Genomic DNA, 115,343 nt, shown 5'->3' on the forward strand with positions numbered 1-115,343 from the left:
CTGTTCGCACTTATATATGCAGCGCTATCCGAGCGCTCTATCGATGGGATTGAGCCACAAACCAATGAACGCAAACAGCGCACATATGGAAGAAGAAGCATTCAACGCATGTATCATTTCTCACGTTCAACCTTTGCGCTTGATTAAATACCAACTGGTTGGTATACATTGACGTTAGGGAGACTGAGAATGGCCAGAAAACAGAACCCTTCAACGAAACCGAGTCTGCTGGATGCAGCACTGATTGTCATTCGGTCGAAAGGCTATGCCGCCACAACGGTCGACGACATTTGCACAGAAGCTGGCCTTTCAAAGGGAGCCTTCTTTCATCATTTTTCGAGCAAAGAAGATTTGGCCGTCGCTGCAGCGAATTATTGGTCTGAAACGACCAGCGCAGTTTTCGTCGCGGCGCCCTATCATAAATCCACGGATCCGCTGGATCGTGTTCTTGCCTATGTCGCGTTTCGCAAGGAGCTGATCCGGGGTACGCTGCCGGAATTCACTTGTCTTATCGGCACAATGGCGCAGGAAACTTACGGCACCAGCTCAGCAATTCAAAAAGCGTGCTGGGAAAGCATTGTAGGGCATGCCGGAACACTCGTGGCCGATATAAAGGCAGCTATAGAGCAATATGGCGCGCGCCGCGATTTCACAGCTGAAAGCCTAGCACTTCATACTCAGGCCGTCATTCAAGGTGCTTTTATTCTCGCCAAAGCGAGCGGTGATACACAGCGCGCAGCAGAAAGCATCGACCATCTCTATCGATATGTGGAATTACTTTTCAACCGAAAGACGGTCATCCAGACCGACTCAGCAAGGCTATAGGGAGGAAACCATGCCTAGCACTATTCGCCTACACCGTGTCATTGCCACCAAACCTGAGAAGGTTTACCGCGCATTCATCGAACCGGATGCAATTGCGAGTTGGCTCCCCCCTTACGGGTTCTTGTGCACAGTACACGAAATAACTGCCAAGGTCGGCGGTAAACATAAAATGTCGTTTCGAAATTTCACGACCGGTGAATTACACTCGTTCGGGGGTACCTATGTCGAACTCGTCCCCGGAGAACGTCTCGTTTACACGGATACGTTCGACGACCCCAACCTGCCCGGCGAAATGAAGGTAACGATTGATCTGAAAGGTGTATCCGTCGGCACAGAAGTCACCATCGTACAGGAAGGTGTGCCGGACATCATCCCGGCTGAAGCTTGTTATCTTGGCTGGCAGGATTCGCTCGACAAGCTAAAAAGACTGGTCGAACCAGAAATAAGCCAATGATCTGCACGGCTCCGTAAACAAAACAGAGCCGCACAATCTTAATTGAATCTCGTGCTGTTTACGGATTTGAAGTTCCCAAACGTGAATACCACGCAAATGATCGGAACTTCAAATCCGCCGCACCAGATAGCTGCTACGCGGCAAGATCGGGATTTATTCCCGCTAGAACAGAGGCGCTTCGAGCATCGGTCGGCCGACCAAGCAGATAGCCTTGAGCTGTTCCACAGCCACATTCGGTCAGGCTGGTAAGCTGATCTTCAGTCTCTACACCTTCCCCGGTCGTGGAAATCGCCATTTCTTTCGCCATTATGGTAATGGCACGCACAACAGCGGCAGCGTTGGGGTCCGTGTCCGACGCACTGATGAAGCTGCGATCGATCTTGATCCGGTCCAGTTCAAACTCACGCAGATGCACAAGTGAGGAATAACCCGTGCCGAAATCATCCATGGCAATCCTGACACCGAGCGCTCGGAGCCCCGCGAGGGCAACCGCAATCTGTTCGTTGTTTTCGGCCATCGCTGTTTCGGTGATCTCAACTTCAATGCGGCGAGGCGTGAGCTTGTATTTGGCCAATGCCTCGGTGATCTGCCGAAGCGTATCGACCGAACGCAATTGCACCGGAGAGACGTTGATGGAGACATAGAGGTCGTCAGGCCAAAGCGCGGCCTGACGGCAGGCTTCGTCAATGACCCACGCTCCGATATCGATGATCGCACCACATTGCTCAGCAATCGGAATGAATTCAGTTGGTGACACCATACCACGTTCGGGATGATGCCAGCGCAGCAGTGCCTCAAACCCAGCAAGATCACGATTGGGGAGAGTGTAGAGCGGTTGATAATATAGCTCGAACTGACCTGCATGTACGGCGAGCGCCAGATCGCTCTCTACACGGCGGCGCTGTGCAGCCTCCTCGATCATGCCATCGCGATAGATTTCAGCGCGACCGCGCCCATCCCCCTTGGCCTTATAAAGTGCGAGATCCGCCATGCGCTGAACGAACTCAGGATCATCACCTCGATTGGCCGTGGCAACGCCGATGCTGAGACCGACCGTGACCTTATGTGCACCAACTTCAAATGGGCGCGCAAACGCCCCTATCATACGATCCGCCAGCGGTTCAGCATGATCTTGTGTCAGCTTACCAAGCATGGCCATTTCGTCGCCACCCAGGCGAAACAGCATATCGGATGGACGGCAGTTGTTGCGCAGACGACGCGCTGCCTCAACCAAAAGCTGATCACCAACCGCATGGCCGAGCGTGTCATTGACTGTCTTGAATCGGTCGAGATCGAGCATCAACATGACAAAAGGGCCGGTCTTTGAAAGTATCTCGATCTGTTCGGAAAAGCTGCGCCGGTTGGGCAATCCGGTCAAAGCATCATGAAACGCCATGTGGGTGATCTGCTTCTGGCCATGACGAGCTTCCGTCACATCGTCATAAGTCAGGATCGCGCCACCATCAGGAATCGGCTGGCATGAAATACTCAGGATCGTGCCATTGTTGAAATGGCGCTCAATGCGGCTACCCGAAGACTGTGTTTGCCAGGCCCCGATCTCAGCAATGGCCTCCTGTAGTTCAGCTTCGTTCCATCGTTCATTAAAGCCGATATTGCGAACATACTGATCAATACTCATGCCAACGTACAGTTGCTCCTGCGACAGGCCGAGCATGCTTCGGACGCGATCATTGAAAAGTCGGATCGTACCGTTTCCTGCGATCATGACGAGGCCGTTCGACATGTTACTGAGAGCTTCTGAAGCCTCGGTGCGGGCACGGTTGTCGATGAGATGGCTGGCGAGCCCTGCTCCGACGACCGGAACAGCAACGCCAGCGACGACAAGGGCAAGGGCGCGCAACGCTTCCGGATTGGAGAAGTTGCCATCAACCAAAAGCGGTTCAACGCGGAAGGCCGTCATCCCCGTGAAATGCAGGCTGACAATGGCCAGCACCAAGATTCCGGTAGCGATATAGCTATCGGCATATCTGTCAGCAGACGTGTTTCGGCGCGCAGCAAATTGCAGAGCGAGGGTCGAAAGAGTGACTGAAAGCACAACCGACACCACGAGATACGAAATATCCCACGAGACAATGCCCTGTACGCGATAGGCCATCATACCGGTATAATGCATGGCAGCGATCGCAATACCAACGACAGCACCGCCGATTGCCGGAGCCAGACGCGTGATCGAGCTGGCAGCAATGGCGAAACCGCAAACCGCGCCAGCCATTGCGACGAGCAAGGACACGATCGTCAGAATCGGATCGAAGCCTATTGGTACGCCCGGCTGAAAACCCAGCATAGCAATAAAGTGCGTGCACCAGATTGCTGCGCCCGCAACCAGCGCTGTCAGTACGAGCCAGGCAAGCTTTTCCGTCGACGTCGTGGCCACCGCTCGCCGAAACAGGCGTATAGCGGCCCAAGAGCCAGCACCGCAGACAAGAGCAGCGATGATGACCAGAGAAAGGTCATGTTCATATGTGATGCACCCAAATACCGTCATCATTATTTGGTACGTCCCCCGATGTTTTTGAAGTGAAATCACACGCGTCACCGGAGTGTGGAGCGACTTTACTTCATGCGCCAAACCTAGAGAATTTTACGCCTCATGGTTGCTATATTAGCTATTTTCAATGTACCCCAGAAAAAGTTAACGGTTTGATCTGCCCGCCGCCGAATGATTTGAGACTGTTTTGCAAGGTAAGACAGGCGTTTCCAGCTCCGTCTGCGCGTTGATTCAAGTTGCGTAAGCCTGAGACACCTGACAAAGATGCGGCTGGCCATCAATCTTATCCTCGTGTGAACTTGAAATCGTCTCCCTCTCTCCGATCTCTCGTCCTTCGCGCATTTTGTGTGCTCAGAAAATTGGGGAACTTAAGTCTCGTTGCGACAGGAATGCAGCAACAGCCGGAACCTAAAAGCCTGACGCTAATCCGAACTGCCGTCGTATCGGGCCCCAAGTTTTTTTAGTTCCTGAAACGCCGTTCAGCTCTCTGTCAGAAATGGGGCCCATTTACCCAGCCTAGACGTGGGCAGCATTGCCTGCTCATTAGGATATTCAAATATGGCAATCTGGAAAAAACACTTTTGGCGGCCGCGAATAGATAGCGTGACTTTGAGTTTCATTGTTGCAGGCTATCTGACTGCCGCAAACAATAAGACATTTTGGTCTCGCTCTCTTGAGCTTTTATCAACGCCTGCATTATTTACCCTGCTGGCGGGTATATTTTGCTTGCTTCTCGCATTGTGCATTACGGTATCCGCAAAATACATCACGAAACCACTCTTCATACTGCTGATCATGACTTCAGCAACAGCATCTTGGTTTGCCGATCAGTTCGGAACGATTATCGATGTCGAGATGTTGCAAAGTGTTGTCGACACGACGAATGCGGAAGCTGGGCACCTCATCAACTTTGCGTTTCTAAGTCATATTGCAATTTTTGGCGTACTTCCAGCATGTCTCATCGTTTGGGTGAAGATAGAACACCGTAATATCATTGCAAAGGTCAAACAGAACTCAGCTTATATATTTCCCGCCCTGTTAATTGCTATTGCGCTGTTCTTATCTCAAGCGAGCACATTCATTTCGCTCGGTCGCGAACACAAGGAATGGATTTCAACACTCAATCCTGTAATGCCTATAGCGAGCGCAGTTAAGCTTGGACTGCGGACAAACAATAGCCGAAACATCATCGTTCAACCTATTGGATTGGATGCGACCGTGGCCGATGGTAGCGGCACGCTTCGTAAGCCGCGACTTCTGATCGTCGTTGCGGGTGAGACTGCTCGTGCGGAATCCTTCTCGCTGGGAGGTTATCGTAAGGAGACCAATCCCGAGCTCAAGCAGGAGGATATCACCTATTTCTCCAATACAACCAGTTGCGGAACAATAACGGCAGTATCACTTCCGTGCATGTTCTCCAAATATCCGCGGGCTCAGTATTCTCATCAAAAGGGAATTGAGACAGAGAACCTCCTTGATGTCCTGAAGCACGCAGGCATTCACGTAGAATGGTGGGACAATAACACAGGGCATAAAGGCGTCGCAGACCGTGTTGAAAACCAATCATTGTCCAGTCTGAATGATCCAAAATTCTGTGAAAACGGCGAATGCCGTGATGGGGTAATTCTGGACAGAGTAGGTAACTGGCTGGACGGCGTTAAACAGGACACGGTTTTGGTGGTGCATCAACTCGGCAGTCATGGTCCCGCATATTATCTGCGTTATCCAGAAGAATATCGCCGCTTCACTCCAGACTGCAGAAGCTCTGATTTTTCCAAATGTACGAACGAAGAAATCGTGAATGCGTACGACAACACAATTGCCTACACCGATCATATTCTTGCGTCGCTCATTCAAAAGCTGCGTCAGCGTCAAGGCGATCTCGACGTATCACTCCTGTACATGTCGGATCACGGTGAATCTCTGGGTGAGTTTGGTCTCTATCTTCATGGTGCTCCATATTTTATTGCACCTTCGGAACAGACACACGTGCCTTTCGTTCTCTGGTTGGGAGCCGAAGCGAAATCCACGATCGATCAGGCATGTCTCTCTCGTGAAGCATCCGCAGAACAGACACACGACAAACTCTTTCATACTGTTCTGGGGCTTATGAACGTGCGGACCGAGCTTTACTCGAGCGATCTGGATACGCTTTCTCTATGTCGGAAAGCGGACTCAAAGCTGACGACTTTCCAAACCACAAAATGACATTTGCACGAGATTGCCGCGAGATTACATTGTGTCCCCCGGAACGTGTTGAGTTTCGAGCCCGGTATGGCTTCGAACCATAAGATCAATGACGAACAGCAAAACTAGGCTTGAATCGGAGGACCAAGTGGTCAAACTTGCTCAGATAATTCATCTGCAGGGAGTTTACCGGTTGAGAGTGCTACTCATTGAAGACGACGAAACGCTGGGCGCGGCCGTCCGTGATCACGTTTCAGCTCAAGGAAATGCGGTAGACTGGATGAAAAACATCGAGAACGCCGCGCTTTCTCTGGCTTCTGTGATCTATGGACTCGTCCTCCTGGATCTCAGACTGCCAGATGGAAGTGGATTAAAACTTCTCAAAGATATGCGCTCGTCTGGAAATCACACCCCTGTCATTATTCTGACTGCGCATGATCAGATATCGGATCGGATCGAGGGTCTGAATGAAGGTGCAGATGATTATCTTGTTAAGCCATTTAATCTGAACGAACTAACCGCCCGGATGCATGCGGTGTCTCGCAGACATGCGGGCAACAGCGGCTCATCAGTGAGACTGGGAGAATTAAAGGTAAGCGTTGCTGATCGCCGGATTCAATCTGACGCAGGAGAAATTGTGCTAACGGGGCGTGAATGGGCAATCCTGGATCGGCTTTTGCAGAGAACCGGGGCTGTGGTATCAAAACCCCAAATCGAGGAAGCTCTTTATGCTTTCGGTTCAGAAATCGAGAGTAATACGGTCGAAGTTTATATCAGCCGACTGCGTAAAAAACTGGGGCGCAATCTTGTAACGACTGTGCGTGGGGTGGGTTACAAAATTGAGGGTCGGCAATGAAACCACCGAGCATGATCGGCAGGCTCATGTTTTCCGTTACTGCTATGGTGGTCTTGTTCTGGATAGGAGCAGCGGTCGGCGGAATTGTTGTGATGCATGACGAACTCGCCGAGATTTTCGACAGTTCCCTTCAGGAAACCACGGAGCGCCTGGCCCCCTTGATTGTGGATGATATTGCTCGACGCGAACTGACGCAATCAGCCATATCTCTGGAAATTCCCAATTCTTCGTCCAGACAATACCTCACCTATCAGGCGAAAGACAGCGCAGGCCAGGTCCTGCTGCATTCATCGAAAACCAACAGCGAACCCTTTCCTGCCCCTCTTGTCCAGGGATTTTGGGAAGACGACATAGCACGTTATTTCACTGTGGCAGCCCAAGATGGGGCAATATTCATTCAGGTGGCCGATCAACTGAAAAACAGAAGAGAGGCCATCAATGAAAGTGCATTGGCGCTCCTTCTCCCGGTGCTGGTGCTTATACCTTTAAGTCTCTACTTAATCCGGATGGTCGCACGCCACGCGGTTAACCCCGTGGGTAACTTGCGAGAAGCAATCGCGCAGAAGGATTCCGGAGATTTAACACCTGTCGAGATTGACAATCTCGCATTTGAACTCCAACCAATCGTTCAATCGGTAAATCTGCTTATGAGGCGCGTAAGATCCACTTTGGACGCGGAGCGCACATTTACATCCAACAGCGCCCACGAACTCCGCACTCCGATCGCCGGTGCACTTGCTCATGTCCAATTGCTAAAAAATGAAGTGAAAAGCAAAACCACGAGATCACGTGTTGAGCAGATTGAAGATTCTCTCCAAAAACTAATGCATCTTGTTGAAAAGCTGATGCAACTGGCTCGCGCCGAAGCGAATATTGCTATTTCAGAAACACCCTACGACTTATTGCGAGTACTCGATATTATCGTTGAAGATTTCAGGCGTTCAGATCTGTCTAGTCACCGCTTGGTATATGAGCGAGATGCGCGCTCTTCGTTGGTGAAAATGATTAATGAAGATATGTTCGCAATAGTTATGCGAAATTTGATTGAGAACGCATTATTGCACGGCGCTCAAGATCAACCGGTTAGAGTTCTGGTAGGCTCGGATGCCACAATCCAGGTGATAAATGGGGGTGCAACGCTGACCATTGATGAGCTTACTGCAGTGCAACAAAGGTTTGGACGCGGTAGAACCCCATCGGCAGGATCTGGGCTGGGACTGCCGATTGTGATCGAAATTGCAAATCAGATGCGTGCTAATCTTCGGCTGTCATCTCCGGCAGATGGTCAAAAAGACGGGTTCCTAGCTGAACTTAGTTTTCCGCCAGCACTCTAGCAAAATGCGCGCGGTCATCTATCGAAATAAATTCGGAGATGATGAGGCAAAGTATGCAACGGCAAATTAGACCAAATTCAAATATGACCATTTGTCTCTTGTTTTGGCGTTAACATCTGGATTATAGGGAATTAAATGTTTTAGGCACGCCACAGTTATTGGTCTCAACTCAGGACTCCTCCCTTGATAGCAATGAAATCTCTTCTGGCTGTTTCAGGCCTCGCTGCCCTACTTACTTTTCAGATCAACCCCGCCACCGCATCTTCGACCAAATATCCGCTGACGATTGAAAATTGCGGTGCGAAAGTCACCTTCGAAAAAGCCCCCGCGCGCGCTATCGGCCTTGGTCAGAACAGTGCTGAAATTCTTCTGCTTCTCGGTCTCGAAGACAAGATGGCCGGAACCGCTTTTTGGCCGAGTAAAGTCCTCCCGCAGCTTGAAGCGGCCAATTCAAAAGTAAAGCTTCTGACAGTGGAGTTCCCGACTTTTGAATCCATCCTTGCGGAGAACCCGGATTTCGTTGCTGCATCATTGCCGAGCCTGATTGGAAAAAGCAGCAAGGTCGCCAAGCGCGAAGATTTCGACAAGGTCGGTATTCCAACCTATCTGTCGCCAAGCACCTGCCTGAGCACGGAACAGGTCAAGGATGAATATGGCAGCCGAGACGAATTGTGGAACATGAATCTCCTTTACAATGAGATCGATGAGCTGTCGCAGATTTTTGACGTTGCCGATCGCGGGCAGCGGCTCATTGCCGATTTCAAAGCCCGTGAAGCTGCGTTGAGAGCCAGTGTCCCTACAGGCGGAAAAAAGCTTTCCTATGTCTTCTGGTTCTCCAGCCAGTCTCCATCAGCGGATGCTTATCTGGGTGGCGGAAACGGCGCATCAAGTTTCATTGCGAATGTACTTGGCGGCGAAAATGCCATCAAAGCCGAGGCAGAATGGCCAACCCTTGGTTGGGAAAGCATCATCGCTGCAAATCCCGACGTCATCGTTGTGGCCAATCTTGATCGCAATCGTTGGGAACTTGATAAGCCTGAGGCCAAGATTGCATTCCTGAACTCCGACCCGGCCGTCAGCCAGATGCCCGCCGTCAAAAACAAGGCAATCGCCGTCATGGACGGTCAGGCTATGAACCCGACCATCCGCACGATCTATGGTGCGGAACAGGTTGCAGAGCAATTGAAAGCACTTGGTATCCTCAAGTGAGTGATCTGAGTCATCGCTTAAGGCGCCATCCTTTAAGGCATTGGGGCATATTTGGGCTTGTACTGCTGGCGTCTCTTTTCGCAATCGGACTTGTTGTGGGTTTAAGCGTCGGGATCGGCGATTTGCCGATCCCACTCTCAACGACTTTTGCTGCGATCACCAATCGCCTTGGGTGGAGTGCGGTCGAACTCAATCGCATTCATGAGACGGTGATTTGGGATTATCGTTTAAGTCGGGCTCTTGTTGCCGCATTTTGCGGTGCCGGCCTTGCTCTGTCGGGCGCGATCATGCAATCGCTTTTGCGCAATCCGTTAGCCGAACCCTATGTTTTGGGTATTTCGGCTGGTGCATCAACCGGCGCAGTTGCCGTGGTCATTCTTGGCATTGGAGCCGGTGCTGTTTCACTGTCCGCAGGCGCTTTTATAGGCGCTTTTGCTGCCTTCTTCTTCGTAGCTCTTCTCTCCAATGGGACACGGGGCGGCGCTGATCGCACCATTCTTGCAGGCGTCGCAGCTTCACAACTTTTCAATGCCGCGACATCCTATATTGTTACGACATCGGGCAACGCACAGCAGGCCCGCGACGTGATGTTCTGGTTGCTCGGCAGTTTTGGTGGCGTTCGCTGGCCAGAATTCATGCTGGTTTCTGTGGTCGTAGGCTTTGCACTTATCGCCTGTCTTCTTTATGCGCATGTACTCGACGCATTTGCCTTTGGCGACGAAGCTGCTTCCTCGCTCGGGGTCAATGTGGGACGCGCCCGCCTTGTCCTGTTTGCGCTGACCGCAATGATGACAGCAACCATCGTCAGCATGGTTGGATCAATTGGCTTTGTCGGGCTGGTTGTGCCTCATGCCGCCCGTTTCATTGTGGGACCGCTGCACATAAGATTGCTGCCAGCCTGTGCCATTGTCGGTGCAATTTTCATGGTGCTCGCCGATATTGCGTCACGTGCACTGATACCGCAGCAGGTCTTGCCGATTGGCGTTGTCACCGCACTGGTCGGGGTGCCGTTCTTTTCGATCATTCTTTACCGGTTTCAGCGCGCATCATGACAATCATCGCCGACAATATCACCTGGAAGATTGGCAAGAAAACCATTCTCGATGGCGTGTCTTTTGAAGCGAAGCCAGGAAAGATGCTGGGGCTTCTGGGACCAAACGGGTCGGGAAAGACGTCCTTGCTGCGTTTGGTCGCCGGACTAAAGCGTCCTCATTGCGGACGCGTCATGCTCGATGAAACGGATATCAGCAAAATTTCCCGACGCAATATCGCACAGCGGATTGCATTTGTGGAACAACACGCAACGACCAATGCCAATCTCAAAGTCATTGATGTCGTGAAGCTTGGGCGCTTTCCGCACCGCTCATTGTTCTCCGGCTGGACAGGTATGGATGATACCGCGGTGGAAGATGCACTTGAACGCACCGGCATGAAGACCAAGCGAAATGATCATTGGCAAAGCCTGTCGGGTGGCGAAAAACAGCGCGTACATATCGCAAGAGCACTGGCGCAGAAGCCAAAAGAACTCATCCTTGACGAGCCGACAAACCATCTGGATATTCAGCATCAGATGAGTTTGCTTAGACTTGTCTCGGACTTGTCGATCACGAGCATTATTGCGCTGCATGACCTCAATCATGCAGCCATGTTCTGTGATGAACTGATCGTCATGAAGGACGGCAAAATAGTGGCTGCTGGAATCCCGGAAGACGTCATCAATGAGCAGCTTCTCATGGATGTCTTCTGTATCGAAGCGCGCGTGGAGACTTCCCCGCACTCTCGCCGACCACATATACATTTTCTGAGATAGTTATTGGCAAAAAGCCATCGGTAAACAAGGCAGACTATTCCCAACGGCTGGCTGATCGACAGATTTCGTCGCTATCCTAAACAGTCAGATGACTTCTGGCTTTCGGCGTATCCAGCACGTCGGCGGCTCCCTCCAGAACGATCTCGCCGCGATCCATGATATAAACATGATCTGCAAGTTCGCGGCAAAAGTCGAGATATTGCTCAACCAGCAGTATGGCCATTCCGGTCGAGTCGCGCAGATAGCGGATAGCACGGCCAATATCCTTGATGATGGAAGGTTGGATGCCTTCTGTCGGCTCATCGAGCACCAGAATGCGCGGTTTCAAAACCATGGCACGACCGATGGCCAGTTGCTGCTGCTGACCACCCGACAGATCGCCGCCCCGACGCGGCAGCATGTCTTTCAGCACCGGAAAGAGATTGAATATCTCGGCTGGAATAGAGCGCTCCGAACGTTTGAGCAAAGCATAGCCGGTTTCGAGGTTCTCCTTCACAGTTAAAAGCGGGAATATTTCGCGTCCCTGCGGAACATAGCCCATGCCTCGGCTGGCACGCGCATAAGGCGGCAGGGCCTTCATATCTTCATTGTCGAACACGACATGCCCGCCGCTTAGAGCCTGCTGTCCGGTAATTGCGCGCAGTAAGCTGGTCTTGCCAACACCGTTGCGGCCCAGAACACAGGTAATCCGCCCTGCTTCCGCCTTCAGCGACACTCCGCGCAAGGCCTGTGCCGCACCATAATGAAGGCTCACATTTTCAACGTTCAACATCCGTAAGCCTTTCTAGCGCCCAAGGTAATTTTCGATCACTTTCGGATCAGAACTGACGAAATCGATCGATCCTTCGGCAAGCACGCTGCCCTCAGCAAGGCATGTCACCTTCACGCCCAGCTCGCGGATAAAACCCATATCGTGTTCCACCACCACAACAGAGCGCGTCTTGGCGATTGCCTTAAGAAGAATAGCGGTTTCAGCCGTTTCAGCGTCCGTCATGCCCGCGACCGGTTCATCGACCAGCAAAAGCTTGGGCTCTTGAGCAAGTAACATACCGATTTCGAGCCACTGCTTTTGACCATGAGAAAGATTGGTGGCGAGTTCATCGCGCCGCGCCCAAAGGCGCACTGTTTTGAGTATCTCCTGGATGCGCTCGCTATCTGCCTTGTCCTGACGATAGAACAATGTCGCCCAGACACCCCGCTTACGGTCGAGTGCAAGCTCGATGTTGTCCCAGACAGTGTGGCTCTCGAACACGGTCGGCTTCTGGAACTTGCGACCAATTCCAATCTGGGCAATGTCAGCCTCATCCTTCTTGGTGAGATCGATATTACCCTCAAAAAACACCTCCCCCTCATCCGGCTTTGTCTTACCGGTAATGATGTCCATCATCGTCGTCTTGCCAGCACCATTCGGACCAATAATGGCACGCAGCTCGCCCGGCTCGACGACGAAGGACAGCGCATTAAGCGCCTTGAACCCATCGAAGGAAACGGAAACACCGTTGAGATAAAGCAGAGTGTTGGGGCTTTCTGTCATGATCTATCTTACTCCGCTGGTGTCGTTTGCAATTTGGCTTGCACTGCCGTGTCGTTCCCGGCGGATGCCTTTACGGATTGACGTGAAGCCATGAGTGACCGGAATGTGCCGACAATGCCTTTTGGCAGGAACAGAGTAACGGCGACGAACAGCGCTCCCAGCACGAACAGCCACATTTCCGGAAAAGCAGTAGTGAAGACGCTCTTGCCGAAATTGACCAACACTGCACCGATCACCGGTCCTACGAGGGTTGCTCGCCCCCCGACCGCAGTCCAGATGACGACTTCGATGGAATTGGCTGGAGCAAATTCGCCCGGATTGATGATGCCGACCTGTGGCACATAGAGTGCGCCCGCCACAGCGGCCATCATCGCCGAAACCGTAAAAATGAAGAGCTTGTAGTTTTCCGGGCGGTAACCCAAAAACCGCGTGCGGCTCTCGGCATCACGTACGCTGACGAGCACCTTGCCGAATTTCGATTTGACGACAGCCGAACTGAAGACCAGCGCCATGGCCAACACGATTGCGGAGACGGCGAAGAGAGAGGCGCGCGTACCATCGGCCTGAATGTTAAAACCCAGAATATCCTTAAAATCCGTCAGACCGTTATTGCCACCAAAACCCATCTCGTTGCGGAAGAAAGCCAGCATCAAGGCATAGGTCATGGCTTGGGTAATGATCGACAGATAGACGCCAGTCACACGGGAGCGGAAGGCAAACCAGCCGAACACGAAGGCCAGCAAGCCCGGCACCAGCAGCACCATCAGGAAAGCGAACCAGAAATGGTCGAAGCCAAACCAGTACCATGGCAGTTCTTTCCAGTTAAGGAACACCATAAAGTCCGGCAGGTCCGGATTGCCATAAACCCCGCGCACGCCGATTTGACGCACCAGATACATACCCATTGCATAGCCGCCGAGCGCAAAAAACGCAGCATGGCCGAGTGAGAGAATACCACAGAATCCCCAGACCAGATCGAGCGCCAGTGCCAGCAGGGCATAGGTCAGATACTTGCCAAGGAGCGACACCATATAGGTTGGCACATGCAGCGGATGATCGGATGCTGTCAGCAGATTAAGCACCGGAACAGCAAAAGCGGCAGCAATCAGGATTGCAGCGGCGATAAAGACACCGCGGTCGAGTTTTTGGAACAAAAATGCCGTAATCATGCTTCCACCGCCCTGCCCTTGAGAGCGAACAAGCCGCGCGGGCGCTTCTGAATAAAGAGAATGATGAGCACAAGCACCAGGATCTTGCCGAGCACCGCGCCGGCGTAAGGTTCGAGGAACTTGTTCAGGATACCGAGCGAGAATGCGCCAACCAGTGTGCCCCACAGATTGCCGACGCCGCCGAACACCACCACCATGAAGCTGTCGATGATGTAGCCCTGTCCGAGATTGGGCGACACATTATCGATCTGCGACAGCGCGACACCCGCTATGCCTGCTATTCCCGAACCCAATGCGAAGGTGAACGCATCCACATAGGGTGTCCGGATACCCATTGACGACGCCATGCGCCGGTTTTGGGTGACAGCACGCATTTGCAGGCCAAAATTCGATCGTTTCAATAGAGCCAGTAGTGTGAAGAAAACGGCCATCGAAAACAGGATGATCCAGAAGCGGTTCCATGTGATGGTCATACCGCCCAGTTCGAATGCGCCCGACATCCACGATGGATTGCCGACTTCACGATTGGTTGGTCCGAATACCGTACGTACAGCCTGTTGCAGGATCAGGGAAATACCCCATGTCGCCAACAAGGTTTCAAGCGGACGTCCATAGAGGAACCGGATAACACCGCGTTCGATCATCAACCCGACCAGCGCCGTGAACAGGAATGCCAATGGCAAAGCAATAGCAAGCGACCAGTCGAACAGGCCGGGGTAACTGGTGCGAATAACGTCCTGCACCACGTAAGTGACATAAGCACCCAGCATGACCATTTCGCCATGTGCCATATTGATGATGCCCATGACGCCGAAGGTAATTGCAAGGCCGATGGCGGCGAGCAGCAGCACCGAGCCGAGTGACAACCCATACCAGACATTCTGTCCGACATCCCACAAGGCCTGTCTTTGCTCGATATGCGCGATGGCTCCATCGAGCGCCACTACAAGCTCAGGCTGCGCATTGGCGCGGGCGGCGCTCAAAACCGACAAGGTGGAACGATCCCCATGATCCTGAAGGAACTGTGCCGCCCGGAGCTTGTCATCGAGCGGGCGATCGGAAATCAGAAGCGACGCGGACTGCGCCTTTTCCAGCACTGTCCGGATTACGCTGTCCTGTTCCTTGGAAAGCGCAGCTTCGATTGGCTCAAGCGCGTCTGCGTCCGGGCTTGCAGCGACGATTTCGGCAGCCTTCAGGCGCGCAACCCGATTGGGACTCATCAGCGTCAGCCCACCCAGAGCGGTGCGAACTGCACGGCGCACGGAATTGTTGACTTTGACCTTTTCCATCCCGCCTTTCGGCGCCTCTCCAGCCTTTTCGCCGGTGATCGGGTCCGTAAGCTGGAAGCTAGCGCCCGATGCCTTGGTGATGAATACCCGGCCATCAGATTTACGCGTATAGAGATCGCCATCACCAAGTGCATTCAGCACCGGTACAACCCGCGCATCACCAGTACTCGCGAGAGCCGAGATCCGGTCCTGCATCTGGGTAAAATTCGCCTTGCCCAATGCATCGACAAGCCCCTGAAATTCATCCGCTCTCGCTGCCGTCGTCATGACGGCGAACAGGACAGACAGGACGAGCAAGATGGCCCGTATCCGGCGCTCCATGGCTGACTTCCTTCGTTAGAACTGCATTCTGGATTGTGACCCGTTCAGGTCTTCGCACTGCAAGGGGCGGGCCTGTTCATGCCCGCCCTCTGCATCCCCCGTTATCAGGATCCACCCTGACCGCCGCATTTGCCGGTTTCGACGTTGAAATTGCCGCAAGACATCGGCTTGCGCCAATCCGAGATCAGGTTCTTGGAATCCGGCAGATAGTCGGACCACTCATCACCAACAATGAGCCCTGGCGTCTGGCTGACAATTTCAAACTGACCGTTCGACTGGATTTCGCCAATCAGCACCGGCTTGGTGATATGATGGTTGGGCATCATAGTCGAATAGCCGCCTGAAAGGTTGGGCACGGAGACGCCAACCATTGCATCGATCACAGCGTCCTGATCGATGGTTCCGGCCTTTTCGACAGCCTTGAGCCACATGTTGAAACCGATAAACGATGCTTCCATCGGATCGTTGGTGACGCGCTTGTCATCTTTGGTGAAAGCGTGCCAGGTTTCAATGAACTTGGCATTGGTCGGATTCTCAACCGACTCGAAATAGTTCCACGCTGCAAGATGGCCGACCAGCGGCGCAGTGTCGATACCGGCCAGTTCTTCCTCACCAACCGAGAAAGCCACGACCGGGATGTCTTCTGCCTTGATGCCCTGATTGGCGAGTTCCTTATAGAACGGAACGTTGGCATCGCCATTGACAGTGGAAACCACAGCGGTCTTTTTGCCTGCCGCACCGAAGCCCTTGATCGCCGCCACTTCCGTCTGCCAGTCCGAAAAGCCGAACGGCGTATAGTTGACGCGGATATCCTCAGGCTTCACACCCTTGGACAGCAGATAAGCTTCGAGAATCTTGTTGGTTGTGCGCGGGTAGACGTAGTCGGTGCCTTCCAGAACCCAGCGTTCAACACCTTCATTCTCCATCAGATAGTCAACAGCAGGGATTGCCTGCTGGTTTGGTGCCGCGCCCGTATAGAAAACGTTGCGTTCGGATTCCTCACCTTCATACTGCACCGGGTAGAACAGAATATTGTTGAGTTCCTTGAAGACCGGTAGAACCGATTTGCGTGAAACTGACGTCCAGCAACCGAACACGGCTGCGACCTTATCCTGAGAAATCAGCTGGCGTGCCTTTTCAGCGAAGAGTGGCCAATCTGAAGCAGGATCCACGACAACAGCCTCAAGCTTTTTACCCAGAAGGCCACCCTTCTTGTTCTGCTCTTCGATAAGCATCAGCATGGCGTCTTTGAGTGTCGTTTCGGAAATGGCCATTGTGCCCGACAACGAATGGAGAATACCAACCTTGATCGTGTCTTCTTCGGCAAATGCGCCGGAGAGACTCGGGATGGTAAGTGCGCTTGCAAAAAGTGCAGCAAGCATCTGCGACCGGAATTTCATTGTGTGTCCCTCTCTGTTTGGTTCTCCCGGTTCTCCGGGTTATCACCAACTATTGGGGAGAGGTCGCCGTTTCCTTATACGTTAAATGACGTAGTTACCGGGGTGAAATATGCATTATTGAGTTTACCTGCTATCTCTCTTTGAAACGGCACAATAAGGAGCCGGAGGGGAAATGGAGCGGTATGGGACAGCATGGGGCAGCGCGGCAACGTATCATCCCGGTCAGAAGGGAATATAATCGTTGGGTCGCGGATGAAACGCTGGAGGATTATGCGCTACGCTTTACCGCGAAAAGCGCACGCCGCTTCTCGTCCAATCGCATTGCCCATACCGCCATAGGTGCGATCTCCTTCCTCGCGCTCGAAGCAATCGGCGGTGCGATCACGCTGTCATACGGCACCAGCAACGCCATTGCCGCCATCATCGCCGCAAGCCTTATCATGCTGGGGGTCGGCCTGCCGATCAGCCGCTATGCCATACGTCATGGTGTCGATATCGACCTTTTGACGCGCGGTGCCAGCTTCGGCTACATCGGATCGACCGTCACCTCGCTCATCTATGCGACTTTTACCTTCCTGCTCTTTGCCATCGAAGCCTCCATCATGTCTGGCGCGCTGGAACTGGCCTTCGGTATTCCGATGTGGCTCGGCTATATCATCAGTGCCGTCGTGGTCATACCGCTCGTCACCTATGGCGTGCGCATGATCAGCCGGTTTCAGATCATCACCCAGCCATTCTGGATCGCCCTCAACATCCTCCCATTCATTTTCATCGCACTGGTCGACTGGGATAAATTCAATCTCTGGCTAACCTTTTCCGGCATTCAGGCGGGTTTTACAGGCGGCGACAGCGCACCTTTCGTGCTGGTGCAGTTCGGGGCCGCATCGGCAGTCATTCTGGCATTGATGGCACAAATCGGCGAACAGGTCGATTTCCTGCGTTTCCTGCCACCCGGAGGTCAACGTAAATGGCGGCATAAAATTGGGGTGTTTCTCGCTGGTCCCGGATGGGTGGTGCTCGGCGCACCCAAATTGCTGGCCGGATCATTTCTGGTGGTGCTGACGCTCAGCACAGGTGTTCCGGCCAACGTCGCCGCAGATCCTGCGCATATGTATCTGACGGCTTTCGGTTATATGATCCCGTCTCATACGGCAGCATTGCTGCTGACGGTCGCCTTCGTCGTGGTCTCGCAGTTGAAGATCAATGTCATGAACGCCTATGCCGGGTCGCTGGCCTGGTCGAACTTCTTTTCGCGGCTGACGCACAGCCATCCCGGTCGCGTTGTGTGGCTCGTATTCAATGTCTGCATCGGCCTCCTTTTGATGCAGCTTGGCATCTATAAAGTGCTGGAACAGACACTCGGTATTTTCTCCATCGTTGCCATGGCCTGGCTAAGCACGATCTCCGCAGATCTGTTTATCAACAAACGTCTTGGCCTGTCGCCACCCGGTATCGAGTTCAAGCGCGCCCATCTTTATGACATCAATCCGGTCGGCACGGCTACAATGGCCATTGCCTCCCTTGTCGCGATAGCCGCCCATTTTGGTGCGTTCGGTACTGTCGTCTCGGCGCTCGCGCCCTATATCGCGCTGCTCGTAGCCTTTATCGTCTCTCCGCTGATCGCATGGAAAACCGGAGGCAGATATTACCTCGCCCGCAAGCCGCGTCGGGCCTGGCAGAATCAGCTCGTCATCACCTGTTCGGTCTGCGAACATGACTTTGAACCTGAGGACATGGCCTGGTGTCCAGCCTATGCCGCACCAATCTGTTCGCTCTGCTGTTCGCTCGACAGCCGTTGTCATGACCTTTGCAAACCGAAGGCGCATTTACGAGCGCAGAGCGCCGAAGTAGCACATGCGCTGCTGCCCGCCGCCGTCATTGAAAAACTCTCGACACGGCTGGGGCGCTACGCCGTCACGGTTGTCGCTTCCGTTACCTTTCTGGGTTTTATCCTCGCTCTCGTGGCTTATCATGCGGGGGCGGCATCACCTGAAACCGCAGAGGTGGTCAACCGCACGATCCTGATCGTGTTCTTCGTTCTGGCGTTGATCGCCGTGATCGTCTGCTGGTTCTACGTGCTGGCGCATGACAGCCGAAATGTTGCGGAAGAGGAATCCTCACGACAAACCGCACTTTTGCTAAGAGAAATATCAGCACACAAAAAGACAGACGCAGCGTTGCAACAGGCCAAGGACAATGCTGAAGCCGCAAACCGCGCCAAGAGCCGTTATGTCGTCGGCCTCAGCCATGAACTTCGCACGCCGCTCAATGCAGTTCTTGGTTACGCGCAGATATTGGAGCGCGACGAAACCATTCCGGTGGCCCGCCAGCCGTCGATCAAGCTAATCCGGCGCAGCGCCGATCATCTTTCAGGACTGATCGACGGACTTCTCGATATATCCAAGATCGAAACCGGCCATTTGCAGGTCTATTCCAACGAGATCATTCTGCACGATTTTCTCGACCAGATCATCGATATGCTAAAGCCGCAGGCAGAAGCCAAGGGTATTACATTTCGTTATTACAAGGCCAAGACACTGCCGCAATATGTGCGCACTGACGAGAAGCGTCTGCGTCAGATACTGGTCAACCTTCTGACCAACGCGATCAAATTCACCGAGAAGGGCGAAGTCGCTCTGGAGGTCGACTATCGCAATCAAGTTGCCACTTTCAAAATCGCGGACACCGGACGTGGCATTGCAGACAAGGATCTTGAGCGTGTCTTCGAACCCTTCCAGCGCGGCGAGACCGAACATACCCGCCATCTGCCGGGCCTCGGCCTCGGCCTGACGATTACCAAGCTTCTGACCAACACGCTGGGTGGTGAACTTTCCGTCACGAGCACCTACGGCAAAGGTTCGACTTTTCAGGTCCGCCTGATGCTGAGTGCCATCGACCGCCCGATCAATCTGGCTGCTCCAACGCGAAAGATTGAGAACTATAGCGGCCCGCGACGTACCCTGATCATCGTCGACGACAATGACGACCATCGCACGCTGATGCGCGAAATCCTGACACCGCTCGATTTCATCGTGTTGACGGCAAAAAGCGGGCCGGAATGTCTGACCCTGATCGACGGTATCAGCCCGGATCTCTATTTCATCGATATCCGCATGCCGGAGATGGACGGTTGGGAACTGGTGGCCCGCCTGCGCGAAAAGGGCGAAACCTCGCCTATCATTATGCTTTCAGCCAATATTGGCGACGGCACACGGCCTGGTAGCTTGCCGGACAACGCACATAGTGACGCGCTGACCAAGCCATTCGACATTCGGCAGATTCACGCCAAGCTTGCCGTGCATCTGGGCCTCAACTGGATTTACGAAGAGGACGCCCAGCGCAAACCTCGGCCGCTACCGGCAACCATCACCGGCCCCGCAATCGCTGACCTTCAGGACCTGATCCGCTTGGGTGAAATCGGCTATGTTCGAGGGATCGAGGCAAAACTCACTCTTCTCGCACAGGACGAAAACCTCGTTCCCTTCGTTGAAAATGCGCGCGAATATATTCGTGCATTCAACATGTCGGGCTATGATATGTTCTTACGCGATCTGGAACAGAAAATGGATCACCGGTTATGAGTGTTCTCCCTCGCGACACAGTTCTTATTGTTGATGATTCCCCACAGACGCTCGGCTTTCTAACTGAAGCGCTCGAACAGGCGAGTTACTCCGTGCTAATCGCTACATCGGGCAGCGCGGCACTCGGCATTGCGGAGCGTATCACGCCGGACATGATCCTGATGGACGCTGTTATGCCGGGAATGGACGGCTTTGAAACCTGCCGCCAGCTCAAAGCGAATCCGGCAATCTCGCAGGTGCCAGTTGTGTTCATGACCGGATTGACCGAAACCGAGCATATCGTTCATGCACTCGAAGCAGGCGGGGTCGACTATCTGAGTAAGCCCATCAATATCGATGAATTACGGGCGCGTATAAAGGTGCATCTGAACAACGCCCGTTCCGTGCAAAGTGCACGCGTCGCACTTGATGCAAGCGGCAGACATCTGTTCGCAGTGGATCGCGATGGATCTATTCTCTGGTCGACGCCTCAAGCGGTCCGTCTGATGGATAGTGTCAGCGCCTCCGGCAAGGGGCAATCGCTATTGCAGGAAAAATGCGCCGAATGGCTGCAGACACGAGACAAACAAGAAGCTTCCAGAGACACACCAGACGTTATCTCGGCAAATGACCAGATTTCATTGCACCTTGCTTATCTCGGTTCCACCGGTGCGAACGAGTTCCTGTTTCGCCTGACTGCTATTGATCAGGCCGGGGAACAGGATATGCTTCGCGTTCATTTCGGCCTGACGCCCCGCGAAAGTGATGTATTGCTTTGGGTCGCACGGGGAAAAACCAATCGTGACATCGGCACTATTCTCGACCTGAGTGCTCGTACCGTGAATAAGCATCTAGAACAGATTTACATTAAACTTGGGGTCGAGAACCGCGCTGCGGCAGCTGTGAAGGCGACTATACTTGTTCATAAATGAAAACGTGGAATGCCAATGAATTGAATTTTGCGGCTTTGCCCCGAATTACATATTTGATGCATCAAAAATAAAAGAGTCGCCTATTAAATTCATCAATTTACTGGTGTCCAGCAATCGACGCGATGAGCGCCACGCATTCAAAAATGACTTACGGTTAACACTGCGCTTTCCTCACGCATATTCGGCCTAACCGCGATGCCGAAGCGCATCGACAACGATTTTGAATGCAGGAAGATTCTGACGACGGCTGGGATAATAGAGGAAATACCCATCGAATAGAGGGGACCAATCCTCCAGAATCTGGATAAGCTTGCCAGAAGCGATTGACTGTCCCGCGATATTCTCCGGTACATACGCAATGCCAAAGCCATTCACCGCAGCATCGATCATCGCATAGGAATTATTGAAGGTGAGTTGACCTCCCACACGGACTCGTAGCTCCTTACCCTCTTTTTCGAACTCCCAGGCATATAGCCCACCGGCCGTTTCATGACGCATATTGATGCAGCGGTGGCCAACAAGTTCCTGCGGGTGGGAGGGAACGCCATGTTCAGCCAGATAATCTGGCGAGGCAACGGCCACCAAACGCCAGTCCGGCCCGATGCGGACGGCAATCATGTCCTTCTCAACGCTCTCACCAAGTCGCACACCTGCATCGAAGTGTTCCTCGACGATGTTGCGAAACGTATTGTCAAGAATCAGTTCGACACTGATATCAGGATACTTTTGAAGTATCGGCTTCAACTTTGGCCACACAACGCTTTCCAGCGCATGATCCGAGAGCGTAAGTCTGACAGAACCGGACGGTTTATCATGAAACGATATCAGCGCTGCGATTTCATCCTCAATTTCCGCCATACGTGGGGTGATCGTTTTGAGCAGTCGCTCGCCTGCGGGCGTCGTGGTCACGTTTCTTGTAGTGCGTGTCAGAAGGCGAATACCCATACCGGTTTCGAGTTGCTTGATCGCATAGCTCAATGTCGACTGCGCAACACCAATCCTTGCCGCCGCTTTGGTGAAGCTGCGTTCTTCGGCAACGATCCTGAACCAGGTCAATTGGTTGAAATCCGTCTTCTCCATACATCCTCTCAAGGTATTTTGCAGTGAGATTAATCGATGCCATCGATTGATCCAATCAAATTACGACGGGTAATCGTCTTTCATTTGATGAGCTATACACCCCAACAGATTTCATATTCTGACTAGGAGCGTGTAAACAATGGCAGTCATTGTGGAAGATACTGAAAGCAGGCCCGTTGCTGCCTGGGGTGCCGTCTTTTCGATGGCACTCTGCGTGGCGATGCTTATCGCCTCGGAGTTCATGCCCGTCAGCTTGCTGACGCCGATGGCAGAAGGGCTGCACGCGACCGAAGGACAAACCGGGCAAGCGATTTCGATCAGCGGGTTGTTCGCGGTAGTGGCAAGCTTGCTCATTACTACAGCAGCCGGAACGCTGAACCGGAAATGGGTCCTGATCGCGATGACGGCGTTGATGCTGATATCATTGATGTTGGTTGCCGCCGCACCGAATTTTGCGGTGCTAATGATCGGTCGTGCGTTGCTGGGCATCTGCATCGGTGGTTTCTGGGCATTGGCAACAGCCGTCATTATGCGACTGGTTCCGGCTGCTGACGTACCACGCGCGCTTGCGCTAATGTATAGCGGGCAAGCCATCGCTGCGGCATTCGCAGCCCCAATCGGCAGCTATCTCGGTGGCATGTTCGGTTGGCGCGAGGTCTTCTGGGCGCTAACCCCCATTATTGCTATCAATCTCCTTTGGCATGTGATCGCATTGCCATCGCTGCCAGCTCATCAGAAGCAAGATTTTCGGTCGATGCTCGACCTGCTGAAACGCCGGTATTTCTCACTCGGTCTAGCGGCTTGCATGCTGTCGTGGGGCTCGGCATTTACGATGTTCACCTATCTACGTCCGTTTCTGGAAAAGGTGACAGGTGTTGACGTCACCACCCTTTCGGCCCTGCTGCTGCTTCTCGGATCAGCCGGTTTCATTGGCACCTGGGCGGCTGGGCGTTTCCTGAAAGGCAATGTTGCGCCATTCCTCAAACTACCCGCACTTGTCATGGGGAGTGCAACACTAGGCCTCATTCTATTTGGCTTCTCGGTGGCCGCAGTGGCGCTCTTCATGGCGATCTGGGGTGCGATGAACACAATGTTCTCGGTCATCTGGATGACATGGATGACGCAGAACGCTGATGACACACCCGAAGCTGCCGGTAGCCTGATGGTCGCGGCGATCCAGATATCGATCCTGCTTGGGGCAGTAATTGGAGGCATTCTGCTCGATAGCTTTTCGATCCAGACGACTTTTATCGGCAGCATTGTTCTGGCGGTCTTGGCAATAGCGCTGATCCGCGACGGCCGTAGCCTTCTGAAGCCAAAGGCCGACTGATATGGACGCGCGCACCGATTGCTGATAGCAGGCGCGCTGCCGACCTTTCTCCGTCGTCTCTCTATCATCCGGTGGACAAGGTTCAGGCACAGCAAGAAGCGAACATGTTCAAGCTTTTCATTTAAAAAACACTGTCACAAGCCTGTTACTCATGACGGTACTGTCAAAAACTTAAGATATCAGTATCTGCAACGACCGTCAGCCATAACCACAGATGCGAACCATGCCCACCGACAGATATCGATGGGCATGAACGTTAAGTTTATTCTATTTTAGTGAGTTAGATCGAGCATTGGCGCGTCTCCACTCAATTATTTTCGACTAAGCCAGTGCGTTGAAAAGTAATGTGAAAATATTTCTTCGCATATCGAGATGCCGTCATGCTTACCGTCAGAAAATTTCGATCTTGAAATTATTGAACTTTTCGGGCGGGCGGCAAAGCTGGATATTTCGTTATCTACCGCTGGAAACCAGAACTGTCAGCAGTCTGGCATCGATCCAGTAAATATGGCCGATGAAATAGGATTATACCGTCACGGAGCTTAGTTGGCCATCCTCAAGGTCGTCCGCTCTAACCTAACCAAAGCCGCGACAATTGCCCGCGTACACGACATAGGTGCACGAGATCCGGCTTTCGTTCTTCACAGCCCGGTGCCGCAGCCAGTCATTCAATGCAGACTCGCTACAATCGAATGTCGAAAAATCATGTTCCGCCGTCAGAGGAATCGGGGCAGACAGCCTCGATTCAGGATGATCCGGCGTGTCGTCCATTTCTGCCATCCCAGAGTCTGACGCAGCGATGCCTTGAGCTTCGGTCCCGGCGCAAGTGGGTTGTCGAACGCCTGCATGAAGGCGTCGTAGCGTTCAGAGTCTAATGTGAACAAACGCTGGTTGAGCAGCACATCCACCGTCTGCCGCCATGCACTTTCCACCATAAACTCTGTCCGCATCTTGCCAAAGACCGCCGCCGCATCACCGATGAGCTGATGGCTACCGGTTTCAATACGCAGATTGATGCGGCCCTTGGCGTCGGCCGCAGAGGTGCACGCCACGACGACAGCAGTCGCAGAAGGGGAAGATTCGGAGGAGGCGAGACCTGCTTTTTACCATGACCCAAATATGGGCGCATGTATCCATAGCATCAGTACGCGAGAACTAAGGACGGTTTGGCCGTTGCGTTTCAGGTCCGTGACGGAGGGTGCAACGCCACCGCTATTCGACCGCCTCGGGTCTAGCGATGGCTTCTGCTGACCATCGCCATGATGATTTCGTAAAGTTCGGCCTGCGCCTGCTCGGCCGTTATCTCGCCTGTCGCTGCGGCATGGGATAGGGCATCGGCTGCGCCAAGCATTGCCCAAAAGCTGGACTGCAAGACACCTTTTGTCCCCGTGAATGGGGCCAAAAACTTCCTGCATTTTTCGATGAATGCCTGCTGATAGTCGCGCTTGACGGCTTCCAATTCAGGAGAGCCGGCAAGTCCGGCCAGCACACTGGGAATTTCACGGCCTTGGGCAAGCACACATTCGACATAGGACGAGGCGATGACCCGCGCGGTTCCTTCCACGGTCGGTTCGCAGGCCTCAAGCGCGGCGTCGATCACCGCTGTCTGGCGTACGTCAAAATCCTGATAGAGCGCAGTTAGCAACCCGTTGCGTGTACCGAAATGGTCATAGATCACTGGCTTGGTAACACCCGCCTCATCCGCCATGCGAGGCAATGTCAGCGCGTCGGTGCCTTCCTCACGCGCGAGCTGCCACGCTACATCAAGAAGCTTACGAAGCCGATCCTCACGGTTCAAGCGAACGCGCTTCACGGCGCTCTGACTGTCATTGGGCATGCTTGACATATCTATATACCAAAAGTAACTTACCTTAAGTATATAGAAACAACCCTTCAAACGCAACCAACTTCCGGGGTCTCGTTCCGGTAGCTGAAGCGGCACGCCTGCGCGCCGCTCACAGAGGATTTTTGCCAGATGACTGATATGACGCTTCCAACATCCGCAGATCGAAAGGCATGGCTCGGCCTCATGGCCGTGCTGCCGCTCGTTCTGCTTGTCGCCATGGACGGCTCGATCCTCTACCTCGCCATGCCGCACGTCACCTCCGCACTAACGCCAACTGCCGATCAGGCGCTTTGGATTCTCGACATCTATGGTTTCGTTGTGGGGTCGTTGCTGATCGCCTTCGGCAACATCGGCGACCGCTACGGGCGGCTCAAGCTCATTATGGTCGGGGCGGTGATCTTCGGTGCGGGCTCACTTGGAGCGGCTTGGTCGCAATCCCCATTGATGCTGATTGCAGCGCGAGCGCTTATGGGACTAGGTGGCGCGACATTGCTGCCGTCCGGCCTTGCCATCGTCAGCGGCCTGTTTCCCGACCCGCGTATGCGTGCACGCGCCATCGGCATCTTCGCAGCGACATTCGCCGCTGGCTTCGCCATCGGTCCCCTAATCGGCGGCATGTTGCTCCGACAATTCGAGTGGGGTATCGCCTTCCTTATCAACGTCCCTGTCGTGCTCACCTTCCTGATTGTCGCGCCAATCCTGCTGCGCGAAGTCCGTTCGACGGCTTACGGCCGGATCGACCTGCCGAGTCTGCTGCTATCGTTCATCGGTATCCTGCTGTTTACATGGTCGCTCAAGACCGCCGCCGCCGAAGGTTTCACGGCAATGCAGTCCGCAGGCGGGATTATCGGTATTGCCGCCCTCGCCCTGTTCCTGCGTCGGCAGACCCGCATCGACTATCCGCTGCTTGATCTTGGGCTGTTCCGGGATTACATCTTCTCCATAGCAATTCTGACTGGCCTCCTGTCACTCGTGGTCTGGTCCGCTGCCAGCTACCTGTCCGGCATCTATCTGCAAACTGTGCTTGGTTTAGATGTGTTCACGACCGCGCTGCTTACACTGCCGGGAGCCATTGTGCTGACTGCGACCTGCGTAGGGACGGCGCGGATTGTGGAGTGGATAGGGCGCAAAACCGCTCTCGTGGCGACACATCTGCTGATAAGTGCAGGCGTCTTCCTGCTACTGTTCACAACCACGGAAGCCGGAGTCTCGGCCTTCATTGCTTCGACGATGATCGCCGGTATCGGCTACGGCCTGTCGTTCAGCCTTGTCGCCGAGGTTGCAGTGTCGGCGGTCCCAGCCGAACGAGCTGGCGCTGCCGGATCAATTGCGGAAACCAGTAACGAGTTGGGAAATGCATTGGGCATCACCTTTCTTGGATCGTTGGCCGCTTTGACTTTCCGCCTGTTCGGGCCCGGCGTGGCCGGAACCCTGAACGAAACACTTGATCACGCGGGCATCGCCCCAGAAACAACCGTGCAGGCCAAGGAAGCTTTCCTCGTCGGCCTGCACATCGCGGTCGGTGTCGGCGGATTTCTTACTCTGATCGTCGGCATCATCGCGTGGCTTTGGCTGCCGAGAAAGCTGCCGGAATAACCATGCGACGACAATCAGCACCTATAATTGATCGTCGATAGGGAATGTCGATCTCGCTAGGACCACTGAGGTCGGACGCCACTTCGTTGAGCGGGTCACTGTTGGCCTCGATCAATTCGACCATGTGGGCAGACCGCAGGCATGGCAGCGGGGGAATGTGATCGCCTGCGCATTTGCACGCCCGACCATCAGAGATGGGATACCGACTGCGCTCGGATCACGCATCCCCTCGCTTCACTGATCCAGGGGCTCGCAGTCACCGAATATCAAAACGTCCATGATGCCCTCTATCCCTTGAAATCTGGCCTTGACATTGACACTAATGTTAAGGTGGTAGGACCGTGTGGAAAGGGGTCGAGATGCAGATCAAGGAAGCGGCTGAAAGGCTCGGGATTACGGAACGCATGCTGCGCCATTATGAGAAAGCGGGCCTCATGGATGCCCGGCGCTCGGAGAATGGCTATCGCAGCTACAGCCAAGCCGACCTGCGCCGGGCGGGACGCATCCGCGATCTCATCGCAACAGGCTTCTCCACACGCGAGATCCGCGCCATGGCGGCCTGCCTCTCCGACGAGGGCGCAGGCCCGTGCGAGGGCGGTATTCCGCAATTGCTGGAGAAGCTGGAGCATATCGACCGGCTCCGAGCCGATCTTGACGCACGGCGGGAAGCGGTTCTCGGCCGCCTTGCCATGTTCCGGGAGTCCCTTTCGATCCATCACGAAAGGAACGACCCACACCATGCTGCGCCTGATATTTCTCTTCCTGATCGCCTTCCTCGTGGGGGCGGACGAATTCCTGTTGGGACCGATCCTCACGCCAATAGGCGCTGACCTTTCGGTTCCGCCTGAGCGCATTGCGCTGTTCATTACAGCCTACAGCCTACCGCTGGCGCTCATGGCCCCGATCCTTGGCAGCGTGTCCGACCGATATGGACGGCTCGTCGTCCTTGTCCCCTCGACGCTCGTATTCGGCCTTGCATCGATTGCCACCTCTTTCGTCCCCACATTCGAGACGGGCATTGCCACCCGCATCCTGACCGGAGTGGCCAGCGGCGGGATGCTGGGCATCGCCATGGCAATGGCAGGCGATCTTGGCGAGAAAGTCGCGCCCAAAGCCATCGCCTTCGTCACATCCGGCCTTACGCTCGGCATCATCCTTAGCCCCGGCATCGGCGCTTTGTCGGCCGAGTTCTGGTCATGGCGCTTCGCGTTCACGGCGCTTGGTGGTCTGGCGCTGATCGTAGTTCTGGTCGGTCTGCCGTCACTACGCACGACACTGGCGCCCGAACATCGAGCGAACGCCAATGCTGGCAAGGTCACGGAACCGCTTTTCGTGCAAGGCGCATGGGGAAGTCTGATCGCCATGGCTGCCGGCCTCGGCGGCGCGGTCGGTTGCTTCACGCTTGTCGGCGAGCGACTGCGTTCTCTCTACGAATGGGACACGGCGACGGTCGGCATGGTTTATGCTGCTTTCGGCATCCTCACACTGGTCGGCAACTTCACCATGCCGCTGGCATTGGTCCGCGTCGGCAATGGCCGCGCCCTGATGCGGATCACGCTGGTCTTCGTGCTGGCTGCAATTGCCGTCACTTATGTCTTTGACAGCTTCGCGCCGGTTGTGGTTCTGCTTGCACTTGCGATTTGGGCGGTGCTTGGCGGCATAGGTGCTCCGGGCCTGCAAACCCATATCGCGCAACTCTCGCGGTCCCGCAGGGGGGCGCTAATGGCGCTGGCCGGAAGCAGTATGAATCTAGGCGTTGCAGGGGCTACCGCATTGGCGTCCAGCGTCTATCCGGCTGGAGCGGCGTGGATTGCTGGCGTGGCATTGGTGCTCATAGCAATCGCAATCGTAGCTCTGCGCCCGGTGTCTACCGGTGTTGCCGAAATGGCCTCAACGGAGTGATCGGGATGCGGCGACGTTAGACACCAATAGTTGACCGTCAACAGGGAGTGCCGACTGCGTTAGGGTCGCGCATTCCCCTCGCGTCGGTATCCATGCTTTGATACCGATCAGCTTCCTTGCGCGGCGCCTGCATTGCGCGGAAGCCTAACCTTTGGGATCAGATTGCTGTTGTCGGTGTCGTAGTAGATGGGACGGCAGCGAGAATAGTAATCCAGTTACCAGGTCTTCTACCAGCGCGCGGCTTGCCCGGTTAACGCGCAAGCGCGGCGATCGGATCGGCCAGTTTCGCAGCAGGCACGGCGGACGCATCGCGGCTCATATTTCCTTCGACACGGTTCCCTTGAGCTTGTGGCCGACTTCTACAATCGCATCCAACGCCGGCACCAACTCCTGACCGAGCGGCGTCAGAGCATATTCCACCGAAGGCGGCTTTGTCGGCTGGATGGTGCGTATGACGACGCCGCGGCTCTCGAGCTCTCGAAGTCGCTGCGAAAGCACCTTGGCCGAAATCGGCGGTATATCAAGACGCAGTTCACTGAAGCGCCTTCGACCAGCGCGCAGGTGCCAGATCACATTCGGTGCCCATGCTCCGGCGATGATCGCCATACACTCAGACAGAGCACATGTTTCCGGCGGCGGCGTACTTCGGTTCTTGCGGACTTTCAGGCTCATGCTCTCGACCGGGTTACTCCGTGGAAACTCGAATATGAAGTAACCAATAGAAACTTGGTTGGCAAGAGTAACCCGGATCAATAGTGTCCGGTTGTTCCCACTAACAAGGAGGTTTCCATGCGGCTCTATTTTAAACCTGGCGCTTGTTCGTTGTCGTCGCGGATCGTTCTCACCGAGATCGGGCTGGCCTTTGATACCGAGCGGGTCGATACCGAAACCGGTCTGACCGAAACCGGCACAGACTATCGTGTAATCAATCCCAAGGGCTATGTGCCAGCTCTCGAAATGGATGACGGCACAGTCCTTACCGAGAACCCGGCAATCCTTCAGTTCCTCGCCGATACCCACCCCGAAGCGGGACTCGCGCCTGCCAGTGGCACTCTGGAACGTGCTCGCCTACAGGAATGGCTCAATTTCACCTCGTCCGAGCTTCACAAGGCATTCAGCCCCTATTTTCGCGGCCATCCACTCGAAACGACTGAAAAGGAGCAGGTCGAGGAACGTCTGGCCCGACGTGTGGGAGACGTGGCGCACGGCCTTGCCGATGGCAGGGACTTCATCCTCGGCAACGGTTTCACCGTGGCGGATGCCTACCTATTCGTCGTCCTGAATTGGGCCGGGTTTATCGACCTTGACCTCGCCCGCTGGCCACATGTCACGGCCTATATGGCGCGCATCTCAGCCCGACCGTCCGTTCGCGATGCCATGCGTCAGGAAGGACTTTTTACCGATGAGGGCGCAGCATGACCTCCGCCATGAACGACATCTGCAACGCTCTCCAGGACTATTTCGACGCACTCTATTTCTGCGATGTGGACAAACTTCAGGGTGTCTTCCACCCCAAGGCGATCTACGCCACCGCGGATGAAACACCGCTGCTTTATCGCACCATGGGAGAGTATGTGCCGGTCATCGCTGCTCGGCAGTCGCCAGCCTCTCGCAACGAAGATCGGCACGATCATATCGACGCCATAGACCTTGCTGGCGACAATACAGCCGTCGCCCGTGTGCGATGTTCGATAGGCCAGCGCGATTTCGTCGATTTCCTGACCTTGGTGCGCACCGATGGCCGGTGGCGGATCATCGCCAAGGTCTTTCAGATCATCGAACGTCAATCATAAGGAGCGACAGACATGCCGTATGTAAACATCAAGATCACGCGCGAAGGTGCAACGCCAGAACAAAAGGCAGAACTCATCAAGGGCGTGACCAACCTGTTGGTGGACGTTCTGGATAAGAACCCTGCAACCACCTTTGTCGTCATCGACGAGGTAAATCCTGAAGATTGGGGCATTGGCGGTCTTCCGGTCGCGGAATACCGAAAAACCCTCGACAAGCCATCGTGAGGTTTAGATGACTTTGCAGGCGTCCCGGTCTTCAATGTGACAATGGTTTGATCAAGGGCCGGTCGCTTTGTGCGACAGGCGCGCAAGTAGATCGGCCAGTTGCGCAGCGAAAACATCGTCGAGATAGATATGGCTTCGGGCGCTCTGGCAGATCGCTTTGGGCGCAAGCGCGTCTTCATGGCGGGCGTCGTGGTCTTCGGTATCTCATCACTCGCCTGCGGGCTGGCGACGAATGCCCCGGTCCTGATTGTCGCTCGGGTCGTACAGGGTGTGGGAGGCGCGGCGTTGCTCGCCTGCCAGATGGCGGTGCTCTCTTATCAATTCCGTGACTCGCCTGATCGCGGAATGGCGTTTAGCGCATGGGGGATCGCCTTCGGCGCTCGACTTGGGTTCGGTCCACTAATTGGTGGGGTTACCGTCACTTTCATCGGCTGGGAGTGGGTGTTCCCAGCCCATGTGCCACTGGCGGCGGTCACTCTTCTTCTCGCGCATTTCGCCATTGCCGAGTCCTCCGATCCCCACGCCGTACGCATCGATGGAGCGGGAATCGCAAAGCCGGTCGCGGAGCGGGCACTTACGGACGGATTCGGCTGCGTCATGCTCTACGCCTTGATATGTGCATGGTCGCTCTCAATTTTGAGCTTCGTCGTCCTGCGCCGGGAGCATTTCGTCCAAGTGGGATAAATAACGATGGGACGGCGGTGGCATTCAGCTCCGATGACCTACCATCCATGAGGAGTGCCGGTTTGGCCGCCTCGGGCGAGCGCGGCCACTTGCGTCGCGACTTCCATGCGTCGATCCCGCCCGGTTTCCTGACTGATCTTATCGCGCGATATCGGGAAGAGCACCCCCACATCAAGATCGAGATTTCGGAAAGCATGGCCCGCGATGCGCTGACACAATTGCATTCCGATCCTCTTGACCCAGCCTTTATCGCCGGGAAGCCCGAACTGCTACACCCGGCCGATCTGGACCAAACCTTTAATGGCCATTCTGCCGGACGGGCATCGCTTTGTCGGGCAATCGGCGGCGTTTGGGTAGGCCCGAATTATTCCCACTCGATCGTACCCGGAGGCTTCGAAGTCACGTCATAGACTACGCGATTGATGCCGCGCACTTCATTGATGATGCGGGTAGCCGCATTGCCAAGGAAGTTCATGTCGTAGTGGTAGAAGTCAGCTGTCATACCATCGACCGAAGTCACTGCACGCAGTGCGCAGACGAACTCGTAGGTACGGCCATCGCCCATAACGCCAACGGTCTGAACCGGAAGCAGAACGGCGAAAGCCTGCCAGATAGCGTCGTAAAGGCCAGCCTTACGGATTTCATCAAGATAAATCGCATCTGCTTCGCGCAGGATTTCAAGCTTTTCGCGCGTGATGCCACCCGGGCAACGGATCGCGAGACCCGGACCAGGGAATGGATGACGTCCGATAAAGCTATCAGGAAGGCCCAGTTCCTTGCCCAGAACGCGTACTTCATCCTTGAAGAGTTCGCGCAGAGGTTCGACCAGCTGCATGTTCATGCGCTCTGGCAAACCGCCAACATTATGGTGCGATTTGATCGTGACCGAAGGACCGCCCGTAAACGAGACACTTTCGATAACATCCGGATACAACGTACCCTGTGCAAGAAAGTCCGCACCGCCTAGCTTGTTGGCTTCTTCTTCGAAAACTTCGATGAAGAGACGACCAATGGTCTTGCGCTTCTTTTCCGGATCACTTTCGCCTTCAAGAGCGCCGATGAAGCGATCCTGCGCGTTCACGAGGATCAGCGGCAGATTATAATGTTCCTTGAACATGGCCACCACATCGGCAGCCTCGTTCTTGCGCATCAAGCCGTGATCAACAAGGATACAGGTCAGCTGATCACCAACCGCTTCGTGGATCAGGAGAGCGGCAACTGACGAGTCAACACCGCCAGAGAGAGCGCAGATGACCTTGCCCTTGCCGACCTGCTTGCGAATAGCTTCGACAGCCTGTTCGCGATAGGCAGACATAGTCCAGTCAGGCTTGATGCCGACGATGTTGTGAACGAAATTCTGAAGCAGCTTTGCACCATCTGGCGTGTGCACCACTTCCGGGTGGAACTGAACCGCGAAATACTTACGTTTCTCATCCGAAATCGCTGCAAAAGGGGCATTTGGCGACGTGCCAATCACCTTGAAGCCTTCAGGAAGCGCTGTTACTCGGTCGCCGTGGCTCATCCAGACCTGATGACGTGTGCCCTTAGCCCAAATGCCAGCGAACAGTGCGCTGTCTTCCTGAACTTCGAGGAACGCGCGGCCGAATTCACGGTCGTGGCCGCTTTCGACCTTGCCACCCAGCTGGGCGCACATGGTCTGCTCGCCATAGCAAATGCCAAGAACGGGAATGCCCGCCTCGAAAATTGCCTGCGGCGCGCGCGGACTGCCGATGTCCGTTGTCGAGTGTGGACTACCCGACAGGATCACAGCCTTCGGATTGATGCGCTTATAGGCATCTTCCGCCGACTGGAACGGAACGATTTCGGAATAGACTCCGGCTTCACGTACGCGGCGTGCAATCAGCTGCGTGACTTGGCTGCCAAAGTCGACGATAAGGATAGTGTCAGGATGTGCCGTGGTGCTCATGCGGAGCATCTAGATAAAAAGCGGCCAAAATGCAATGGAAGAAGTGCCACGTTTCAACAATCCAACAGAGAAACTTGGCCTATACTGACATATCCTTGTCAGGAAGTGCCATGAAGTATCAGGGCACCGTCCAAAATCGCCGCTTCCAACTCTTCAACCGCGCTTGCGAGCTTCTCATCGATAACATGGAGATATTCGGTCCAGTCGCCCACATGCTGCAATTCTCGTACGCCATCGGAAATGCCACGCAGGCCAATCAGAGGGATACCGTATGCCTGACATGCACGCAGGCAGGCAAAGGTCTCCATATCCACCATATCGGTATCAATCGTATCATAGGCCTTGCCGGAAACGATATTCGCACCGGTTGAAAGCGACGCACTGCGAAGACCCGGCACCAGACTGGGCAAATCAAGGGTTTTCGGCAAGTCCAGAAACGGTGTGCAGCCTTTTTCAAAGCCTAAGGGTGATGCGTCCATATCGCGGTAAGCAACCGATGAGACCTGATAGATTTCAGTCTGGAGGAGTGTCGCTGATCCGGCCGAGCCAAGCGAGACGATCAGATCGGGCAATTCGCCCTGCTGCCCGAATATGGTGAGAACACGCGTCAGATTGATTGCAGCTTCGACCGGACCGACACCGATCATCAATGGCGAGATAAGCGAGCTCAGATATGGACCATATTCCGATTCTGTCGCCATGACATAAAGAAGACGTTTACCTGCAATGGTTTTGATCATCCCTGCAGGCCCTTACGATCCTGAACAACCATCATCGTACCGGTCATAGTCGCAATGAGACGCACTTCCGTGTCTGTCACAGCAAAAGCCTGCCCATCGCTGACCATAATCGTCCGGCCGGGCTTGGTAACCTCGCCACGAAACAGAAAACGATCACCTTTACCGGGGGCCAACAGATTGACTTTGAACTCGATTGTAAGCACCGCAGCATCAGTCGGCATAAGACTGAGGGCTGCATAACCGCAGGCAGAGTCCAATGCCGCAGAAATGATACCCGCATGGAGAATACCGTGCTGCTGTGTCAGCTCTTCGCGAAACGGCATTTCGACTTCGACGATACCTGGCTCACAGCGCGTGAGTTCCGCGCCGATCAACTTCATGGCCGCCTGGCGGCCAAAACTCTCTTCAACGCGCTCCTTAAAATCAGGCTCTGCAATTCTGTGCGCTGGCATAAATTTCCCTGAGATTAGCCTCGTTTTTGTAGAACGCTCACATAAAACCCATCTGTATCCGTTGACAATGGAGAAAATACGCTGCCGCGCGCAGGATACACCGGCGCAACCGCACCGGCTTCTGGAACGACCCTGTTCCAGAGTTCCGACGGGGCAATTTCCGAATAGTTGCTGTTGTCAGAAAGGAAGCGCTCAACCTGTCGTGTATTTTCTTCGTCAAAAAGCGAACAGGTCACATAAACCAGTCGTCCGCCCGGCTTCACGTAATGCTTGGCTGCTTCCAACACTTCCTGTTGGTCCTGCACCCGACGTTCAAGCTGCTGATCATTGAGACGCCATTTTGCGTCCGGTCTGCGTCGCCACGTGCCCGAACCGGTGCATGGCGCGTCGGTCAGCACAAGGTCCATACGCTCGATAAGCGGCGCGAGTGCATCGAGATTGCCATGAATCTGCGTGTTGCGGACACCTGCTCTCTGCAATCTGTCATGCATTGGCGAAAGCCGCGCACGTTCGGCATCATAAGCGTGAACCTGTCCGCTATTTTGCATAGCGGCAGCCAGCGCCAGCGTCTTGCCGCCCGCACCCGCACAATAATCCAGCACCTGCTCACCGGGCTTCGCACCTGCAAACAGGGCAGCCAGCTGTGACCCCAGATCCTGCACCTCAAACCAGCCGTCAAGAAAGGACTGATCGGTCTGCACATTGGGATGACGTCCAAGCGCTTCAATTGGCGGAATACGCAAGGCCTGATCAAGGAACGGCGCCTTTGCAACGCCCGCCTTTTCAAGAGCTTCGAGCGTGGCTTCAGGCGTCGCTTTCAGCAGGTTCACTCTGAGATCGACTGGTGGGCGTGTGGCAAGAGCCGCAGCCTCCTCCACCCAACGTTCACCAAACAGAGCTTCAAACGACGGGACGCACCATTCGGGTACATCAGCCTTTACGAATGCTGGTGCAGCAGAAAGATCACGACTGGCCCACGCTTCGCGGCGTGCCGTTTCCAGAGGTTCAGGGGCAAATTTATCGCCGTCGAGTGCTGCATCAATGGCTGCGAAATCCATGCCACCTTCGGAGACCAGCGCGCCATGGGCCAATGCACGTGCATCATCCGCATCCATGCGCCAGGCTATGGATAGTTTGCGGCGAAGCGCATCATAAACAATATTGCCGATAACAGCACGATCGCCAGCGCCTGCAAAGCGATGCGATGCACCCCAATCCTTCAGCGCATCGGAAGCCGGGCGCTTGCCCGCTTCAATATCGTTCAGAACCTCAATCGCCGCCTGAAGGCGTCCGCCAAGCCGCATTACCACTCCTTCACATCTTAAGTGTCGGGCATAGCCTTCCTTGGTGGGAAAAGGCAATCGGCAATTAGAGCGCGGTGTATTTTATCATGCCGCAATTGATCCCCTCAAAAGCAAAAAGCCGGAACAGTCGTCCCGGCCTTTTAGGGTCTGTGGGGGATTAGTCGCTTACTCAGCCGCTGCGGTCGACTCTTCTTCAAGAGCGATCATATTGGCCTCATAGCCATGCGCATCTTTCAATGCTTTGCGAACACCGGCTTCATAATCTGGATGAATCAACTTGAAGTGGCCAAGCTGACGTTCAACGATAAAGCCTGGAACTCCAGTCATTGCCGCCGCAATGTTTGAGAACAGGCGCAGTTTCTGCCCATCGTCGAACAGATTGAACAGGGCACGCGGCTGCGAGTAATCATCGTTGCCGATACGATGATTGTACCGATCGGCGTTACCAGTAATACGCAGCGGCGGTTCCTTGGCCGTTGGCTGCTCGACCGGACCATTGAACGAGTTCGGTTCGTAATAGGCATCGGGGTTACCCGTCGCAATGCCGCCAAAAGTGTTCATCTGACCATCGCGATGGTAGTGGTGCACTGGGCATTTCGGCTGGTTGACCGGAAGGTTCTCATAATGCGTACCAAGGCGATGACGATGCGCATCGGCATAGGAGAACAGGCGAGCCTGCAACATCTTGTCCGGGGAATAGCTGATGCCCGGCACGATATTCGATGGCGAAAACGCAGCGTTTTCAATCTCGGTGAAGTAATTTTCCGCATTGCGGTTGAGTTCCATCACGCCAATATCGATCGGCGGATAGTCAGCATGCGGCCACACTTTGGTGAGATCGAAGGGGTTATAAGGCGTCTTGTCAGCGTCGAGTTCCGGCATGATCTGTACCTGAACCTTCCACTTCGGGAACTCGCCCTTGTCGATGGAAGCGAACAGATCTTCCTGCGTAGATTCACGCGTACGGCCGATCACGCGCTCAGCTTCATCGTTGGTCCAGTGCTTGTGACCCTGCAAGGTCTTGAAGTGAAACTTGACCCAATAACGCTCACCGGCATCATTCCAAAATGAATAGGTATGCGAGCCATAGCCGTTGATGTGGCGTACATCCGTTGGAAGACCACGATCAGACATCAGGATCGTGACCTGATGCAGGCTTTCCGGCGAAAGCGACCAGAAATCCCACATGGCAGTTGCCGAACGCAGGTTGGTCTTGGGATGACGCTTCTGGGTGTGAATGAAGTCCGGGAACTTCAATGGATCACGCACGAAGAAAACTGGCGTGTTGTTGCCAACCAGATCCCAATTGCCTTCTGCGGTGTAGAACTTCAATGCAAAGCCGCGCACATCGCGCTCGGCATCGGCTGCACCCTGCTCACCGGCAACGGTCGAGAAACGAGCCAACATCGGGGTCTTGGCACCCGGCTGCAGCGCCTTGGCCTTGGTATATTTTGAAATATCGCCAGTTATAGTCAGCGTGCCGAATGCACCCCAACCCTTGGCGTGAACGACGCGCTCAGGAATACGCTCACGGTTCTGGTGTGACAGCTTTTCAATCAGCTGATAGTCTTGCAACAGAACAGGACCGCGCTCACCAGCGGTAAGGGAATTCTGGTTATCCGGGATTGGCGCACCAGCGCTTGTAGTCATAATCGGACGGTCTGCCATGGGAATTTCCCTCCTAAAATAAATTGGTCTATCCAGCAATCAGCCTGGCTTTTGGCGCGACATAGCCCTGCTATGCCCCACTCTCGCTGGGTAACGAAAACAGTTTAGACTTGTTCCAATAATAATCTCCAATTGCTTTTTATGTTATTATTGATAAGGTTTTCCTATCATGTTTACAATCAGACAAATGCGCTACTTCGATGCGCTTGCCAGCACGCTGCATTTTCGAAAAGCCGCTGAACTTGCACATATTTCTCAGCCTGCTCTCTCGGCGCAAATTGCTGAAATGGAAAGCGTCGCTGGTGCACCTTTATTCGAGCGCTCGCAACGCAAAGTCATCATGGCAGAACTCGGTCGGGAGTTGCTGCCGGGCATTCGAACCATCCTGAAAGAGTTACATGCGCTGGAGGAGATCACTGCTCAAAGCAAAGGCCTGTTGCAAACCCAGTTGCGCCTCGGGATTATCCCGACCGTCGCGCCCTATGTTGTGCCCCATCTCGTTCCACTACTCAGAGATCGGCACCCATCTTTCCGTCTGCAACTGCGCGAAAGTGTAACGGCAAAACTGCTTGATGAACTTCATGCAGGCGAAATCGACGCCGTTGTTGCGGCGCTTCCAATCGCAGATGATCGACTTGCACGTGAAAAGCTGTTCGACGACCGCTTTCTGATAGCCACTTCAAGCAATGACCAGACGATACTCTCCTCACCCATGACACAGGATAGTGTGGTGCTGGATCGTTTGCTGTTGCTGGAAGAAGGCCATTGTATGCGCGATCAAGCGCTGGCGGTCTGCTCGTTACCGTCGAAGCGGCAGCTGGTGAAATATGGCGCGACCAGCATGACAACACTGCTGCAAATGGTGAGCCATGGCATGGGCCTGACATTGATCCCGGAAATTGCCGTTCGTGCCGAAGCGCGCAGCAATCACATGCGCATCATTCCGTTTGAAGGTGAACAGCCCAAACGAGAAATCGCACTTTTGTGGCGAAGGCAGAGCAAGCGCCGTAAGGATTTTCATGCTCTTGCCGAATGTATTGTCGAAAGCGCCAACAATCTCCTCATCAGCGATGATGAGTTGCCGTCACTTGCAAAATAAAGAGGCGACCCGAAGGCCGCCTTTTCAAAATTATACAAGCAACGCTTACATACCGCCCGGATAATTCGGGCTTTCGCGAGTGATCGCCACGCCATGGGAATGGCTTTCGCGCAAGCCAGCATTGGAAATGCGCACGAAGGTCGCCTTTTCGCGGAATTCTTCGAGTGTCTTTGCGCCGACATACCCCATGGAAGCGCGCAGGCCACCAGCGAGCTGGTGCAGAACCGCCGAGATCGGCCCCTTGTAAGCGACCTGCCCTTCGATGCCTTCCGGCACGAGCTTCAGTTCATCACGGACTTCTGCCTGGAAGTAGCGGTCTGCCGAACCGCGCGCCATTGCACCGACCGAGCCCATGCCGCGATAGGATTTGAACGAACGGCCCTGATGCAGATAAACTTCGCCCGGGCTTTCTTCCGTACCGGCCAGCAGCGAACCGGCCATGGCCGCAACCGCACCGGCAGCAAGCGCCTTGGCGAAATCACCGGAGAACTTGATACCACCATCGGCGATAACCGGAATGTTATGCTTGTGGGCTGCTTCAACCGCCGACATGATTGCCGAAAGCTGCGGCACGCCAACGCCTGCAACAATACGCGTGGTGCAGATAGAACCCGGTCCGATACCGACCTTGACAGCATCCGCACCAGCATCAATCAGCGCCTGCGTTCCGGCGGCGGTCGCAACATTACCGGCCAGAATAGCGACATTCGGATAGGCTTTCTTGATGCGTGCAACAGCATCAAGAACCCGCTGCGAATGACCGTGGGCCGTATCGACAACCAGCAGATCAACGCCAGCATCGATCAGACGTTCAGCGCGCTCGTAGCCATCTTCGCCAACGCTTGTTGCAGCAGCAGCACGCAAACGGCCCTGCGCATCCTTGGCGGCATGCGGGTTAAGCTGTGATTTTTCAATGTCCTTGACGGTAACGAGACCGACGCAACGGCCCTTATCGTCAACAACCAGCAGCTTTTCAATGCGATGCGCATGCAAAAGGCGCTTGGCTTCATCCTGATTAACGTTTTCGCGAACCGTGATCAGGTTTTCGCGTGTCATCAGTTCGTAGATTTTCTGAGCCGGATCAGAAGCAAAACGCACATCGCGATTGGTCAGAATGCCAACCAGACGGCCCGGACCCTTGCTGCCATTTTCGACAACAGGAATACCGGAAATGCCGTGTGCCTTCATGAGTGCCTGTGCGTCGGCAAGTGTCGCATCCGGTCCAATGGTGACAGGATTTACCACCATACCCGATTCAAACTTCTTGACCTGACGGACTTCCTCGGCCTGGCGTTCAGGTGTCAAATTGCGGTGGATAACACCAATACCCCCCGACTGCGCCATGGCAATGGCCAAACGCGATTCGGTTACGGTGTCCATTGCGGCGGAGAGCAGCGGCAGATTAAGCTCAATATCCTTGGCAATACGCGTGCGCAGATCGGCCTGTCCGGGCATCACCTCGGAATGACCCGGCTGCAAAAGCACATCATCGAAGGTGAGAGCGAGCGAGCCAGTGGAAGATTCCACGATTTTTGCCATTGCCAATTCCTTTACCGGTTTTACCGAATGAGAAAAGCCGCCTCTCCGGTAAGTATCCGGGAGCAGCGACTAGACTGGGTTTCGTGTTGAATTGGCACCGGCTGGTAACATGGTTATGACTGCTTGGAAAGTCTTTTACGGACAAGTTTCAGTTACTGATAACGATTTTCATGATAAATCGCCCGCATATTTTCTGTAATTGGCCCGAAGGGGGCACAATGCGTAAATCATATCAACGCGTTCCACTCATCCGCCGCTCGCGCGCAATGTGGATGTCTCCACGTTTGTGGAAGCCTCGGCTCGTTTTCTGGTGCGGGGCGATCGCAATTGGCCTTATCAGCGTTGCATTTGCTGAAGCCGCCGATATTGCTCAGGGTTGGTTCAAGAGATTGACCGATGGTTCTGCCAGCCCATGGCGGGCTTGGTTGCCACTCATCATCACACCACTTGGCTTCATGCTGTGCTCATGGATCGCAATCACCTGTTTCCCCGGCTCTGGTGGCAGTGGCATCCCGCAGGCGATTGCAGCCCGCCACCTGAATAACCCTGAAGAGCGAACTTTGCTCCTCTCGCTGAAGATTGCATTTGGTAAGATCGTTCTGACCATCGTCGGCCTTTTTTCGGGCGCATCCATCGGCCGTGAGGGCCCCACCGTGCAAATCGGCGCGTCCATCATGCTGTTATCGGCACGCATCGGCAGCATGGAGCAAGCGCGCGGACTCATTCTTGCGGGATCAGCAGCTGGCATAGCCGCTGCCTTTAATACACCACTTGCAGGCATCGTGTTCGCCATCGAAGAAATGGGGCGTTCCTATGCAGCGCGAACCAACGGTCTGGTTCTCTCCGCAGTCATCCTTGCAGGTCTCGCTTCGCTCGGGCTCGTCGGCAACTATAATTATTTCGGCCTGACGACCGTAACCGTTGCATCCCATATGGATTGGATTCTGGTGATTGGCTGCGGCGTGATCGGCGGCGCATTCGGCGCCGCATTCAGCGCGCTCGCCCTCAGCCTAACAACGCGTTTACGTCGCCGTGTTCAGAAAGCTCCACTTCGGGACACGGTACTGATAGCAGGCGCCTGTGGTCTGGTGATTGCCATCATCGGCATTGCATCGGGCGGGGCAACTTTTGGCACCGGATATGATCAGGCCCGGAGCGCGGTAGAAGGTCTGCCGCTGTCTCCATTCTACTTCATAGAGAAGTTTATTGCGGGTCTTCTTTCGATGGTGTCCGGCATTCCCGGCGGCATATTTGCACCATCCTTATCTGTTGGTGCTGGACTTGGCAGCACCATAGGACTGCTTCTGGGGACCAGCATCAGTCTCGCCGCCGTTCTGGGTATGGCGGGCTATTTTGCCGGTGTTGTGCAAGCGCCCATGACTGCCTTTGTCATCATTCTGGAGATGACCGGTAACCACAACAATGTCATTCCGCTTATGTGCGCATCGATGTTGGGATATGGCACCGCCCGCCTCATTTCACACGAGCCTCTTTATCACGCCTTGTCACGAACATTCGTGGCAGATGTTTTGCGCCAGCGTCGCGCAAAGGAAAAGAATATTTCATCGGACTAAACATCCATCTTGGGGGAGGAAGCACTTATGGATCGAAGAACATTCGCAAAATCGCTTGCGGGGCTGGGGACAATGCCCTTCATAGTCGGTTCGGCAACAGCAGCAAAAAGGGGAGAAGAAGGCATGCTGGAATTGATGGGCGGAAGCATTATCGATGTGCCGGGAATCAAACTCGGGCATCACACGCTGACCAAGCGCCCAACCGGCTGCACCGTTTTGCTTTGCGAAGAGGGAGCAACCGCAGGTGTCGATGTACGTGGTTCCGCACCAGGCACCCGCGAGACCGATCTTCTCGATCCAATGAATTATGTTCAACAGGTACAAGCAATTCTGCTGTCCGGTGGCAGCGCCTATGGTCTGAGTGCTGCGACCGGTGTGATGCGCTATCTGGAAGAAAACAATCTGGGTTTCAAGATCGGCAAAGGTGTTGTTCCGATTGTGCCTGCCGCCATCCTGATGGATCTTGGCGTTGGAGATTTTTCCGTTCGCCCCGATGAAGAAGCCGGTTATCTGGCGTGTAAGGCAGCAAAAGCGGAAGCCTCCGGCGAAGGTAATATTGGCGCAGGCGCTGGCGCAACCGTCGGCAAGATGTTTGGCATGGAATATGCGATGAAGGGTGGCCTTGGCACAGCAAGCTACAGGGTTCCCGGAACAGACGTCGTGGTTGGCGCCATCGTTGCCGTAAACGCTGTGGGTGATGTTTACGCTCCCAACTCGCAGCAGATATTGGCGGGCGCGCGTAACGAAGACGGCAAAGGTTTCCGCAACATCATGGACTCGATTATGCAGGGCCGTAATGTCGTCAAGTCTGGCGGGGCCAACACGACCATCGGTGCTATTGCAACCAATGTTCCGTTTAACAAGGCTGAACTCAAAAAGATCGCTGGCATGGCACATGACGGTTTTGCCCGTTCGATTAACCCCATCCACACAATGTGGGATGGTGATACGATCTTTGCGCTCTCGACAGGCAAGGCAGAAGGTGTTGAAGCTGATGTAACGGCCATCGGTGCTATTGCAGCAACTGTGATGGCTCATGCGGTTGCCCGCGCTGTGATGCAGGCTGAAAGTCTGCCAGACCTGAACCTGCCGGCCCATCGGGACTATGTTTAGAGCATCCGAGCCAAAATCGGGAACCGGTTTTGTGTTTGGAGATGCGCAAAACAAATAGATGGGGAGGCTCCAGCGCTTCGATATCGGCTGAAACGCTTTGCCCGGAAAGTTCTCGATAACCACATAAACACGCAGCGATTGAAACGATCCGTAATATACGCGATATGAGAAACAGCTTTACAAAGCGGGTACTGCGCCGTGCATCTTGCGGGAAGCGCAATGGCTGCTCTAACAGTGTATTATGTACTAGATTGATTTTTATCTGAAAAGCAGGTTCGGACACGGCATGACAGGCAATTCCCTCAAATTCGGCACAAGCGGTCTCAGAGGACTAGCGATCGAACTAAACGGATTGCCTGCTTATGCCTATTCGCTGGCATTTATGCATATGCTCAAATCGCGAGGCAGCCTGAACGCAGGCGACAAGGTGTTTGTCGGTCAGGATTTGCGACCGTCAAGTCCTGATATTGCTGCACTCGCAATGGGTGCGATTGAGGATGCAGGCTTCATGCCTGTCGATTGCGGCATATTACCCACGCCTGCTCTGAGCTATTATGCCATGGCGCAAAATGCGCCATGTATCATGGTCACCGGCAGTCATATCCCGGATGATCGCAATGGTTTGAAGTTCTATCGCACCGACGGTGAGATCGACAAGGATGATGAAGCAGCTATAAGCGCTGCCTACGCTGCCCTTCCGGCCGACATCGCATCACGGAAAGCAGTTGGTTTGTCCGTAAGCGACAGCGCAATCAACGCCTATGCCGAGCGCTACATCAAGCTTTTTGGCACTGGCAGCCTCACAGGACTGAAAATCGGCGTTTATCAACATTCGTCGGTGGCGCGTGACCTTCTCACCAAAACCCTTGGCGCACTTGGTGCGGAAACCGTAACACTTGGCCGGTCCGATATTTTTGTGCCTGTCGACACAGAGGCGCTACGCCCGGAAGATATCCGCCTTCTTGCCGAATGGGCCAAACAGGACCGATTTGACGCCATCATTTCAACCGACGGCGACGCAGATCGTCCGCTCATTGCAGACGAGCATGGCCATTTCGTGCGGGGTGATCTGGTGGGCGTGATCACATCTGCCTGGGTCGGTGCCGATGTCATCGTCACGCCAGTCACATCCAATGCAGCACTTGAAGAATGCGGAAAGTTTGCCCGTGTTCTGCGCACGCGCGTCGGCTCGCCATATGTGATTGCCGGCATGCAGCAAGCTCTCAACGAAAACGCAAAGCGTGTGGTTGGATTTGAAGCCAATGGCGGTGTGCTTCTTGGAAGTACCATCGACAAGGAAGGCCGGCAACTATCCGCTTTGCCTACACGAGACGCGCTTCTGCCAATTCTTGCCTGTCTGAGCACGATCAAACGGACGCAAACACCGCTGTCCGAAATCGCTCGCAGCTATGGTTTCCGTATAGCGTTGAGTGACCGCTTGCAGAATGTATCGCAAGAAAAGAGTGCGGCGTTTCTCTCAGTCATCACGCAGGAAGATGCACGCATTCAGCTTTTCCCGGTGACCGACACCGTTATACGGCTTGAAACAATTGATGGCGTGAAGCTGTTCTTCAAATCAGGCAATGCCGTGCATTATCGCGCTTCAGGCAATGCACCGGAACTGCGCTGTTATGTCGAAGCTGCCAGCGAAGCTCAGGCCAATGAATTATTGACAATGGGTCTCGAAATCGCCCGCAACGCAACGAAGGATGCCACCAGCAAATGAGCTTTATCCCGGTTATCATCAGTGGCGGTTCTGGTTCCAGACTCTGGCCGCTTTCACGCGACGCCCACCCAAAGCCATTCATCGAGCTGCCAGATGGCGATACGTTGATCGGTAAGACCTATGCACGCGCTTCGCATCTTCAGGATGCCGATCAGATTCTCACGGTCACAAACCGCGATTTCCTGTTTCTGACGCTTGATGCCTATGCAGACGCAGATGCGCGCAAGATCGACAATACGTTCCTGCTGGAGCCGTTGGGCCGCGATACGGCACCCGCTGTAGCATTGGCAGCTCTTCAGGCAGCATCAACCTATGGCGCTGACGCAACTTTGCTCATCATGCCAGCCGATCATCTGATCGAAGATGAAGCGGCTTTCGCAGCGGCGGTTGTGGAAGCACGTAAACTTGCCGACACAGGCCGCATCGTCACTTTCGGCATCGTTCCGGATCATCCGGAAACCGGTTTTGGCTACATCGAAGTCGATGGCACAGACGTTCTGCGCTTTGTCGAAAAACCAGACGAAGCCACCGCACAGACCTATGTTGAAAGTGGTCGTTACTACTGGAATTCCGGCATGTTCTGCTTTCGGGCGTCGACGATGATCGATGCCATGCAGCGCCATGCACCGGAAGTATTGATCGGCGCCAGATCTGCGCTTGAGCATTCACGTCGTGGCGTGAACGGCGAAACCAGAACGCTGGAAATTGCCAAGGATCAATTCGCGGCAACACCTGCTATTTCCATCGACTATGCCGTCATGGAAAAGGCAGACAATATCGCCTGTATCCCTGTTTCCTGTGGCTGGTCAGATATTGGCTCATGGGCTGCAATGGCCGATCTGATCGAGCCTGATGCTGATGGCAATCGCCTACGTGGTGAAACGGTCCTTGAAGAAACAACCGACAGCTTTGTACTTTCGGAAACGCGCCTCGTCAGTCTCGTTGGCGTTCACGATCTTCTGGTTGTCGATACGCCGGATGCCCTGCTTGTCGCCCATCGCGACAAGGCACAGGATGTGCGCAAGGTCTTCAACAAGTTGCGTGCTCAAGGCCACGAAGCAGCCAAATTGCACCGCACCGCACACCGTCCATGGGGCACTTACACGGTTCTGGAAGAAGGCGACGGCTTCAAGATCAAGCGTATTGAGGTTAAGCCTGGTCGTCGTCTGAGCCTGCAGGCGCATCATCATCGTTCCGAACACTGGATTGTGGTTTCCGGCACGGCAAAGGTCGTCAATGGCGAGCGAGAAATCCTGCTGACCAACAACCAATCGACCTATATCCCCTGCGGTTTCAAGCACCGTCTAGAAAATCCTGGCATTCTTCCGCTTGTCCTGATCGAAGTACAAAGCGGCGAATATCTCGGTGAAGACGACATCGTTCGTTACGATGATATTTATGGGCGCACCTGATCCAGCAACGAAGACGCGAATTGTGATCTGGATCATCGACAAATGGCGGTTTTTCGCTTTCGCGAATCCGCTATAGTCGTCTCATGACGATCCAGCACCTAAGCGAAACCATTATCAACCAGATTGCCGCTGGCGAGGTGATTGAACGCCCTGCCAGCGTGATCAAGGAACTTGTCGAAAACGCAATCGATGCTGGCGCAACCCGTATCGAGATTGTGACTGCGGGCGGCGGCAAGACGCTGCTGCGTGTGACCGACAATGGTTCGGGCATTCCTTCCAATGAGCTGTCACTCGCCGTTTCACGCCATTGCACATCCAAGCTCACCGACGATGTGAATGATATTCGCGCGCTGGGTTTTCGCGGCGAAGCGTTGCCATCCATCGGCTCTGTTTCAAAACTCACGCTGAAATCGCGTCCACAGGATGCCGAGTCCGGCTTTGAAGTAGTGGTCAATGGCGGGCATCTTGATGGCCCTCGCCCGGCTGCTCTTAATCGCGGTACGATTGCGGAAGTGCGTGACCTCTTCTATGCGACGCCAGCGCGTCTCAAATTTATGAAGACGGATCGCGCCGAAGCAACCGCCATCACCGATATCGTCAAACGGATTGCAATCGCCTTCCCGCAGGTTCGGTTTTCGTTAGCGGGTACTGATCGAACTCCGCTGGAACTTCCGGCCACAGGAAGCGGTGTAGACGCCACCCTTGAACGTATAGGCCAGATACTCGGCAAGGAGTTTTCGGACAATTCACTGCATATCGATGCCGAGCGCGATGGTGTGAGGCTCGCTGGCTTTGCCGGCATCCCATCATTTAACCGGGGCAATGCACTGCATCAATTTGCTTATGTGAATGGCCGCCCTGTTCGCGACAAACAGATTTTCGGCGCTCTGCGCGGTGCATATTCCGACGTCATCGCGCGTGACCGGCATCCGGTGGCAGTGCTGTTTCTGACGCTCGATCCATCTTTGGTCGATGTGAACGTGCATCCCGCCAAGGCCGATGTCCGCTTTCGCGACCCGGGCCTTGTGCGCGGTCTTATTGTGGGTGCCATCAAGCAAGCACTTGCACAATCGGGCATACGCCCGGCAACAAGCGGCGCGGAAGCCATGCTGCAAGCTTTCCGTGCTGAAGGGTTCCAGCCACGCGCCTCTACCGGCAATTACGCAGCTCCTGCGTGGCGACCAGCGACACCATCCGCGCCACGTACAGAATGGTCGCCGCAAACGGCACACCCGACACATAAGCCACTGAGTTTTGATAGCCCGCTTGCCTTTCATGAAGACGAGCAAGCAACGATTGTAACAATTCCTGCAGCAGATGCCCGCGCAACAATTGCAGACGCACCTGTCGAAACGATGCAGAAGCCGCTTGGCGCAGCGCGTGCACAAATCCACGAAAATTACATCGTCGCGCAGACAGAAGACAGTCTGGTGATCGTAGACCAGCACGCGGCCCATGAACGGCTCGTCTATGAAGCGTTAAAGAATGCGCTCCATTCTCGCCCGATACCGGGGCAGATGCTGCTCATTCCCGAAATTGTTGACCTGCCGGAAGAAGATGCAGAGCGACTCACTGCCCATTCTGAAACGCTGGCACGATTCGGCCTTGGTATTGAACAGTTTGGTCCCGGCGCAATTGCGGTGCGTGAAACACCTGCCATGCTTGGCGAGATGAACGTGCAGCAGCTTATCCGCGATTTGGCTGATGAAGTTGCGGAGCACGACACATCCGATGGTCTCAAAGCAATGTTGAACCATGTTGCTGCCACCATGGCCTGCCACGGTTCAGTGCGTTCGGGTCGACGGCTTAAGCCTGAAGAAATGAATGCGCTTTTGCGTGACATGGAGGCGACGCCCGGTTCCGGCACATGCAATCATGGACGCCCGACCTATATTGAGCTGAAGTTGACCGACATTGAACGATTGTTTGGCCGACGCTAACCATAGGCTCAAGCATGTCGCAGTTAAATGGATTCATTTAACGTTCGCGAACATGCGACAATTAAAAGAACTAGAGCGAGCGCCATGGGTGCGATTAAACGCGACACGCTCTGGACGAAGCATTCGCTGCTTGATAGATTCTGGCATCAAGGAATTACCCAATGAACAAATTTGAATCACCTCGCTCATCAGAAGCTGTCCTGCGTTATCTCGACGGCGACTTTGAAATCGTAAAGCACGGCTCTTTTGTGCTGTGTGCAGTCACTGGCGCACCTATTCCGCTCGACGAGCTCAAATACTGGAGTGTTGCGCGCCAGGAAGCCTATGCGTCGGGGCTAATTTCCTACGAACGTGAGCTTGCACTTAATCCGGAATTGCGGAGTCGCAAGAAAGCTTAAACAGACTTAGAGGCTGACAATGAGCGGACTTTGTACCGCTCGATTGCCATATCGAGAATATGGCCCAGCACGTCCTTGCGCTCAAATTGCAGATCAACATCGAGTACGGCCAGTTCGCGCATAAACTCACTTGGCACGTCACTCATGGTCACAAGACGAACATGGTCCTTGGCAGTCGTAATAAGACCCACTCCAAGCCGGTTCGCTGTTTCAATAAGTTTGCGAATATCATCGGGCTGATAGCTATAATGGTCCGGGAAGGTTTGACTTTCCACAATCTCACCGCCAGCCTCCCGCACACTTGCAAAGAACTTGGCAGGGTTGCCAATTCCCGCAAATGCCAGCCAGCGATTACCCGCAACCACTGAAGAAGACGAAGGCACCAGTTTTGCCTCGTAAATGGCGCGTCCGGCACGCGATGCCTGCCGCACCACGAAATCGGCAGCACTGCCCTTCCCAATGCGCAGCAGAGCGTCAGTCTTGCGCATCTGATCAGTCAGCGGTGCGCGCAAGGGACCAGCGGGAATCACCCGACCGTTTCCGACGCCGCGTGTCGAATCAACCACCAGCAGCGAAAAATCGGCATGCAGCCGTGCGCTCTGAAAACCATCATCCATGATGATAAAATCACAACCACGCTGGCATAGTTCCAGTGCAGACTTCAAACGATCCGGGCAAAGCGCGACCGGTGCGTGACGCGCAAGCAGCAGCGGCTCGTCGCCCACATGACGAGCGCTGTCAATGGACGGATCGACAATATGCAGCCCTTTGTAACTGCCGCCATATCCGCGGGAAACGATGCCGGGCTGTAAGCCGCGTGCCTTGGCAACCTTTGCAAAGGCAATAGCAGTCGGGGTTTTGCCCGCGCCGCCAACGGTAAAATTACCGATACAGAGAACGGGGGCTGCGATTTTTGGCGGTTCCGCCTTGAGAAGCCGTCGGCCAGCAACAGCACCATAGACCCATGAAAGAGGCGCAAGCCCACAAGCGCGCCAATCAGGCTTCTCCCACCAGAAGGGTGGCGCCTCGCTTGCCATTCAGGCACCGCCGTTGACAAAGGCCGCTTCATTGCGGTTCCCCGGCAACTGCGCCTGCAAGACCAGCGGTTGAATGAACGGCTCCAGCGAATTCAATGTGCGATCCAGCGCGCCGCGCATATCCTTCACCGTATTTGCACCGGCGGTGATCATCGCGCGCAGATGCTGCGGATTGTTAAAGAGAAAATTGATCGCGCCAGCGAGCATGTTGCGATCCTTCACCACCCGCGCACCACCATTCTTGATGAGCCGCTGGAAGGATTCACGGAAATTCTGGACATTCTTGCCCGTCAGGACTGCTGTACCCATCATGGCAGGTTCAAGTGGGTTATGCCCACCTTCTTTGGTCAATGAATTTCCAATGAAGGCGATCTCGGTGAGTTGGAGATAAAGCCCCATCTCACCAATCGTATCGCCAAGCAGAATGTCGGTATCCGCTTCTATAACATCTCCACGGCTGCGCGCCGCCACCTTCAATCCCTTTTCACCAAGCATGGCTTCGATGGCCGGAGCCCGGTTGGGATGACGTGGAACGATGATCGTAACAAGACGCGGATAACGTACCTTCAGCATCTGATGCACTTCTGCGGCTATCTCTTCTTCACCGTCGTGGGTAGAGATTGCAGCCCATGTGCGACGCCCGGCAATTTGACGCTGCATCATTGCCAGTGCCTGTGGATCGGCCGGTGCCGGAGCCGTATCAACCTTGAGATTACCCGAAACGCTGACCGGCCTTGCCCCAAGAGCCCGAAAGCGATCGCCATCGAGCTCGGACTGAGCAATCACATGCGCGAAGTTTTCAAACAGCGCTTCTGCCAATTCAGGGCGCTTCTGCCATGCCGCAAACGAGCGATCAGACAGACGACCGTTGACCAGCACATGCGGAATATGCCGCGCGCCAAGTGAAAGCACAGTGGCTGGCCAAATCTCGGATTCACAGCCTATCGCCAGATCCGGCTTCCAGTGATCAAGAAAATTATTAACCGCCGGTTGCAGATCGAGCGGCGCATATTGATGGATAACCTGATTACCCAGCTGATCGGCAACCAGCTTTGCAGATGTCACTGTTCCTGTCGTCATAACAATGTGGATACCAGTCGCTGCAATACTTTCAATCAACGGCGCAATCGCAACCGATTCCCCAACGCTCGCAGCATGTGCCCATATAACAGGACCTTGCGGGCGAGCTATCGAGGTTTTTCCGTAGCGCTCACCGCGCCTGATGCGTTCTTCCTTGCCACGCGATGCACGATAGGAAATATAAGCCCCGATGAACGGATAGGCCGCAGAGCCGAGCATACGATAGGCCGACAACATGTTTCGTGCCCAACGTTCACTCATTTGCCTACCTCCAACGCCGCATAAGCCTTGGTCGTCGCCTCATTGAGTTGGCGCGTCAATTCCATGCGCTTTTCTTCCAGTTGTGCCTCATCGGCATTTTCATCCACCCAGACCGGCTCTCCGCAGACAATTATCGAGCGGCCGAATGGCAACGGAATCGTGGTCTTGTCCCATGTCTTATGCAAAACATGATTCCGCGAAAAAGCATACGCGAAAGGCATTATTGGTCGACCCGATAATTTGGCCAGCAAAATAATTCCTTCGCCCGCTTCACGCGCTTTGCCATGGGCAATATCAGCAATCATCGATGCCGACTGTCCCTTTTTCAGGGCATTCTTCAACGTTAAAAGCGCACGTGCTCCGCCTTTTCTGGCGGAATTGCCTTCACCACGCCCACCAGAACCACGCACCGTGATGAAGCCAAACTTCTCAGCAATACGAGCATTGAGTTCCGCATCGGCACTGCGCGAAAACATGGCTACCACTTCCAGATCATGCGGACGCACCACTGCAGCCATAATGTGCTGGCCGTGCCAGAATGTTATGATTGAGGGACTGTTTTCGCGCAAAAGGGTCTTGATATCGGCAGACCCCTTGAGACGTGGATTGGTCAGATGCACAAATTTCAGATAACTGGATATCAGTTGCACCAATGCGACTTTTACGAAAGCCGAACGCGCAAGCGGGCCGCGAATGCGGCGCCACATACGCTTGGCAAAACCATCCGAACGGCTGCGCGCATCGGCTTTCGATACGCTTTTTTCCTTTGCCATCTGATCTTCGTGCGGAGCAGACAAAAGCTCTTATTCCGCCTTCAGGTCCACGCCTTCCGGATCAAGCAAGCGATGCAGATGCACAATGAAATAACGCATATGCGCGTTATCGACGGTCTGCTGCGCCTTGGACTTCCAGGCCGTTTTGGCAGTCTCATAATCAGGATAAATGCCGACGACATCGAGATTATCGAGATCGCGGAAATGAACGGTTCCAAGCTTTTTCAGCTCGCCGCCAAATACCAGATGAAGAAGCTGCTTTTTGTCGCCTTCGGCACTCATGACCATATCCCTTGAACAAAAACGCGTTTCGACCTGACAAAATCAAATCACGCATCTCAACATTTTTATCTAACGTGCATCTTAATCCTAAAACCGCTTTACAGGTTTCGGGATGCGTTTATTCCGGTTCGCAGCATGATTAGCTCAATGGCCAGTCCGCGACAACACTCAACATTTCCTGCAGAAGGTTTCCACTGGAAGCAACCAGCGCACCATGCTGTAATGTCGGTCCACCATAAATGAGAGGCTGAGCGTCCTGGGTCAAGAGCGCCCCGCCCGACTCACTCAAGATGAGATCGGCTGCGGCCAAGTCCCAATCATGCGAATTTGGCCGAATGAAGGTGCCCGCAATATCACCACGCGCAACCATCGCAATACGATAGGCAAGTGATGGCACATAAGGGTGCACCGTCACACGGTCACGCCAACCTTGAGGCAAAACATCGACCATTCGCTTTGCCGAAGCCATCGAGATTTTTTCGCCCGGTGGGGGCAAACGGGTTTGAATGGGCATGCCATTTTGCGATGCACCAAAACCTTTTCCTGCCTCAATAACTTCGTTGACCACAGGGCATTGCAAAACACCGGCAATCGGTTTGCCGTCTTCTACAATAGCCACGCTCACGCACCACTGGGACTGGCCATTAATAAAGCCGCGTGTACCGTCAATTGGATCGATAACAAACGCGCGGCGGCGCTTGGCTACCGTTCTGTCATCCGTTGTTTCTTCCGAAATCCAGCCATAATCAGGACGTGCGTCGAGCAGCGCTTCCTTCAGATAGCTATCGACTGCAAAATCGGCTTCACTGACAGGCGAGTGCCCATCTTTCAACCAGACTTCCGGCGACTGGCCGAAATAGCGCATGGCGATACGACCAGCTTCACGTGCCGCATTGCGCAGAAGTTCGAGCTCGTTCTGGATATCTTTGCGTTTCTCAATTTCCGGCAAGGGTCATGCCTTCAATCACAAGTGTTGGAGCCGTCATGCCAAAATTCCGGTCAATATCAGAAGCAGGCGTCATATTGAGGAACATGTCCCTGAGGTTAGAGGCAATCGTCACCTCACTCACAGGATAAGCAAGCTCCCCGTTTTCAATCCAGAACCCGGAAGCCCCACGGCTATACTGACCAGTGATCATATCGACACCCTGCCCGAATACTTCCGTTACATAAAAGCCAGTACCAACAGAACGGATCAGCGATTCCGGTGTTTCCAGCCCCGGTTCGATAGCAAAGTTAGTTGAAGCTGGTGAGACACCTGAACCTGAGCGCACACCGCGTCCATTACCGATCAGTCCCAGTTCCCGTGCACTCGAACCTGACAGAAGCCATTGCTGCAACATGCCATCTTCTACCATCGTCAGAGGCTGGCCTTCGATACCCTCACCATCAAATGGACGCGACGACGATCCGCGAATGCGCAATGGATCATCGGTAACATTGATCCCGGCTTTCAAAATCTGCTTGCCAAGACTGTCACGTAAAAAACTGGTCTTGCGTGCAACAGAGGCACCATTGATTGCGCTCGCAAGATGGCCTGCAATGCTCCGTGCCAGACGCGGATCAAACACGACCGTAACGGGACCCGTCTTGGCTTGCCTTGCACCGAGACGCCGTACAGCGCGTTCACCGGCACGTCGTCCAATATTTTCAGGTGTGTCGAGATCGGCAAAGTGAAGGCGTGAGCTGAAATCATAGTCACGCTCCATCTTCGTGCCCTCGCCTGCAATTGCAGACACCGAGCGCCCGAAACGGGTTGCAGCATACTCACCTGAAAAGCCCGACGACGTGACAAGCACCAGACCACCCATGCTGCGGGAAGCACCCGCACCGCCGGAATTACTCACGCCCTGCACAGCACGTGCTGCGGCTTCCGTGGCCAGTGCATCCTCGGTAAGACGCGCCGTATCGATTTCAATCGCATCAAAGAGATCGAGATCGCGGGGCGCTTTCACCAGCAATGCGGGATCGGCCAGTTGCTCATACGGATCTTCTGGAGCAACACGCGCCATGGCAACCGCACGCTCAGCCAATTTGTTGGGATCGCTGCCAGCATTGGCAGAAACACTGGCGATACGGCGCCCGACAAAAACCCGGAGAGAAAAATCATCACTCTCCGACGATTCGGTTCCCTCGACCTTGCCAAGCCGAACAGAGACGCTGACCGAGCGCGCACGGATCACAACCGCGTCAGCATGATCGGCCCCTGCGTGTTTTGCAGCGGCCACCAGCTGCGCTGCGCGATCAACCAGTTTCTCCGACGAATTATCTGAAATCATTACATAATCCAAGACTATAGGGGCAAAACGGCACCAGACTGGCAACCACGAGATATAACCAACCGTAATGGGAATTTGCGAAAAAATATCGTCAAATTATTCGACATCGGGCTGATTAGAGCCATATCTTGTTTCTATATTGCCGAAATCCGGGGGCTTCAAGGCAAGCCTGCCACATTCTTCACATTTCAAGAGCACAACATGGTCGCAACTGGCGGAAGTCTTTACTTACAGGCGCTGATGATTTTGGGTGGTGCGATCATCGCTGCGCCCTTGTTCAAACGTCTTGGCCTCGGCACCGTTCTGGGCTATCTCGCCGCCGGCATTGCGATTGGTCCCGTTGCACGCCTTATCTCTGAAGGTGAAGAACTCCTGCATTTTTCGGAGCTCGGCGTCGTCTTCCTGCTGTTCATTATTGGACTTGAATTGAAGCCATCGCGGCTTTGGTCGTTGCGTCATGCAATTTTCGGACTGGGTGCTGCCCAAGTCTTGCTTACAGGCTCGGCATTGGCAGCCCTGGGCGTCTACCTTGCCGGACTGGAGACGAATGCGGCCATCATCATCGGCTTCGGCTTAGCGCTTTCTTCAACAGCATTTGCCATGCAGGTGTTGGAAGATCGCGCTGAAACCAACCAGAAGCACGGGCAACGTGCCTTTGCCATTCTGTTGTTTCAGGACCTCGCTATCGTTCCCATTCTGGCAATCATCCCGGCGCTGTCCCCCAATGAGCCCTCACAGGCCAGTGCAGGCTTTCATCTGGCGACAGCCATTGCCGCGATTATCGCACTGGTGATTGCAGGACGCTATCTCATCAATCCGATGTTCCGTATCATTGCCAATACAGGCGCGCGCGAAGTGATGATCGCCGCTGCCCTTTTTGTGGTGCTGGGTTCGGCCAGTCTTTTACAGGCAGCAGGGCTATCCATGGCAATGGGTGCATTCATTGCGGGCGTGCTGCTGGCCGAATCGTCTTATCGACATGAGCTTGAAGCCGATATCGAACCTTTTCGCGGAATTTTCCTCGGCCTGTTTTTCGTGGCTGTCGGCCTGTCGCTCAATCTGACTGTGATCCTGCAATACTGGCAAATCATTCTGATGGCGGTCCCGATTTTCATGATCGTCAAAGCGGCCATTATTTATATTCTGTGCCGCATCTTCCGCTCGAACCATAATGATGCGATCCGCGTTGCGTTTCTGCTTCCACAGGGCGGCGAATTCGCCTTTGTGCTGTTTTCCGCTGCGGCAGCCGCCGCTGTTATTTCAAGCGCCTTAAGCTCGGAACTTGTCGCCGCCGTCACAGTTTCGATGGCACTGACACCGCTTTCTGTTGCCATCGGCTCAAAGCTACTGATCAAAGACAAGACAGAAGACGTCATCGAAGAAAACTTCGAAGGCGCTGGCGCAGATGTTCTGATGATTGGCTTTTCGCGTTACGGACAGATTTCCGCTCAAATCCTGCTTGCCGGTGGCATCGATGTGACGGTGATCGACAACTCACCGAACCGCGTGCGTGCAGCAGGAAAATTCGGCTTCCGCATCTATTTCGGCGATGGCACACGTAAGGACGTGCTCGAAGCAGCTGGCATCCGCAAAGCCAAGATTGTTGCCGTATGCACACATAAAAAGGAAGTTACCAACCGGGTCATCAATCTGATCCAGTCGGAATTTCCCGACGTTCGTCTTTTTGTGCGATCCTATGACCGTGAACATACGCTGCAACTTCGCGCGCAAGGCGTGGAGTATGAGCTGCGTGAAACTTTCGAATCCGGTCTTTTGTTCGGTCAGCGTACGCTTGAAGGTCTGGGGCTTTCGGAAGCCAACGCCTATGCCATCCGCGAAGATGTGCGTCAGCGCGACGAAGACCGTTTGCACGTGCAAGCATCAGAAGGAATCATGGCAGGACGGCATCTGCTCTTCAACAAGCCTGTCACGCCGGAACCTCTGGTTAAGCCACAACGCGAGGGCCAGCGCATTGATAAAGCGGGCGATGGCATCGATGTGGTTGCCAATGTCGATGAAGGCGCGTCCTCAGCCGCAGTTGCGGCTGAATAGGATCAGGAAGCCGCAGCGGCGGACTTGCCACTTAGAACCGTATCGAGGGCAAGTTTCAACTCCTCGCGAATGTTCACACTTTGCGACAGAATCTGCTCGAACTTCAGAAAATCGAGCAGACCGATTCTCTCGACATTGGGGCGCAGGAAAATATGCGGCGGGCGATTGCGGAACTTGTTCTCGATGATCGAGCACATGGTGAGCTGATTGGCACCCATGACCGCTTCGATTGTGGTAGGCATATAGTCATCGGGCCCAACAGGTGCGCCGACAACATCAATACCGATCACGATATCGGCTTTGTCGAAGAGCAGATCGAATGGCACCGGATTGAGTAATCCGCCATCCACCAGAATACGCCCGTTGCGACGCACCGGTCTGAAAACCGGCGGAATAGCGCAGGAAGCCGCAATGGCTGAGCGTAGATCACCTTCTTCTATGTTGAGTTCTGTGGCTGCATGAAAATCCGAAGCCGTAATGCTCATCGGGATTTTCAGCTCTTCCACATTATCGGGCAGCGCCGCCGGTAAAAAGACATCCAGTATTTTTTCGATATTGAATTGGCTGACGCGGAAACCACCTTTCAGCAGCTCCACCCAACGTTCTGGACGTGCCTGCCACATACGACGGGCGACTTCCGAACGACGATTGAAAATCGCCGCCATATATTCATGGATTTCCTTGCCGCTCATGCCGTTCGCCATTCCGGCACCGACAATCGAGCCGATGGATGAACCGGCGATTGCCACGGGTTTGATACCCAGCTCATCCAGCACTTCGATAATATGGATATGTGCGATACCGCGAGCACCGCCGCCGCCAAAGGCGACGGCGATACGTGGAGATGTCGGCACGGTTATATCCATGAAACTTTCCTCACGGCATATAGGCTTACGACTGGGCTGGGCCAAAAATCAGAATTGCAGGTTCAGCTTCCAAAAGCTTTTTGGCAATAGCTTTCACCTGATCAAGCGTCACCGCATCAATCAGTTCAGCACGCCTGTCGATGTAATCACGATCAAGTCCGGCTTCCTGAAGGCCAACAAGCGTGTCGGCAATCGATACCGAAGAATCGAGATTGTTTACGGCATAAGAGCCTTTGAGATAGCTCTTGGCTGCAGCAAGCTCGGCTTCTGTCGGACCATCATTTGCCATCGCAGCGACTTGCTCACGAATGATCTTGAGCGATTCCTGCGCCTTTTCAGGTCGTGTTGCAGTCGAAATCGTCAGCGCCGATACGTGATCACGCAGTGCCATCGACGATGACACCGAATAGGCCAGACCGCGCTTCTCACGCACTTCTGCATAAAGACGCGAGGTGAAACCGCCACCCAGAATATGATTCATCAGGTAAGAAGCGAAGAACTCCGGATCTTTGCGGGGAACTGCCGGATAGACAAAACTGATCGATGTCTGCGGCATGTCAAAGCTGAGGCTTGTCGTCGTGCCAAGTGCGAGTTTCGCATCGGGCACCGGCACCAGCTCAGCATTTGCAGGCAGATCGCCGAATACCTTGTCGAGCATTTCGCCGAGATCCTTGGCGTTGATCGAACCCACAACGCCGATCGTCAGACGATCACGAGCAAAGTTCTTGCGGTGGAAATTGACAAGGTCTTCGCGGCTGATTGATTGCAGTGATTTAACCGTGCCTTCATCCGGGCGGCCATAAGGATGGTTGCCATAGAGAACTTCGGAGAATTTTCGCGAGGCGATGGTCGAAGGATTGCGCTGCGAAGCTTCGAGGCTCGCCACCACCTGCTGACGAATACGGTCAATTGCATCCTGATCAAAGCGCGGCTTGTTAACAGCAAGCGCCAGAAGGTCGTTCACTGCGTCACGGTTCTCAGCAAGCATACGGATACTGCCGGCAACCGAATCGGGAGAAGCCGAGAAGCTCATCTCCGCACCAAGATTATCGATGCGTTCCTGAAAACTGTCGGAATCGAGGTCGCCAGCCCCTTCATCGAAAAGACCCGTCATCAGATTGGCAAGACCTTCCTTGCCACCTGGGTCTTGCGACGAGCCACCCTTGAACGAAAAGCGCATGGAAATGAGCGGTACGGAACTGTCTTCAACCAGCCAGGCTTTGATGCCCTTTGGCGAAACGACTTCCTGAATCTCGATTGCGTATGCTGGAAGGTTCAGAACCACCAGCAACATCATGGATGTTGCCAATGCCATCATCGCGGTCTTTGCACGATTAACATTCAACGCAATAGCTTTGCTCACTGGATTGCTCCTCCCGCGCCATTCTCACTTGCATTGCCAACGGCAGCATTCGGATTTTCACGTGCATTTTCAGGATCGGTATCCGGCGGCAGCAAATAGCTTGTCACAGACTGATTTTTCACCAGATAGCGGCTCGCAGCATCTTTTATCTGCTCGACGGTGACACCCTTGATCACATCCGGCCATTTCTGAATATCTTCAATGTTCTGGCCAATGGAGAGCGTAGAACCATAAATACGGGCCATGCCGGACTGACTGTCGCGCGCGAATGTGACAGCTTTCAGGAAGCGATTGCGGGCTTGGTCGAGCTCAGTCTGTGTCACACCGTCCTTGATGATACGTGCAACTTCAGCGTTAACTGCCTTCTCCACATCGGCCAGCGTCTTGCCATTCTGTGGCGAACCGTAAACCGAGAACGTGCCGTCATCGAGCGGATCGCCATCATAGCTCGCCCCCGTGTTGGATGCGATGCCCTGCTTGACGATCAACTCCTGATAAAGACGCGAGCGCAACGAACCACCGAGAATTTCGCTCAAAAGATCGAGTGCTGGCGCATCACCGGCCTTCACATTCGGAAAGCGCTTCTCATTGGAATAAGACGGCACCAGCCACGACACACGGAACGATGGTGTGCTCACACGATCATCATGCAGCGTCACAACGCGAGCCGCGTGCTTGACCGGCTCCTGCGGACGCTCGCGCGGCAGAACTTCGGCGCGCTTGGGGATCGTAGCCCAGGTCTTCATGACAAGATCGCGCACGCGTTCAGGCGTCACGTCACCGGCAATCACCAGCGTTGCATTATTCGGGGTGTAATATTGCTGGTAGAAATCGACCGCATCCTTGAGGCTGAGTTTCTCCATTTCCTGTCGCCAGCCAATCACAGGCACACGATAAGGATGATTGTAATAGAGCACGGCGTCGGTGTTTTCCATCAACATCGCTGCGGGATTTGAATCCACACGCATACGACGCTCTTCAAGAATAACCTCGCGCTCAGTCGTTACCGCCTCTTCGTCGAGCACCAGATTGGCCATGCGGTCCGATTCGTAACCCATCACCATTTCTAGCGCATCGGGGGCGACACGCTGGAAATAGGCGGTGTAGTCATACGAGGTGAATGCATTTTCCTGACCGCCAATGGCTGCAATCTTCGCGGAAAACTCGCCAGCCGGGTAGGTCTTCGTGCCCTTGAACATCAGGTGTTCGAGAAAATGCGCAATGCCGGATTTGCCGGGCGCCTCATCAGCCGACCCGACATGATACCAGATCATCTGCGTGACCACCGGGGCGCGATGATCGGGAATAACCACGACCTTCAATCCATTTTCGAGGGTAAAGCTGCTGATATCTTCGGATTTCGTGATTTCTGGCAGATTTGTTTGGGCCGGAGGCTGAGTAGTCTCGGTTGCAGCTGCCGGTGCGGGCGTCTGCGCCTGAACCGAGCCTATTGCAAGTGGCAGAGCCAACGCCAAACCAAGGGCGGTGGACAACAAAAAGTGCCGGAGTGAGGGGGTTTGCACCAAACGACATCTCCAATCAGTTGCATTCCGCCCTGACCATTTTGAAATGACTGGCGAGCGGCAAGATCCAGAGCATTTCCTGTCTAAGCTGAATAGATAGAAATGCTCTATTTATTTGTTTCACGCATGTCTTTGTCCCAAAACCGGTTCCCACTTTTGGGAGACATGCTCTTTATTCAAAATTCACTTTGCTTCCGAAACCGGTGACCCGGTTTCGGATAAATCGTCAATCCGCTTTCAACTGGATAAGCCGAATGATGGTGCCACCATAATTCCGCTCTTCATGAACGACGAATCGTTCATCCAGTTCAAGCGATGCTTCTGCATCTTCTTCAAGCACGAGAAGTGCGTCAGGATTAAGCCAACTGCCTTCAAGTGCTGATAAAAGTGCTTTTTCACCCATGCGACGACCATAGGGCGGATCAGCAAAAATCAGATCGAACGGTTCCATCGTACCTGCTTCGCCAAGCTTGCAGGCATCGCGGCGTAAAACCTTGGTTTGGCCCTGCAGACCAAAAGCTTCGATGTTCTGACGAAGAATGCCGCGCCCTTCCGCCGATTCTTCGACAAAAACGGCATAGCGAGCGCCGCGAGAAAGCGCTTCAAGGCCGAGCGCACCTGTCCCTGCAAAGAGGTCCAGAACACGCCCGCCTTCAACCTTGTCCGGGAAGCTGTGCGCAAGAATATTGAAAAGGCTTTCCCGCGTTCGGTCAGTGGTCGGACGAATGGAATTTGTGGACGGTGTGACGAGCGCGCGCCCGCGGAATTTACCGCCGACGATCCGCACCGCTACCCCCTGGCTTGCCACCGCGTGGCTTTCCATCGCCGGATCGGCCGTTGCTTGGCTTGCCGCCTGAGCCGCCACGATCCGGGCCCTTGCCAAAGCCGCCGCCGCCCTTCGACGGGCCACGACCTTCGGCACCACCAGAACGCGGACCGCTGCTGCGTGGGCCCGAAGGCTTACCGAAGCTACGGCCTTCATATCCGCCCGATGATCTTTCGCCGCCACCGCTCTTTAGTTCAGCGCGCTCGCGCTTACCTGGACGGCGCTCTTGCTTGCGATCATCGCGACCTTCCGGACGTGGCGCACGCGGCTCATAACGACCCTCTGGTCTGCCTTCCGAACGGCCTTCAAAGCGGCGAGGACGATCATCACGACCTTCTTCACGACGCTGATCACCATCATTGAAACGACGTGGACGTGACTGGAAATCGCCTTCTCCGCGCGGAGGACGGCTTGCCGGGCGTCCTTCTGAACGTCCCTCAAAGCGACGTGAGCGATCTTCACGGCCCTCGTCACGACGCTGATCGCCATCCTCGAAACGGCGTGGACGCGATTTGAAATCACCTTCCGAGCGGCTGGCGCGTTCACCGCGAGCCGTAGCACGCGCGGCTTTTTCTGCCGCAGCTTTTTCGCCTTGCGGACGTGCGCCGGATGCCATCCAGACATTCACGCCACCACGACGACGCGGTTCAACCTTGTCTTCTTTCTTTTCCGGACGCTTGCGGCGCTCCGGCTGGCTGGATATCCATTCGCGCTCACGCGGCTGACGGCGATATTCGCCCTCCTGCTCACGCGGCTCGCGCTGTTCCATTTCACGCGCAGTGCGGCCCTGAACAATGGTGTTGGAAAATTCGTTCAGAACGGGCGCATCGAAATCCGCGCCGGATTCTTCAACGAGCTTTTCACCAAGCTGATCGCGCAGAATACGTCCGCGAATTTCACGAACCGCACCCTCTTCAAGATCGCCGAGCTGGAAAGGACCAAACGAAACGCGGATCAGACGACCAACTGTCAGGCCAAGTGCACCAAGGATGTTCTTGACTTCGCGGTTCTTGCCTTCGCGCAGACCGATAGAAATCCAGACATTGGCGCCCTGCTCACGCTCAAGCGTTGCTTCAATGCTGCCATAGAAGACACCATCTACCGCGATACCGTTTTTCAGCTCATCGAGCTGTGCTTGTGTGACCTTGCCATGGGCGCGAACGCGATAGCGGCGCAACCAGCCGGTGGAAGGCAATTCCAGAACGCGCGACAGACCACCATCATTGGTGAGCAGAAGCAGACCTTCGGTATTAATGTCGAGACGACCAACCGAAAGCACGCGCGGCATTTCCGGAGGAAGCGCCTCAAAAACAGTCGGGCGACCCTCTGGATCACGATTGGTCGTCACAAGACCTGCAGGCTTGTGATAGAGCCAGAGACGCGTCCGCTCAGCCTGCTTCAACTGCTTGCCATCAACCGTGATGACGTCGGTGCGCTTCACGTTCACCGCGGGGCTTTCAAGCACCTTACCGTTTACAGAGATGCGGCCTGCCGCAATCATGGTCTCGGCTTCGCGGCGCGATGCAATGCCTGCACGTGCAAGACGCTTGGCAATGCGCTCGCTGGTATCCTCACCCTCTTGCGTGTCGCGCGATCCAAACTTACGCGGTCCGCCACGATCATCGTCACGGCGAGGCCTGTCATCACGAGGACCCGAACGTCGTTCGCCACGTTCACCACGACTGCTGCCTGAGCGATCGCCACGTCCTTCACCACGTCCATGCGGGGGACGTCGACCGCCCTTGTTATCGTCTTCTGTGCTCATCTGGTATTGGCCTTTCAGCAGCGCCGCCGTGTCGTCTTTCGCCTCTTTGAGGCTGGCAAAGAACCGCTCGGTCAAGAACGCTGTATAAATCCGTTTGCAAATCGGTTTTGATTTCGTGACTTATGCAGTAACAAATCGCTCAATGGCTTGCGAGCGAAATTTCCCTGTCCAAGGCACGAAATGAGGTTGGCTTGAAAAAGGTTGCAGACATTTCACGCCCAAAAGTGGCGACACCGATGGAGATTGCGCTGGAAGAAGCGAAATCTGCAGCCCTTCGTGGTGAGGTGCCAATCGGTGCAGTCATTGTGCATGAAGGCGAGATTATTGCCAGAGCAGGCAACCGTACGCGAGAATTAAACGACGTTACAGCCCATGCAGAAGTGCTTGTAATTCGTCAGGCAGGAGAAGCACTTAACTCCGAACGCTTGCTCGACTGCGATCTCTATGTGACGCTTGAACCGTGCGCGATGTGTGCAGCCGCAATCTCCTTTGCCCGCATCCGCCGTCTTTATTATGGCGCCGCTGACCCTAAAGGGGGCGGCGTGGAATATGGGCCGCGTTTCTACACACAGCCCACATGCCATCACGTTCCAGAAATTTATGCGGGCTTCTCCGAAGAGAAAGCCCAGAAAATTCTCCGGGATTTTTTTCGCGAAAAGCGATGAGCGAAGCTTAATTTGCCACCCGATGTCCCGTCATGTGGCGCAGAGTATTATCACGCAGCGCAAAATGATGGATCAGCGCCATCAGCACATGTCCGACAATAACGGCAAGCAATACCCAGCCAAGAAGACCGTGAAGCGCGTTGCCCGGCGCGGTTAATGCTGCGTTCTGCACTCCAGTCTGTTCGAATAGCTGGATGCCGAAGACCGAAAAGCCACGGCCATTGCCATAGCTCCGGAGTAGTGCAAGCGCAGGCACTGCAAACATAAGCGCGTAAATCACCAGATGGCCGAAGCCTGCAAGCTTACTCATCACACCGGGCTTATGCGGACGACTGGAAAGATTTAGTACCCCCCAAATTCCACGCAGCAGAACCAGTACCAGCAGAGAAAAGCCAATCGTGAAGTGCGCTGACCAAAAGAAACTATAAAGCGGCGTATCCTTGACGAATATCCGCAGTGCAGCAGATATGAACTGCCACAGAAAAAGTGCGGCCATCAACCAATGAAACATGCGACTGATGGCGCCATAACCATTGGGGCCATCCCAAATCGAATTTATCTTATTCATTACTTCACCTTACGTCCCAAAAATCGGTAGAATACGCATTGCCAGAATATATTCGTTGATTGAAATCAAATATTATTCAGAACAGATAACATTAAAAATAATTAATATTTTATATTACGCACTACAGATCATTTTGTCTTTTCCAACTGCAAATTGGTATTGACACAAAAAAGAAGCCGGAAGATTTTTTCTTCCGGCTTCCGCAACTATGAAAATCTATACTATAGAGATTAGTTCCAAGGCAGCAGGTCGCGCCAGCTCTTGCCGCCGCCAGCTGCTTTCTTGCGCTCGCGTTCTTTCTGCGCCTCATCCTGGCCCATATCACCAATAGCTGCTGTTGTTGCGGGCTGGCGATAACCAAGTGGCGGTTCGCTCAGATAACGGCGATTGGTTGACGTGCCTTGTGTCTGCTCTGCGCGCTGCTTCTTCAACTCAGCAACTCTCGCTGGATCGAAAGTCGGTGTACGCGATGCATAATCTTCGCGACGGCTGGCACCGCTCGGCAATGACGCACGGAGATTGTCTGCGACAGGTACGTCCTGCTCAACAGGCGAAACGAAATTTGGATTGTCGCGGTTTGCAGTGATTTCATCACGCAAACGCTTGCGGCGCTGTTCCGGCGATTCTGGCCATGACGGATCGCCTGCACTTGCAAGGCTTTCCTGTGGAGCAGGCAACGCACCCTTGTCACCCTGTCCCGGGCGCACAAGATCAGGACGCGGCTTGTAATCAATACGGTCTTTTTTCTTGCCCTGACCAAAGCTTGCCATGTTCGACACGTCGTCGAGAAGCTGCGCACTCGCGGTTTTATCCGTTCCGTAGGTCGGCGACGATACACAACCAGACAGCGCGAGGCCCGCGACTGCCGTCATCAATACCAGAACTCGTCCTTCAATCTTCATTAGCGCCACTTCTTTTACGCCTGTCGATTTTCTCTTCGTCAAAGGCTTCTTTTCAACCCTTGCCGCAAGAAACCGGCAACTCCAAGGCAGATTGCAAGTTTATCTCAAGGAGAGCCTTGTACATGAGAGCATCTCTACGGGCAATCGCGATATTAACCGCTATTTCACCATGTCCTCACTTTACAAGGCAAGCCCTGAAGCGAAAAACCCGGATGCACACCGCAGCCGGGCCTTTGATTATTATGCTGAAAGCTTGCCAAGAGCCTTCAATTCGTGAAGGGCTGCGGCATCGCGGGCCGAGACTTCCGGGAATTCCGGGTCAGAACCGACATCCGTGGTGTATCGCCACGAACGCGCGCACTTCTCACCTTCTGCACGAACCGGAACAACTGCAACGCCCTTGACTTCGTCCAGCGTGAAGGCGTCAGCAGGTGCCGCAGCATCGGTCACATCGATGCCACTGGTGATACAGATTTCAGCGAAATCCAATCCTTCAAGCGAATCGACGAGGCTCTTGTCCGCGATATAGACAACGGGCGCGGCTTCCAGAGAAGAACCGATGCGCTTATCCGCGCGTTCCAGTTCCAAAGCACCCGTAACAACACGGCGAACATTGCGAACCTTGCGCCACTTTTCAGCCAGCACATCGTCGCGCCATTCGGCGGGCGTTTTGCGGAATTGTTCCAGATGCACCGAAACAGATTGCGGATAGCGGTCGAGCCAAGCTTCTTCCATTGTGAAAGGCAGCATTGGAGCAAGCCAGGTCGTTACGCGGTCAAAAATCTCGCGAACAGTCTGAAGGGCGGCCTTGCGGCGGACGCTCGATGGCGCATCGCAATAAAGCGCATCCTTGCGGATATCGAAATAGAAAGCCGAAAGCTCGACATTCATGAAGTCGATCAGAGCACGGGCAATACGCTTGAAATCAAACGCGTCATAGCCGGAACGCACGACTTCATCGAGTTCCGCCAGACGATGCAGCATCAAACGCTCGAGTTCCGGTAGTTCTGCATGTGGAACATTTTCGCCTTCATCATGGGCGAGCGTGCCCAGCATCCAGCGGATTGTGTTACGCAGTTTGCGATATGCATCGATATTGGTCTGAATGATGCTTTTACCGAGGCGCTGATCTTCCCAATAGTCGGTCGTCATGACCCACAGACGGAGAATATCCGCGCCGGAATCCTTGATGACGTCTTGTGGCGTAACAGTGTTACCAAGCGACTTCGACATCTTCTTGCCGTTCTCGTCCATGGTGAAACCATGGGTGACGACGGCATTGTAAGGCGCGCGGCCACGCGTTCCGCAGCTTTCCAGCAGCGACGAGTGGAACCAGCCGCGATGCTGGTCGGAGCCTTCGAGATAAACGTCCGCTGGCCATTTCATGTCCGGACGATCTTCCAGCGTGAAAGTATGCGTCGAACCAGAATCGAACCAGACGTCGAGAATGTCGCGAACCTGTGTCCAGTTTTCGTTGGAACGGCTGCCAAGGAAACGCTCGCGTGCACCGTCCGCAAACCATGCATCCGCACCTTCTGCCTCGAACGCTTCAAGGATGCGCTTGTTCACGGCATCGTCCTGAAGGATGTTGCCTTCTTCATCTGCAAACACGCAGATCGGCACGCCCCATGCGCGCTGACGCGAAAGCACCCAGTCCGGGCGACCTTCGATCATGGCACGAAGACGATTCTGACCGGCAGCCGGCACGAAACGCGTATCTTCAATCGCTTTCAGGGAGCGCGAACGCAGCGTGGTGCCATCGCCGAGATTCTTGTCCATATAGACAAACCATTGCGGCGTGTTGCGGAAGATAACCGGCTTCTTCGAGCGCCATGAATGCGGATAGGAATGCTTCAGACGACCACGTGCAAACAGTTTGTCAGTCGCGATCAGCTGCTTGATGACAGATTCGTTCGCATCGCCCTTCTTGCCGTTATCATCGATAACACGCGCAGGCCCACCTTCGCGATCCGGACCAAAGCCCGGCGCATCCTTGGTGTAATAGCCGTCATCGCCAACTGGGAACGGGATGCTCGGATCAATGCCGCGAGCTTCCAGCTCACGGGCATTTTCTGTCCATGCCTCAAAGTCTTCGCGACCGTGACTTGGAGCCGTGTGCACAAAGCCCGTACCGGCATCGTCGGTGACGTGATCACCGGCAACCAGCGGAACGACAAATTCGTATCCGCCGCCAAAACCCTTGAGCGGATGAAGTAATTCAATCTCACCTAGTTGTTCAGTACTAACCGTATCTAAGCGCTCATATCCAAGCTTTGCCTTCTTGAAGCATTCGTCAGCCAGTTTGTCTGCAAAGATAAGCTTTTCACCAGGCTGAGGTCCGAATTCGTTCTCAGCACTTGTTACTTCATAAAGGCCATATTCAACGCGCTTAGAGTAAGCAACTGCGCGGTTACCGGGGATCGTCCACGGTGTCGTCGTCCAAATAACAACAGAAGCTTGTAGTAAATTATCTAGAAGATGCTCACTTTTGGCATCTCCCACAACACTAGCCGAACCCACCGGGAATTTCACCCAGATCATATCCGACTCGATGTCGTGATACTCGACTTCGGCTTCTGCAAGGGCTGTGCGTTCAACCACCGACCACATGACGGGCTTTGATCCGCGATAAAGCTGGCCGGTTGCAGCAAACTTCAACAGTTCACCAGCAATCCGCGCTTCCGCGTGGAAGTTCATGGTCGTGTATGGGTTTTCAAAATCGCCGCAGATTGCGAGGCGCTTGAACTCTTCCGACTGGACCTTGATCCAGCCAGCCGCAAATTCACGACATTCCTTGCGGAATTCGTTGATTGCAACTTCGTCCTTGTTCTTGCCCTGTGCGCGGTATTTTTCTTCAATCTTCCACTCGATCGGCAGGCCGTGACAATCCCAGCCCGGCACATAATTCGAGTTGAAGCCGCGCATCTGGAATGAGCGCGTGATGACATCCTTGAGGATCTTGTTCAGCGCATGACCGATATGGATGTTGCCATTTGCATAAGGGGGGCCGTCATGCAGCACATAAAGCGGACGATCCTTCGCGTCTTCACGCAGCTTTTTATAGAGGTTCATTTCCTCCCAGCGCTGCACAAACAAAGGCTCGCGCGCAGGCAGTCCCGCACGCATTGGAAACTCGGTCTGTGGCAGGTTGAGAGTTTTGGAATAGTCGATCTTGGCAGTCGTCTCGGTCATTTTATTACTTGCCTGTCAATCCCGCGCAGCAATATGGCGGGCGAAAATGCTGAAAGTTCAGGAGGCTGCAACATACAGCCGGGAAAATTCAAAAGGCTGCGAGGCACAGCCGGTCGTTCCCGGACCTTCCTGCCATGCATTGCGTTTCACGCAACGCCATCAAGGCTTAGAGGAAGGCCGGGCCAATAATTCGTATGGCCGCGATGATATGCCGAAAATCCGTCATCATGGGCACGCTTTTAGCAATGACCTTCGCAGGAATAAAGAGGCAGGACGCAATAAACTTGCAGCCCTGCCCTCTAAAACTTTACAGATTGACCTGATTTTATCAATCAAGCGAGAAATCGAAGCGGTAGGTCGCTGCAAGGCCAACCATAAATTGATCGCGTGAGCCGTGTTGCTTCACGATGCTGGAATCCTTTGCAGGCCCTTGAAGACGACCATATTCACCGAACAGGCTGGTATCGATTTTGTCAGTCGCCTTCCAGGTAACCGCACCACCAACACCCACCGATTCCCAACCGCCGCCTGGACGATATTCCTTGACCCCAGATGCAGCCGCTTCCTCGGCCGTCACACCATAATAGGTTTTGAAGTAATCTTTGGACGCGAAGGTTGCACGTGGGCCAGCCGAAACGCGGATAACTGGCGTCACATCATAAAATGCGTCTGCTGCAACATCAGCAACAACGCCCTTGTGGGCGCGAATTCCTTGACGCACTTCACCACGGAAACGCAGCCAATCGGTTGGATAGACATCAACGAAGCCACCGGCTTCACCGCCGAACTTGGTTTCGTGAATGCCATCAATATCGGTATCGCGCTTGAACAGAAGCTTGCCCGTCGCACCAACACGGAAGCGATCCGTATCGATCACCGCAAAGGATACGTTGTCGTTACGGGAAGAAAAGCGCTCTGCTTCGCCCTGCCGACCGAGCGAGACCAGAGGCTGCGCCGAAAACTTATACTTGCTGGAACCTTCGAATTTCGGAGCAACAAGACCAGCAGCACCGACCTTGAGATACCAGTCGCCCGACCAGAAGTATTTGCGGACGGGTTTCACTTCCTCAGCCGCATATACGTCCGTCTGCTGCATATCCGCAGCAACGACCGACAAAGGACCTACGAACAATGCTGCGCCTGTAACAAAGGCAAGAGGAACAATACGCGTCACATGAAACTCCGATAAACAGTGCCCCGTAAACTTTGCGGGCATTTAATACTGTTTGAACGGAATATGTAAAATTAAACTTAAATCTAAGGTAGAAAATACTACAACTTTTTCTAGCTTTTTTAGATCAAGCAGGAAACGATAGAAGACGATCAAGCTCGGACAGTGGCTTTGCGCCTGCCAGCAGAGCGCGTGCTTCTTCTTCATCGCGCTTCATCTGTTCGATAAGTGGATCGAGCCCGTCAAACTTCACTTCGCCGCGCAAATAGCCAAAGAAGGATACTTCGGCAATTTCGCCATAGAGATCGCCCGAAAAATCAAAAACGAATGTTTCAAGCAATGGCTTGCCATCGCTCGCAACAGTCGGGCGGCGACCAAAACTCGCAACACCGTCATGCAATATACCGTCAGCCCCACGGAAGCGGACGGCATAAATTCCGTGCTTCAAGCTGACATGATCGTCGATGGTCATATTTGCGGTTGGAAAACCCAACGTGCGCCCAAGCTTCTGGCCATGAATGATTTCCCCGCTGACCCGGTAGCGATAGCCAAGCAGTCCCGCGGCTTCGGCGACTTCGCCTTCGCACAAGAGAGCACGCACACGCGTCGAGGAAACGAGACTTCCACCTTCATCACCGAACGCATCCACCAGCGACACGCTGAAACCTGACGATTGACCAGCGTCCTCAAGAAATTGGGGTGTGCCCCGACGCCCCTTTCCGAAATGAAAATCGTAACCCGTGACAACCCGGTTGGCATGCAGCCGCTCGACAAGGATATTGCGCACGAAATCTTCTGCCGACTGCGCTGAGAAATCGGCGGTAAACGGCTGCTCAACAACCGCATCAAATCCCATATGTCGTAAAATCTCGGCCTTTTCAACAGCATCCGTAAGGCGTTCAATAGGCTCGTTCGGCTTGAAGAAACTGCGTGGGTGCGGCTCGAAAGTTAGCACGATTGCAGGCAGGCCGTTCCTGTGTGCGAGTTCCAGCGCACGCTCCAGCACGGCCTGATGGCCGCGATGGACACCGTCAAAATTGCCGATCGCCACCACACAGTCGCGCAGGTTAATCGGCAATGCATCGGTTCCTGAAAGACGCTGAAAAGCAGGTTTTGTCATGATCGAAGCAGTTTCTCGAAAATATCAGACGAGGGCATAAAGCGAAGCAATTGGAGAATGGCCGTGCTTTTGTAGAAAAGCATTCATTTTATCAAAATCAACATTCCCGTCAGCGGCATAATCGGCAGCATGGACACCGCCCGAAATATACAGCACATCCAGACCATAATCCGCCGCACCCTTCACATCGGTCAATACACCATCGCCAATGCCAAGAATGCGCTTCCTATCGACGGCATGACCGCGGACTTCCTCAACAGCTTTTGATGCAGCTTCATAAATCGGACGATGTGGCTTGCCTGCAATCAGCGTGCGTCCGCCAAGCTGGCCAAAATCACGCGCAAGTGCGCCTGCACACCAGATCAAGCGCGAGCCGCGTTCAACCATGATATCCGGATTGGCGCAGATGAATGGAAGATTGCGCGAGCGCAGGCGCTGCAACAACTCGGTATAATTCTCCGGTGTTTCGGTTTCGTCATCGTAAAGACCCGTGCAGACAACGCCCGAGGCCTCAAATTCCTCCACCAATTCCACATCAAGGCCGTCATAAATGACGGTTTCTCGTTCACTGCCGATATGGAAAACCTTGCGCGGACCTTCGATAATAAGGTCACGGGTCACATCACCCGACGTCACAACACGGTCGTAAGCATCTTCCGGCACGCCAAGGAGCGTCATTTGTGCAACCACGCTCGGATATGGGCGCGGCGCGTTTGTTACGAGGACAACCGTCAATCCTTTGGCACGCGCACGCTTCAAAGCGGCAACAGCTGGCGCAAATGCAACCTCGCCGTTGTGAAGAACACCCCAGACATCACAGAAGATCGCATCATATCCATCCGTCAGATCATCCAGGCGTTCAGGCAGCTTCATGATTTTCCTCAGCATACTGGTCCGGTCCATGACCGGTAAAATCGGGAGCCCCTATCGTGCAACATCGCTGCAAACGATGGGCATTAACGAGGGCGCATCTGATACGCCCTGCGGTTTCCTCTACAAGAAGCAGCCCAATCTGTCACCCGGGTTAGAACCGTCTGCGTCCAAATGAACGCATTGTGTTGATCAGAATTCGATCAATCTGTCGGTCAGCTGCCATTAACCAAGCCCGTCAATTCCTGAACATAACTGATCGAAGGCGGTTATTTCTCTGTTCGCCTTGTGGCTCAGCCGTGTAGTTCCTACATACCAGAAATAAATGTCCTCAGCCGTGAACGCGCATACAAGCGGAAATTATCTTCCGAACTGTCAAAAAACGGCAACGATCCTTGACAAAGAATAGCCCGGCTTCTATCTCAGAGGTACGTTAGCACTCAGGCAACTAGAGTGCTAACAGCGCGAGCCGGTCGGCTCGTTTAACAGGGTTCAACGTCTACAACACCAAGGGTTATACCATGGCTGAGATTAAGTTCCGTCCGCTTCACGACCGCGTAGTCGTTCGTCGCGTAGAATCGGAAGCAAAGACTGCTGGCGGCATCATCATCCCTGAAACCGCCAAGGAAAAGCCACAGGAAGGCGAAATCGTCGCTGTTGGCGCAGGCGCCCGTGACGAAGCTGGCAAGCTGATCGCTCTGGAAGTTAAGGCTGGCGACAAGGTTCTGTTCGGCAAGTGGTCGGGCACCGAAGTCAAGATCGGCGGCGAAGACCTGCTGATCATGAAGGAATCCGACATTCTTGGTATTGTCGGCTAACACCTTTATTTCACCGGCGGACTAGCCGGTAACTAATTCATTCATCACCATAATCTGACCGGGAAATTCCCAGGAGAGTAAAATGGCTGCTAAAGACGTAAAATTCGGCCGCACTGCGCGCGAAAAAATGCTGCGCGGCGTCGATATCCTCGCTGACGCTGTAAAGGTAACGCTCGGCCCAAAGGGTCGTAACGTTGTTATCGACAAGTCCTTCGGCGCTCCACGCATCACCAAGGACGGTGTATCGGTTGCCAAGGAAATCGAACTGGAAGACAAGTTCGAAAACATGGGCGCACAGATGCTGCGCGAAGTGGCTTCGAAGACCAACGACACTGCCGGTGACGGCACCACCACTGCGACCGTTCTCGGTCAGGCTATCGTTCAGGAAGGCGCCAAGGCTGTTGCCGCTGGCATGAACCCAATGGACCTGAAGCGCGGCATCGATCTCGCAGTTGGCGAAGTTGTTGCTGAACTTCTCAAGAAGGCCAAGAAGATCAACACTTCGGAAGAAGTTGCTCAGGTCGGCACCATCTCCGCTAACGGCGAAGCCGAAATCGGCAAGATGATCGCTGAAGCGATGCAGAAGGTTGGCAACGAAGGCGTCATCACGGTTGAAGAAGCCAAGACCGCTGAAACCGAACTCGAAGTCGTTGAAGGCATGCAGTTCGACCGCGGCTACCTGTCGCCATACTTCGTCACCAACCCAGACAAGATGGTTGCTGATCTCGAAGACGCATACATCCTTCTGCACGAAAAGAAGCTTTCGAACCTTCAGGCTCTTCTGCCTGTTCTCGAAGCTGTCGTTCAGACTTCCAAGCCACTCATCATCGTTGCTGAAGACGTCGAAGGCGAAGCTCTTGCTACCCTCGTAGTCAACAAGCTGCGTGGCGGCCTGAAGATTGCTGCTGTTAAGGCTCCTGGCTTCGGCGATCGCCGTAAGGCAATGCTCGAAGACATCGCGATCCTCACCGGTGGTCAGGTTATCTCCGAAGACCTCGGCATCAAGCTCGAAAGCGTAACGCTCGACATGCTCGGCCGCGCCAAGAAGGTATCGATCACCAAGGAAACCACCACCATCGTTGATGGCGCTGGCAAGAAGGCTGAAATCGACGCACGCGTTGGCCAGATCAAGCAGCAGATCGAAGAAACCTCTTCCGATTACGACCGTGAAAAGCTGCAGGAACGTCTTGCTAAGCTTGCTGGCGGTGTTGCAGTTATCCGCGTCGGCGGTGCAACGGAAGTTGAAGTTAAGGAAAAGAAGGACCGCGTTGACGACGCCCTGAACGCAACCCGCGCTGCGGTTGAAGAAGGCATCGTTGCTGGCGGTGGTACCGCTCTGCTTCGCGCTTCGGCAAAGGTTTCCGTCAAGGGCATCAATGCTGATCAGGAAGCTGGTATTGCCATCGTTCGTCGCGCACTGCAGGCTCCTGCCCGTCAGATCACGACCAACGCTGGTGAAGAAGCATCCGTAATCGTTGGCAAGATCCTTGAAAACGCTTCGGAAACCTTCGGCTACAACACTGCAAACGGCACATACGGCGATCTGATCGCACTCGGCATCGTTGATCCAGTCAAGGTTGTCCGTACTGCTCTGCAGAACGCAGCATCGGTTGCTGGCCTGCTGATCACCACGGAAGCTATGATCGCTGAACTGCCTAAGAAGGATGCAGCTCCTGCTGGCATGCCTGGTGGCATGGGCGGCATGGGCGGCATGGACTTCTAAGAAGTCCATAAAGCACGCCCATGGTTTAATGCCTGCGCCGCTTAGCGGCGCGGGGAGCGGCATGGACTTCCAATAAGTCTAAACGTCAGAACGATAAAGAAAGGCGGCCTTTGGCCGCCTTTTTTACATTGCGTAACTCTTTATGATTTATCGAAAATTTACCTATCATGAGCTTAATTATATTGCCCGGATGTATTTTAGCATTTTCTGATTTACTTTCAGCGGCTTTCATGATCAATCGCTAGTTATACGAGATGGACTTCCTGTTTGCCCCCGCACTTTGGAAGTCCTGTCTCAGGCAACAGGAAAGGCAGGCGCGAGCCTGCCTTTCCACTTTTCAGCGACCAATCATTAACTTGTTTATTCCGCAGCATCTGCGTGTACATGGTCATCGCCGGACAGGCGAGCATCATAGCGCGCCCGCGCCATCATGACCTGCGCCTCATTGGCAATTGCCCATTCCCCCAAACCACGAACAGGTTTGAGAAGATCGCGACCCAATTCCGTCAGTTCGTATTCGACCTTTGGAGGGATGGTCGGAAACATCGTCCGGGATACAAATCCATCGCGCTCAAGATTACGCAACGTGGTTGTCAGCATTTTCTGCGAAATACCGTCAACCGTGCGGCGGATTTCATTAAACCGCATCGGACCATTGCCGAGATAGCTCACCACCAAAACCGTCCATTTATCGCCGACACGGGAGAGAATATCCGTCACTGCTCTACAAGCGCTGGTTTCCTTGAAGTCACCGAGTTTCATAAAAGTGCCTCCTTGCGCAATATAACTGGTCACTTGTATAGCGTTAGTCTCCAATGGTTACCACTCAAAAAGGAAATATCCATGAGTAAGCTTAAAGTGGCCGTGATTGTCGGCAGCACCCGTGAACAGCGTTTTTCGCCGGTGTCAGCAGAATGGATTGCAAAGGTCGCTGCTGAACGTCCTGAATTCGATGTCGAAATTCTGGACCTCGCCGATTATCCGATGGGTTTTTATGGCGACACGACAACCACGACCGCACAGGCTGAAACCGCCGATAAGTGGAAAACCAAGCTTCGCGAGTTTGACGCCTACATCCTCACCGCCGCTGAATACAACCACGCTCCGACTGCCGTTCTGAAAAACGCCATCGACTATGGTGACTGGATCCAGAAGCCAATGGGTTTTGTCGGTCACGGCGGCGTCGGCGGTGCACGTGCAGTGGAACAATTACGCATGATTGCCGTCGAAATGTCCTCCATGTCGGTTAAAACCGGCGTACACATCCTGTTTCCGGACTATCTGGCAGTCGTCAAAAAAGAAAACATGCTGGATGATTTCCCGCATCTGGCTGAAGCTGCGAAGAACATGCTTGATCAGCTTGCATGGTGGGGCCATGCTTTGAAGGCAGCTCGCCTCGGCTAGTTTACTTGCGACAAGCCGGACAATGGCTCACGGGTCGCATAACCCGGCTTGTCGCAACGCTTTTTCGCCCTATGATTATCAGAACGACAATTGGGATGGATAATCATATGCGCAAAGAACTACCGATAGCGACCGCGCCAAAAGACGGGCGGAAAGTCACTGTGGTCTGGATCGATGATGACGATCAGCGCAATGAATCGGTTGGTCAATTTCGATCGCTCGATAAGCTCAAAGCTGGCGGCGGCGACTGGGATGAAACTGACACTGGCTGGTGGATTTTCACCGATAGCAAAACCCAGCAGAAGGTCGAACCGACCGCGTGGATTTCCGAAACTGACGACGGCGATGACGACAACGAGGATAATTAAATTCCGGATGTGCGCGGCGGCCGATAAAATTTGACTTTTATATTCATATTTTATCAAATGGCTGAGGGTCAGGGCTTTGCAATGTAAGCATTCCATAGCCAATAATCTACCAATGCTGTTATTCTCGATTCTACAGGCGGGCATTTCACCCGCTTGAAACAAGCCGGAGACTGAAAATGACTGCCACGCGTACCGAAACAGATACTTTCGGACCGATCGATGTTGCCGCCGACCGTTATTGGGGCGCGCAAACACAACGTTCTTTGCAAAACTTCAAGATTGGCGGCGAGCGTATGCCCCTGCCCCTGGTTCATGCATTGGGCGTCGTCAAACGGGCGGCAGCGGAAACCAATATTGCGTTGGGCAAGCTTGATCCGGTTCTGGGACAGGTCATCGCTGTTGCGGCATCGGAAGTGATTGAGGGCAAGCTCGACGATCATTTTCCACTTGTTGTCTGGCAGACCGGTTCCGGCACGCAGTCGAACATGAACGCCAACGAGGTCATTTCAAACCGCGCGATTGAGCTTCTCGGTGGTGAACTTGGTTCCAAAAAGCCGGTTCATCCAAACGATCACGTCAATATGAGCCAGTCGTCAAACGACAGCTTCCCAACCGCAATTCACATTGCGACTGCCGTTGAAGCTGTAAACCGGCTTTACCCGGCACTTGAGCATCTCACCAAAGCGCTGAAGGACAAGGAAGAGGCGTTCAAGGACATCATCAAGATCGGGCGCACGCATACGCAGGATGCAACGCCGGTCACACTTGGACAGGAATTCTCCGGCTATCGCGCAGCACTCGAATATGCGCGCCATCGCATCGAACAGTCCCTCGCTGACGTCTTCCTGCTCGCACAGGGCGGCACCGCCGTTGGTACGGGTCTCAACGCGCCAAAAGGCTTCGATACCGGCTTTGCAGACGCTGTCAGTGAAATCACCGGCCTGAGCTTCAAGACGGCACCAAACAAATTTGAGGCGCTTGCAAGCCACGGCGCACTTGCAAATTTCCACGGCAGCCTGAATGCGTTGGCCGCTGATCTCTTCAAGATAGCCAACGATATACGCTTCCTGGGTTCCGGCCCACGCTCCGGCCTTGGCGAACTATCGCTGCCGGAAAACGAGCCGGGCTCCTCGATCATGCCCGGCAAGGTCAACCCGACACAGGCCGAAGCTTTGACGATGGTTGCAACACAAGTCTTTGGCAATCAGACGACCGTTACGGTTGCTGCAAGTCAGGGCCACTTCGAGCTTAATGTTTTCAAGCCAGTCATTGCTTATAATGTACTGCAATCGATCCGTATTCTGAGCGACGCCATGGTTTCCTTCGCAGATCATTGCGTTGAAGGTATTGAAGCGAATGAAGATCGCATCAAGGATCTTCTTGAACGTTCGCTGATGCTTGTGACCGCTCTGGCCCCAGCCATCGGTTATGACAATGCAGCCAAGATCGCCAAGACTGCACACAAGAACGGCACGACCTTGCGGGAAGAAGCTCTAAAGAGCGGTCACGTCTCCGAAGCAGACTATGATCGTCTGGTACGCGCTGAAAAAATGATCGCACCGGAATGATTGTACACAAGCGGTGAACAAACTGTCGAGGAATATCTATCTTTTCTTGACAGTGTAGAGTAGGTATTTGATTGCTCAGTTTAATTGGAGATACCCCTGATGTCGTCTATCACTCCTCAGAGCAACGGCCTGGCCACGCTCGTCGCACGCGTCTTTCTTTCGATCCTGTTCATTCTCGCTGGCTTCAGCAAGCTGACTGCAATTTCCGGCACTGCTGGTTACTTTGCAGGCCTAGGTCTTCCGGTTCCAACTGTAACAGCCGTTCTGGTTGGTCTGGTTGAGTTCCTCGGTGGTCTCGCTATTCTCGTTGGTTTCCAGACCCGTATTGCTGCCGCAATCGTCGCTCTCTTCACCATCGGTGCAACGCTCGTAGCGCACATGAACTTCGCTGAAGGCATGAACGCCCTGATGGCACAGAAGAACCTCGCCATTGCTGGTGGTCTGATCCTTCTTACACTGCAGGGTGCAGGATCGATTTCGATCGATGCCAAGCGCGGCTGATCAAGCTGCAATACATATTTTGAAAAAGCCGCGCCTCAACAGCGCGGCTTTTTTAGTATCCGCTTTATCAAGACACAGAACTGTTACTTAGAACGCGCGATGATTGCATCCTTCGTTCTTGTAAGATAATGCAACCGCCTATTTTCATTTTGGAAAGACATATCGTCCTCCCAGACGTGTCTCATAACTTAGCTTGTAGAGAAAAAATGGCCGTTTCACCCGCAACGAACAGTCAGCTTCGTGCTGATGCCCATTCGGGCAACAATTACAGCTTTGCACTTGCCAGCCTCACGATGCTCTTCTTCATGTGGGGCTTCATCACATGTCTCAACGACATTCTTATCCCGCATCTCAAAGGTGTGTTTCAGCTCAACTACTTCCAGTCGATGCTGATCCAGTTCTGCTTCTTCGGCGCTTACTTCATCGTCTCGCTGCCAGCCGGTGCACTTGTCAAACGCATCTCCTATAAATGGGGTATCGTAACCGGTCTGGTGATTGCAGCCATTGGCTGTGCACTGTTCATTCCAGCTGCATCCTATCGCGTTTATGCGCTGTTTCTCGGCGCGCTTTTTGTGCTGGCATCAGGCGTCACGATCCTGCAGGTCGCGGCAAATCCTTATGTCACAGTTTTGGGGACACCGGAAACCGCAGCGAGCCGTTTGACGCTGACACAGGCTTTCAACTCGCTCGGCACAACCGTCGCGCCATCCTTTGGTGCCCTCCTGATCCTGTCCGCAGCAACCAGTGATGCTGCAAGATCGGCAGAAGCTGATGCCGTTCAGTTCCCTTATCTTCTGTTGGCCCTCGCCTTTGCAGTTCTCGCAGTCGTTTTCGCAATCCTGAAACTGCCTGACGTTCAGGAAGAAGAAACCGCTGTCATCACCAAGGAAGATGGTTCAGCCTGGCAGTATCGCCATCTGGTCTTAGGCTCTATCGGTCTGTTCGTTTATGTCGGCGCTGAGGTCAGCGTTGGCAGTTTCCTCGTGAACTTCCTCAATGATCCGAATGTTGCGGGCCTGGCCGAATCCGAAGCTGCGCACTACGTTTCCTATTTCTGGGGCGGCGCCATGGTCGGACGCTTCATCGGCTCCGTTGCGATGCGCTATATCGATGACGGCAAGGCGCTGGCTTTCAACGCGCTCATGGCAATCGTTCTGCTGCTCATTACGGTCGCTACCACAGGTCATGTTGCCATGTGGTCGGTACTTGCTATCGGCCTCTTCAACTCGATCATGTTCCCGACGATCTTCAGCCTCGCACTGCATGGTCTTGGCAAACACACCAGCCAGGGTTCTGGCATTCTGTGTCTGGCAATTGTGGGTGGTGCGATCATCCCGCTCATTCAGGGCGCACTGGCCGATACTGTGGGCATTCATCTGGCATTCCTGATGCCAATCATCTGCTACATTTACATCGCTTATTATGGTCTCATTGGCAGCAAACCAGCGAACTAAAGACAAAAAAGCCGGTCTGAATTTCAGACCGGCTTTTCTAATTCAATGTGGCATTTATCAGCCTGCAAGACCTTTACGAATACGCGCAACGACTTCCGCAACCCGCGCACTTGTCTCACCGCGACGGGCCGATACGAGACAGGCCTGCGAGCGCAGGATGATACCGTCTTCCAATACCTTCAGATGATTAGCCGTCAGGGTCGAACCGGTTGATGTGATGTCGACGATCATATCAGCCGAACCCGCTGCTGGCGCACCTTCAGTCGCTCCAAGGCTTTCAACGATACGATAGACCTGGATGCCATGCTTTTGTGAAAAGAATTGCTGCGTCAGGCGCCAGTATTTGGTGGCGATGCGCAAACGGCGACCATGACGCTGGCGGAAATCGGCAGCAACATCGTCAAGATCAGCCATTGTGGTCACATCGCGCCAGACTTCCGGCACTGCAACCACAACATCGGCGTGGCCAAAGCCTAGCTCCGCTTCAATCACAACGCGTTCGTCGGCATGAGCCAGTGTCTCACGCACGAGGTCTTCGCCGGTCACGCCCAGATCGACGCTGCCGTAACCCAGCTCGCGTGCGATTTCAGATGCCGAGAGAAACAGAATATCGATGTCATTCTCGCCCTCGACCCGCGCGCGATAATTGCGTGAATCGTCAGGCAGAATAACCTTGTATCCAGCTGTCTCCAGAACCGCGAGCGTCTGCTCCTTCAACCGTCCCTTGGAAGGGAGTGCCAATGTCACAGTCATGATTGTTCTCCGCTCAGCGCCTGAAGCCGGTCGAGCCAGATGGAAAAGCCAACGCCGGGAATGTTTTCGGATGCGCCAAGCATGGTCAGCAGACGGTCGTAACGACCGCCACCTGCCAGAACCATATCCTTGTCGCTACCCGCCTGGCGGATCTCATAGACAAGGCCTGTGTAATAATCGAGCGGGCGACCGAAAGACGCGTCATAGACAATGTCTTCCACCGAAATGCCAGCTGCAATAATCGCATCGGTACGTGCTTCGAATTTTTGCAGAACGGCGCTCAAATCAAGCGCATTGTCGGCAGCGAAAGCGCGTAACGTGATGCTTGCAGCTTCCAGCGAAACACGCGTCGCGAGGAAACGCTTCAGCACTTCAAGCGCTGAGGAAGGAAACCGCGTTGCGGCCAGATCTTCTTTTTCAATCAAGCGACGCGCGATCTCGGCAGGCGTGCGGCCCGCTCCCGGTGAAATACCGGCTTCCAGCATTTCGGTTTCAAGCATGCGTGCGAGCCCGGCCTCATCACCTTCAGCAACAAGCCCGGCAAGCTGTTCGGGCAGCGGATCGTTACGCTGTTCACCCGTCAGCTCGGCAAAGGCTGCTTCCATCGTGCGTTCATCGCCGAAAGCGCGCAGCAGTTTCTTGCGCCAGCCCTGTGGCAAACCAAGCGCTTTCAGCATTCCTGCAAAAACGGCCTGATCACCGAGAACGATTTCGAGCTGTACGTCTCTGGAGGCAGACTTCACGCATGTTAGCGCATCACCAATCGAACGTGCATCTGATGCCGCTTCATCGGCAGCACCGAGATCTTCGATCCCTGCCTGTAGAAACTCCGCAGCGCCATCACGGCGCTGGCGGAAAACCTCGCCAAGATAGGCATAACGCTTGGGCGTTGCGGCATTAAGCGCGATGTGATTGCGGCAGACCGGAATGGTGAATTCCGGACGCAGGCAAAGGCTGTCGCCATTCTCGTTTTCGGTCAGGAAAATACGGCGGCGCAAATCCTCGCCCGCCATATCCAGAAACGGATCAGCTGGCTGGATCAGCGGAATATCAACAAGTTCCGCTTCGCTGGTATCAAGCTGCCCGCGAAGCATCGCGAAGATCGGTGATGTGCGTGATCCAGTCATCGTCCCGTCACTTTGCCTGCTGTGCGCGATCGCGAGCCTGCGCTTCTAAGATTTCGCGAACTGCTTCAACGATACCTTCTTCCTTGACCGTAACCTGCGCCGGGCGGCTTTCGCGCCAGGTCGCATTGTCCTCGATCTCGGCAGAGATACGCTTGCCTTCGATCAGATCCTTGATCTGAACTTCGCCCGCGTCACGCTCCTGCGAACCCTGAATGATCACGCATGGCGCATCACGACGATCCGCATATTTCATCTGTGCTTTCATGCCGGAACCACCGACATACATTTCGGCGCGGATGCCGGACTGGCGCAAATCGGAAACCATCTTTTGATAGCGACCAAGGCTTGCAGCGTCCTTGTCCATGACCAGAACGACAACCGGGCCAACCACATCAGAAACATCGAGCTTGCCGAGATTCTTCAATGCCGTCATCAGGCGCGAAACGCCAATCGAGAAACCCGTTGCCGGAACTGGCTCGCCACGGAAGCGCGAAACCAGACCATCATAACGGCCACCGCCGCCAACCGAACCGAACACGACCTTCTGGCCATCTTCATTGGTCACATCGAACAGAAGCTCGGCTTCAAAGACAGGGCCGGTGTAATATTCAAGACCGCGAACCACGGACGGATCGATCTTCACGCGACCTTCGTAACCGCCAGCGTCGAACAATGCTTCCATATCGGCAAGCTCTTTAACGCCTTCTTCGCCCTTGGCGTTACCAGCAACAACGGCCTGCAAATTGGCAATCGTTTCGGCACCATTGACACCGCCCGCAGAGGTGAAAGCCAGAACTTTTTCCACGGCTGCATCATCAAGCAATGCACCCTTGGTGAAATCGCCACTTTCATCAAGGCGACCCTTGCCGAGCAGAAGACGAACACCTTCTACACCAAACTTGTCGAGCTTATCGATGGCGCGCAGAACATTGAGGCGTTTGCCAGCATTCTCATCGCCTTCAAGGCCAATCGCTTCGAGTACACCGTCGAGAACCTTACGATTGTTGACGCGGATCACGTAATCGCCGCGCTGAATGCCAAGACGCTCAACCGTATCCGCCATCATCATGCACATTTCGGCATCAGCCGAGACATTCGGCGCGCCGACTGTGTCGGCATCGAACTGCATGAACTGGCGGAAACGACCCGGACCCGGCTTCTCGTTACGGAAAACCCAACCATTGCGATAGCTGCGATATGGCTTGGGCAGGCTTTCATAATTCTCAGCCACAAAGCGTGCGAGTGGTGCGGTCAGATCATAGCGCAGCGACAACCACTGCTCGTCATCGTCCTGAAACGAGAACACGCCTTCATTCGGGCGGTCCTGATCCGGCAGGAACTTTCCAAGCGCATCGGTATATTCGATGAGCGGCGTTTCCACTGGCTCAAATCCATAAAGGTCGTAGACTTCCCGGATGGTCGCTGTCATCTTTTCTGTGGCGCGCAGATCATCCGGCACCCGATCGACAAACCCGCGTGGCAACCGCGCTTTCATCTTGTCCGCTTTATCGGCCATTTTTTCCGCCTGATCGTTGATTTTGTTCATGTTGCGCCGGACAAACCCGGCAAATCCGTTGCCGGTTTCCTAACGCATCAAGACGAGTGCGGCAAGGGTAGTCTACACAATCAGCGTGTAGCGATAGCAACCGCCGCACCGGCCATCATTCCGGCACTGGTACGATTGGCGATCTGCATAGCGCGTGGACTGCGAAGCAGGCGCCGTGCCTGTGTTGCAAGCACCACCCAGGCGCTGTCAACAAGCGCCAGCACCACAAACATAACAAGCAGCAATTCCATCCAGCCAACAACTGAAACATGGGTGATGTCGATGATGGTTGGCAGGATCGCGACGTAGAATACCATGATCTTGGGATTACCGAGCGTAACCGCCAAAGCGCTGAAGAAGAGCTTCTTTGCCTCTCCATGGCGCGGGATAGCATCCTCATCCACGCTCTCAGCAACGGGAGCAAACCACATTTTCCACGAAAGATAGATCAGATAAGCGACGCCAAGATATTTCAACACAAGGAAAACAGTGTGGAAGCTGTGGGCGAGTGCAGACAGACCCCACACGGCAAGCGAAAGCCAGATCGCGTCACCCAACCAAAGCCCGAACATGAATGGAAACACGCCCTTATGACCACGGCTAAGAACACGGGCGACCAGCGCACCAATGTTCGGTCCCGGCGTACCAGCCGCCACAACCAGAATACCGGCAAAAGCCACAAGCGATGTCATATCCATTTTCACACTCCTGAAAATGAGATGTGCCAGAAAACGGATTTTGCTGCAATCGCCCTTATACCAAGGCGCTAAGATACTGACGCATCGCACATTGGCATTACTTGGGTCGAGTCAGTGCTTGCCGAAGCTTTTCGATGTTCGGACGGCAGTGGCAGCCTTCAATGTGGTCGTTGACCAGTCCCATGGCCTGCATGAAAGCGTAAACGGTGGTCGGCCCCACGAAAGACCAGCCGCGTTTTTTAAGATCTTTAGAAATCCGGGTTGAGGTAGTCGTTGTGGGATTGGCAGACAAGGTCGGATAATCCACCACTTGCGGGCGATCCTCTGCACCCGGCTCAAAGGACCAGAAATAAGCAGCGAGCGAACCTTTTTCTTTGACCAGCTCGATTGCGCGCTTGGCGTTGTTGATTGTGGACACGATCTTTCCGCGATGCCGCACAATACCTTTGTCAGCCAATAGCCGCTCGATATCCTTATCGTCGTATAGAGCTACGCGGTGGAAATCGAACCCGTCAAAAGCTGCGCGAAAATTCTCACGTTTGCGCAGGATCGTCAGCCACGACAGCCCTGACTGAAAGCCTTCAAGGCAGATTTTCTCAAACAGACGGTGATCATTCGTTACCGGAACGCCCCACTCATTATCGTGATAGGCTATGTAATCAGGCAACTCACCGGGCCAGAAACAGCGCATTTTGCCGTCCGCATTGACGATCAAACCGGTCTTTTCCTGCACCGTATCGCTCATTTCTGTCCTCCGAAGTTTCATTCATTTTTAATCATGTCGCGCAACTTGCCGCTAACCACAACTTTAATTTGAAGCAAGTCAAAGCCCGACACGCGGCAAAATTTACCTTTATGATTCCATTGCCCGGCACAATGGACCCATGAATTTCGGAGCCGTTCTCCTGACAGGAGATGTCAGGAGTGCGACGGACAACCGCGTAATTGCAGATGCCGGGCAGATGCATAACGCAAAACAGTCGGATTTGGCTTATGAAACCACGTCATCTGCTTTTGATCGGATCACTTGCGGCAATCGCCGTCTCCATTGTGACCACCAGCATGGCTTTTGCCAATGATCGTTACGCGACCCAACCACCGGTTCGCGTTGACAATGAAACATCGCAGCGCTGGATCGCGCAGCTCGGTGGACCCGCAGTCCGTGTCCTGCCGCAGCTCGATGCAGCACAGCCGCAAAAGCGCACAGCCGTCCGTCAGAAGCAGCCACAAAAGCCGCGCTATCAGAATGTAAGTCAGCAGCGCCCGGCCGCCAATCCGGCAAAGATTGTGCGTAAGAAGCAGCAGCTTGACCCGGCTTTCCTGCCACAGACAGTTTCTTATTCAGGCAGTGAAAAACCCGGCACTCTGGTGATCGATACCAGCAAGCGCTTTCTCTATCTCGTTGAAGGGGATGGACAGGCGCGCCGTTACGGCATCGGTGTTGGCAAGGAAGGGTTTGGCTGGAAAGGCACGCAGCGCATAAGCCGCAAAGCCGAATGGCCAACCTGGACACCACCAAAGGAAATGATCGCCCGCGAGCGAAAGAAGGGACGCATTCTGCCTGCTCAGATGAAAGGCGGCATCAACAATCCGCTTGGTGCACGAGCACTTTATCTCGGTTCGACGCTTTACCGTATCCATGGCACCAATCAGCCGTGGACCATTGGCAAAGCCATGTCTTCAGGTTGTTTCCGTATGCGTAACGAAGATGTGACCGATCTTTACGGACGTGTCCCTGTTGGTACACAGGTGGTGGTCCGCTAAGCCTTTTCTTTACAAACAAAGCTATCAGGCCGCTGTTATCACCATAACGGCGGCCTTTTTTGTCATCAAATTGAAACCTTTGGCTTTTCTCGGAGAAAGCGCGCTGATCGCTGACAAACATGTCGGAAATGTCTTTCACTTTTTGTGCGAACACCCATATGCTGGCAAGGGTATTTCAAACAGTATGTATGCAAGAGGGAAGGACAGATCATGACCGTACCGGCGGTAAAACTGAACGACGGCAATCACATTCCACAGCTCGGTTACGGTGTCTGGCAGGTTGGCAACGATGAAGCCGTTGCGGCTGTCAGTGAAGCGTTGAAAGTTGGCTATCGCCACATCGACACTGCTGCCATCTATGGCAATGAAGAAGGCACCGGCAAAGCGATCAACGATTCAGGCATTGCTCGCAGCGAAATTTATCTGACAACCAAACTCTGGAACAGCAATCAGGGCTATGAATCGACCCTCAAAGCGTTCGACACCAGCCTGAAGAAGCTTGGAACCGACTATGTGGATCTTTATCTGATCCATTGGCCCATGCCTTCCAAGGATCTGTTCATGGAAACGTGGCGCGCCTTCATCAAGCTGAAAGAAGAGGGCCGCGCCAAATCCATAGGTGTGTCGAACTTTCGCACTGCCGATCTCGAGCGCATTCTGAAGGAAAGTGACGTTATTCCAGTTCTGAACCAGATTGAGCTGCATCCGCAGTTCCAGCAGGACGAGCTGCGTCTGTTCCACAGCAAACACGATATTGCGACGGAAGCTTGGAGCCCACTTGGTCAGGGCACCATTCTGGAAAATCCTACGCTGAAGGCAATCGCCGACAAGCACGGCAAATCTGTCGCTCAGATCATCCTGCGCTGGCACATTGAGACCGGCAATATCGTCATCCCGAAATCGGTTACGCCTGCACGTATCAAGGAAAATTTCGATATTTTCGATTTCCGTCTCAACGGCACCGATCACGATGCAATTACCAAGCTCGACAAGGCTGATGGTCGTATCGGACCAAACCCGAACACGTTTTCGGCAGTATAATGCGTAAGAACTAATAGTGAGACGCGGCTCCAACAACTAAGTCTTGATCGTTGGAGCCGCTCTCGTCAGACTTTTTTTATCGCAAAAGTTTTAAGCTGCCGGTCAGTGAGCGCACCCATTTGGCCGGGCCAGCAATGCCCACTCCATCGATCGTTTCCGATGAAAGCTCCTTATCCGGGAATGTCTTTTCATATTCGGCATAGACATGCAGTGCGCGGGCAAATGCCGGGAATGCAACAACGGCCTGTCGTTCTTCAAAGCTCGCCGCCTTCAACACAATAGACCGGATAGTCTCCGCATCGGCTTGCAGGATCGGTACTGGCCGATCAGAACTGATATCGATTGCAATGCCAGATTTGTCGATCAGCTGTCTTGCCGCGATGTATGGCAGTTTTGCGCCCAGCCCGATGGAAATAGCCCCAACCGTATTAGCAAGCAATCCCAGGGGCATCTCCGGATTGACGATAATTGCGAGGCGTAAATCTTCTTGCATGGTGGCTCCGGCGGAATTGATCTTTCGACCAGAAATACACCGGACAAGAAGGCAGTTCTTATCTTTATTCCCCCACCTTGTTTGAAGTTTGGTAGTATCTACCTTGATTTGAAGCATTTCAGGTAGATTTTAATGACTCAACTTGAACCATCCGACATCAAGATTCTCGAAGCTTTGCAAGAGGACGGTCGACTGACCAATCAGGCGCTGGCTGAAAAGATCAACATGTCCACGTCGCCAAGCTGGCGTAAAGTGCGCAAGCTTGAAGAAGACGGCATCATACAAGGCTATCGCGCCACATTGGACCGGAAAGCCATTGGCCTTGGCGTCATGGCTTTTGTTCGGATCAAGATCGACAGCCACAGTGAAGCAGAGGCTGAACAATTTGCCGCCGAACTCATGGGCCTTGATGAAGTCATAACCTGTTACAGCATCGCAGGCGATGCAGACTTCCTGCTGCAAGTCGTATCGCGTGACCTCGACACCTATGCAGATTTCGCTATGTCGACCTTACGTCGCCTGCCTCGCATCAAAGAGATGCAAACCACCTTCGTTCTGAAAGAGACGAAAGGGTTCAAGGGATTCCCATTGCATTATGCCCGATCAATGAAAATTAGCACCTGAAAGGCTCGCAGGTTTTGGTCCGCCATATGCCCAATCGAGCAATTCGATTGTATGCACGATGGGCAACTGGCTGCCGGTTGCGATTTGCGTCATACAGCCAATGTTACCGGTTGCGATCAAATCAGCCCCAGTGGCCTCAATGTTCCTGACCTTGCGGTCACGAAGCTTGGTTGCGATTTCAGGCTGCATGATATTGTAGGTGCCAGCCGAGCCGCAGCAAAGATGACCTTCCAGAGGTTCCCGCACGGTAAAACCTGCCTTAGCAAGCAAATCCTTCGGCTGACGAACAATCTTTTGGCCATGCTGCATGGAGCATGCCGAGTGATAAGCAACAGTCAGGCTGGCAGGCTGTGGCGGCTCGGGTAGCTCAATTGAGGTCAGATATTCGGTCACGTCCTTGGCCAGCGCGGAGACCTTTGCTGCTTTGTCCTTATATGCAGGATCGAGCCGCAGCATATAGCCGTAGTCTTTGATCGTCGTACCGCAACCTGATGTTGTCACTATAATAGCATCCAGGCCACCGGCTTCGATTTCACGGGTCCAGACATCGACATTGTGCCGTGCTTGCTCAAGCGCCTGCTCCTCACGGCCCATATGATGCACCAGCGAACCACAGCAGCCTTCGCCCTTGGGTGTTATCACTTCGATCCCGATCCGGTTAAGCAAGCGCAGTGTGGCCGCGTTGATGCCGGGATTGAGTACCGGCTGCGCGCAGCCATTGAGGATTGCAACCCGTCCGCGCTTATCACCTTTGGCCGGGCTGATAGCATCGACCGGTTGATGAGCGGGCAAATGTTGCGGTGCGAGATCGAGCATTGCGGCAACGGGCCTCAATGTATCGCTCTTGCGAAACAGAGAAGCAAACGGACGGCCAAATTTTGCCAGCTGCAGCGCCAGCCGGAATCGACCCGGATATGGCAGAACCTGCGCCAGAACCCCACGCAGAAAGCGGTTCATAAACGGGCGCTTGTAGGTCTTCTCGATATGCGACCGCGCATGATCGATCAGATGCATATAATTGACACCGGACGGACAGGTCGTCATGCATGACAAGCACGAGAGACAGCGGTCAACATGCCGCACGACCTCTTCGTCCGCCGGGCGGTTATTCTCCAGCATGTCCTTAATAAGATAGATGCGACCGCGCGGACTATCCAGCTCATTGCCAAGCGTCACATAAGTCGGACATGTCGCCGTGCAGAAGCCGCAATGCACGCATTTGCGAAGAATTTTTTCGGCCTCATTAACGCCGGGATCAAGCAGTTGTTCAGGACTGAATTGGGTCTGCATGGCGTCACACTCCTGCTTGCTCAGGATAAATACGACCCGGATTGAGAATGTTTTCCGGATCAAATTGCAGCTTCAGGCGTCGCGACAAAGCGGCCAGAGCTGCCGATTGCGGTTCAAACACATCCGTGTTTGCGCGCACATGTTCCGAAGCCCGCACCAGCGTGGCATGGCCTCCGCCATATTTGGCAATAAGAGCGCGCAGCACGTGAGCCTCTGGCTCAGCTTCCATGCGCAGCCAGATCAATCCGCCCTGCCAGTCATAATAAGCATCGGCACCAGCATGGCGCCGGAACTCATCCACCATTCTCCAGCCCTGCATAGGAGCCATAGAAACACGCCAGACCGCACGCTGGTCGCCCTTTTTCACAAAAGGCAGCACATCGCGCACCTCACGCCAAAGCTGACGCGACTGTGTTTCATCAAGAAGATCAATTACCCCAACAGAGCCAAGCAATGCCTGTAATTGCGCGCTGCGATGGCGGACCGAAGGCGCAAAGCCCTCTATCCGCAGAATGGTCGCGGCTTCTCCGCCCAATTTACCATCCAGAAAGCGCCATGCCACGCTTGGCGGCAGATGGGCACTTGAAGCAACCTCTTCACGCGACCCCATAGCCATGGCCATGATGCGGCTTGCAGCTTCGTCATCAAGCCCGCGCACCGCAAGCGTTGCTACCGTTTCAGGTGCAGGCAAAACCTTGAAGGTCACTTCAGTGGCGACACCCAGCGTCCCCCATGAATTGGCCATGCCTTTTGAAAGATCGTAGCCGGTAACGTTTTTGACCACGCGTCCGCCGGATTTGAACAGCTCGCCACGCCCCGAAACCACACGCACACCCAATATATGGTCGCGTGCGGCACCCGCTTTGAGGCGACGTGGACCAGACAGATTGGCAGCAAGCGCGCCCGCAATCGTACCGCTTCCCACCTCGCCGGAAAGAAGCGGACCGTAATCCATCGGCTCGAAATGAAAGCATTGCTTGTTGTCGGCCAGCAGTTTCTCGATTTCGGAAAGAGGCGTTCCAGCCTTTGCTGAAAGCACCAGCTCGTCAGGCTCGTAAAGTGTTACGCCGGACAGGCTCGACACATCAAGCACAGCGCCTGTTTCCATCGGGCGGCCGATACCGCGTTTGCTACCCCGACCAATGACTTCCAGTGGCGTCGAGTTCGACAAAGCCCATTGCACTGCTTCCAGCACGCCCGCCTCATCCTGTGGCTTTATTATGTTTGTGTCAGTCATCATCAAAACCGCCAATTAAAATCGGGGAATATCCGGAAACGCCAATTCGCCACGATGCACATGCATGCGGCCAAGTTCGGCGCAACGACGCAATTGTGGGAATACCTTGCCCGGATTGAGCAGATGCTTGGCATCAAAAGCACATTTGACGCGCATCTGCTGATCGAGGTCAATCTCGTTGAACATGACAGGCATCAGATCGCGCTTTTCGATGCCGACGCCATGCTCACCGGTCAACACACCGCCAACTTTGACACAAAGCCGCAAAATGTCGGCACCAAAATCTTCGGCCGCTTCCAGTTCACCCGGAATATTCGCATCGTAAAGGATGAGCGGATGGAGATTGCCATCGCCTGCGTGAAAAACATTGGCGACACGAAGTCCGTATTTTTCCGAAAGATCGCGCATACCGGAAAGCACACGCGGCAATTCCTTGCGCGGTATCGTGCCGTCCATGCAGAGATAGTCAGGCGAGATACGACCTACCGCCGGGAATGCCGCTTTTCTCCCTGCCCAGAAAGCCAGGCGCTGCTCTTCCGATTGCGAAAGTATGCAGGTTGTCGAGCCGTTTTTCAGAGCGATTGCTTCCACCTGACCAATCAGATGATCGACTTCTACCGGAGGACCATCGAGCTCGACGATCAGCAGTGCTTCAACATCCAGCGGATACCCCACCCGGACAAAATCTTCTGCCGCCTGAATCGCCGGACGATCCATCATTTCCATGCCACCGGGAATGATCCCGCAACCGATGATGTCGGCCACACACTGACCTGCCTGCTCACTTGATGGGAACCCGACCATCACCGCACGCGCTGTTTCCGGCTTCTGCAGAATGCGCACGGTAATTTCCGTGACAACCCCGAGAAGGCCTTCAGAGCCTGTCATGAGGCCGAGCAGATCATAGCCTTCGCTATCGAGATGTTTGCCACCAAGGCGCAGCACTTCACCAGTGATCAGCACCATTTCGATACCGAGCACGTTGTTGGCGGTCAGACCATATTTCAGGCAATGCACGCCGCCCGCATTTTCCGCGACATTGCCACCGATGGAGCATGCGATCTGCGACGACGGATCAGGCGCATAATAGAAGCCTTCGTGTTCAACAGCCTTTGTAATGCCAAGATTGGTCACGCCCGGCTGCACAACTGCAACGCGGTTTGGATAATCGATTTCGAGAATACGATTGAAGCGGGACATGCCCAGTAGCACGGCATCGACCAAAGGCATGGAACCGCCGGAAAGCGAGGTGCCCGCACCGCGTGGCACGACGCGAATTTCATTCTCATGGCAATAGCGCAATATCTGTGAAACTTGTTCAACCGTTTCCGGCAGCACCACAACAAGTGGCAGCGCACGATGCGCGGTCAATCCGTCGGTTTCGAACACCCGCATGGCATTGGCCGTATCAACAACACCCTCACCCGGTACAATTGCTCTAAGGTCGGCAACGATCGTCTCGCGCCGCTCGAGGACCGAAGCATTTGGCTCCGGCATAATCAGTCCGCTCATGTGATCCTCCGCCTCCCCAGAGTACATTCGGCATCGCTTGGATCAAGTGGTAATATTATTTTACCAATTGTCCTATAGCGAAACAGTTATGACGCTGCGGCATAATCGCCTTGCGATCCTTCGCCCGCCTCGGCTACATCAACCATGTGCATATATCTGCCGGGGAGGATTTAAAACTATCATGATGAGCAGTCTGGCCGATATGGAGATCTTCGCACGTGTTGTCGCAACGGGCAGCATGTCAGCGGCAGCGCGTGACCTGGGGCTGTCACCGGCGGTTGTTTCCAAAAGGCTGGGACGACTTGAAGAACGTCTCGGCACGCGTCTGTTGCAGCGAACGACGCGTCAGATTGCCCTGACTGAAGCTGGCCAGGGCTATCATGAGCGTGTATTGGCAATTCTGAGCAATATTGAAGAGGCAGAGGCCTTCGTTGCCCGCAGATCGGCAAATGCGCGCGGCACACTGAAAATATCGGCCCCCACGACCTTCGGCCGTATGCATATCGCGCCTTATCTGGTGCCTTTCATGCGCACCAATTCAGACCTCACCGTCAATATGCAGCTTTCCGACGAGATGGTGGATATTGTCGGCGATGGCTATGATCTTGCAATCCGCATCGGCGAATTGTCAGATTCAACGCTTGTCGCGCGACGTCTCGCACCGGTACGCCGCGTTCTGGTTGCCTCACCACATTATATCGCCGAGCGGGGCACGCCGGAAACCATCGAGGATCTGCAGGCGCATATTTGTCTTGCTCCGCACAATAATGATCCGTGGCGGCTGGAAGGACCGAAAGGGCCGATCATCATTCGTCCGCAAGGACCGCTGCAGACCAATTCGAGCGAGATGGTACGCGAAGCGGTTCTGGCCGGGCTTGGCATCGCGCAGCGCTCGACATGGGATGTCGGACCGGAACTGGCCGCAGGCAAACTCGTGCAGGTGCTGCCTGACTATTCTGCTTCCCGCAATGTCGCGATCCACGCCGTCTATCCGTCAAAGCAATTCCTGCCCGCTAAAGTGCGGTTGTTCATAGACTATCTGGCTGATCTTTACGGGCCGGTTCCTTATTGGGAGAGCGGCAGCTCTCCACAAGACATACCGGTAAAATAGACGACACCAATGTGATTGCGTATGAAAGCACGTCGCTTTATTTGAAAGCGCGCACTGCAGCCGGCTAAGCAATTGATTAGCAGTACCGTTGCAGCCCCGAAATTCAGCGAATCGAATGGTCTTCCTTCCTGCCATATCGATCTTTGAGGAATGATAATGAACACACCTACCCGCCTTATTCTCGCAATCGTCGTTGCCGCTATCGTCGGTTTCGGCTTCATGTTCTATGACAAGTCGCGTGGCGCAGAATGGGTTGTCTCCCCGCAGCAGATCGAACAGGCGAAAGCCGAAGGAAAGACAGGCTTTGAAAGCCGTCCGGGTACGGTTACCGTGCTTCCTATTCGCAGCGAAACAGCCGATGTTCTTCCCTTCAAGTGGGCGATGTATGGCCTTGTTGCAGGCCTCGTCGCATTCTTTTCAGGCCGCAAGCGTAAGAAGGCCTGAAACAAAACTCCAATCCTCTCAAACCCCGGAAGCATGTCTTCCGGGGTTTGTTAGAGCGGCTCCAGTTAGGACTGAATTGTCGGAACCGCTCTAACGATTTGTTTTGACGCATTATCCAGCGCAAAACCGCTTCGCACTTTTGCTGGAAATGCTTTACTTACAAACTCCCCGTTGCTCAGCTGACGCCTTAAGGCTACCTTGCCGCCGATATGAAGAGGGCTTCAAACGGCATGGCCGAGACAATTTTTTCACGTATCCAGGCGAGCCGCACAGCGGATGATGTCGTCCACCAGATTGAGGGCCTGATTCTCGAAGGCGTCTTACGCGGTGGAGACCGCCTTCCGGGTGAAAGGGAACTGGCGCGCCAGTTCGATATTTCTCGCCCTATTTTGCGTGATGCCCTGAAGCGGCTTGAAAATGCTGGCCTCCTCACATCGCGTCATGGCGGTGGTACATTCGTCGCTGATGTCATCGGACAGGTTTTCAGTGGACCGGTGGTGAAGCTTTTCGCGGACCACCGCAAAGCCAAAGCCGACTATCTGGAGTACCGCCGCGAGATAGAGAGCATTGCCGCCGAATTTGCTGCACTACGGGCAACGCCCGCGGACAAGGCTCTCTTGAAGGAAATCATCGTCGCAATGGAAGCGGCACACGGCGCCGGTGATTTCGATACGGAAGCGCGGCTTGATGTCGATTTTCACAATGCGATCGGTGAAGCCGCCCACAATATCGTGCTGCTGCACACGTTACGCTCCTGCTATCAACTGCTCAAAGATGGGGTTTTTTACAACCGCAGTCTTATTTACAATTATCCGGGTGTCGCCGACATGTTCCTGTCTCAGCATCGCGCCATCTACGATGCCGTTATCGCAGGTAACCCGCAGGCGGCCCGCGAAGCGGTTCAGAAACATATCCGCTTTGTCGAGCAAGCAACGAACGACAGGGAGCTGAACGATGAACGCGAGCGGGTATCGCGCTTGCGGTATCGTCAGCGTGCAGGAAAAGACGCAAAAGAAAGCAGTGACACATGAACAGCGTGGTGTTGAAGGACGCTAAAGGACCTGCAGGCATTCGGCTTTACGCCATCGGCGACATTCACGGACGCCTTGATCTTTTGCAGGATATGCATGGCCTTATCCGCGCCGATCTTGACCGCAATCCTGCACATGACTGGCGTATCGTTCATCTCGGTGATTATATCGACCGGGGGCCGGATTCCAAAGGCGTGCTTGATTTTCTGATCAATGCTTCAGTGCACGATCCGCGTATCATCTCTTTGATCGGAAACCATGACGATGGTTTCCTGCACTATCTTGCTACGGGAGATACGAATGGAATTTTTGCCCATCATGGTGGCAGCGACACCGCACGTTCTTATGGGGTTGAAGTCGATTTCAGCGATCCGGAATCAGCAACGCCAGGATATCGACAACTCGTAAACATCGTACCACAAGCGCATGTCGACTATATCCGCTCCATGCCGCATTCAATGAGTTTCGGTGATTTCTTTTTCTGCCATGCGGGCGTTAACCCGACAGTGCCGCTCGATGCTCAGGACCCCGACGAACTGATGTGGATCAGAACGCTGTTTCTGAAATGGACCGATCCATTGGAAAAGGTCATTGTCCACGGTCATACGCCCCAGAGTGCAATCGATGTCCAACCCAACCGGGTTAATCTTGATACTTCTGCCTGGAAGAACGGAAAGCTGTCAGCCATGGTAATCGATGGCTCTGAAAAGCGCTTTCTGGAAGCGAACGGCCCAGCCGCCACTACATAATTCCTTAAACTTAGATCAGTTTAAGATAAAATTACGCGGAAAATTCAAGGTAGCAAGGCGGCCTTAGTACACCCGATTAGGCGCATTAAGGCCGCTTTGGTCAAAAAATTAACGTGCGCTGGAAACGCCGTAACCGTCAGTCGAGGTCATGCTGCTACCAGCATCGACTGTGAAAATACCAACTGCCATGAACACGATCGCAGAAATCATCAGGACGGTGAGGAGTGTGGCATGCTTAGCAGTCATGATCGAAAACTCTTTCGAGAGGCACCGGAGGAGGGTTACCGGGAGGATCGGGGAACCGAGCTTTCATAATGAGCAAGGCTTGCACCCTGCTCTATCATTTGCCACCCGGAAGTTGGCCTCAGTTACACCTGAAAAAAGTTACCCGCAACTGAACGCAGGGGCTACAATTGCCGCTTTCAAAGGGAAAAACTCAAATGGTTTTCCCCTGTGGCAAAGGCGCAACGCCTTATGGGTGCTGAGTGTTGTTTACCGGCAACTTTCGGCACATCTGCACTAGATCAGATTGGTCCACGCGCGAGCGAGAGCAGCGCCAGCCTTGTCTGCAGCAGCCCCCGAACGTTGTAAATGCGCAGGGAATTCAGCCGGCCATTCAGGATCAAACTCGGCGATCACGTCGCTAAGTGTTTCATTCCAGTCGACAACAAGTGCAGTGTCCGCTTCAAAGTGAAACTGAGTGCCATAGACAGCACGGCCAATCCGATAAGCCTGATGAGCAGTCATGTCGCTGGATGCCATATGAACGGCACCTTCTGGCAATGAAAATGTATCGCGATGCCAATGGAAAATCGGAAAAGCAGATCCCGCAGCGGCAAGCACCGGATCGCTTTGCCCCCTCTCGGTCAACCGCACTTCACGCCAGCCAAACTCCATTGGCCGATCAAGAATATTCTCGGCTCCATATGCGCGTGCAACGAGCTGGCTGCCGAGGCAAATACCGAGCACAGCCTTGTCCTTATCGCCGAAAGTGCGAATAAGATTGAGGAGATCAGGGAAATACGGAAATTCAGCATCGGCAAGCGCATTCTGTTCCCCACCAAGTACGATGAGCGCCTGATAAGCACTATCGTCCTGCGGAAGAGCGTCACCCCGATAGGCATGGAATAGATCAATCGACCGCCCTGCCTCAATCAGTATGGGCTCGATTTGTCCGAGGCCTGAACCCGGGTAGTTCTGGATGACCAATACGCTCATAGTCCAAGCTCCAAAGCCGCTTCTTTGCGCAGATTGCTAGCATGAAAAAAGCCCGGACAACAGCCGGGCTTTACTGCTTGATTTGGTTGTTTTAGTTGACGACCGAAACGCTGACTGTGCGGCCGGCCACCAGATGAACACCCTGTGGCACTTCCTCCAGTTTCACTCTGACCGGTACGCGCTGTGCGAGGCGAACCCAGTTGAATGTCGGGGAAACATTGGCAAGCAAATTGGTTGAATCCGTGCGCTCGCGATCTTCAATACCGCCAGCAATGCCTTCAACTTTGCCTTTCAGTTGCACTTTGCTGCCCATCACATCAACCAGAACCGGATCGCCGATCTGGATACGTTCCAGTTTGTTTTCTTCGAAATAGCCGGAAACATAAAAAGAATCCGTATCGACCAGCGCTGTGACAGCAGAGCCCGTCGTCACATAATCACCGGGTTGAAGTGAAAAATTGGTGATCACACCATTGACCGGAGCCTTGACCGAAGACCGTTCCAGATTAAGCGATGCCAGATCACGGTCGAGTTCTGCCTGACGATAGGTGGCCTCCGCCTGCTGGGTTGTCGTTTCAATCTGTTCCATTTTTTGCTGGGTCACAGTCGTATCGTTGAGCTTGCGATAACGGGTCTGATCTCGATTGGCCATATCCAGTGCGGCCTTGCTGCTGGCAAGTTTCGCTTCGGCCAACTGCAGCGCCAGTTTATAGCGCGCCTGATCAATGCGGAAAATCACCTCGCCCTGCTCAACCGTTTGATTGTCATGAACCAGCACGTCGCTCACCAGACCGGAAACATCCGGCGCGATACGCACGACATCTGCGCGGATCTTGCCGTCGCGTGTCCACGGCGCATTCATATAATAGTCCCAAAGATGCCAGCCAAGCAGCCCTGCCATTGTGACCATGACAAGGGTGAGGAAGACCCGGCCGGAATGTGCAAAGAGCTTTTTCATAGCGGTATTCCATTCAAGAGTACGGCACTTACGCCGAGAATGCAGAAGTACATGGCAGCATCAAACAAAGGTCGGTGCCATACAAAACGATAGAAGCGGGCGCGCGCCAGCAGGCGCTGCAGCACAGAATTGGCGAAATAAGCGCCCAGCGCCAAAACAGCCAAAGTCGGCAGATAAATCCCATAGATGTCGAGTTCGGGTCTCATGACTATTCAAGTTCCATTCGTGCGAAATACCTGCTTTATGCGGCCTGTGGCAGCTCAAGTTGCGGCTGCGGCGGAAGGGCAAAGGGCGGCGCTTTCGGAAACAGGTTGAAGCGCAAACCAATCAGGGCAATACGAGGCCTCTTGGCCATGGCCGGTGAGCCATTCTCGATGATGACTGTGATTGCTTGATCGATGGCTGTCAGAAGCCGGGCATCAATGTCTTCCCGTGCTTGTAACTTGGCATCACGCGACAGTGCCCGATAATGCGCACCAACACCATCCAGCACAGCGTCCACCGCTTCACGGCAGGATGCAGGCAATTTTGAACGATACTGCTGCAGATCAATCGTGTTCATGCCGTTGCGCAAATCGCGCAGCAGATCAACCTTGGCAATATCGGCAGCCGGTATCAAAGCGAGGCGCGGCGTCATCATGCCGATACGATCGATCATCTTGAGCAACAAACGGTTCATGTGCTGACGACGATGGCGACCCGGCTGACGCTCGGTTGCAAGCACAATATCGTTCCAGCCCGCTCTGACAAGCCGACGCACACTCCATTCGGCGCCGACTGACCGCACGATGGACGTCACGCCAGCGGCAATGACAATACCCAGAACGGTAGCGAGGTTGGCATTGGCAAAGCTCACAAAGTCATGCGTAAGATGGCCTTGCAGCATCAGCATGTTTGGCAGGTTCACACAAAGCACCATGCCGAGCAGAAACTGCGATGGAATTGCGAGAAGTAAACCGGCAGGGATCAGAAACAAACCGAGCACGAGAACCAGTGGGAAAAAACCATCCACCAGCGGCAATAATGCAAATTCAAACACGAAGGCGGCGGCGATCACGATCAGCAGCAGCCAGTTGAACTTGCGCATCACCGGAACAGGATCGTCCATGCCCGCAAAAATACAGCAAAAAATCCCGGCCATCATGGCGGCAGCACTGCCCTGCGCCCAGCCAGTCGCTATCCAGAACGCCGTAGCAATACAGGTCGCCAGAAAAGCCGAAAAGCCGGAGAGGAAAGCCATGCCATAATCTCTGTGCTGCGGGCGCGCCTTCTGATGTGCGTCGTAACGGCGCCAGCGCAGCGAATGACGCGAGCCGGAAATTATGTCCTGACGCAGTGTAATGCAGTCACTCCAAATCTGGACCAGATCACGCACACGCGCTGCCACATTGAACGGCAGCAATTCAGCCCAGCTATCAGCATCCTTGCCATGCTTTTCGATTTCATCGAGATAACCAATGAGTATTGCCCGGCGCTGTTCCGTCAGGGTTTCACCACTTTCGAGCCAGTCGCAAGCTTCATCCAGAAGTTTCTGGACCGCAGGATGCCAGGGCTTTTCGCCCTTCCCGGGCTTGAGCGCCAACACATCATGCAAGCTGGAAACGATTGGCAGAACGGCAACCATACGCTGTTGCAACACTTGCAAAAGCGCACCGACATTGCGGATGGATGATGTATCATAAGCCACATGCGTCGTCAGATTACGCAGTTCCAGCGCATCAGCCGCAAGCCGCTGGCGATCACGCTTAAATTCGGGGCTGTCACCATCACCGCGCAGTGTCGCAACAGCGAGCTTGGAGCCGTCACGCAGCCAGTTATCAATACGCGCAACCAGAACGGGACCGCTATGGCGCGGAAATACCAGACGATTGACCACGGCCGCACAAATAATGCCGATGGCAATTTCTTCGACCCGGCCCACGGCATAATCGAAGGTCGTGGCGGGCGCAGAGACAACCGCAAAACTTGCAATCGCCACGGTATAACCTGCCAGCATGAAAAGGTAGCTGCGCGGCGTGCCGTCGAGCAAGCTGATAGCGAGACAAAGCCCCATCCACAGGCCGATTGCCAGCGTTAGAATTTCAGGCGAGTTGACCAGATGCGGCACGAAAAGAATCGTGACGGCACCGCCGATAATCGTGCCGATGAGACGATAGAAACCCTTGGACGTCGTAGCCCCTGACAGCGGATGCGCTACGATGTAAACCGCCGCCACCGACCAATAAGGATTGGGCAGGTCTGCCATCAAGGCAATCCACAGCGCGAGCATGGCGGCCACAAAGGTCTTCAGCGAGAAGACCACGTCCCAAAATCGCGGCATTGTTTCAGCAGGCTTAATCATCGGCTCTAAGAATGTTCATTAGAATGTTCTGTGTGCCTTCCGGTTAGGAAGGCTGGTTCTGGAATTTCTCGTTGAGCTTGCGCAAGACATCCATCGCAACATCAACCGCATCAGGATCAAGATCGCCCAGAAAAGCGGTACGCAGACGCGCCGCAGTCTTTTCCACCTTGGCCGCAAGGACCCGCCCCTCATCAGTCAGTTGAATGAGCTTGACCCGGCGATCCATGTCGTCAGGGATGCGGCGGATAAGGTCTTCCTTTTCCAAGTCATCCACAACGCGAACGATCGTTGCCCCTTCAATTCCAACTCTTTCGGCAAGCACGCCCTGAGGAATGCAATCGCCATGCCGTAAAAGCGTCATGAGCGGGATGGCCTTTGCATCCGATAGGCTGTGCTCGGCCATTGCCGCATCAAAGGCTTTGCGCCATCCACGGGCATTGGCTGACAGCAGCGGTGCAAATTCGACCCAAGCTTGTTTCATCACTTAAATTCCATTCAAATAGATAGCTTCATATCTATATGGATACAATCTAGTTCAGATCAACTACTTTATAAGCCCCATCAAATGTTTGTGTAGCCACGCATTCAATTTACCCCGAACAACCAAAAAGCTTGACCATTGGGCCAACCCTCTGCCATCGATGCGGTCATGCGCGCAAATTATAAAATGCAAAGACTTTATATCGAAGCCGGCCTTGGTGATGGACGGCTGGACGATGGCGTAAACGTGGAAGCGCCAACGCAGGCCGCTCACTATCTGACGCATGTGCTGCGATTGAAGGACGGTGACGAAATCCTTGCTTTCAATGGGCGGGATGGCGAATGGAAAATGCGGTTGCGGCCTGAAGGCAAGAAACGCCTGTTTCTTGAAGCAACCGAGCAAACACGTCCGCAGCCCGAACCTTGCGATCTGATCTATTGTTTTGCCCCGCTGAAACAGGGACGGCTTGATTATATGGTGCAGAAGGCCGTGGAAATGGGAGCAGGCGTTTTGCAGCCCGTTGTCACGCAGCATACGCAGGTGCCAAAGCTTGGGACGGATCGCATCAAGGCCAATGCCATCGAGGCTGCCGAGCAATGCGGTGTGCTGGCAATCCCCGAATGCCGCGATGCAATCCGCTTTGATCGTTTTCTGGAGCAGTGGGACCAGTCCCGCCGCCTCATCTTCTGCGATGAAGGCCATGAAGCGAATGACCCGCTGACTATTCTGAGCAGCTTACAGTCCGGCCCCTATGCGGTGCTGATCGGCCCGGAAGGCGGGTTTTCAGAGGCTGAACGACAGCAACTACACGGCCTCCCTTTTGTGACCGCCATTCCACTAGGCCCCCGAATTCTGCGTGCGGATACAGCAGCCGTTGCAGCACTTACGCTCGTACAGGCGGTGTTAGGCGACTGGAAAGCAACCGTATGAAGATGAGAAAATCCACACATCAATGAAATTGACTTGCGTGATTTGACAAATTTGTCCAATCACGCTGACAAATATAAATCCGACTAGGGACAATATGTATGGCGCGCGACACGACCGATGAAACAGCACTGACCGGCGTTGAAGAACTCGCAGCCTATCTTGCCGAAGGCAGCAAGCCGAAAGATGCGTGGCGCATCGGCACGGAGCACGAGAAATTTCCTTTCTACGTCGCCGATAACAGCCCGGTTCCTTACGAAGGCCATCGCGGCATCAAAGCCATTCTGGAAGGTATGAAGGCCAAGCTCGGCTGGGAGCCGATCATGGATGAAGGCAATATCATCGGATTGGTGGAGCCAACTGGACAGGGCGCGATTTCGCTGGAACCTGGCGGCCAGTTTGAACTTTCCGGTGCGCCTCTTTCAACCATCCATCAGACCTGTCGTGAAGTGAACGCGCATCTTTCGCAAGTGCGCGAGATTGCCGAACCACTCGGCATTCGTTTCCTAGGTCTTGGTGGCAGTCCAAAATGGACATTGGCCGAAACACCTGTCATGCCGAAGTCGCGTTATAAGATCATGACCAACTACATGCCGAAAGTCGGGCATGAGGGTCTCGACATGATGTATCGCACCTCCACGATTCAGGTAAATCTCGACTTTGGCTCCGAAACCGACATGCGCCGCAAGATGCAGGTTTCGATGAAGCTGCAATCAGTTGCGACAGCACTGTTTGCGAGTTCACCTTTCACCGAAGGCAAACCAAACAATCTTCTGTCGTGGCGCTCCAATATCTGGCGCGACACCGATAACCAGCGCTCGGGCGTTTTACCCTTCGTCTTTTCCGAAAACTTTGGCTTCATCGATTATGTCGAATGGGCGCTCGATGTACCGATGTACTTCATCCTGCGCGACGGTCATTATCATGACTGCACGCATGTGACCTTCCGCCAGTTCATGAATGGCGCTTTAAAGGGCGAAGTCAGTGATCCTGTGCCGAATATGGGCGACTGGACCAATCATTTGTCGACGCTGTTCCCGGAAGTACGCCTCAAGCGGTTTCTCGAAATGCGCGGCGCTGACGGTGGTCCTTGGCGTCGTATCTGCGCCCTGCCCGCCTACTGGGTTGGCTTGCTCTATGACGATGAAGCGCTCGATGCTGCAGAAGATCTCACAAAAGACTGGACCTATGAAGAGGTTTTGGCGCTGCGCAATGACGTGCCAGCCAAGGCACTCAATGCTTCATTCCGTGGCAAACCCGTTGCACAGATTGCCCGCAAGACGCTCGAAATCTCGCGTCTCGGTCTTCTCAACCGCAACAAGCTGAATGCGGACGGGTTTGACGAAACGCATTTCCTGGCACCGCTGGAAGAAATCGTCGCCGCAGGCACCACTGATGCCGAGCGCATGCTCAAGGCCTACAACAGCGTATGGGCCGGTTCGGTCGAACCTATCTTCCTCGAATACGCATATTAGAGCGTGTTTCGATCTGATTGGATCAGATCCGCGCTCTAAATATTTGTTTTAACGTGCATCTTTGTCCGAAAACCGTTTCACACTTTTCGGGATGCGCTCTAAACCTCCGATAAAGCGGACGTTGTCTTCGTCCGCAACCAGCGATGCGCCGGGTCACTTTCACGACGCTTATGCCATATTTGCACAAAGGGTATGGGTGGCAACGCCACCGGTGCGGCCAGAACGATCAGATTATCGTCGGGCGGTAGATTTTTGAGCCCACCACGCGCGATGGTCAAAATCAGGTCTGTGCCCGCGATCAACTGTGGCGCAACACCCCAATGCGGAACAACCACGGCGACATGGCGCGTGTGTCCTGCAAGTTTCAGGCTCTCTTCAATCTCGGTCGTTGCGTCGCCACGCACTGCAACAAGCGCATGCGGTCGCGCAAAATAAGTATCGGCGTCGAATGGTCGTCCTTCAAGGCTGCGACGATCCAGCAGACACACATATTCATCTTCCATCAGTATATCAGCCGCGATTTGAGCCGGCAAATGCGGGAACACCCCGAAACCCATATCAATCTCGCCATCCAGAACGCGCGCAATCATGCCTTCGCGACTAAACTGGCTGATAGCCAGATCAATGCCGGGCGCATCCTTTCGTAATTCTCTGACCAGTTCCGGCAGCACGATACTGCCGCCATAATCGGACATGGAGAGATGAAAACGATGTTGCGTGGTTGCAGGTTCAAAACCTGAAGGGCCAAGCACACTGCGAACGCCTGACAGAACTTCCGCAAGCGGCTTGGCAATTTCCATGGCTTTGATTGTAAGAGATAGCCCTGCACCTTCCCGAATGAGAAGTTGGTCATCCAGCAACTCGCGGAGACGCGCCAGCGCGTGACTGGCCGCTGGCTGGCTCATATTGAGCCGCACCGCCGCACGCGACACATGACGCTCTGTCAGAAGGACATTGCCAAGTTATTTGGATTTGGTACTTTTGGTTGCTTGCCTGTTCAAGTCAGGCGGTCATTTTCGCAGTGTAATTTGCCCATAGCCAGAATGCGTCAGCTCTTGCATGGCGGTATGAGGCGGCAGTGAGATTGTGGCGGCGAGGACGGAAGATCGTGTTGATTTGAAACGTCCCATGATTTTCTCGCGTTTTCGGTTCAGGCGGTATGAATTTTCAATCCTATTATTCAAACCCTTATGAACACGATGATCGGTATTTGGCGCAATAGTCCGTATCGGCTTAACATAGCTGGCAAGCTTGTCCGTCACCACGACGCGGGGCTGACCAAATTACCTGACCAGGCTGGAGAAGAAACGCTTGGCGGCCTTGGTATTGCAGCGTGCTTGAACCAGAATGACGAGAACATCGCCTTCCGCATCCATTGCCCGCCAGAGCCAGAATTTTCTGCCGCCGATCGTGATGACGATCTCATCCATATGCCACTTTTCATTCGGCCTTGGCCGGTCCTTGCGTATGCAATGAGCAAAATGACGGCCAAAATGATTGATCCAATGATCCAAAGGCGAACAGTTTTCCGGCTGACGATCACGCCACGTTCAGCAAGAAGATCTTCCACATCAGCTGTGCTCAGCGCAAACCGATGATAGGCCCATACCGCATATGCGACAATCTCGCGCGGAAATCGAAACCCCTTCAATCGGGGAAATGAACTGGGTAACTTCATACCACCTCGATACCCGGCACGATCTGGTCAAACAATTTGGCAATGCCTCTTGCTCAAGGACATTATTGAGATATTTGACCTGCCGCATTGCAATGTACATCATTTATCTGCAACGCTTTGCGACAGGCTCTCTTAAAAACCGCTTCTCAGATTACGGTCTATGCACCCGAGTTCAACTCGTATGAGATGTTACCCTGCAGAGGCGCCGGGATCGCAGCATTGTTACCTTCAGCAGCTCGATTGCCCCAGGCCAGCACCCGGTTATCAGCCGTTAGCGCTACAAAGGCTTCGTGACTTGCATAAATTGCCCGAACCTCAGTCAATTGCAAGGCAATGTTCGTTGGGATGACCCCGCCGGAGTTTGCGTCTCCCCATGCGACCACTGTGCCGTTTGCTCGCAATGCCGCGAATGCTCTTGTACTCGCTACGACTTGAATAATATCTGTCAAACTGGGGATCACGCTACCGTCTGGGAAGCTCCCACCATGATCGGCGTCTCCCCAGACCACTACCTGGCCAGATTGACGGCGCGCCGCGAACGCTAGTGCACTTCCTGTAATTTCAACGATATCTGTCAGATTGGAAATCCCGCTATTAGCCGGAATGTTGCCACCATAAGCATCATTCCCCCAAGCGACCACTTGGCCATTAGCTCGCAATACTGCGAACGCCCAACTATTGGGCACGAGCTTAACAGCATCTGTCAGATTGGAGATTCCACTATCTGCAAGCATATCGCTCCTTCCCCAAGCCACTACCTGACCAGTCCTGCGCCGTGCTGCAAACGCATATGCACTTGCCACAACTTCGACAACATCGGTTAAAGCTGAAATCCCACTGTCGACCGGAATATCACCACCATAATCAGCAAGTCCCCAAGCTACAACCTGACCTGTATTCCGCAGTGCGGCGAACGCAAACCAATTTGGTATGAGTTCAACGATATCAGTTAGACTAGAAATCCCGCTGCTGGCAGGAATGCTGCCACCAGTCTTGGCCTCTCCCCAAGCGACTACCTGGCCGGTCTTGCGCAGCGCCGCGAACGCTTGAAAATTTCCCACAACTTCGACGATATTTGTCAGATTGGAGATCCCGCTAGTGGCGGGGATACTACCTCCACTATCATCAGGGCCCCATGCTACCACCTGGCCAGTGCTCCGCCGTGCCGCGAACGCAGATTTAGATGCCACGACGTCAACGATATCGGTTAGGCTGGAAATTCCACTGCTGGGCGGAATTGCACCACCAGAGCTTGCACTCCCCCAAGCCACAACTTGACCTGCTTGCCGGCGTGCTGCGAACGCAGAAGAATTTGCGGTAACTGCAACGATATCCGTCAGACCGGAAATTCCACTGCTGGGCGGAATTGCACCACCAGAGCTTGCACTCCCCCAAGCTACTAGCGAACCTGCGTCTTGTTGAGCAGCAAATGCCCCATCCGCGTTTTCTCCGCTACCTGACAAGTTCCGGGGACGGATTTGCACGCGATCTCCCAGAGCCTGCACCTCCAGAACCTCGGCTGGCCTGGTATCCACGAAGCGAGAGCCGGTCACGGTCTCGGCATTGGTCTGATCTGCATAGCGCCACAACGCCTCCACCGGCTGGCGCGTCTGTGCATCCAGCGCCGTCAATACGCTCTGACCAGGGAAATAGGCGAAAGCCGCCTCCTGTGCAGTTCGTCCCGTTCTTGATCTTGCGCCCATGACGAGCAATCGACCATTGCGTGCTGTTGCCTGGATTGCGTAACTTGCAGGATCGGATGTTATCACGCTTCCGGCTCGATTGACGGTATAATCCATTGTGATTGTGGTGCCGTTATTGGCGGCGACCACGGCATGCGGCACGGTCACGATCACATCCTGATCCGTCTGCAGCACTGTGAATGGCACATCGGTTGTGCCCGCTCCAGCCTTCCCGCGCCAGTGCAGCGTTCCGGTATCACCTGCAATCAGACGGGCCGCTGCAATAATGCGCACCGATGCACCACTTGCAGGCACATTGGCCGTGATCAGAACATTGCCTTGCGCTTCATCAACACGCGGCGCCGGCAGTATCACCTGCGCAACCCCGACCCAAAGTCGTAAAGACGCTGACTTGCCAACTTGCACACCGCCACGCACAACAGAATAGCTCGCTGTCACGTAATGATCGAGATTACCTGCAATATCCTCCTCATAGACCCTGAAACTCACACCGGAGGCCCGCTCCGCCGCTGTTTCAACCGCTTGACTGTCCGAATACGGCCCGGTCTTATCGCCAATCCATGCCAGCCGCACTTCATCACCGATAGCAATACCGGCATAGGCCGGAACGTGCACATCCACATAAGGTAAGGCCGGACTCAGCCGGTCGCCATCAGCTTTCGGCACCGTTGGTGCTGGTAAAAGTGCTACGCTTCCGGTGATCTGTAATTGCAAGCGCGCCGATTGCTGCGCCGGCACTTCTGACACTAAAGTGGCTTTCACCTGATAGTACACTTCTACCGTACCACCCGTCAGCGCTGCGATCTCGGCACGCGGCACTTCGAACAAGATATCATGCCCCACTGCGCCCTGCGTCACGATCAACGGCTCCGTATAATAGGTCGGTTGCCCGTTGGCCCGCTGGCCCGCCCAGATCATGGTGACTTCATTGCCCTTGGCCATGCTCGGATAAGGCGTGATACGCACGGTCGCTGATGACAGGTCATAAGCCAGTTGACCGCCATTTGCCTGGTCGACCGAAGGTGCCGCCAAGCTAATGGCCTGCCCCTTTATGTTCACCTGTGTACGCTGAGATGGCAGTGCCCTCCCGTCCAATTTACGTAAAGTATATGAGACAATCGCCACACCTTGCGCAATCGCGGCAACCTTCGCATTCGGGATTGAAAACTGAGCCACCTGCGGCACATTTTGCAATACCCGGCTTGTGCTGTAGCCGACCGCAGCGCCTCCGGCATCACGGCCGGCCCATAGCAGCTCTATCGTATCGCCCGCGGTGAATTCGCTCCCGATTGCAATGACCTGTACGGTCGCGTCCCTGCCGGCCAGAATGGCCAGATCCACAATCCCATCGACAGCCTCGGCAACCAACGGCGCACCCAGCTGCGTATTACTAGCCGTCACCATGACCCTGGTTATTAAAGACCAACCGTCTGACGGGTTCAAGGCCGCATCGATGATTTGATAGTGCAGCGCGATTTCGCCATCGCCCGCTTCCAGAATTGCCGCTTCATTGACCGTGAAACGTACCGGCTTCCCTACATCGTCAGGCTGCACGGTAACCCAGATCCGTTCGCCGCCCCACCAGAACTCAATCCGGTCATATTCCGCCATATTCAGATAGGGCTGTATGGTGATCTCGACGCCGCTTTGAGCCCCCGCTTTGTTCACGCCGGATTCTGCAACATCGGGCGGGACGATAGGGGCGGCGATATTTTTGTTTTCCTGTGTGCTATGGTCCGGATTTACCCCACCAGGAATATCGAATTTAACCCAAATATCACAGGGCGATGCAACTGCAGTTGCAGTGCTTAAAGCAGTGAGGCGATAATAGGGCGCTACGCGACCGGGTTGGATGCTGGATTCGGGTATGTTCAAGCCGATACGCGTGTTTATGTTGTACTCATCAACCGTAGTAGAGGTGATCGGAAGATCCGGCGCTCCCCAAAATACCTCGATGAAATCACCTACCAGCATCCGTTGATAGGGGTCGACGAATACTTTCAAACCATCCCTGACAGCGTTCACACCTACGGCATGAAGGTTTGCATCCGGATCACCAAAAGGGACTGCAACAGCTGTCGGAATATCCAGCTGAGCAAGTGGAGGAGTTGATTCATCTGTAAGCGGAAGGACGGTGTTTTTTGTGTTTTTTGCCATTCTGGACTCCTGACACCCAAGCAAAGTGATCCTCTGCGGGGTGTTGTTAATAAATATCGCGCTTCTATCGCGCTAAAAAATGAACCGCTGCGCCACGCAACAATATATTGCGGGCATAGATAAACTGTAGCTGCACCCGAAGATGCAACATTCCGTTTCCTTTAATCATTAGATAATCTGGTTTGGTATTATGTGTGCAGTATCGTGTGGCCAAGTAGTGCTGAATTAAATCGTTCGGCTTGTACTATTTTCATTCCTTTTCTAGTTGTGGGATGGGGGGCGGGTAAAGTCCCTACTCCCATCCCACGATTTATATAGGACAACATTTAAACACTAATGCACCGTCTTTCAGCTAAGGAAATCCCGCCAATGTGTATCAGTGCCAATGTCGTCACAAAACCACAAATGAAAATCAGTTACCAGACGGTGATGACAATTCGACTTTGACCGTCGCTATTTTCGAAGTATATTTATTGCCTTTCTGATCAACTATATATTTTGCGCTAGCCGAACCCTGCCTTTGGTTTCCAGTTACTGCAGCAATCGTATCGACGTAGGGTGAGTAAGGCACTGTAAATTCCATACCATTTGCCATGAGAACTTCTGTTACAGTCATACTCTGATCATATTCAGTGCCTGGAATCTCGCTGTCGGTGGCGTTGTTGGTGGTTTTAAAAGCGACCCACAGTAGCTTTACCGTATCACCCACTTTCATTCCGGCATACGGTGCAACCCTGATTTTGACACCACCGCCAGCTATTATTGTTTCCTTCGTTATCCAGTTTTTGGCTGTCGTGCCCATGATCGTTGGTGCAAGCAGTCCATCCGGCCCGCCAGGGGTGTCCATGTCAACAACCACCTTTGCTGAAGGCGAGTAAATGGAATTCTTTGGCGGTTTCGTGCTAGGTCGGCTAACAGTGTAATGCACTTCAAAGTCATCGGTGTCGGCGGTAGCATCGACAATACTTGCGGGAATTTGAATAGGCGGAAATGTTTTTGCAGCTAGATCAGCCGCAGAGATTGTATAAGCTCCAAGGGGGATAGGCTTGTTCGGCATTTCTCCCCAGATCAATTCAATCACTGCACCTTCTTCAGTGATGATTGGAGCAGCCGGATTACCTCGGCCACTTTGATAAAACGGAATGATTGCCGTTGCGGCTTTCCCCTTGTCGTCGGCGAGCAGTGTATTTACTGCATTCTTATTGCTCCCACCTCTGATCGATGGAGGTTGCAATGCTTCATTCACGTTAGTGTCTGGAACAGGATCGACCGGTCCCACAGTGCTAACATCTACTGTCACTGGTATGCTGCTTGATTGTGTAACACTCGCTCCACGCTGCACTTCATAGCGAACTTGGATAGTGCCGGAGCCTTCTTTCAGCACGATCGCTCTTGGCACTGAAACAAAGACCGGAAACTCGTTTGCCGACACCATTTCGGGGCTAAGTGAGGAACTTCCCCAATACGCCACGACGCTGTCACCATTTACTATATTCGTATAAGCAAGGATCTGAATCTCGACTCCGGCATTAGCATCATCGAGGTCTATCAGGCCGTCTGCGGCCAGAGGCACGATAGGATCTTGCAGATTGGTAGGTTCTGGCTGCAACGACACATCAACGTAGGCCATTTCCGAAGGCGGCCCCTCATACCCGACACGGCTGACCAGGTTATACTGTAAATAAACTCGACTATCCGGAAGAGCCGTGAACTGCGCTCCTGGAATCACAATCGGTATCTTCTGGTCTGTCACATGCTGAGCAGTTACCACAACAGCGGGAATCGCTGTCGTCTTTCTTGAGTTCCACCACAGTATAACCGTTTGACCCGCCTCCATTTCATCATAAGCCGGTACTGTCACGATGACTTGATCGTTATTCTCCTCAAGATATTTTGTCGTGATTTTGTTGTTCATATTTGGGGGGAATAGCAAAGACACTGGAATATTGTTTTTATTTGGAGGTTCGCGATCAATCTTTATAATCAGAGCTTCTGACATATCTTTTTGTGCAGAACCAGAAACAACTTGATATCTCACTTCAACTTGGCCTTTGTAACTGCCAAACTGATAATTTTCGAGTTTGAATGGAAATTTGTACGGTGTCGGTGGTAGCGGATTAGGCACCTCAAATAGGGGCTGGAGACCTGGAACATTATTTATATATAAATATACGTCATCATCAGGCGCAACACGCGGCCATGGTCGAATCTCGAGATTGAGCCCATTATCAAGAATAGCTTTTGTCGCCAGATTGCCTGGCTGTAAAAACGCTTCCAATGGAACCGGTGCTGCCAGCGGCGGTGGTGGTGGTGGTGGGGGTTCCTCCCCGTCGCGAAATTTCTTCAACCGCATTTGGATTTGCAATGCACGTGCCTCATCAGCACTTATCTTTTTTGATTCCATCGTTTATTCTCCGTAAGAGATCGTCGCAAGACAATCGGTTTATACATGATCATTTGGATCGCTATGCTGCGAGAATTATGAGTTTTACCAATACGCATTGCAGAGTTGGTAATAATATTAAATGAAATATTCACTTTCAAATTCTTGAAAATAAATTACGTATCAATGCAATTTTATTTTATATTATGCCAGGGAGATAAAAACTCGTATTTTTGGCAGGATAAACAAGAAAAGTGGATCTGTTGCAGACGTTTCGTCAATGATGTGGGTGATAGTACTCTGGCTTACAATCTCAGTCTTCGGAGTTTGAAGGAAATGATGGCTGAACGCGGCATCCCGATGGATCATTCCACTGTGCATCGCTGGGTTCTGTATTTCAGTCTAAAGCTGCTTGAGCATTTCAATGGCTGTGTCGCAAAGTTATTGTCTCTGACCTGTTGAATTCAAGTCTGTTATGATTGGTCGAAAGTTATTGGAGACCGATAATGATCGATTTCAAAGGCATGCAGTTTCCCAAAAGTGTCATCCTGCATGCCGTTTTCTTCTACGTGCGTTATCCAGTCTCCTATCGTGACCTTCAGGAAACTCTGGCTGAACGCGGCATATTTATCGATCATGCAACCCTGAACCGATGGGGTATTCGTTCCTCACCGCAGATCGCCGCGCAGGCTCAGCTGCACAAACGGCCCACGGCTCTCGTTCCTGGCGCGTTGACGAGGCCTATATCAAGGTGAAGGGAAAATGGACGTATCTTTATCGCGCTGTTGACCGCAATGGCCAAACTCTTGATTTCCTGTTGTCTGAGTGCCGGGATCTGGCTGCAGCGCGCCGGTTTTTCAAGAAGACCATTGTAACCAACGGTGTTCCCGAGAGGGTTGTCATTGACAAGGGCGGAGCCAATCTGGCCGGGCTGCAGGCTGTGAACACGATCTTGAAATTCACAGGTACCGGCGAGATCATTGAAATCCGCCAGAACAAATATCTCAACAATATCCTTGAACAAGACCACCGGTTTATCAAGCGGATCACTAAGCCGATGATGGGTTTCAAAACATTTCATTCCGCTGCAGCCACACTCGCTGGAATCGAAGTGGCGCATATGATCCGCAAAAAGCAGTTCGCCAACGGCAACCGATCACCATTTCAGGTCTTTGCTGAACTCGCAGCATAATTGCGTCCAGAGATAAGGACAGTTCTACTCTGCTCAAAACTTTGCGACACAGCTCTCTGCGGTGAGGAACGAATACCCCATCGGTTCAGCGCATGATCGATATATCTGCCGCGTTCAGCCAAAATTTTCTGAAGGTCACGATAGAAAACCGAATAGCGCACATAAAAGCAGACGGCGTGCAGGATGACACTTTTGGGAAACTGCGTACCCTTGAGATTCATCATCGCCATTAAGGTCCAAACAACACGTGCCATCTTGGCGTCACGACACGAAAGTGCTCGGATTGTCCGACTTATGAGAACAGAGGGGGATCAGGCTACCAGAGAGGAGGTTTCCTTCCGCAGCGGCCTGAGATCAAGACCATCTGTCGGGGTCCAGATATAGTCGCCGGTGAGACTGATGTGTTGCCAGCCGAGCGGAGTTATGTACTTGATAATTTCGGGCGGCGTAATAGTACCTTCCCGGTTGAGTTCGGCGAACGCCGGTTCGAGATAGAGCGTGTTCCAGTAGACAATGGCATTGATCAAAAGGTTCAGACCGGACGCCCTGTAGAACTGGCTCTCGAAGGTACGGTCGCGTAACTCTCCGAGACGATTGAAGAATAAAGCGCGAGCCAGGGTGTTCTGGGCTTCGCTCTTGTTGAGGCCAGCAGTGGCGTTTCTGCGCATCTCCGGATTCTACCACCACTGGGGCAGAAAAAAATCGATCGATTGATGCGGCCGAGATCGCGCAGCGCCAGTGCCAATCCGTTCTGGCGTGGAAATGCCGACAGCTTGGCAAGCAGGGTAGAAGGTCGAACCTGGCCGGAGCGGATCGTCGTTACGAGGCGAAGGATGTCATTCCAGTTTGCCTTGATGCGTTCGACGTTGACGGGCTCTCCGACAAGCGATGCCAGGTTCTCTGGAGGCGTATCGCCGGGGAATAGATAGAGCTTGCGATCCTTGAGACCTCGTAGCCGGGGCACGAGTTGGAAGCCGACGAGATGGCAAAGGGCAAAACTCATGTCGCTGACACCGCCGGTATCGACATAGTGGGTCTCGATGACAAGCTCACTGCCATGATAGAGCAAGCCGTCGAGAACATAGATTGCCTCGCTGGCATTGGCGTTCATGGCGACAATGTAGAAAGCGCCATATTGGTCGGACGTGAACCGATAGAATTTGGCCCCCGGGATTGGGGTCGTAACGAGCGTTGAGGTCGCCGATCGCCTCGGCATGACCGCCAGCCGAAAAATATTGGCCGTCCGAGGATGAGGTGGTCCCATCTCCCCATAGGCTTGCGAGAGGCAATTGTCTTTGGGCGTTGACGAGAATCGCATGCGCGGCGGTGTAATCTTCTTCCCGAATGTGCCAGTCATGCGCCCAGGCAAGCTGACGCATCGTGATTCCTGGCGAGACGTCCGCCATTCTCGTAAGGCCGAGATTGATGCCATCCGCTAGGCTCAGGACCCATTGATTTGAGAATGAAGAGCTGATTCAGTTTCTCTTGAGGAGACTGAACGATGAGTAATCTTTACTGGCTGAGCGAAGGGCAAATGCCACGCCTTCGCCCCTTTTTTCCCAAGAGCCATGGACGTCACGCGTTGATGACAGGCGTGTCTTGAGTGGAATTATATTCATTCTTCGTAATGGGTTACGGTGGTGTGATGCCCCTAGGGAATACGGGCCCTCTAAAACGCTCTATAATCGTTGGAACCGTTGGTGTCACAAGGGGATATTTGCTCAAATACTGGAAGGCCTGTCTTCCAAGTCGTCGGTCGGAAAGACTGTCATGATAGATGCGACCTATTTGAAAGCGCACCGCACGGCCTCAAGCCTACGGCTAAAAAAGGGGGTGGTGGACGCCTGATCGGCCGGACAAAAGGTGGCATGAATACCAAGTTGCATGCCGTCACCGACACGCAGGGTCGCCCTATCAGGTTACACGTCACGGCGGAACAAATCAGCGACTACACCGGAGCTACAGCCTTAATTGAGACGTTACCGAAGGTCGACTGGCTTCTTGCTGATAGAGGCTATGATGCCGACTGGTTCAGAAAACGGTTAAAAGACAAAGAGATAAAGCCGTGCATCCCGGGTCGCAAAAACCGTAAGAAGCCTATCAAGTATGACAAACGCCGATACAAGCGACGCAATCGTATCGAAATCATGTTTGGCAGACTGAAAGACTGGCGAAGAATTGCTACCCGTTATGATCGCTGCCCGGTCGTGTTCCGTGCAGCAATAGATCTCGCAGCAGCCGTTATATTCTGACTCGGAAAGCAATGAGTCCTGAGCCTAATTGAACGATCAAGCCGACAAAGGTTCCGCATAAGTTCTCAAATCTCGGACAGATTCACCACTTTCGTGTCGTGACGCCAATTATGTTGAGTGATTTGCGAAGCTGCAAATTCCTTTGCTGTGAAGGCGCTCGCTGTCAATACGTACAATGTTAGCGTTTGGATATGACAACGAGCGCTCATGGAATGGAAGAAGATGGTTCTGCCTAGGCTAGTCCAAGCCGCTTGCGCAGTTCCGCATTTTCTGCACGGAGCTTGTTCGCCAGCTCTCTACGAAGTCGCTTGTTTTCTGCTTCGAGTTCTACGAGATTCTTCAACTCATCACTCTGATGAGAGACAAGTGGCGTGCTCTCCTTGACCTGATTTTTCCAGTTGTAGTAAGTCTGCTCGCTGACACCTGCTTCTTTAAGAGCGGCCTTCAATGTAGTCTTGCCGCTCTGGATTTGCTTTGTTATCGCTGCGAGCAACCGAACCCGTTCAGCTGGTGAACGCCGGACAACTTTGGAGGATTTCTCCTTAATGATCGGCGTTTCATCTATTTTTGCTTTCGCCTGCTTGTTGGGTGTTCTGGCTTTGGATTTAGCGACTTTAAGCGACTCTTGCACTTTTTCCGCTGCCTGGTTATCTGTCACTGTAATATTATCATTAGCCATGCCCATGTCTCCAGAAATGAAATTAAACGGCGCCCTAAATACGAGTAAAATACACTCTATTACTTTAAGGTTGGTTTACAATTAGGAAGGTGTATGCGCTTAATTCGACTGTTATTACGCTGCTACTCACAGGATCCCCCACCTTTCGGGGATAGGTTGCACACTTCATCGGCTACAGATAGATTATACATATACATAGTTGGTCGACCAACCTGATCAGGACGATAGTTTTAGCATGAAATTTCCAGGCAAACGTTTGATTGTCGAATATAAAAATCGTCGCTCGCATAAAAGCACGAATTCGTTATGGGGGGATATCAACCTCAAAGAAATTACGCGCGAAGTTGAGAGCGATCTGTCTTTGCCTGAGTATGCTAAGCAGAATAACCTTGAGAAAACAGTGACAGATCCCAACGCGCACGCGCCTTATGCAACCCAGATATCGCCGGTGCAGGCTGATGAAAAGCCAACCATAGTTACTGAGGGCGAGACTTCCGCTGGGCCTTTACCCGAGGATGGCATCAAACCTGCATCAGCAACAGTGAGACAAAAAGCAGCTTCTCGGCGCAAGCGGAATGCACCAGTTGGCATTAAAGCGGCCACCTTAAAAATGGAACATGAGGGTGGCAAACTTCATGATGCAGCAACCGTTTCGGCTGCTAATACGCTGCCTTTATCATCATCCGGCTCAGTTTCATTGTCGCCGCAAGCCAAATCGATAATCGTTGTAACCGGGCGCTCCCAAAAGCCACCAACAGTCAGCAACATGATACCCGCGCCGACTGCAAAGCCTACGATACCAAAAGTACGCGGCTCCAAGCAACTGACCCGACGTCCTATCACTGGCTCTCATGCCTCGCACTTGAAACAAGATCCTCATCTTAATGCATTGGAAGTTGAGAATAGACGGTTGAAACTGCTGCTTGTCGAACATTTACGGGCGGAAAATGCGCGTCTGGAACAAATGATACTTCGTGCCGATCAGGTCTTTGATGTGACAGATGAAAGCGCATAACGCAGCAAGGCATTGAACCGCACCGCAGAGTTTAGAAAACAAACTCGCGTTGGTTTGAACTAAAAGCAGATAATCCACCGCTTAATGGAGAGAAAATCGATGTCGACCGAAGATACAAATACTAACGGCGAGGCCTCTTCGCAAGATAGTGCTGTCGTTGCCAAGCTGGTCAAGTCAAAAGCACCCACACGTAAAAACTCAGCAACGAATGATGCTCCTTCTTCAACTGATACTGCGGAGAAAGCAAAACGTAAGAAATATTCCCTTACAGAGCGAGTAAAGTTATTGGCGTCAAT

The 115,343-nt window shown here is 53.8% G+C and carries 102 protein-coding genes and 3 pseudogenes (1 of these 105 running past the window's edge); 49 read left to right on the forward strand and 56 right to left on the reverse strand.

Annotation, left to right across the window (positions count from 1 at the left end):
* Positions 1 to 189: 189 nt before the first annotated feature.
* Both CEV33_RS21520 and CEV33_RS21525 read left to right on the forward strand, forming a co-directional pair.
* Positions 190 to 825 (forward strand): TetR/AcrR family transcriptional regulator, encoded by a 636-nt coding sequence (locus tag CEV33_RS21520; protein WP_094542417.1) that lies wholly within the window; start codon positions 190 to 192, stop codon positions 823 to 825.
* Positions 826 to 835: 10 nt separating this feature from the next.
* Entirely contained in the window at positions 836 to 1,279 is a 444-nt protein-coding gene (locus CEV33_RS21525) for an SRPBCC family protein (protein ID WP_094542418.1), read from the forward strand.
* A 133-nt stretch (positions 1,280 to 1,412) separates the two neighbouring features.
* Here the strand turns inward: CEV33_RS21525 and CEV33_RS21530 are convergent, their stop codons facing one another.
* Complete coding sequence (locus CEV33_RS21530; protein WP_094542419.1) at positions 1,413 to 3,788, reverse strand: bifunctional diguanylate cyclase/phosphodiesterase; 2,376 nt, start codon at positions 3,786 to 3,788, stop codon at positions 1,413 to 1,415.
* Between the two features lie 558 nt (positions 3,789 to 4,346).
* On the opposite strand from CEV33_RS21530, the gene CEV33_RS21535 reads away from it, so the two are divergent.
* The 6 genes from CEV33_RS21535 to CEV33_RS21560 all read left to right on the forward strand — a co-directional run bounded on the left by CEV33_RS21535 (position 4,347) and on the right by CEV33_RS21560 (position 11,184).
* Positions 4,347 to 5,996 (forward strand): phosphoethanolamine transferase, encoded by a 1,650-nt coding sequence (locus CEV33_RS21535; protein WP_094542420.1) that lies wholly within the window; start codon positions 4,347 to 4,349, stop codon positions 5,994 to 5,996.
* Between the two features lie 172 nt (positions 5,997 to 6,168).
* On the forward strand, positions 6,169 to 6,831 hold the full coding sequence (locus CEV33_RS21540; RefSeq protein WP_094542592.1) for a response regulator: 663 nt from the start codon (positions 6,169 to 6,171) through the stop codon (positions 6,829 to 6,831).
* Entirely contained in the window at positions 6,828 to 8,165 is a 1,338-nt protein-coding gene (locus tag CEV33_RS21545; RefSeq protein ID WP_094542421.1) for a sensor histidine kinase, read from the forward strand. The genes CEV33_RS21540 and CEV33_RS21545 overlap by 4 nt, the downstream gene beginning before the upstream one ends.
* Before the next feature lie 183 nt (positions 8,166 to 8,348).
* A complete protein-coding gene (locus CEV33_RS21550; RefSeq protein ID WP_094542422.1) occupies positions 8,349 to 9,374 on the forward strand; it encodes an ABC transporter substrate-binding protein in 1,026 nt (341 codons plus the stop codon).
* Positions 9,375 to 9,421: 47 nt separating this feature from the next.
* Positions 9,422 to 10,426 (forward strand): FecCD family ABC transporter permease, encoded by a 1,005-nt coding sequence (locus tag CEV33_RS21555; protein ID WP_094542593.1) that lies wholly within the window; start codon positions 9,422 to 9,424, stop codon positions 10,424 to 10,426.
* Positions 10,423 to 11,184 carry an ABC transporter ATP-binding protein gene (locus CEV33_RS21560; protein ID WP_094542423.1) on the forward strand — a complete coding sequence of 254 codons (762 nt, stop codon included), beginning with the start codon at positions 10,423 to 10,425 and terminating at the stop codon, positions 11,182 to 11,184. The genes CEV33_RS21555 and CEV33_RS21560 overlap by 4 nt, the downstream gene beginning before the upstream one ends.
* Before the next feature lie 76 nt (positions 11,185 to 11,260).
* Here CEV33_RS21560 and urtE read toward each other — a convergent pair whose 3' ends face one another.
* The 5 genes from urtE to urtA all read right to left on the reverse strand — a co-directional run bounded on the left by urtE (position 11,261) and on the right by urtA (position 16,879).
* Positions 11,261 to 11,956: an urea ABC transporter ATP-binding subunit UrtE gene (urtE, locus tag CEV33_RS21565; RefSeq protein ID WP_094542424.1), complete on the reverse strand. Its 696-nt coding sequence runs from the start codon at positions 11,954 to 11,956 to the stop codon at positions 11,261 to 11,263.
* Between the two features lie 12 nt (positions 11,957 to 11,968).
* Positions 11,969 to 12,718, reverse strand: coding sequence for an urea ABC transporter ATP-binding protein UrtD (gene urtD / locus CEV33_RS21570; protein ID WP_094542425.1), 750 nt, complete (start codon positions 12,716 to 12,718; stop codon positions 11,969 to 11,971).
* 8 nt (positions 12,719 to 12,726) lie between these two features.
* Positions 12,727 to 13,887 (reverse strand): urea ABC transporter permease subunit UrtC, encoded by a 1,161-nt coding sequence (gene urtC / locus CEV33_RS21575; RefSeq protein WP_094542426.1) that lies wholly within the window; start codon positions 13,885 to 13,887, stop codon positions 12,727 to 12,729.
* Positions 13,884 to 15,497, reverse strand: a complete 1,614-nt coding sequence (urtB, locus tag CEV33_RS21580; protein WP_094542427.1) for an urea ABC transporter permease subunit UrtB — start codon at positions 15,495 to 15,497, stop codon at positions 13,884 to 13,886. Before urtB ends, urtC begins: the two co-directional genes overlap by 4 nt.
* Positions 15,498 to 15,601: 104 nt before the next feature.
* On the reverse strand, positions 15,602 to 16,879 hold the full coding sequence (gene urtA, locus CEV33_RS21585; protein WP_374818477.1) for an urea ABC transporter substrate-binding protein: 1,278 nt from the start codon (positions 16,877 to 16,879) through the stop codon (positions 15,602 to 15,604).
* 200 nt (positions 16,880 to 17,079) lie between these two features.
* On the opposite strand from urtA, the gene CEV33_RS21590 reads away from it, so the two are divergent.
* The gene (locus CEV33_RS21590; RefSeq protein ID WP_094542429.1) at positions 17,080 to 20,478 is read left to right on the forward strand and encodes a hybrid sensor histidine kinase/response regulator; all 3,399 of its coding nucleotides are present in this window, start codon (positions 17,080 to 17,082) and stop codon (positions 20,476 to 20,478) included.
* The gene (locus tag CEV33_RS21595) at positions 20,475 to 21,389 is read left to right on the forward strand and encodes a response regulator transcription factor (RefSeq protein WP_094542430.1); all 915 of its coding nucleotides are present in this window, start codon (positions 20,475 to 20,477) and stop codon (positions 21,387 to 21,389) included. Before CEV33_RS21590 ends, CEV33_RS21595 begins: the two co-directional genes overlap by 4 nt.
* A gap of 186 nt (positions 21,390 to 21,575) precedes the next feature.
* Here CEV33_RS21595 and CEV33_RS21600 read toward each other — a convergent pair whose 3' ends face one another.
* The gene (locus CEV33_RS21600; protein WP_094542431.1) at positions 21,576 to 22,469 is read right to left on the reverse strand and encodes a LysR family transcriptional regulator; all 894 of its coding nucleotides are present in this window, start codon (positions 22,467 to 22,469) and stop codon (positions 21,576 to 21,578) included.
* A 139-nt stretch (positions 22,470 to 22,608) separates the two neighbouring features.
* On the opposite strand from CEV33_RS21600, the gene CEV33_RS21605 reads away from it, so the two are divergent.
* The gene (locus CEV33_RS21605) at positions 22,609 to 23,799 is read left to right on the forward strand and encodes an MFS transporter (RefSeq protein ID WP_094542432.1); all 1,191 of its coding nucleotides are present in this window, start codon (positions 22,609 to 22,611) and stop codon (positions 23,797 to 23,799) included.
* 716 nt (positions 23,800 to 24,515) lie between these two features.
* Here CEV33_RS21605 and CEV33_RS21615 read toward each other — a convergent pair.
* Entirely contained in the window at positions 24,516 to 24,851 is a 336-nt protein-coding gene (locus tag CEV33_RS21615) for a type II toxin-antitoxin system TacA family antitoxin (RefSeq protein WP_094542433.1), read from the reverse strand.
* Positions 24,852 to 25,030: 179 nt separating this feature from the next.
* Entirely contained in the window at positions 25,031 to 25,645 is a 615-nt protein-coding gene (locus CEV33_RS21620; protein ID WP_094542434.1) for a TetR/AcrR family transcriptional regulator, read from the reverse strand.
* 129 nt (positions 25,646 to 25,774) lie between these two features.
* Between CEV33_RS21620 and CEV33_RS21625 the strand changes: the two genes are divergently transcribed.
* From CEV33_RS21625 to CEV33_RS21635, 3 genes are all read left to right on the forward strand, one after another.
* Positions 25,775 to 27,241, forward strand: coding sequence for an MFS transporter (locus CEV33_RS21625; RefSeq protein WP_094542435.1), 1,467 nt, complete (start codon positions 25,775 to 25,777; stop codon positions 27,239 to 27,241).
* A gap of 341 nt (positions 27,242 to 27,582) precedes the next feature.
* Positions 27,583 to 28,071 carry a MerR family transcriptional regulator gene (locus CEV33_RS21630; RefSeq protein ID WP_235818494.1) on the forward strand — a complete coding sequence of 163 codons (489 nt, stop codon included), beginning with the start codon at positions 27,583 to 27,585 and terminating at the stop codon, positions 28,069 to 28,071.
* On the forward strand, positions 27,980 to 29,143 hold the full coding sequence (locus CEV33_RS21635) for an MFS transporter (protein ID WP_094542437.1): 1,164 nt from the start codon (positions 27,980 to 27,982) through the stop codon (positions 29,141 to 29,143). The genes CEV33_RS21630 and CEV33_RS21635 overlap by 92 nt, the downstream gene beginning before the upstream one ends.
* A 315-nt stretch (positions 29,144 to 29,458) precedes the next feature.
* Here CEV33_RS21635 and CEV33_RS21640 read toward each other — a convergent pair whose 3' ends face one another.
* The gene (locus CEV33_RS21640; protein WP_094542438.1) at positions 29,459 to 29,815 is read right to left on the reverse strand and encodes a winged helix-turn-helix transcriptional regulator; all 357 of its coding nucleotides are present in this window, start codon (positions 29,813 to 29,815) and stop codon (positions 29,459 to 29,461) included.
* A gap of 117 nt (positions 29,816 to 29,932) precedes the next feature.
* Here CEV33_RS21640 and gstA point away from each other — a divergent pair, with 117 nt between their 5' ends.
* The 5 genes from gstA (at position 29,933) to CEV33_RS21665 (ending at position 32,255) form a co-directional block, all read left to right on the forward strand.
* The gene (gene gstA, locus CEV33_RS21645) at positions 29,933 to 30,562 is read left to right on the forward strand and encodes a glutathione transferase GstA (RefSeq protein WP_094542439.1); all 630 of its coding nucleotides are present in this window, start codon (positions 29,933 to 29,935) and stop codon (positions 30,560 to 30,562) included.
* The gene (locus CEV33_RS21650; RefSeq protein ID WP_094542440.1) at positions 30,559 to 30,936 is read left to right on the forward strand and encodes a nuclear transport factor 2 family protein; all 378 of its coding nucleotides are present in this window, start codon (positions 30,559 to 30,561) and stop codon (positions 30,934 to 30,936) included. The genes gstA and CEV33_RS21650 overlap by 4 nt, the downstream gene beginning before the upstream one ends.
* Positions 30,937 to 30,948: 12 nt before the next feature.
* The gene (locus CEV33_RS21655) at positions 30,949 to 31,161 is read left to right on the forward strand and encodes a tautomerase family protein (protein WP_094542441.1); all 213 of its coding nucleotides are present in this window, start codon (positions 30,949 to 30,951) and stop codon (positions 31,159 to 31,161) included.
* A 99-nt stretch (positions 31,162 to 31,260) separates the two neighbouring features.
* Entirely contained in the window at positions 31,261 to 31,845 is a 585-nt protein-coding gene (locus tag CEV33_RS21660) for an MFS transporter (RefSeq protein ID WP_235818495.1), read from the forward strand.
* A gap of 47 nt (positions 31,846 to 31,892) precedes the next feature.
* On the forward strand, positions 31,893 to 32,255 hold the full coding sequence (locus CEV33_RS21665) for a LysR substrate-binding domain-containing protein (RefSeq protein WP_167388212.1): 363 nt from the start codon (positions 31,893 to 31,895) through the stop codon (positions 32,253 to 32,255).
* Here the strand turns inward: CEV33_RS21665 and guaA are convergent.
* From guaA to katA, 5 genes are all read right to left on the reverse strand, one after another.
* The gene (guaA, locus tag CEV33_RS21670) at positions 32,210 to 33,772 is read right to left on the reverse strand and encodes a glutamine-hydrolyzing GMP synthase (RefSeq protein ID WP_094542595.1); all 1,563 of its coding nucleotides are present in this window, start codon (positions 33,770 to 33,772) and stop codon (positions 32,210 to 32,212) included. The genes CEV33_RS21665 and guaA overlap by 46 nt on opposite strands.
* Before the next feature lie 98 nt (positions 33,773 to 33,870).
* The gene (locus tag CEV33_RS21675) at positions 33,871 to 34,512 is read right to left on the reverse strand and encodes a 5'-methylthioadenosine/S-adenosylhomocysteine nucleosidase (protein ID WP_094542443.1); all 642 of its coding nucleotides are present in this window, start codon (positions 34,510 to 34,512) and stop codon (positions 33,871 to 33,873) included.
* Positions 34,509 to 34,964, reverse strand: coding sequence for a PaaI family thioesterase (locus CEV33_RS21680; RefSeq protein ID WP_024897768.1), 456 nt, complete (start codon positions 34,962 to 34,964; stop codon positions 34,509 to 34,511). Before CEV33_RS21680 ends, CEV33_RS21675 begins: the two co-directional genes overlap by 4 nt.
* A 14-nt stretch (positions 34,965 to 34,978) precedes the next feature.
* The gene (locus CEV33_RS21685; RefSeq protein WP_094542444.1) at positions 34,979 to 36,268 is read right to left on the reverse strand and encodes an RsmB/NOP family class I SAM-dependent RNA methyltransferase; all 1,290 of its coding nucleotides are present in this window, start codon (positions 36,266 to 36,268) and stop codon (positions 34,979 to 34,981) included.
* 165 nt (positions 36,269 to 36,433) lie between these two features.
* Positions 36,434 to 37,936, reverse strand: coding sequence for a catalase KatA (gene katA / locus CEV33_RS21690; RefSeq protein WP_094542445.1), 1,503 nt, complete (start codon positions 37,934 to 37,936; stop codon positions 36,434 to 36,436).
* 169 nt (positions 37,937 to 38,105) lie between these two features.
* Between katA and CEV33_RS21695 the strand changes: the two genes are divergently transcribed.
* Positions 38,106 to 39,035, forward strand: a complete 930-nt coding sequence (locus tag CEV33_RS21695; RefSeq protein WP_094542446.1) for a hydrogen peroxide-inducible genes activator — start codon at positions 38,106 to 38,108, stop codon at positions 39,033 to 39,035.
* 45 nt (positions 39,036 to 39,080) lie between these two features.
* On the opposite strand, the gene guaB is transcribed toward CEV33_RS21695, so the two are convergent.
* Entirely contained in the window at positions 39,081 to 40,574 is a 1,494-nt protein-coding gene (gene guaB, locus CEV33_RS21700; RefSeq protein ID WP_094542447.1) for an IMP dehydrogenase, read from the reverse strand.
* A gap of 218 nt (positions 40,575 to 40,792) precedes the next feature.
* On the opposite strand from guaB, the gene CEV33_RS21705 reads away from it, so the two are divergent.
* From CEV33_RS21705 to CEV33_RS21730, 6 genes are all read left to right on the forward strand, one after another.
* Positions 40,793 to 42,148, forward strand: coding sequence for a chloride channel protein (locus tag CEV33_RS21705; RefSeq protein WP_094542448.1), 1,356 nt, complete (start codon positions 40,793 to 40,795; stop codon positions 42,146 to 42,148).
* Positions 42,149 to 42,175: 27 nt separating this feature from the next.
* Complete coding sequence (locus tag CEV33_RS21710) at positions 42,176 to 43,261, forward strand: P1 family peptidase (protein WP_094542449.1); 1,086 nt, start codon at positions 42,176 to 42,178, stop codon at positions 43,259 to 43,261.
* Positions 43,262 to 43,547: 286 nt separating this feature from the next.
* The gene (locus CEV33_RS21715) at positions 43,548 to 44,987 is read left to right on the forward strand and encodes a phosphomannomutase (RefSeq protein ID WP_094542450.1); all 1,440 of its coding nucleotides are present in this window, start codon (positions 43,548 to 43,550) and stop codon (positions 44,985 to 44,987) included.
* Complete coding sequence (locus CEV33_RS21720; protein WP_094542451.1) at positions 44,984 to 46,399, forward strand: mannose-1-phosphate guanylyltransferase/mannose-6-phosphate isomerase; 1,416 nt, start codon at positions 44,984 to 44,986, stop codon at positions 46,397 to 46,399. Before CEV33_RS21715 ends, CEV33_RS21720 begins: the two co-directional genes overlap by 4 nt.
* 83 nt (positions 46,400 to 46,482) lie before the next feature.
* Positions 46,483 to 48,339, forward strand: coding sequence for a DNA mismatch repair endonuclease MutL (mutL, locus tag CEV33_RS21725; protein WP_094542452.1), 1,857 nt, complete (start codon positions 46,483 to 46,485; stop codon positions 48,337 to 48,339).
* A 161-nt stretch (positions 48,340 to 48,500) separates the two neighbouring features.
* Positions 48,501 to 48,737, forward strand: coding sequence for a DUF2093 domain-containing protein (locus CEV33_RS21730; protein ID WP_024897758.1), 237 nt, complete (start codon positions 48,501 to 48,503; stop codon positions 48,735 to 48,737).
* On the opposite strand, the gene lpxK is transcribed toward CEV33_RS21730, so the two are convergent.
* The 6 genes from lpxK to CEV33_RS21760 form a co-directional block, all read right to left on the reverse strand.
* Complete coding sequence (lpxK, locus tag CEV33_RS21735; RefSeq protein ID WP_094542453.1) at positions 48,734 to 49,774, reverse strand: tetraacyldisaccharide 4'-kinase; 1,041 nt, start codon at positions 49,772 to 49,774, stop codon at positions 48,734 to 48,736. The genes CEV33_RS21730 and lpxK overlap by 4 nt on opposite strands.
* Complete coding sequence (gene waaA / locus CEV33_RS21740) at positions 49,775 to 51,115, reverse strand: lipid IV(A) 3-deoxy-D-manno-octulosonic acid transferase (RefSeq protein ID WP_094542454.1); 1,341 nt, start codon at positions 51,113 to 51,115, stop codon at positions 49,775 to 49,777.
* Positions 51,112 to 51,888, reverse strand: a complete 777-nt coding sequence (locus CEV33_RS21745; protein ID WP_094542596.1) for a lysophospholipid acyltransferase family protein — start codon at positions 51,886 to 51,888, stop codon at positions 51,112 to 51,114. The genes waaA and CEV33_RS21745 overlap by 4 nt, the downstream gene beginning before the upstream one ends.
* Before the next feature lie 30 nt (positions 51,889 to 51,918).
* Complete coding sequence (locus CEV33_RS21750) at positions 51,919 to 52,170, reverse strand: DUF4170 domain-containing protein (RefSeq protein WP_094542597.1); 252 nt, start codon at positions 52,168 to 52,170, stop codon at positions 51,919 to 51,921.
* 139 nt (positions 52,171 to 52,309) lie between these two features.
* On the reverse strand, positions 52,310 to 53,119 hold the full coding sequence (locus CEV33_RS21755; protein ID WP_094542455.1) for a 3'(2'),5'-bisphosphate nucleotidase CysQ: 810 nt from the start codon (positions 53,117 to 53,119) through the stop codon (positions 52,310 to 52,312).
* Positions 53,106 to 54,449: a TldD/PmbA family protein gene (locus CEV33_RS21760; RefSeq protein WP_094542456.1), complete on the reverse strand. Its 1,344-nt coding sequence runs from the start codon at positions 54,447 to 54,449 to the stop codon at positions 53,106 to 53,108. Before CEV33_RS21760 ends, CEV33_RS21755 begins: the two co-directional genes overlap by 14 nt.
* Positions 54,450 to 54,650: 201 nt before the next feature.
* Here CEV33_RS21760 and CEV33_RS21765 point away from each other — a divergent pair, with 201 nt between their 5' ends.
* Positions 54,651 to 56,501, forward strand: coding sequence for a monovalent cation:proton antiporter-2 (CPA2) family protein (locus CEV33_RS21765; RefSeq protein ID WP_094542457.1), 1,851 nt, complete (start codon positions 54,651 to 54,653; stop codon positions 56,499 to 56,501).
* Positions 56,502 to 56,503: 2 nt separating this feature from the next.
* On the opposite strand, the gene CEV33_RS21770 is transcribed toward CEV33_RS21765, so the two are convergent.
* The 5 genes from CEV33_RS21770 to CEV33_RS21790 all read right to left on the reverse strand — a co-directional run bounded on the left by CEV33_RS21770 (position 56,504) and on the right by CEV33_RS21790 (position 62,844).
* Positions 56,504 to 57,367, reverse strand: a complete 864-nt coding sequence (locus CEV33_RS21770; RefSeq protein ID WP_094542458.1) for a patatin-like phospholipase family protein — start codon at positions 57,365 to 57,367, stop codon at positions 56,504 to 56,506.
* Positions 57,368 to 57,392: 25 nt separating this feature from the next.
* Complete coding sequence (locus tag CEV33_RS21775; RefSeq protein ID WP_235818505.1) at positions 57,393 to 58,685, reverse strand: M16 family metallopeptidase; 1,293 nt, start codon at positions 58,683 to 58,685, stop codon at positions 57,393 to 57,395.
* A 41-nt stretch (positions 58,686 to 58,726) separates the two neighbouring features.
* Complete coding sequence (locus CEV33_RS21780; protein ID WP_094542598.1) at positions 58,727 to 60,253, reverse strand: M16 family metallopeptidase; 1,527 nt, start codon at positions 60,251 to 60,253, stop codon at positions 58,727 to 58,729.
* Positions 60,254 to 60,479: 226 nt separating this feature from the next.
* Positions 60,480 to 61,040, reverse strand: coding sequence for a 16S rRNA (guanine(966)-N(2))-methyltransferase RsmD (rsmD, locus tag CEV33_RS21785; protein WP_328588599.1), 561 nt, complete (start codon positions 61,038 to 61,040; stop codon positions 60,480 to 60,482).
* Positions 61,021 to 62,844, reverse strand: coding sequence for a pseudouridine synthase (locus CEV33_RS21790; RefSeq protein WP_094542599.1), 1,824 nt, complete (start codon positions 62,842 to 62,844; stop codon positions 61,021 to 61,023). Before CEV33_RS21790 ends, rsmD begins: the two co-directional genes overlap by 20 nt.
* Positions 62,845 to 63,080: 236 nt before the next feature.
* On the opposite strand from CEV33_RS21790, the gene CEV33_RS21795 reads away from it, so the two are divergent.
* A complete protein-coding gene (locus CEV33_RS21795) occupies positions 63,081 to 63,509 on the forward strand; it encodes a nucleoside deaminase (protein WP_374818472.1) in 429 nt (142 codons plus the stop codon).
* A gap of 7 nt (positions 63,510 to 63,516) precedes the next feature.
* On the opposite strand, the gene CEV33_RS21800 is transcribed toward CEV33_RS21795, so the two are convergent.
* From CEV33_RS21800 to ileS, 3 genes are all read right to left on the reverse strand, one after another.
* Positions 63,517 to 64,077, reverse strand: a complete 561-nt coding sequence (locus tag CEV33_RS21800; RefSeq protein WP_094542462.1) for a cytochrome b — start codon at positions 64,075 to 64,077, stop codon at positions 63,517 to 63,519.
* 230 nt (positions 64,078 to 64,307) lie between these two features.
* Positions 64,308 to 64,979: a hypothetical protein gene (locus CEV33_RS21805; RefSeq protein WP_094542463.1), complete on the reverse strand. Its 672-nt coding sequence runs from the start codon at positions 64,977 to 64,979 to the stop codon at positions 64,308 to 64,310.
* A gap of 240 nt (positions 64,980 to 65,219) precedes the next feature.
* Positions 65,220 to 68,171, reverse strand: a complete 2,952-nt coding sequence (gene ileS, locus CEV33_RS21810; RefSeq protein ID WP_094542464.1) for an isoleucine--tRNA ligase — start codon at positions 68,169 to 68,171, stop codon at positions 65,220 to 65,222.
* On the opposite strand from ileS, the gene CEV33_RS23835 reads away from it, so the two are divergent.
* Positions 68,152 to 68,562, forward strand: coding sequence for a hypothetical protein (locus CEV33_RS23835; RefSeq protein ID WP_141211615.1), 411 nt, complete (start codon positions 68,152 to 68,154; stop codon positions 68,560 to 68,562). The genes ileS and CEV33_RS23835 overlap by 20 nt on opposite strands.
* On the opposite strand, the gene CEV33_RS21815 is transcribed toward CEV33_RS23835, so the two are convergent.
* The 3 genes from CEV33_RS21815 to CEV33_RS21825 all read right to left on the reverse strand — a co-directional run bounded on the left by CEV33_RS21815 (position 68,500) and on the right by CEV33_RS21825 (position 71,335).
* A complete protein-coding gene (locus CEV33_RS21815; protein WP_235818506.1) occupies positions 68,500 to 69,267 on the reverse strand; it encodes a MipA/OmpV family protein in 768 nt (255 codons plus the stop codon). The genes CEV33_RS23835 and CEV33_RS21815 overlap by 63 nt on opposite strands.
* 202 nt (positions 69,268 to 69,469) lie before the next feature.
* A complete protein-coding gene (locus CEV33_RS21820) occupies positions 69,470 to 70,462 on the reverse strand; it encodes a bifunctional riboflavin kinase/FAD synthetase (protein WP_094542466.1) in 993 nt (330 codons plus the stop codon).
* Positions 70,463 to 70,486: 24 nt separating this feature from the next.
* A complete protein-coding gene (locus CEV33_RS21825; protein WP_094542467.1) occupies positions 70,487 to 71,335 on the reverse strand; it encodes a TIGR01459 family HAD-type hydrolase in 849 nt (282 codons plus the stop codon).
* Positions 71,336 to 71,853: 518 nt separating this feature from the next.
* Here CEV33_RS21825 and groES point away from each other — a divergent pair.
* Together groES and groL are read left to right on the forward strand one after the other, a co-directional pair.
* On the forward strand, positions 71,854 to 72,150 hold the full coding sequence (gene groES, locus CEV33_RS21830) for a co-chaperone GroES (protein ID WP_024897737.1): 297 nt from the start codon (positions 71,854 to 71,856) through the stop codon (positions 72,148 to 72,150).
* A gap of 82 nt (positions 72,151 to 72,232) precedes the next feature.
* On the forward strand, positions 72,233 to 73,873 hold the full coding sequence (groL, locus tag CEV33_RS21835) for a chaperonin GroEL (protein WP_094542468.1): 1,641 nt from the start codon (positions 72,233 to 72,235) through the stop codon (positions 73,871 to 73,873).
* A gap of 360 nt (positions 73,874 to 74,233) precedes the next feature.
* Here the strand turns inward: groL and CEV33_RS21840 are convergent, their stop codons facing one another.
* On the reverse strand, positions 74,234 to 74,635 hold the full coding sequence (locus tag CEV33_RS21840) for a winged helix-turn-helix transcriptional regulator (RefSeq protein ID WP_094542469.1): 402 nt from the start codon (positions 74,633 to 74,635) through the stop codon (positions 74,234 to 74,236).
* Between the two features lie 81 nt (positions 74,636 to 74,716).
* On the opposite strand from CEV33_RS21840, the gene CEV33_RS21845 reads away from it, so the two are divergent.
* From CEV33_RS21845 to CEV33_RS21865, 5 genes are all read left to right on the forward strand, one after another.
* Positions 74,717 to 75,277 (forward strand): NADPH-dependent FMN reductase, encoded by a 561-nt coding sequence (locus tag CEV33_RS21845; RefSeq protein ID WP_094542470.1) that lies wholly within the window; start codon positions 74,717 to 74,719, stop codon positions 75,275 to 75,277.
* Between the two features lie 107 nt (positions 75,278 to 75,384).
* On the forward strand, positions 75,385 to 75,645 hold the full coding sequence (locus tag CEV33_RS21850; RefSeq protein WP_094542600.1) for a hypothetical protein: 261 nt from the start codon (positions 75,385 to 75,387) through the stop codon (positions 75,643 to 75,645).
* Between the two features lie 176 nt (positions 75,646 to 75,821).
* Complete coding sequence (fumC, locus tag CEV33_RS21855; protein WP_094542471.1) at positions 75,822 to 77,213, forward strand: class II fumarate hydratase; 1,392 nt, start codon at positions 75,822 to 75,824, stop codon at positions 77,211 to 77,213.
* 99 nt (positions 77,214 to 77,312) lie between these two features.
* Positions 77,313 to 77,714, forward strand: coding sequence for a DoxX family protein (locus tag CEV33_RS21860; protein WP_094542472.1), 402 nt, complete (start codon positions 77,313 to 77,315; stop codon positions 77,712 to 77,714).
* 206 nt (positions 77,715 to 77,920) lie between these two features.
* On the forward strand, positions 77,921 to 79,168 hold the full coding sequence (locus CEV33_RS21865) for a sugar MFS transporter (protein WP_094542473.1): 1,248 nt from the start codon (positions 77,921 to 77,923) through the stop codon (positions 79,166 to 79,168).
* A 57-nt stretch (positions 79,169 to 79,225) separates the two neighbouring features.
* Here CEV33_RS21865 and hisG read toward each other — a convergent pair whose 3' ends face one another.
* From hisG to CEV33_RS21890, 5 genes are all read right to left on the reverse strand, one after another.
* Positions 79,226 to 79,921, reverse strand: a complete 696-nt coding sequence (gene hisG / locus CEV33_RS21870; protein WP_094542474.1) for an ATP phosphoribosyltransferase — start codon at positions 79,919 to 79,921, stop codon at positions 79,226 to 79,228.
* Entirely contained in the window at positions 79,918 to 81,048 is a 1,131-nt protein-coding gene (locus CEV33_RS21875; RefSeq protein WP_094542475.1) for an ATP phosphoribosyltransferase regulatory subunit, read from the reverse strand. Before CEV33_RS21875 ends, hisG begins: the two co-directional genes overlap by 4 nt.
* 7 nt (positions 81,049 to 81,055) lie before the next feature.
* The gene (gene hisS / locus CEV33_RS21880; RefSeq protein ID WP_094542601.1) at positions 81,056 to 82,564 is read right to left on the reverse strand and encodes a histidine--tRNA ligase; all 1,509 of its coding nucleotides are present in this window, start codon (positions 82,562 to 82,564) and stop codon (positions 81,056 to 81,058) included.
* Positions 82,565 to 82,674: 110 nt separating this feature from the next.
* The gene (locus CEV33_RS21885) at positions 82,675 to 83,292 is read right to left on the reverse strand and encodes a LysE family translocator (RefSeq protein WP_024897726.1); all 618 of its coding nucleotides are present in this window, start codon (positions 83,290 to 83,292) and stop codon (positions 82,675 to 82,677) included.
* Positions 83,293 to 83,389: 97 nt separating this feature from the next.
* Positions 83,390 to 84,037 (reverse strand): DNA-3-methyladenine glycosylase I, encoded by a 648-nt coding sequence (locus CEV33_RS21890; RefSeq protein WP_094542476.1) that lies wholly within the window; start codon positions 84,035 to 84,037, stop codon positions 83,390 to 83,392.
* A 248-nt stretch (positions 84,038 to 84,285) separates the two neighbouring features.
* Here CEV33_RS21890 and CEV33_RS21895 point away from each other — a divergent pair, with 248 nt between their 5' ends.
* The gene (locus CEV33_RS21895) at positions 84,286 to 85,056 is read left to right on the forward strand and encodes a L,D-transpeptidase (RefSeq protein WP_094542477.1); all 771 of its coding nucleotides are present in this window, start codon (positions 84,286 to 84,288) and stop codon (positions 85,054 to 85,056) included.
* A gap of 210 nt (positions 85,057 to 85,266) precedes the next feature.
* The gene (locus CEV33_RS21900; protein ID WP_094542478.1) at positions 85,267 to 86,097 is read left to right on the forward strand and encodes an aldo/keto reductase; all 831 of its coding nucleotides are present in this window, start codon (positions 85,267 to 85,269) and stop codon (positions 86,095 to 86,097) included.
* Between the two features lie 76 nt (positions 86,098 to 86,173).
* Here the strand turns inward: CEV33_RS21900 and CEV33_RS21905 are convergent, their stop codons facing one another.
* Positions 86,174 to 86,590 carry a DUF2000 domain-containing protein gene (locus CEV33_RS21905; RefSeq protein ID WP_094542479.1) on the reverse strand — a complete coding sequence of 139 codons (417 nt, stop codon included), beginning with the start codon at positions 86,588 to 86,590 and terminating at the stop codon, positions 86,174 to 86,176.
* Positions 86,591 to 86,722: 132 nt separating this feature from the next.
* Between CEV33_RS21905 and CEV33_RS21910 the strand changes: the two genes are divergently transcribed.
* Entirely contained in the window at positions 86,723 to 87,214 is a 492-nt protein-coding gene (locus CEV33_RS21910; RefSeq protein ID WP_094542480.1) for an Lrp/AsnC family transcriptional regulator, read from the forward strand.
* Here the strand turns inward: CEV33_RS21910 and glcF are convergent.
* From glcF to CEV33_RS21925, 3 genes are read right to left on the reverse strand one after another with little or no spacing between them, the layout of a single operon-like run.
* Positions 87,194 to 88,504 carry a glycolate oxidase subunit GlcF gene (glcF, locus tag CEV33_RS21915; RefSeq protein ID WP_094542481.1) on the reverse strand — a complete coding sequence of 437 codons (1,311 nt, stop codon included), beginning with the start codon at positions 88,502 to 88,504 and terminating at the stop codon, positions 87,194 to 87,196. The two genes, CEV33_RS21910 and glcF, sit on opposite strands and share 21 nt — an antisense overlap.
* Positions 88,505 to 88,508: 4 nt before the next feature.
* Entirely contained in the window at positions 88,509 to 89,741 is a 1,233-nt protein-coding gene (gene glcE / locus CEV33_RS21920; protein WP_094542602.1) for a glycolate oxidase subunit GlcE, read from the reverse strand.
* A gap of 15 nt (positions 89,742 to 89,756) precedes the next feature.
* Entirely contained in the window at positions 89,757 to 91,253 is a 1,497-nt protein-coding gene (locus CEV33_RS21925; protein ID WP_094542482.1) for an FAD-linked oxidase C-terminal domain-containing protein, read from the reverse strand.
* Positions 91,254 to 91,434: 181 nt separating this feature from the next.
* On the opposite strand from CEV33_RS21925, the gene CEV33_RS21930 reads away from it, so the two are divergent.
* The 4 genes from CEV33_RS21930 (at position 91,435) to CEV33_RS21945 (ending at position 94,588) form a co-directional block, all read left to right on the forward strand.
* Positions 91,435 to 92,364 (forward strand): LysR family transcriptional regulator, encoded by a 930-nt coding sequence (locus tag CEV33_RS21930; protein ID WP_094542483.1) that lies wholly within the window; start codon positions 91,435 to 91,437, stop codon positions 92,362 to 92,364.
* A gap of 156 nt (positions 92,365 to 92,520) precedes the next feature.
* The gene (locus CEV33_RS21935; protein ID WP_094542484.1) at positions 92,521 to 92,808 is read left to right on the forward strand and encodes a hypothetical protein; all 288 of its coding nucleotides are present in this window, start codon (positions 92,521 to 92,523) and stop codon (positions 92,806 to 92,808) included.
* Positions 92,809 to 93,038: 230 nt separating this feature from the next.
* Entirely contained in the window at positions 93,039 to 93,839 is an 801-nt protein-coding gene (locus CEV33_RS21940) for an FCD domain-containing protein (RefSeq protein WP_094542485.1), read from the forward strand.
* On the forward strand, positions 93,836 to 94,588 hold the full coding sequence (locus tag CEV33_RS21945) for a metallophosphoesterase (RefSeq protein WP_094542486.1): 753 nt from the start codon (positions 93,836 to 93,838) through the stop codon (positions 94,586 to 94,588). Before CEV33_RS21940 ends, CEV33_RS21945 begins: the two co-directional genes overlap by 4 nt.
* Positions 94,589 to 94,696: 108 nt before the next feature.
* Here the strand turns inward: CEV33_RS21945 and CEV33_RS24090 are convergent, their stop codons facing one another.
* The 6 genes from CEV33_RS24090 to CEV33_RS21975 form a co-directional block, all read right to left on the reverse strand.
* Positions 94,697 to 94,834, reverse strand: coding sequence for a hypothetical protein (locus CEV33_RS24090; protein ID WP_167388213.1), 138 nt, complete (start codon positions 94,832 to 94,834; stop codon positions 94,697 to 94,699).
* Positions 94,835 to 95,107: 273 nt separating this feature from the next.
* The gene (locus CEV33_RS21955; protein ID WP_094542488.1) at positions 95,108 to 95,806 is read right to left on the reverse strand and encodes a type 1 glutamine amidotransferase; all 699 of its coding nucleotides are present in this window, start codon (positions 95,804 to 95,806) and stop codon (positions 95,108 to 95,110) included.
* Between the two features lie 91 nt (positions 95,807 to 95,897).
* Positions 95,898 to 96,764, reverse strand: a complete 867-nt coding sequence (locus CEV33_RS21960) for an efflux RND transporter periplasmic adaptor subunit (protein WP_094542489.1) — start codon at positions 96,762 to 96,764, stop codon at positions 95,898 to 95,900.
* Complete coding sequence (locus tag CEV33_RS21965) at positions 96,761 to 96,970, reverse strand: DUF1656 domain-containing protein (RefSeq protein ID WP_094542490.1); 210 nt, start codon at positions 96,968 to 96,970, stop codon at positions 96,761 to 96,763. The genes CEV33_RS21960 and CEV33_RS21965 overlap by 4 nt, the downstream gene beginning before the upstream one ends.
* Positions 96,971 to 97,005: 35 nt before the next feature.
* A complete protein-coding gene (locus CEV33_RS21970) occupies positions 97,006 to 99,105 on the reverse strand; it encodes an FUSC family protein (protein ID WP_094542491.1) in 2,100 nt (699 codons plus the stop codon).
* Positions 99,106 to 99,148: 43 nt separating this feature from the next.
* Complete coding sequence (locus CEV33_RS21975; RefSeq protein ID WP_094542492.1) at positions 99,149 to 99,586, reverse strand: MarR family winged helix-turn-helix transcriptional regulator; 438 nt, start codon at positions 99,584 to 99,586, stop codon at positions 99,149 to 99,151.
* Positions 99,587 to 99,754: 168 nt separating this feature from the next.
* Between CEV33_RS21975 and CEV33_RS21980 the strand changes: the two genes are divergently transcribed.
* Complete coding sequence (locus CEV33_RS21980) at positions 99,755 to 100,516, forward strand: 16S rRNA (uracil(1498)-N(3))-methyltransferase (RefSeq protein ID WP_094542493.1); 762 nt, start codon at positions 99,755 to 99,757, stop codon at positions 100,514 to 100,516.
* Between the two features lie 98 nt (positions 100,517 to 100,614).
* Positions 100,615 to 101,988, forward strand: a complete 1,374-nt coding sequence (locus CEV33_RS21985) for a glutamate--cysteine ligase (RefSeq protein WP_094542494.1) — start codon at positions 100,615 to 100,617, stop codon at positions 101,986 to 101,988.
* Between the two features lie 98 nt (positions 101,989 to 102,086).
* Here CEV33_RS21985 and CEV33_RS21990 read toward each other — a convergent pair whose 3' ends face one another.
* The 4 genes and pseudogenes from CEV33_RS21990 to CEV33_RS22005 all read right to left on the reverse strand — a co-directional run bounded on the left by CEV33_RS21990 (position 102,087) and on the right by CEV33_RS22005 (position 109,930).
* A complete protein-coding gene (locus CEV33_RS21990) occupies positions 102,087 to 102,935 on the reverse strand; it encodes a LysR family transcriptional regulator (protein WP_268875822.1) in 849 nt (282 codons plus the stop codon).
* A 55-nt stretch (positions 102,936 to 102,990) separates the two neighbouring features.
* Positions 102,991 to 103,666: pseudogene (locus CEV33_RS21995) on the reverse strand (IS6 family transposase).
* A gap of 158 nt (positions 103,667 to 103,824) precedes the next feature.
* Positions 103,825 to 107,526, reverse strand: coding sequence for an RCC1 domain-containing protein (locus CEV33_RS22000; RefSeq protein WP_094542496.1), 3,702 nt, complete (start codon positions 107,524 to 107,526; stop codon positions 103,825 to 103,827).
* Positions 107,527 to 107,938: 412 nt separating this feature from the next.
* A complete protein-coding gene (locus tag CEV33_RS22005) occupies positions 107,939 to 109,930 on the reverse strand; it encodes a hypothetical protein (protein ID WP_094542497.1) in 1,992 nt (663 codons plus the stop codon).
* Between the two features lie 485 nt (positions 109,931 to 110,415).
* Here CEV33_RS22005 and CEV33_RS22015 point away from each other — a divergent pair.
* A protein-coding gene (locus CEV33_RS22015) for an IS6 family transposase (RefSeq protein ID WP_374818146.1) occupies positions 110,416 to 111,101 on the forward strand; the annotation gives its coding sequence in 2 pieces (ribosomal slippage) (positions 110,416 to 110,622 and positions 110,625 to 111,101; 684 coding nt in all).
* A gap of 311 nt (positions 111,102 to 111,412) precedes the next feature.
* Here the strand turns inward: CEV33_RS22015 and CEV33_RS24620 are convergent.
* Together CEV33_RS24620 and CEV33_RS22030 are read right to left on the reverse strand one after the other, a co-directional pair.
* The gene (locus CEV33_RS24620) at positions 111,413 to 111,718 is read right to left on the reverse strand and encodes a Tn3 family transposase (protein ID WP_268875823.1); all 306 of its coding nucleotides are present in this window, start codon (positions 111,716 to 111,718) and stop codon (positions 111,413 to 111,415) included.
* Positions 111,634 to 112,507, reverse strand: a pseudogene (locus CEV33_RS22030) (Tn3 family transposase). The gene CEV33_RS24620 and the pseudogene CEV33_RS22030 overlap by 85 nt, the downstream one beginning before the upstream one ends.
* 95 nt (positions 112,508 to 112,602) lie before the next feature.
* Here CEV33_RS22030 and CEV33_RS22035 point away from each other — a divergent pair.
* Positions 112,603 to 113,353 (forward strand): annotated as a pseudogene (locus tag CEV33_RS22035) (IS5 family transposase).
* Between the two features lie 232 nt (positions 113,354 to 113,585).
* Here CEV33_RS22035 and CEV33_RS22040 read toward each other — a convergent pair.
* Complete coding sequence (locus tag CEV33_RS22040; protein ID WP_094542501.1) at positions 113,586 to 114,032, reverse strand: transposase; 447 nt, start codon at positions 114,030 to 114,032, stop codon at positions 113,586 to 113,588.
* A 235-nt stretch (positions 114,033 to 114,267) separates the two neighbouring features.
* Here CEV33_RS22040 and CEV33_RS22045 point away from each other — a divergent pair, with 235 nt between their 5' ends.
* Both CEV33_RS22045 and CEV33_RS22050 read left to right on the forward strand, forming a co-directional pair.
* On the forward strand, positions 114,268 to 115,047 hold the full coding sequence (locus CEV33_RS22045) for a hypothetical protein (RefSeq protein ID WP_094542502.1): 780 nt from the start codon (positions 114,268 to 114,270) through the stop codon (positions 115,045 to 115,047).
* A 99-nt stretch (positions 115,048 to 115,146) separates the two neighbouring features.
* Positions 115,147 to 115,343, forward strand: partial view of a transposase gene (locus CEV33_RS22050; protein WP_094542503.1) — the beginning only. The gene runs 247 nt beyond the window's last position; 197 of the gene's 444 nt are visible here — the first part of the coding sequence; its start codon is at positions 115,147 to 115,149; its stop codon lies beyond the right edge, outside the window.

Source organism: Brucella grignonensis, assembly GCF_002252505.1.
GTDB classification, from domain to species: domain Bacteria; phylum Pseudomonadota; class Alphaproteobacteria; order Rhizobiales; family Rhizobiaceae; genus Brucella; species Brucella grignonensis.

Bases quoted from the DNA above. Each gene is read 5' to 3' on its own strand.
- CEV33_RS21520 (WP_094542417.1), top strand. From the start codon at position 190: ATGGCCAGAAAACAGAACCCTTCAACGAAACCGAGTCTGCTGGATGCA.
- CEV33_RS21525 (WP_094542418.1), top strand. From the start codon at position 836: ATGCCTAGCACTATTCGCCTACACCGTGTCATTGCCACCAAACCTGAG.
- CEV33_RS21530 (WP_094542419.1), bottom strand. From the start codon at position 3,788: ATGATGACGGTATTTGGGTGCATCACATATGAACATGACCTTTCTCTG.
- CEV33_RS21535 (WP_094542420.1), top strand. From the start codon at position 4,347: ATGGCAATCTGGAAAAAACACTTTTGGCGGCCGCGAATAGATAGCGTG.
- CEV33_RS21545 (WP_094542421.1), top strand. From the start codon at position 6,828: ATGAAACCACCGAGCATGATCGGCAGGCTCATGTTTTCCGTTACTGCT.
- CEV33_RS21560 (WP_094542423.1), top strand. From the start codon at position 10,423: ATGACAATCATCGCCGACAATATCACCTGGAAGATTGGCAAGAAAACC.
- urtE (WP_094542424.1), bottom strand. From the start codon at position 11,956: ATGTTGAACGTTGAAAATGTGAGCCTTCATTATGGTGCGGCACAGGCC.
- urtD (WP_094542425.1), bottom strand. From the start codon at position 12,718: ATGACAGAAAGCCCCAACACTCTGCTTTATCTCAACGGTGTTTCCGTT.
- urtC (WP_094542426.1), bottom strand. From the start codon at position 13,887: ATGATTACGGCATTTTTGTTCCAAAAACTCGACCGCGGTGTCTTTATC.
- urtB (WP_094542427.1), bottom strand. From the start codon at position 15,497: ATGGAGCGCCGGATACGGGCCATCTTGCTCGTCCTGTCTGTCCTGTTC.
- urtA (WP_374818477.1), bottom strand. From the start codon at position 16,879: ATGCTTGCTGCACTTTTTGCAAGCGCACTTACCATCCCGAGTCTCTCC.
- CEV33_RS21590 (WP_094542429.1), top strand. From the start codon at position 17,080: ATGGGACAGCATGGGGCAGCGCGGCAACGTATCATCCCGGTCAGAAGG.
- CEV33_RS21595 (WP_094542430.1), top strand. From the start codon at position 20,475: ATGAGTGTTCTCCCTCGCGACACAGTTCTTATTGTTGATGATTCCCCA.
- CEV33_RS21600 (WP_094542431.1), bottom strand. From the start codon at position 22,469: ATGGAGAAGACGGATTTCAACCAATTGACCTGGTTCAGGATCGTTGCC.
- CEV33_RS21605 (WP_094542432.1), top strand. From the start codon at position 22,609: ATGGCAGTCATTGTGGAAGATACTGAAAGCAGGCCCGTTGCTGCCTGG.
- CEV33_RS21620 (WP_094542434.1), bottom strand. From the start codon at position 25,645: ATGTCAAGCATGCCCAATGACAGTCAGAGCGCCGTGAAGCGCGTTCGC.
- CEV33_RS21625 (WP_094542435.1), top strand. From the start codon at position 25,775: ATGACTGATATGACGCTTCCAACATCCGCAGATCGAAAGGCATGGCTC.
- CEV33_RS21635 (WP_094542437.1), top strand. From the start codon at position 27,980: ATGCTGCGCCTGATATTTCTCTTCCTGATCGCCTTCCTCGTGGGGGCG.
- CEV33_RS21640 (WP_094542438.1), bottom strand. From the start codon at position 29,815: ATGAGCCTGAAAGTCCGCAAGAACCGAAGTACGCCGCCGCCGGAAACA.
- gstA (WP_094542439.1), top strand. From the start codon at position 29,933: ATGCGGCTCTATTTTAAACCTGGCGCTTGTTCGTTGTCGTCGCGGATC.
- CEV33_RS21650 (WP_094542440.1), top strand. From the start codon at position 30,559: ATGACCTCCGCCATGAACGACATCTGCAACGCTCTCCAGGACTATTTC.
- CEV33_RS21655 (WP_094542441.1), top strand. From the start codon at position 30,949: ATGCCGTATGTAAACATCAAGATCACGCGCGAAGGTGCAACGCCAGAA.
- CEV33_RS21665 (WP_167388212.1), top strand. From the start codon at position 31,893: ATGAGGAGTGCCGGTTTGGCCGCCTCGGGCGAGCGCGGCCACTTGCGT.
- guaA (WP_094542595.1), bottom strand. From the start codon at position 33,772: ATGAGCACCACGGCACATCCTGACACTATCCTTATCGTCGACTTTGGC.
- CEV33_RS21675 (WP_094542443.1), bottom strand. From the start codon at position 34,512: ATGATCAAAACCATTGCAGGTAAACGTCTTCTTTATGTCATGGCGACA.
- CEV33_RS21680 (WP_024897768.1), bottom strand. From the start codon at position 34,964: ATGCCAGCGCACAGAATTGCAGAGCCTGATTTTAAGGAGCGCGTTGAA.
- CEV33_RS21685 (WP_094542444.1), bottom strand. From the start codon at position 36,268: ATGCGGCTTGGCGGACGCCTTCAGGCGGCGATTGAGGTTCTGAACGAT.
- katA (WP_094542445.1), bottom strand. From the start codon at position 37,936: ATGGCAGACCGTCCGATTATGACTACAAGCGCTGGTGCGCCAATCCCG.
- CEV33_RS21695 (WP_094542446.1), top strand. From the start codon at position 38,106: ATGTTTACAATCAGACAAATGCGCTACTTCGATGCGCTTGCCAGCACG.
- guaB (WP_094542447.1), bottom strand. From the start codon at position 40,574: ATGGCAAAAATCGTGGAATCTTCCACTGGCTCGCTCGCTCTCACCTTC.
- CEV33_RS21705 (WP_094542448.1), top strand. From the start codon at position 40,793: ATGCGTAAATCATATCAACGCGTTCCACTCATCCGCCGCTCGCGCGCA.
- CEV33_RS21710 (WP_094542449.1), top strand. From the start codon at position 42,176: ATGGATCGAAGAACATTCGCAAAATCGCTTGCGGGGCTGGGGACAATG.
- CEV33_RS21715 (WP_094542450.1), top strand. From the start codon at position 43,548: ATGACAGGCAATTCCCTCAAATTCGGCACAAGCGGTCTCAGAGGACTA.
- CEV33_RS21720 (WP_094542451.1), top strand. From the start codon at position 44,984: ATGAGCTTTATCCCGGTTATCATCAGTGGCGGTTCTGGTTCCAGACTC.
- mutL (WP_094542452.1), top strand. From the start codon at position 46,483: ATGACGATCCAGCACCTAAGCGAAACCATTATCAACCAGATTGCCGCT.
- CEV33_RS21730 (WP_024897758.1), top strand. From the start codon at position 48,501: ATGAACAAATTTGAATCACCTCGCTCATCAGAAGCTGTCCTGCGTTAT.
- lpxK (WP_094542453.1), bottom strand. From the start codon at position 49,774: ATGGCAAGCGAGGCGCCACCCTTCTGGTGGGAGAAGCCTGATTGGCGC.
- waaA (WP_094542454.1), bottom strand. From the start codon at position 51,115: ATGAGTGAACGTTGGGCACGAAACATGTTGTCGGCCTATCGTATGCTC.
- CEV33_RS21745 (WP_094542596.1), bottom strand. From the start codon at position 51,888: ATGGCAAAGGAAAAAAGCGTATCGAAAGCCGATGCGCGCAGCCGTTCG.
- CEV33_RS21750 (WP_094542597.1), bottom strand. From the start codon at position 52,170: ATGAGTGCCGAAGGCGACAAAAAGCAGCTTCTTCATCTGGTATTTGGC.
- CEV33_RS21760 (WP_094542456.1), bottom strand. From the start codon at position 54,449: ATGATTTCAGATAATTCGTCGGAGAAACTGGTTGATCGCGCAGCGCAG.
- CEV33_RS21765 (WP_094542457.1), top strand. From the start codon at position 54,651: ATGGTCGCAACTGGCGGAAGTCTTTACTTACAGGCGCTGATGATTTTG.
- CEV33_RS21770 (WP_094542458.1), bottom strand. From the start codon at position 57,367: ATGGATATAACCGTGCCGACATCTCCACGTATCGCCGTCGCCTTTGGC.
- CEV33_RS21775 (WP_235818505.1), bottom strand. From the start codon at position 58,685: ATGATGGCATTGGCAACATCCATGATGTTGCTGGTGGTTCTGAACCTT.
- CEV33_RS21790 (WP_094542599.1), bottom strand. From the start codon at position 62,844: ATGAGCACAGAAGACGATAACAAGGGCGGTCGACGTCCCCCGCATGGA.
- CEV33_RS21795 (WP_374818472.1), top strand. From the start codon at position 63,081: ATGGAGATTGCGCTGGAAGAAGCGAAATCTGCAGCCCTTCGTGGTGAG.
- CEV33_RS21800 (WP_094542462.1), bottom strand. From the start codon at position 64,077: ATGAATAAGATAAATTCGATTTGGGATGGCCCCAATGGTTATGGCGCC.
- CEV33_RS21805 (WP_094542463.1), bottom strand. From the start codon at position 64,979: ATGAAGATTGAAGGACGAGTTCTGGTATTGATGACGGCAGTCGCGGGC.
- ileS (WP_094542464.1), bottom strand. From the start codon at position 68,171: ATGACCGAGACGACTGCCAAGATCGACTATTCCAAAACTCTCAACCTG.
- CEV33_RS21815 (WP_235818506.1), bottom strand. From the start codon at position 69,267: ATGCAGCAGACGGACGTATATGCGGCTGAGGAAGTGAAACCCGTCCGC.
- CEV33_RS21820 (WP_094542466.1), bottom strand. From the start codon at position 70,462: ATGACAAAACCTGCTTTTCAGCGTCTTTCAGGAACCGATGCATTGCCG.
- CEV33_RS21825 (WP_094542467.1), bottom strand. From the start codon at position 71,335: ATGAAGCTGCCTGAACGCCTGGATGATCTGACGGATGGATATGATGCG.
- groES (WP_024897737.1), top strand. From the start codon at position 71,854: ATGGCTGAGATTAAGTTCCGTCCGCTTCACGACCGCGTAGTCGTTCGT.
- groL (WP_094542468.1), top strand. From the start codon at position 72,233: ATGGCTGCTAAAGACGTAAAATTCGGCCGCACTGCGCGCGAAAAAATG.
- CEV33_RS21840 (WP_094542469.1), bottom strand. From the start codon at position 74,635: ATGAAACTCGGTGACTTCAAGGAAACCAGCGCTTGTAGAGCAGTGACG.
- CEV33_RS21845 (WP_094542470.1), top strand. From the start codon at position 74,717: ATGAGTAAGCTTAAAGTGGCCGTGATTGTCGGCAGCACCCGTGAACAG.
- CEV33_RS21850 (WP_094542600.1), top strand. From the start codon at position 75,385: ATGCGCAAAGAACTACCGATAGCGACCGCGCCAAAAGACGGGCGGAAA.
- fumC (WP_094542471.1), top strand. From the start codon at position 75,822: ATGACTGCCACGCGTACCGAAACAGATACTTTCGGACCGATCGATGTT.
- CEV33_RS21860 (WP_094542472.1), top strand. From the start codon at position 77,313: ATGTCGTCTATCACTCCTCAGAGCAACGGCCTGGCCACGCTCGTCGCA.
- CEV33_RS21865 (WP_094542473.1), top strand. From the start codon at position 77,921: ATGGCCGTTTCACCCGCAACGAACAGTCAGCTTCGTGCTGATGCCCAT.
- hisG (WP_094542474.1), bottom strand. From the start codon at position 79,921: ATGACTGTGACATTGGCACTCCCTTCCAAGGGACGGTTGAAGGAGCAG.
- CEV33_RS21875 (WP_094542475.1), bottom strand. From the start codon at position 81,048: ATGACTGGATCACGCACATCACCGATCTTCGCGATGCTTCGCGGGCAG.
- hisS (WP_094542601.1), bottom strand. From the start codon at position 82,564: ATGGCCGATAAAGCGGACAAGATGAAAGCGCGGTTGCCACGCGGGTTT.
- CEV33_RS21885 (WP_024897726.1), bottom strand. From the start codon at position 83,292: ATGGATATGACATCGCTTGTGGCTTTTGCCGGTATTCTGGTTGTGGCG.
- CEV33_RS21890 (WP_094542476.1), bottom strand. From the start codon at position 84,037: ATGAGCGATACGGTGCAGGAAAAGACCGGTTTGATCGTCAATGCGGAC.
- CEV33_RS21895 (WP_094542477.1), top strand. From the start codon at position 84,286: ATGAAACCACGTCATCTGCTTTTGATCGGATCACTTGCGGCAATCGCC.
- CEV33_RS21900 (WP_094542478.1), top strand. From the start codon at position 85,267: ATGACCGTACCGGCGGTAAAACTGAACGACGGCAATCACATTCCACAG.
- CEV33_RS21905 (WP_094542479.1), bottom strand. From the start codon at position 86,590: ATGCAAGAAGATTTACGCCTCGCAATTATCGTCAATCCGGAGATGCCC.
- CEV33_RS21910 (WP_094542480.1), top strand. From the start codon at position 86,723: ATGACTCAACTTGAACCATCCGACATCAAGATTCTCGAAGCTTTGCAA.
- glcF (WP_094542481.1), bottom strand. From the start codon at position 88,504: ATGCAGACCCAATTCAGTCCTGAACAACTGCTTGATCCCGGCGTTAAT.
- glcE (WP_094542602.1), bottom strand. From the start codon at position 89,741: ATGACTGACACAAACATAATAAAGCCACAGGATGAGGCGGGCGTGCTG.
- CEV33_RS21925 (WP_094542482.1), bottom strand. From the start codon at position 91,253: ATGAGCGGACTGATTATGCCGGAGCCAAATGCTTCGGTCCTCGAGCGG.
- CEV33_RS21930 (WP_094542483.1), top strand. From the start codon at position 91,435: ATGATGAGCAGTCTGGCCGATATGGAGATCTTCGCACGTGTTGTCGCA.
- CEV33_RS21935 (WP_094542484.1), top strand. From the start codon at position 92,521: ATGAACACACCTACCCGCCTTATTCTCGCAATCGTCGTTGCCGCTATC.
- CEV33_RS21940 (WP_094542485.1), top strand. From the start codon at position 93,039: ATGGCCGAGACAATTTTTTCACGTATCCAGGCGAGCCGCACAGCGGAT.
- CEV33_RS21945 (WP_094542486.1), top strand. From the start codon at position 93,836: ATGAACAGCGTGGTGTTGAAGGACGCTAAAGGACCTGCAGGCATTCGG.
- CEV33_RS24090 (WP_167388213.1), bottom strand. From the start codon at position 94,834: ATGACTGCTAAGCATGCCACACTCCTCACCGTCCTGATGATTTCTGCG.
- CEV33_RS21955 (WP_094542488.1), bottom strand. From the start codon at position 95,806: ATGAGCGTATTGGTCATCCAGAACTACCCGGGTTCAGGCCTCGGACAA.
- CEV33_RS21960 (WP_094542489.1), bottom strand. From the start codon at position 96,764: ATGAAAAAGCTCTTTGCACATTCCGGCCGGGTCTTCCTCACCCTTGTC.
- CEV33_RS21965 (WP_094542490.1), bottom strand. From the start codon at position 96,970: ATGAGACCCGAACTCGACATCTATGGGATTTATCTGCCGACTTTGGCT.
- CEV33_RS21970 (WP_094542491.1), bottom strand. From the start codon at position 99,105: ATGATTAAGCCTGCTGAAACAATGCCGCGATTTTGGGACGTGGTCTTC.
- CEV33_RS21975 (WP_094542492.1), bottom strand. From the start codon at position 99,586: ATGAAACAAGCTTGGGTCGAATTTGCACCGCTGCTGTCAGCCAATGCC.
- CEV33_RS21980 (WP_094542493.1), top strand. From the start codon at position 99,755: ATGCGCGCAAATTATAAAATGCAAAGACTTTATATCGAAGCCGGCCTT.
- CEV33_RS21985 (WP_094542494.1), top strand. From the start codon at position 100,615: ATGGCGCGCGACACGACCGATGAAACAGCACTGACCGGCGTTGAAGAA.
- CEV33_RS22000 (WP_094542496.1), bottom strand. From the start codon at position 107,526: ATGGCAAAAAACACAAAAAACACCGTCCTTCCGCTTACAGATGAATCA.
- CEV33_RS22005 (WP_094542497.1), bottom strand. From the start codon at position 109,930: ATGGAATCAAAAAAGATAAGTGCTGATGAGGCACGTGCATTGCAAATC.
- CEV33_RS22040 (WP_094542501.1), bottom strand. From the start codon at position 114,032: ATGGCTAATGATAATATTACAGTGACAGATAACCAGGCAGCGGAAAAA.
- CEV33_RS22045 (WP_094542502.1), top strand. From the start codon at position 114,268: ATGAAATTTCCAGGCAAACGTTTGATTGTCGAATATAAAAATCGTCGC.